The organism is Shewanella sp. 0m-6, from assembly GCF_052977325.1.
This window is the reverse complement of the sequence record NZ_JBRIMD010000014.1, coordinates 1-115,343: the sequence shown is the minus strand read 5'-3', so window position 1 is coordinate 115,343 and position 115,343 is coordinate 1. Positions and strand designations below refer to the sequence as shown.

General features: G+C 44.8%; 117 protein-coding genes and 1 riboswitch (1 of these 118 running past the window's edge). Of the genes, 68 read left to right on the top strand and 49 right to left on the bottom strand.

Going from position 1 to position 115,343, the window contains the following annotated elements:
- On the top strand, nucleotides 1–854 hold the 3' portion of the coding sequence (gene selD, locus ACVBJC_RS12510; RefSeq protein WP_447161095.1) for a selenide, water dikinase SelD. Its footprint begins 187 nt before the window's first position; only the last 854 of its 1,041 coding nucleotides appear in the window; the start codon falls outside the window, past its left edge; it ends in the stop codon at nucleotides 852–854.
- The gene (mnmH, locus tag ACVBJC_RS12505; protein WP_447161094.1) at nucleotides 854–1,951 is read left to right on the top strand and encodes a tRNA 2-selenouridine(34) synthase MnmH; all 1,098 of its coding nucleotides are present in this window, start codon (nucleotides 854–856) and stop codon (nucleotides 1,949–1,951) included. The genes selD and mnmH overlap by 1 nt, the downstream gene beginning before the upstream one ends.
- Before the next feature lie 8 nt (nucleotides 1,952–1,959).
- Here the strand turns inward: mnmH and ACVBJC_RS12500 are convergent, their stop codons facing one another.
- From ACVBJC_RS12500 to nudE, 4 genes are read right to left on the bottom strand one after another with little or no spacing between them, the layout of a single operon-like run.
- Entirely contained in the window at nucleotides 1,960–3,660 is a 1,701-nt protein-coding gene (locus ACVBJC_RS12500) for an MFS transporter (protein ID WP_447161093.1), read from the bottom strand.
- Entirely contained in the window at nucleotides 3,660–4,127 is a 468-nt protein-coding gene (locus ACVBJC_RS12495) for a GNAT family N-acetyltransferase (RefSeq protein ID WP_447161092.1), read from the bottom strand. Before ACVBJC_RS12495 ends, ACVBJC_RS12500 begins: the two co-directional genes overlap by 1 nt.
- Nucleotides 4,120–4,932 carry a 3'(2'),5'-bisphosphate nucleotidase CysQ gene (gene cysQ / locus ACVBJC_RS12490; protein WP_447161091.1) on the bottom strand — a complete coding sequence of 271 codons (813 nt, stop codon included), beginning with the start codon at nucleotides 4,930–4,932 and terminating at the stop codon, nucleotides 4,120–4,122. Before cysQ ends, ACVBJC_RS12495 begins: the two co-directional genes overlap by 8 nt.
- Nucleotides 4,933–4,975: 43 nt before the next feature.
- Complete coding sequence (gene nudE / locus ACVBJC_RS12485; RefSeq protein WP_447161090.1) at nucleotides 4,976–5,530, bottom strand: ADP compounds hydrolase NudE; 555 nt, start codon at nucleotides 5,528–5,530, stop codon at nucleotides 4,976–4,978.
- 98 nt (nucleotides 5,531–5,628) lie between these two features.
- Between nudE and yrfG the strand changes: the two genes are divergently transcribed.
- The gene (gene yrfG / locus ACVBJC_RS12480; RefSeq protein ID WP_447161089.1) at nucleotides 5,629–6,297 is read left to right on the top strand and encodes a GMP/IMP nucleotidase; all 669 of its coding nucleotides are present in this window, start codon (nucleotides 5,629–5,631) and stop codon (nucleotides 6,295–6,297) included.
- Nucleotides 6,298–6,404: 107 nt separating this feature from the next.
- Here yrfG and ACVBJC_RS12475 read toward each other — a convergent pair whose 3' ends face one another.
- From ACVBJC_RS12475 to gspC, 12 genes are all read right to left on the bottom strand, one after another.
- On the bottom strand, nucleotides 6,405–7,163 hold the full coding sequence (locus ACVBJC_RS12475) for a type II secretion system protein N (RefSeq protein ID WP_447161088.1): 759 nt from the start codon (nucleotides 7,161–7,163) through the stop codon (nucleotides 6,405–6,407).
- A 9-nt stretch (nucleotides 7,164–7,172) separates the two neighbouring features.
- The gene (locus ACVBJC_RS12470; protein WP_447161087.1) at nucleotides 7,173–7,649 is read right to left on the bottom strand and encodes a type II secretion system protein M; all 477 of its coding nucleotides are present in this window, start codon (nucleotides 7,647–7,649) and stop codon (nucleotides 7,173–7,175) included.
- A 1-nt stretch (nucleotide 7,650) separates the two neighbouring features.
- A complete protein-coding gene (gspL, locus tag ACVBJC_RS12465; protein ID WP_447161086.1) occupies nucleotides 7,651–8,844 on the bottom strand; it encodes a type II secretion system protein GspL in 1,194 nt (397 codons plus the stop codon).
- A 45-nt stretch (nucleotides 8,845–8,889) separates the two neighbouring features.
- The gene (gene gspK / locus ACVBJC_RS12460) at nucleotides 8,890–9,870 is read right to left on the bottom strand and encodes a type II secretion system minor pseudopilin GspK (RefSeq protein ID WP_447161085.1); all 981 of its coding nucleotides are present in this window, start codon (nucleotides 9,868–9,870) and stop codon (nucleotides 8,890–8,892) included.
- Nucleotides 9,871–9,872: 2 nt separating this feature from the next.
- Nucleotides 9,873–10,592: a type II secretion system minor pseudopilin GspJ gene (gene gspJ / locus ACVBJC_RS12455; RefSeq protein ID WP_447161084.1), complete on the bottom strand. Its 720-nt coding sequence runs from the start codon at nucleotides 10,590–10,592 to the stop codon at nucleotides 9,873–9,875.
- Nucleotides 10,573–10,941 (bottom strand): type II secretion system minor pseudopilin GspI, encoded by a 369-nt coding sequence (gspI, locus tag ACVBJC_RS12450; protein ID WP_447161105.1) that lies wholly within the window; start codon nucleotides 10,939–10,941, stop codon nucleotides 10,573–10,575. Before gspI ends, gspJ begins: the two co-directional genes overlap by 20 nt.
- Before the next feature lie 5 nt (nucleotides 10,942–10,946).
- Nucleotides 10,947–11,540 (bottom strand): type II secretion system minor pseudopilin GspH, encoded by a 594-nt coding sequence (gene gspH, locus ACVBJC_RS12445; RefSeq protein ID WP_447161083.1) that lies wholly within the window; start codon nucleotides 11,538–11,540, stop codon nucleotides 10,947–10,949.
- Between the two features lies 1 nt (nucleotide 11,541).
- Nucleotides 11,542–11,976 (bottom strand): type II secretion system major pseudopilin GspG, encoded by a 435-nt coding sequence (gene gspG, locus ACVBJC_RS12440; protein WP_447161082.1) that lies wholly within the window; start codon nucleotides 11,974–11,976, stop codon nucleotides 11,542–11,544.
- A gap of 67 nt (nucleotides 11,977–12,043) precedes the next feature.
- Nucleotides 12,044–13,267, bottom strand: a complete 1,224-nt coding sequence (gene gspF, locus ACVBJC_RS12435; protein ID WP_447161081.1) for a type II secretion system inner membrane protein GspF — start codon at nucleotides 13,265–13,267, stop codon at nucleotides 12,044–12,046.
- A 3-nt stretch (nucleotides 13,268–13,270) separates the two neighbouring features.
- Complete coding sequence (gspE, locus tag ACVBJC_RS12430) at nucleotides 13,271–14,839, bottom strand: type II secretion system ATPase GspE (protein ID WP_447161080.1); 1,569 nt, start codon at nucleotides 14,837–14,839, stop codon at nucleotides 13,271–13,273.
- Nucleotides 14,832–16,982 (bottom strand): type II secretion system secretin GspD, encoded by a 2,151-nt coding sequence (gspD, locus tag ACVBJC_RS12425; protein ID WP_447161079.1) that lies wholly within the window; start codon nucleotides 16,980–16,982, stop codon nucleotides 14,832–14,834. Before gspD ends, gspE begins: the two co-directional genes overlap by 8 nt.
- A gap of 83 nt (nucleotides 16,983–17,065) precedes the next feature.
- Nucleotides 17,066–17,983, bottom strand: a complete 918-nt coding sequence (gene gspC / locus ACVBJC_RS12420) for a type II secretion system protein GspC (protein ID WP_447161078.1) — start codon at nucleotides 17,981–17,983, stop codon at nucleotides 17,066–17,068.
- 268 nt (nucleotides 17,984–18,251) lie between these two features.
- On the opposite strand from gspC, the gene hslR reads away from it, so the two are divergent.
- From hslR to ACVBJC_RS12390, 6 genes are all read left to right on the top strand, one after another.
- Nucleotides 18,252–18,650 carry a ribosome-associated heat shock protein Hsp15 gene (hslR, locus tag ACVBJC_RS12415; RefSeq protein ID WP_447161077.1) on the top strand — a complete coding sequence of 133 codons (399 nt, stop codon included), beginning with the start codon at nucleotides 18,252–18,254 and terminating at the stop codon, nucleotides 18,648–18,650.
- 39 nt (nucleotides 18,651–18,689) lie between these two features.
- On the top strand, nucleotides 18,690–19,550 hold the full coding sequence (hslO, locus tag ACVBJC_RS12410; protein ID WP_447161104.1) for an Hsp33 family molecular chaperone HslO: 861 nt from the start codon (nucleotides 18,690–18,692) through the stop codon (nucleotides 19,548–19,550).
- 254 nt (nucleotides 19,551–19,804) lie between these two features.
- A complete protein-coding gene (locus ACVBJC_RS12405; RefSeq protein ID WP_447161076.1) occupies nucleotides 19,805–21,346 on the top strand; it encodes a phosphoenolpyruvate carboxykinase in 1,542 nt (513 codons plus the stop codon).
- A gap of 302 nt (nucleotides 21,347–21,648) precedes the next feature.
- The gene (locus tag ACVBJC_RS12400) at nucleotides 21,649–22,071 is read left to right on the top strand and encodes a hypothetical protein (RefSeq protein ID WP_447161075.1); all 423 of its coding nucleotides are present in this window, start codon (nucleotides 21,649–21,651) and stop codon (nucleotides 22,069–22,071) included.
- Entirely contained in the window at nucleotides 22,068–22,277 is a 210-nt protein-coding gene (locus ACVBJC_RS12395) for a helix-turn-helix transcriptional regulator (protein WP_447161074.1), read from the top strand. Before ACVBJC_RS12400 ends, ACVBJC_RS12395 begins: the two co-directional genes overlap by 4 nt.
- A gap of 241 nt (nucleotides 22,278–22,518) precedes the next feature.
- Nucleotides 22,519–24,375 (top strand): M14 family metallopeptidase, encoded by a 1,857-nt coding sequence (locus ACVBJC_RS12390; RefSeq protein WP_447161073.1) that lies wholly within the window; start codon nucleotides 22,519–22,521, stop codon nucleotides 24,373–24,375.
- 107 nt (nucleotides 24,376–24,482) lie between these two features.
- Here ACVBJC_RS12390 and ACVBJC_RS12385 read toward each other — a convergent pair whose 3' ends face one another.
- Nucleotides 24,483–25,286: a class I SAM-dependent methyltransferase gene (locus ACVBJC_RS12385; protein WP_447161072.1), complete on the bottom strand. Its 804-nt coding sequence runs from the start codon at nucleotides 25,284–25,286 to the stop codon at nucleotides 24,483–24,485.
- A gap of 347 nt (nucleotides 25,287–25,633) precedes the next feature.
- Here ACVBJC_RS12385 and ACVBJC_RS12380 point away from each other — a divergent pair, with 347 nt between their 5' ends.
- Both ACVBJC_RS12380 and lepB read left to right on the top strand, forming a co-directional pair.
- Complete coding sequence (locus ACVBJC_RS12380) at nucleotides 25,634–26,389, top strand: hypothetical protein (protein WP_447161071.1); 756 nt, start codon at nucleotides 25,634–25,636, stop codon at nucleotides 26,387–26,389.
- A 159-nt stretch (nucleotides 26,390–26,548) separates the two neighbouring features.
- Complete coding sequence (gene lepB, locus ACVBJC_RS12375) at nucleotides 26,549–27,208, top strand: signal peptidase I (RefSeq protein ID WP_447161070.1); 660 nt, start codon at nucleotides 26,549–26,551, stop codon at nucleotides 27,206–27,208.
- 84 nt (nucleotides 27,209–27,292) lie between these two features.
- Here lepB and ACVBJC_RS12370 read toward each other — a convergent pair whose 3' ends face one another.
- The gene (locus ACVBJC_RS12370; protein WP_447161069.1) at nucleotides 27,293–27,622 is read right to left on the bottom strand and encodes a GIY-YIG nuclease family protein; all 330 of its coding nucleotides are present in this window, start codon (nucleotides 27,620–27,622) and stop codon (nucleotides 27,293–27,295) included.
- Complete coding sequence (locus ACVBJC_RS12365) at nucleotides 27,622–29,808, bottom strand: S9 family peptidase (RefSeq protein WP_447161068.1); 2,187 nt, start codon at nucleotides 29,806–29,808, stop codon at nucleotides 27,622–27,624. The genes ACVBJC_RS12370 and ACVBJC_RS12365 overlap by 1 nt, the downstream gene beginning before the upstream one ends.
- Before the next feature lie 174 nt (nucleotides 29,809–29,982).
- A riboswitch (FMN riboswitch) is annotated at nucleotides 29,983–30,249 on the top strand.
- 163 nt (nucleotides 30,250–30,412) lie between these two features.
- Here ACVBJC_RS12365 and ribB point away from each other — a divergent pair.
- Nucleotides 30,413–31,051 carry a 3,4-dihydroxy-2-butanone-4-phosphate synthase gene (ribB, locus tag ACVBJC_RS12360; protein ID WP_447161067.1) on the top strand — a complete coding sequence of 213 codons (639 nt, stop codon included), beginning with the start codon at nucleotides 30,413–30,415 and terminating at the stop codon, nucleotides 31,049–31,051.
- Nucleotides 31,052–31,344: 293 nt separating this feature from the next.
- A complete protein-coding gene (locus ACVBJC_RS12355; protein WP_447161066.1) occupies nucleotides 31,345–34,575 on the top strand; it encodes an EAL domain-containing protein in 3,231 nt (1,076 codons plus the stop codon).
- Between the two features lie 162 nt (nucleotides 34,576–34,737).
- On the opposite strand, the gene ftnA is transcribed toward ACVBJC_RS12355, so the two are convergent.
- On the bottom strand, nucleotides 34,738–35,265 hold the full coding sequence (gene ftnA, locus ACVBJC_RS12350; protein ID WP_447161065.1) for a non-heme ferritin: 528 nt from the start codon (nucleotides 35,263–35,265) through the stop codon (nucleotides 34,738–34,740).
- A 350-nt stretch (nucleotides 35,266–35,615) separates the two neighbouring features.
- On the opposite strand from ftnA, the gene moeA reads away from it, so the two are divergent.
- From moeA to ACVBJC_RS12335, 3 genes are all read left to right on the top strand, one after another.
- Nucleotides 35,616–36,860 carry a molybdopterin molybdotransferase MoeA gene (moeA, locus tag ACVBJC_RS12345; protein ID WP_447161064.1) on the top strand — a complete coding sequence of 415 codons (1,245 nt, stop codon included), beginning with the start codon at nucleotides 35,616–35,618 and terminating at the stop codon, nucleotides 36,858–36,860.
- Nucleotides 36,861–36,897: 37 nt separating this feature from the next.
- The gene (gene moeB / locus ACVBJC_RS12340; RefSeq protein WP_447161063.1) at nucleotides 36,898–37,668 is read left to right on the top strand and encodes a molybdopterin-synthase adenylyltransferase MoeB; all 771 of its coding nucleotides are present in this window, start codon (nucleotides 36,898–36,900) and stop codon (nucleotides 37,666–37,668) included.
- 382 nt (nucleotides 37,669–38,050) lie between these two features.
- Complete coding sequence (locus ACVBJC_RS12335; RefSeq protein WP_447161062.1) at nucleotides 38,051–38,884, top strand: DUF333 domain-containing protein; 834 nt, start codon at nucleotides 38,051–38,053, stop codon at nucleotides 38,882–38,884.
- Between the two features lie 65 nt (nucleotides 38,885–38,949).
- On the opposite strand, the gene ACVBJC_RS12330 is transcribed toward ACVBJC_RS12335, so the two are convergent.
- From ACVBJC_RS12330 to ACVBJC_RS12300, 7 genes are all read right to left on the bottom strand, one after another.
- Nucleotides 38,950–39,729 (bottom strand): hypothetical protein, encoded by a 780-nt coding sequence (locus tag ACVBJC_RS12330; RefSeq protein WP_447161061.1) that lies wholly within the window; start codon nucleotides 39,727–39,729, stop codon nucleotides 38,950–38,952.
- Nucleotides 39,730–39,731: 2 nt separating this feature from the next.
- The gene (locus ACVBJC_RS12325; protein ID WP_447161060.1) at nucleotides 39,732–40,211 is read right to left on the bottom strand and encodes an RNA polymerase sigma factor; all 480 of its coding nucleotides are present in this window, start codon (nucleotides 40,209–40,211) and stop codon (nucleotides 39,732–39,734) included.
- Between the two features lie 13 nt (nucleotides 40,212–40,224).
- Nucleotides 40,225–41,046, bottom strand: coding sequence for an HvfC/BufC family peptide modification chaperone (locus ACVBJC_RS12320; protein ID WP_447161059.1), 822 nt, complete (start codon nucleotides 41,044–41,046; stop codon nucleotides 40,225–40,227).
- Nucleotides 41,037–41,921, bottom strand: a complete 885-nt coding sequence (locus tag ACVBJC_RS12315; protein WP_447161058.1) for a DUF692 domain-containing protein — start codon at nucleotides 41,919–41,921, stop codon at nucleotides 41,037–41,039. The genes ACVBJC_RS12320 and ACVBJC_RS12315 overlap by 10 nt, the downstream gene beginning before the upstream one ends.
- Nucleotides 41,921–42,205, bottom strand: a complete 285-nt coding sequence (locus ACVBJC_RS12310) for a BufA1 family periplasmic bufferin-type metallophore (RefSeq protein ID WP_447161057.1) — start codon at nucleotides 42,203–42,205, stop codon at nucleotides 41,921–41,923. Before ACVBJC_RS12310 ends, ACVBJC_RS12315 begins: the two co-directional genes overlap by 1 nt.
- A 102-nt stretch (nucleotides 42,206–42,307) precedes the next feature.
- Entirely contained in the window at nucleotides 42,308–42,694 is a 387-nt protein-coding gene (locus ACVBJC_RS12305) for a thiol-disulfide oxidoreductase DCC family protein (protein WP_447161056.1), read from the bottom strand.
- Nucleotide 42,695: 1 nt separating this feature from the next.
- Nucleotides 42,696–43,142 carry a DUF3429 domain-containing protein gene (locus ACVBJC_RS12300; protein ID WP_447161055.1) on the bottom strand — a complete coding sequence of 149 codons (447 nt, stop codon included), beginning with the start codon at nucleotides 43,140–43,142 and terminating at the stop codon, nucleotides 42,696–42,698.
- A gap of 144 nt (nucleotides 43,143–43,286) precedes the next feature.
- Here ACVBJC_RS12300 and folX point away from each other — a divergent pair, with 144 nt between their 5' ends.
- Genes folX through folM form a run of 3 tightly spaced genes read left to right on the top strand, consistent with a single transcriptional unit; the run spans nucleotide 43,287 to nucleotide 45,049 of the window.
- Nucleotides 43,287–43,652 carry a dihydroneopterin triphosphate 2'-epimerase gene (gene folX, locus ACVBJC_RS12295; RefSeq protein ID WP_447161054.1) on the top strand — a complete coding sequence of 122 codons (366 nt, stop codon included), beginning with the start codon at nucleotides 43,287–43,289 and terminating at the stop codon, nucleotides 43,650–43,652.
- A 34-nt stretch (nucleotides 43,653–43,686) separates the two neighbouring features.
- Nucleotides 43,687–44,325 carry a GTP cyclohydrolase I FolE gene (gene folE, locus ACVBJC_RS12290; RefSeq protein ID WP_447161053.1) on the top strand — a complete coding sequence of 213 codons (639 nt, stop codon included), beginning with the start codon at nucleotides 43,687–43,689 and terminating at the stop codon, nucleotides 44,323–44,325.
- Between the two features lie 13 nt (nucleotides 44,326–44,338).
- Nucleotides 44,339–45,049: a dihydromonapterin reductase gene (gene folM / locus ACVBJC_RS12285; protein WP_447161052.1), complete on the top strand. Its 711-nt coding sequence runs from the start codon at nucleotides 44,339–44,341 to the stop codon at nucleotides 45,047–45,049.
- A gap of 76 nt (nucleotides 45,050–45,125) precedes the next feature.
- Here the strand turns inward: folM and gltS are convergent, their stop codons facing one another.
- The 3 genes from gltS to ACVBJC_RS12270 all read right to left on the bottom strand — a co-directional run bounded on the left by gltS (nucleotide 45,126) and on the right by ACVBJC_RS12270 (nucleotide 47,488).
- Nucleotides 45,126–46,349, bottom strand: coding sequence for a sodium/glutamate symporter (gltS, locus tag ACVBJC_RS12280; protein ID WP_447161051.1), 1,224 nt, complete (start codon nucleotides 46,347–46,349; stop codon nucleotides 45,126–45,128).
- Nucleotides 46,350–46,501: 152 nt separating this feature from the next.
- On the bottom strand, nucleotides 46,502–46,663 hold the full coding sequence (locus ACVBJC_RS12275; RefSeq protein ID WP_447161050.1) for a DUF2986 domain-containing protein: 162 nt from the start codon (nucleotides 46,661–46,663) through the stop codon (nucleotides 46,502–46,504).
- A gap of 72 nt (nucleotides 46,664–46,735) precedes the next feature.
- Complete coding sequence (locus tag ACVBJC_RS12270; RefSeq protein WP_447161049.1) at nucleotides 46,736–47,488, bottom strand: glycosyltransferase family 25 protein; 753 nt, start codon at nucleotides 47,486–47,488, stop codon at nucleotides 46,736–46,738.
- 220 nt (nucleotides 47,489–47,708) lie between these two features.
- Here ACVBJC_RS12270 and ACVBJC_RS12265 point away from each other — a divergent pair, with 220 nt between their 5' ends.
- The 4 genes from ACVBJC_RS12265 (at nucleotide 47,709) to ACVBJC_RS12250 (ending at nucleotide 52,096) form a co-directional block, all read left to right on the top strand.
- Nucleotides 47,709–48,785 carry a glycosyltransferase gene (locus ACVBJC_RS12265; RefSeq protein WP_447161048.1) on the top strand — a complete coding sequence of 359 codons (1,077 nt, stop codon included), beginning with the start codon at nucleotides 47,709–47,711 and terminating at the stop codon, nucleotides 48,783–48,785.
- A 298-nt stretch (nucleotides 48,786–49,083) separates the two neighbouring features.
- Complete coding sequence (locus tag ACVBJC_RS12260; RefSeq protein WP_447161047.1) at nucleotides 49,084–49,851, top strand: glycosyltransferase family 2 protein; 768 nt, start codon at nucleotides 49,084–49,086, stop codon at nucleotides 49,849–49,851.
- Between the two features lie 56 nt (nucleotides 49,852–49,907).
- A complete protein-coding gene (locus ACVBJC_RS12255) occupies nucleotides 49,908–50,846 on the top strand; it encodes a polysaccharide pyruvyl transferase family protein (protein WP_447161046.1) in 939 nt (312 codons plus the stop codon).
- A gap of 83 nt (nucleotides 50,847–50,929) precedes the next feature.
- Nucleotides 50,930–52,096: a hypothetical protein gene (locus tag ACVBJC_RS12250; RefSeq protein WP_447161103.1), complete on the top strand. Its 1,167-nt coding sequence runs from the start codon at nucleotides 50,930–50,932 to the stop codon at nucleotides 52,094–52,096.
- Between the two features lie 77 nt (nucleotides 52,097–52,173).
- Here ACVBJC_RS12250 and ACVBJC_RS12245 read toward each other — a convergent pair whose 3' ends face one another.
- The 5 genes from ACVBJC_RS12245 to ACVBJC_RS12225 form a co-directional block, all read right to left on the bottom strand.
- Complete coding sequence (locus tag ACVBJC_RS12245; protein WP_447161045.1) at nucleotides 52,174–52,890, bottom strand: glycosyltransferase family 25 protein; 717 nt, start codon at nucleotides 52,888–52,890, stop codon at nucleotides 52,174–52,176.
- A 74-nt stretch (nucleotides 52,891–52,964) separates the two neighbouring features.
- Nucleotides 52,965–53,975: a CDP-glycerol glycerophosphotransferase family protein gene (locus ACVBJC_RS12240; protein ID WP_447161102.1), complete on the bottom strand. Its 1,011-nt coding sequence runs from the start codon at nucleotides 53,973–53,975 to the stop codon at nucleotides 52,965–52,967.
- Between the two features lie 86 nt (nucleotides 53,976–54,061).
- Nucleotides 54,062–55,147: a glycosyltransferase gene (locus ACVBJC_RS12235; protein ID WP_447161044.1), complete on the bottom strand. Its 1,086-nt coding sequence runs from the start codon at nucleotides 55,145–55,147 to the stop codon at nucleotides 54,062–54,064.
- Nucleotides 55,144–56,229: a glycosyltransferase family 9 protein gene (locus ACVBJC_RS12230; protein ID WP_447161043.1), complete on the bottom strand. Its 1,086-nt coding sequence runs from the start codon at nucleotides 56,227–56,229 to the stop codon at nucleotides 55,144–55,146. Before ACVBJC_RS12230 ends, ACVBJC_RS12235 begins: the two co-directional genes overlap by 4 nt.
- 57 nt (nucleotides 56,230–56,286) lie before the next feature.
- Complete coding sequence (locus tag ACVBJC_RS12225) at nucleotides 56,287–57,372, bottom strand: glycosyltransferase family 9 protein (RefSeq protein ID WP_447161042.1); 1,086 nt, start codon at nucleotides 57,370–57,372, stop codon at nucleotides 56,287–56,289.
- Nucleotides 57,373–57,457: 85 nt separating this feature from the next.
- Between ACVBJC_RS12225 and ACVBJC_RS12220 the strand changes: the two genes are divergently transcribed.
- Nucleotides 57,458–58,198, top strand: a complete 741-nt coding sequence (locus ACVBJC_RS12220) for a 3-deoxy-D-manno-octulosonic acid kinase (RefSeq protein WP_447161041.1) — start codon at nucleotides 57,458–57,460, stop codon at nucleotides 58,196–58,198.
- 138 nt (nucleotides 58,199–58,336) lie between these two features.
- Here the strand turns inward: ACVBJC_RS12220 and waaA are convergent, their stop codons facing one another.
- Nucleotides 58,337–59,608, bottom strand: a complete 1,272-nt coding sequence (gene waaA / locus ACVBJC_RS12215; RefSeq protein WP_447161040.1) for a lipid IV(A) 3-deoxy-D-manno-octulosonic acid transferase — start codon at nucleotides 59,606–59,608, stop codon at nucleotides 58,337–58,339.
- A gap of 181 nt (nucleotides 59,609–59,789) precedes the next feature.
- On the opposite strand from waaA, the gene ACVBJC_RS12210 reads away from it, so the two are divergent.
- The 5 genes from ACVBJC_RS12210 to glpG all read left to right on the top strand — a co-directional run bounded on the left by ACVBJC_RS12210 (nucleotide 59,790) and on the right by glpG (nucleotide 64,293).
- Nucleotides 59,790–60,431, top strand: a complete 642-nt coding sequence (locus ACVBJC_RS12210) for a TetR/AcrR family transcriptional regulator (protein WP_447161039.1) — start codon at nucleotides 59,790–59,792, stop codon at nucleotides 60,429–60,431.
- 260 nt (nucleotides 60,432–60,691) lie between these two features.
- A complete protein-coding gene (locus tag ACVBJC_RS12205; protein WP_447161038.1) occupies nucleotides 60,692–61,888 on the top strand; it encodes a glycine C-acetyltransferase in 1,197 nt (398 codons plus the stop codon).
- A gap of 84 nt (nucleotides 61,889–61,972) precedes the next feature.
- On the top strand, nucleotides 61,973–62,998 hold the full coding sequence (gene tdh, locus ACVBJC_RS12200; protein ID WP_447161037.1) for an L-threonine 3-dehydrogenase: 1,026 nt from the start codon (nucleotides 61,973–61,975) through the stop codon (nucleotides 62,996–62,998).
- A 126-nt stretch (nucleotides 62,999–63,124) separates the two neighbouring features.
- On the top strand, nucleotides 63,125–63,433 hold the full coding sequence (gene glpE / locus ACVBJC_RS12195) for a thiosulfate sulfurtransferase GlpE (RefSeq protein WP_447161036.1): 309 nt from the start codon (nucleotides 63,125–63,127) through the stop codon (nucleotides 63,431–63,433).
- Nucleotides 63,434–63,453: 20 nt separating this feature from the next.
- The gene (glpG, locus tag ACVBJC_RS12190) at nucleotides 63,454–64,293 is read left to right on the top strand and encodes a rhomboid family intramembrane serine protease GlpG (RefSeq protein ID WP_447161035.1); all 840 of its coding nucleotides are present in this window, start codon (nucleotides 63,454–63,456) and stop codon (nucleotides 64,291–64,293) included.
- Between the two features lie 160 nt (nucleotides 64,294–64,453).
- Here glpG and elbB read toward each other — a convergent pair whose 3' ends face one another.
- Nucleotides 64,454–65,107 (bottom strand): isoprenoid biosynthesis glyoxalase ElbB, encoded by a 654-nt coding sequence (gene elbB, locus ACVBJC_RS12185; protein WP_447161034.1) that lies wholly within the window; start codon nucleotides 65,105–65,107, stop codon nucleotides 64,454–64,456.
- Nucleotides 65,108–65,494: 387 nt separating this feature from the next.
- Here elbB and polA point away from each other — a divergent pair, with 387 nt between their 5' ends.
- Complete coding sequence (gene polA, locus ACVBJC_RS12180; RefSeq protein WP_447161033.1) at nucleotides 65,495–68,251, top strand: DNA polymerase I; 2,757 nt, start codon at nucleotides 65,495–65,497, stop codon at nucleotides 68,249–68,251.
- Between the two features lie 676 nt (nucleotides 68,252–68,927).
- On the opposite strand, the gene yihA is transcribed toward polA, so the two are convergent.
- On the bottom strand, nucleotides 68,928–69,605 hold the full coding sequence (gene yihA / locus ACVBJC_RS12175; RefSeq protein WP_447161032.1) for a ribosome biogenesis GTP-binding protein YihA/YsxC: 678 nt from the start codon (nucleotides 69,603–69,605) through the stop codon (nucleotides 68,928–68,930).
- Nucleotides 69,606–69,775: 170 nt separating this feature from the next.
- Between yihA and ACVBJC_RS12170 the strand changes: the two genes are divergently transcribed.
- The 7 genes from ACVBJC_RS12170 to ACVBJC_RS12140 all read left to right on the top strand — a co-directional run bounded on the left by ACVBJC_RS12170 (nucleotide 69,776) and on the right by ACVBJC_RS12140 (nucleotide 77,735).
- On the top strand, nucleotides 69,776–70,396 hold the full coding sequence (locus tag ACVBJC_RS12170; protein WP_447161031.1) for a c-type cytochrome: 621 nt from the start codon (nucleotides 69,776–69,778) through the stop codon (nucleotides 70,394–70,396).
- Between the two features lie 811 nt (nucleotides 70,397–71,207).
- Nucleotides 71,208–71,876: a methyltransferase domain-containing protein gene (locus ACVBJC_RS12165; RefSeq protein WP_447161030.1), complete on the top strand. Its 669-nt coding sequence runs from the start codon at nucleotides 71,208–71,210 to the stop codon at nucleotides 71,874–71,876.
- Between the two features lie 52 nt (nucleotides 71,877–71,928).
- Nucleotides 71,929–72,465: a Der GTPase-activating protein YihI gene (gene yihI, locus ACVBJC_RS12160; protein WP_447161029.1), complete on the top strand. Its 537-nt coding sequence runs from the start codon at nucleotides 71,929–71,931 to the stop codon at nucleotides 72,463–72,465.
- Nucleotides 72,466–72,559: 94 nt separating this feature from the next.
- Nucleotides 72,560–73,027: a DUF2489 domain-containing protein gene (locus ACVBJC_RS12155; RefSeq protein ID WP_447161028.1), complete on the top strand. Its 468-nt coding sequence runs from the start codon at nucleotides 72,560–72,562 to the stop codon at nucleotides 73,025–73,027.
- 249 nt (nucleotides 73,028–73,276) lie between these two features.
- A complete protein-coding gene (gene hemN, locus ACVBJC_RS12150) occupies nucleotides 73,277–74,653 on the top strand; it encodes an oxygen-independent coproporphyrinogen III oxidase (RefSeq protein WP_447161027.1) in 1,377 nt (458 codons plus the stop codon).
- 193 nt (nucleotides 74,654–74,846) lie between these two features.
- Nucleotides 74,847–76,634 (top strand): DUF885 domain-containing protein, encoded by a 1,788-nt coding sequence (locus ACVBJC_RS12145; RefSeq protein WP_447161026.1) that lies wholly within the window; start codon nucleotides 74,847–74,849, stop codon nucleotides 76,632–76,634.
- Nucleotides 76,635–76,760: 126 nt separating this feature from the next.
- Nucleotides 76,761–77,735, top strand: coding sequence for an alpha/beta fold hydrolase (locus tag ACVBJC_RS12140; RefSeq protein WP_447161025.1), 975 nt, complete (start codon nucleotides 76,761–76,763; stop codon nucleotides 77,733–77,735).
- A gap of 57 nt (nucleotides 77,736–77,792) precedes the next feature.
- Here the strand turns inward: ACVBJC_RS12140 and flhA are convergent, their stop codons facing one another.
- From flhA to ACVBJC_RS12105, 7 genes are all read right to left on the bottom strand, one after another.
- The gene (gene flhA / locus ACVBJC_RS12135) at nucleotides 77,793–79,874 is read right to left on the bottom strand and encodes a flagellar biosynthesis protein FlhA (RefSeq protein ID WP_447161024.1); all 2,082 of its coding nucleotides are present in this window, start codon (nucleotides 79,872–79,874) and stop codon (nucleotides 77,793–77,795) included.
- 15 nt (nucleotides 79,875–79,889) lie between these two features.
- Nucleotides 79,890–81,023, bottom strand: coding sequence for a flagellar biosynthesis protein FlhB (gene flhB, locus ACVBJC_RS12130; RefSeq protein ID WP_447161023.1), 1,134 nt, complete (start codon nucleotides 81,021–81,023; stop codon nucleotides 79,890–79,892).
- Nucleotides 81,020–81,799, bottom strand: a complete 780-nt coding sequence (gene fliR / locus ACVBJC_RS12125) for a flagellar biosynthetic protein FliR (RefSeq protein WP_447161022.1) — start codon at nucleotides 81,797–81,799, stop codon at nucleotides 81,020–81,022. Before fliR ends, flhB begins: the two co-directional genes overlap by 4 nt.
- Nucleotides 81,800–81,941: 142 nt before the next feature.
- Nucleotides 81,942–82,211 carry a flagellar biosynthetic protein FliQ gene (locus tag ACVBJC_RS12120; RefSeq protein WP_447161021.1) on the bottom strand — a complete coding sequence of 90 codons (270 nt, stop codon included), beginning with the start codon at nucleotides 82,209–82,211 and terminating at the stop codon, nucleotides 81,942–81,944.
- Nucleotides 82,212–82,401: 190 nt separating this feature from the next.
- Entirely contained in the window at nucleotides 82,402–83,130 is a 729-nt protein-coding gene (gene fliP, locus ACVBJC_RS12115; protein WP_447161020.1) for a flagellar type III secretion system pore protein FliP, read from the bottom strand.
- A gap of 2 nt (nucleotides 83,131–83,132) precedes the next feature.
- A complete protein-coding gene (gene fliN, locus ACVBJC_RS12110) occupies nucleotides 83,133–83,489 on the bottom strand; it encodes a flagellar motor switch protein FliN (RefSeq protein WP_447161019.1) in 357 nt (118 codons plus the stop codon).
- Nucleotides 83,482–84,231, bottom strand: a complete 750-nt coding sequence (locus ACVBJC_RS12105) for a FliM/FliN family flagellar motor switch protein (protein ID WP_447161018.1) — start codon at nucleotides 84,229–84,231, stop codon at nucleotides 83,482–83,484. The genes fliN and ACVBJC_RS12105 overlap by 8 nt, the downstream gene beginning before the upstream one ends.
- 674 nt (nucleotides 84,232–84,905) lie before the next feature.
- Here ACVBJC_RS12105 and ACVBJC_RS12100 point away from each other — a divergent pair.
- From ACVBJC_RS12100 to ACVBJC_RS12065, 8 genes are all read left to right on the top strand, one after another.
- A complete protein-coding gene (locus ACVBJC_RS12100; RefSeq protein WP_447161017.1) occupies nucleotides 84,906–85,820 on the top strand; it encodes an OmpA family protein in 915 nt (304 codons plus the stop codon).
- Nucleotides 85,807–87,114, top strand: a complete 1,308-nt coding sequence (locus ACVBJC_RS12095; RefSeq protein WP_447161016.1) for a sigma-54 interaction domain-containing protein — start codon at nucleotides 85,807–85,809, stop codon at nucleotides 87,112–87,114. Before ACVBJC_RS12100 ends, ACVBJC_RS12095 begins: the two co-directional genes overlap by 14 nt.
- A 30-nt stretch (nucleotides 87,115–87,144) precedes the next feature.
- Nucleotides 87,145–87,483 carry a flagellar hook-basal body complex protein FliE gene (gene fliE, locus ACVBJC_RS12090; protein WP_447161015.1) on the top strand — a complete coding sequence of 113 codons (339 nt, stop codon included), beginning with the start codon at nucleotides 87,145–87,147 and terminating at the stop codon, nucleotides 87,481–87,483.
- Between the two features lie 79 nt (nucleotides 87,484–87,562).
- Entirely contained in the window at nucleotides 87,563–89,281 is a 1,719-nt protein-coding gene (fliF, locus tag ACVBJC_RS12085) for a flagellar basal-body MS-ring/collar protein FliF (protein ID WP_447161014.1), read from the top strand.
- A 68-nt stretch (nucleotides 89,282–89,349) separates the two neighbouring features.
- The gene (locus ACVBJC_RS12080) at nucleotides 89,350–90,336 is read left to right on the top strand and encodes a flagellar motor switch protein FliG (RefSeq protein WP_447161101.1); all 987 of its coding nucleotides are present in this window, start codon (nucleotides 89,350–89,352) and stop codon (nucleotides 90,334–90,336) included.
- Nucleotides 90,336–91,088 (top strand): flagellar assembly protein FliH, encoded by a 753-nt coding sequence (gene fliH / locus ACVBJC_RS12075; RefSeq protein ID WP_447161013.1) that lies wholly within the window; start codon nucleotides 90,336–90,338, stop codon nucleotides 91,086–91,088. Before ACVBJC_RS12080 ends, fliH begins: the two co-directional genes overlap by 1 nt.
- Nucleotides 91,078–92,412, top strand: coding sequence for a FliI/YscN family ATPase (locus tag ACVBJC_RS12070; RefSeq protein WP_447161012.1), 1,335 nt, complete (start codon nucleotides 91,078–91,080; stop codon nucleotides 92,410–92,412). The genes fliH and ACVBJC_RS12070 overlap by 11 nt, the downstream gene beginning before the upstream one ends.
- Before the next feature lie 18 nt (nucleotides 92,413–92,430).
- Nucleotides 92,431–92,844 (top strand): hypothetical protein, encoded by a 414-nt coding sequence (locus tag ACVBJC_RS12065; protein WP_447161011.1) that lies wholly within the window; start codon nucleotides 92,431–92,433, stop codon nucleotides 92,842–92,844.
- 11 nt (nucleotides 92,845–92,855) lie between these two features.
- On the opposite strand, the gene flgN is transcribed toward ACVBJC_RS12065, so the two are convergent.
- The 3 genes from flgN to flgA all read right to left on the bottom strand — a co-directional run bounded on the left by flgN (nucleotide 92,856) and on the right by flgA (nucleotide 94,428).
- A complete protein-coding gene (flgN, locus tag ACVBJC_RS12060; RefSeq protein ID WP_447161010.1) occupies nucleotides 92,856–93,314 on the bottom strand; it encodes a flagellar export chaperone FlgN in 459 nt (152 codons plus the stop codon).
- Entirely contained in the window at nucleotides 93,307–93,594 is a 288-nt protein-coding gene (gene flgM / locus ACVBJC_RS12055) for a flagellar biosynthesis anti-sigma factor FlgM (protein WP_447161009.1), read from the bottom strand. The genes flgN and flgM overlap by 8 nt, the downstream gene beginning before the upstream one ends.
- A gap of 102 nt (nucleotides 93,595–93,696) precedes the next feature.
- Nucleotides 93,697–94,428, bottom strand: coding sequence for a flagellar basal body P-ring formation chaperone FlgA (gene flgA / locus ACVBJC_RS12050; RefSeq protein ID WP_447161008.1), 732 nt, complete (start codon nucleotides 94,426–94,428; stop codon nucleotides 93,697–93,699).
- 99 nt (nucleotides 94,429–94,527) lie between these two features.
- On the opposite strand from flgA, the gene ACVBJC_RS12045 reads away from it, so the two are divergent.
- The 12 genes from ACVBJC_RS12045 to ACVBJC_RS11990 all read left to right on the top strand — a co-directional run bounded on the left by ACVBJC_RS12045 (nucleotide 94,528) and on the right by ACVBJC_RS11990 (nucleotide 104,475).
- Nucleotides 94,528–94,878 carry a flagellar basal body rod protein FlgB gene (locus ACVBJC_RS12045; RefSeq protein ID WP_447161007.1) on the top strand — a complete coding sequence of 117 codons (351 nt, stop codon included), beginning with the start codon at nucleotides 94,528–94,530 and terminating at the stop codon, nucleotides 94,876–94,878.
- A gap of 6 nt (nucleotides 94,879–94,884) precedes the next feature.
- Nucleotides 94,885–95,304 (top strand): flagellar basal body rod protein FlgC, encoded by a 420-nt coding sequence (gene flgC / locus ACVBJC_RS12040; RefSeq protein ID WP_447161006.1) that lies wholly within the window; start codon nucleotides 94,885–94,887, stop codon nucleotides 95,302–95,304.
- The gene (locus ACVBJC_RS12035; RefSeq protein ID WP_447161005.1) at nucleotides 95,304–95,960 is read left to right on the top strand and encodes a flagellar hook assembly protein FlgD; all 657 of its coding nucleotides are present in this window, start codon (nucleotides 95,304–95,306) and stop codon (nucleotides 95,958–95,960) included. The genes flgC and ACVBJC_RS12035 overlap by 1 nt, the downstream gene beginning before the upstream one ends.
- 20 nt (nucleotides 95,961–95,980) lie before the next feature.
- Nucleotides 95,981–97,189 (top strand): flagellar hook protein FlgE, encoded by a 1,209-nt coding sequence (gene flgE, locus ACVBJC_RS12030; protein WP_447161004.1) that lies wholly within the window; start codon nucleotides 95,981–95,983, stop codon nucleotides 97,187–97,189.
- 9 nt (nucleotides 97,190–97,198) lie between these two features.
- A complete protein-coding gene (locus ACVBJC_RS12025) occupies nucleotides 97,199–97,933 on the top strand; it encodes a flagellar basal body rod protein FlgF (RefSeq protein WP_447161003.1) in 735 nt (244 codons plus the stop codon).
- 38 nt (nucleotides 97,934–97,971) lie between these two features.
- Nucleotides 97,972–98,757, top strand: coding sequence for a flagellar basal-body rod protein FlgG (gene flgG / locus ACVBJC_RS12020; RefSeq protein ID WP_447161002.1), 786 nt, complete (start codon nucleotides 97,972–97,974; stop codon nucleotides 98,755–98,757).
- Between the two features lie 65 nt (nucleotides 98,758–98,822).
- A complete protein-coding gene (gene flgH / locus ACVBJC_RS12015) occupies nucleotides 98,823–99,497 on the top strand; it encodes a flagellar basal body L-ring protein FlgH (RefSeq protein ID WP_447161001.1) in 675 nt (224 codons plus the stop codon).
- A 37-nt stretch (nucleotides 99,498–99,534) separates the two neighbouring features.
- Nucleotides 99,535–100,665, top strand: coding sequence for a flagellar basal body P-ring protein FlgI (locus ACVBJC_RS12010; RefSeq protein WP_447161000.1), 1,131 nt, complete (start codon nucleotides 99,535–99,537; stop codon nucleotides 100,663–100,665).
- Nucleotides 100,665–101,078: a rod-binding protein gene (locus ACVBJC_RS12005; protein WP_447160999.1), complete on the top strand. Its 414-nt coding sequence runs from the start codon at nucleotides 100,665–100,667 to the stop codon at nucleotides 101,076–101,078. The genes ACVBJC_RS12010 and ACVBJC_RS12005 overlap by 1 nt, the downstream gene beginning before the upstream one ends.
- Before the next feature lie 51 nt (nucleotides 101,079–101,129).
- Nucleotides 101,130–102,503 carry a flagellar hook-associated protein FlgK gene (gene flgK / locus ACVBJC_RS12000; RefSeq protein WP_447160998.1) on the top strand — a complete coding sequence of 458 codons (1,374 nt, stop codon included), beginning with the start codon at nucleotides 101,130–101,132 and terminating at the stop codon, nucleotides 102,501–102,503.
- A gap of 10 nt (nucleotides 102,504–102,513) precedes the next feature.
- The gene (gene flgL, locus ACVBJC_RS11995) at nucleotides 102,514–103,431 is read left to right on the top strand and encodes a flagellar hook-associated protein FlgL (RefSeq protein ID WP_447160997.1); all 918 of its coding nucleotides are present in this window, start codon (nucleotides 102,514–102,516) and stop codon (nucleotides 103,429–103,431) included.
- Nucleotides 103,432–103,455: 24 nt separating this feature from the next.
- On the top strand, nucleotides 103,456–104,475 hold the full coding sequence (locus ACVBJC_RS11990) for a hypothetical protein (protein WP_447160996.1): 1,020 nt from the start codon (nucleotides 103,456–103,458) through the stop codon (nucleotides 104,473–104,475).
- A 72-nt stretch (nucleotides 104,476–104,547) separates the two neighbouring features.
- On the opposite strand, the gene fliB is transcribed toward ACVBJC_RS11990, so the two are convergent.
- Nucleotides 104,548–105,723, bottom strand: coding sequence for a flagellin lysine-N-methylase (fliB, locus tag ACVBJC_RS11985; protein ID WP_447160995.1), 1,176 nt, complete (start codon nucleotides 105,721–105,723; stop codon nucleotides 104,548–104,550).
- Between the two features lie 246 nt (nucleotides 105,724–105,969).
- Here fliB and ACVBJC_RS11980 point away from each other — a divergent pair, with 246 nt between their 5' ends.
- The 11 genes from ACVBJC_RS11980 (at nucleotide 105,970) to ACVBJC_RS11930 (ending at nucleotide 114,118) form a co-directional block, all read left to right on the top strand.
- Entirely contained in the window at nucleotides 105,970–106,785 is an 816-nt protein-coding gene (locus ACVBJC_RS11980; protein ID WP_447160994.1) for a flagellin N-terminal helical domain-containing protein, read from the top strand.
- Between the two features lie 293 nt (nucleotides 106,786–107,078).
- On the top strand, nucleotides 107,079–108,464 hold the full coding sequence (gene fliD, locus ACVBJC_RS11975) for a flagellar filament capping protein FliD (RefSeq protein WP_447160993.1): 1,386 nt from the start codon (nucleotides 107,079–107,081) through the stop codon (nucleotides 108,462–108,464).
- Nucleotides 108,465–108,478: 14 nt separating this feature from the next.
- Nucleotides 108,479–108,859, top strand: a complete 381-nt coding sequence (gene fliS / locus ACVBJC_RS11970; protein ID WP_447160992.1) for a flagellar export chaperone FliS — start codon at nucleotides 108,479–108,481, stop codon at nucleotides 108,857–108,859.
- Nucleotides 108,828–109,154, top strand: coding sequence for a hypothetical protein (locus ACVBJC_RS11965; protein WP_447160991.1), 327 nt, complete (start codon nucleotides 108,828–108,830; stop codon nucleotides 109,152–109,154). Before fliS ends, ACVBJC_RS11965 begins: the two co-directional genes overlap by 32 nt.
- Nucleotides 109,147–110,277 (top strand): flagellar hook-length control protein FliK, encoded by a 1,131-nt coding sequence (locus ACVBJC_RS11960; protein WP_447160990.1) that lies wholly within the window; start codon nucleotides 109,147–109,149, stop codon nucleotides 110,275–110,277. The genes ACVBJC_RS11965 and ACVBJC_RS11960 overlap by 8 nt, the downstream gene beginning before the upstream one ends.
- A 14-nt stretch (nucleotides 110,278–110,291) precedes the next feature.
- Nucleotides 110,292–110,747, top strand: a complete 456-nt coding sequence (locus ACVBJC_RS11955) for a flagellar basal body-associated FliL family protein (protein ID WP_447160989.1) — start codon at nucleotides 110,292–110,294, stop codon at nucleotides 110,745–110,747.
- An 11-nt stretch (nucleotides 110,748–110,758) separates the two neighbouring features.
- Nucleotides 110,759–111,481 (top strand): RNA polymerase sigma factor FliA, encoded by a 723-nt coding sequence (locus ACVBJC_RS11950; protein ID WP_447160988.1) that lies wholly within the window; start codon nucleotides 110,759–110,761, stop codon nucleotides 111,479–111,481.
- A 14-nt stretch (nucleotides 111,482–111,495) separates the two neighbouring features.
- Nucleotides 111,496–112,353: a flagellar motor stator protein MotA gene (motA, locus tag ACVBJC_RS11945; protein WP_447160987.1), complete on the top strand. Its 858-nt coding sequence runs from the start codon at nucleotides 111,496–111,498 to the stop codon at nucleotides 112,351–112,353.
- A complete protein-coding gene (locus ACVBJC_RS11940; RefSeq protein ID WP_447160986.1) occupies nucleotides 112,353–113,363 on the top strand; it encodes a flagellar motor protein MotB in 1,011 nt (336 codons plus the stop codon). The genes motA and ACVBJC_RS11940 overlap by 1 nt, the downstream gene beginning before the upstream one ends.
- Entirely contained in the window at nucleotides 113,348–113,788 is a 441-nt protein-coding gene (locus ACVBJC_RS11935; protein ID WP_447160985.1) for a hypothetical protein, read from the top strand. Before ACVBJC_RS11940 ends, ACVBJC_RS11935 begins: the two co-directional genes overlap by 16 nt.
- Nucleotides 113,789–113,833: 45 nt before the next feature.
- Complete coding sequence (locus tag ACVBJC_RS11930; protein ID WP_447160984.1) at nucleotides 113,834–114,118, top strand: hypothetical protein; 285 nt, start codon at nucleotides 113,834–113,836, stop codon at nucleotides 114,116–114,118.
- Nucleotides 114,119–115,343: the final 1,225 nt, after the last annotated feature.

Genomic DNA, 115,343 nt, shown 5'->3' with positions numbered 1-115,343 from the left:
TTATCAGTACCACTGACTTCTTTATGCCGATAGTCGACGACCCATTTACATTTGGTCGTATCGCTGCGACAAATGCCATCAGTGATATCTACGCCATGGGCGGCACACCTATGATGGCCATTGCGATTTTAGGCTGGCCAGTGAATAAACTACCCGCAGAAGTGGCACAGAAGGTCGTTGATGGCGGCCGAAAAGCCTGCGCCGATGCAGGTATCATGCTGGCCGGAGGCCATAGTATCGATTCACCGGAGCCTATTTTTGGTCTAGCCGTAACCGGCCAAATCCCACTAGAAGAGCTTAAGCAAAACGATACAGCAAAAGCGGGCGATAAACTTTATCTGACTAAGCCTTTAGGTATTGGCATTTTGACCACAGCACAGAAGCAGAAGAAGCTAGCGGATGCCGATTTAAATACTGCGGCAGAAGCCATGTGCCAGCTGAATATCCTTGGCCCTAAAATCGCTAAGATCCCGCAGGTTAACGCGCTAACTGATGTCACGGGATTCGGGTTAGCAGGCCATCTACTAGAGATGTGTCATGGTGCAGACTTACATGCCAAGATTGACGTGAGCTTACTGCCTTTATTACCTAATGCACGCCACTACCTAGAGTTAGGCTGCATTCCAGGCGGCACTCACAGAAACTTCGACAGTTACGGTGAACACTTACCGACACTCACTGATGAGCAAAAAGCGATTATCTGTGACCCACAAACCAGTGGCGGATTACTTATTGCTGTTGCTGCCGATGGCGAGGCGGTCTTAAAAAATCTGCTTACCGAAAATGGTATTGAACCCATTTGCATTGGTCAGTTAATTGAAAAGAATACGGCTACAACCGTGGAGCTTATTTAATGTCACTCAATAAAGTGCGTGCAAGCGAATATCGCCGAATACTCGTTAACGATCATCCAATAATGGATGCGCGCGCACCCGTAGAGTTTGAGAAAGGTGCCTTTCCTGCCAGTATTAATCACCCATTAATGGAGGATGAAGAGCGTAAAAAGGTGGGTACTTGCTATAAAGAACGTGGCCAAGAAGCTGCGATCAAACTCGGTCATTCACTGGTTCATGGTGACATAAAGCAGCAAAGAGTCGATGCTTGGCTAGACTTTTTCAGCAAGAACCCAGGTGGCTACCTTTATTGCTTTCGTGGCGGCCTCCGTTCTCAGTTAACTCAACAATGGTTAAAAGAAGCAGGCCTAGATATCCCCTTTATCGAAGGGGGTTACAAAGCGATGCGTCAGTTTCTCATTGAAACCATCGATGATGCGCCAAACGTGAAGCCAATGTGGATCCTTAGTGGGATCACCGGTAGTGGTAAAACAGATTTTCTACTAAAGCGGAAAGAAGCCGTCGATCTAGAAGGGCTTGCTCACCATCGTGGCTCTAGCTTTGGTCGCTATCATGAAGCACAACCAAGCCAGATAAACTTTGAGAACGCACTCGCTGTCGCGCTATTAAAGCACCAAGACAGTGATGCCAAGCATTTACTACTTGAGGACGAGAGCTACCTAATTGGTCGTTCAGCCTTGCCCCAAGCTTTTTACGCAGGGATGCAAGCTGCTGGAGTATTGGTCCTAGAGGAATCTTTAGATGCAAGACTGACACGTCTTCTTAATGAATACGTGCACAAGATGCATTCTGGTTATATTCAAAGACTGGGTGAAGAAGAAGGCCTTGAGGCATTTGCCCAATACCTAGCGCAGAGCATTACCGGCATCAAAAAACGCCTAGGTAACAAGCAGCATGATGAGTTTCAAGCAATAATCACTAACGCGCTAACTATTCAGACGAGTCAAAATGATACCAGTGCGCACTTAGAGTGGATTGAAATGCTACTGGTAAAATACTACGACCCTATGTACCAATATCAAATCGACAAAAAAGCCGACCGAATTATCTTTAAGGGTGATCATCAGGCTATGCACCAGTGGCTAGATAACCAATAACGCCAAACTTACACCTCACTCGCACTCATGGTGTTATAAGCACTATTAGCTGCAAGTGGGGTGACTGCTAATGTTAGCTTATTTCCACAGCTGTTATCTGTCACCGTCTTTACCGCAACTAACTTAAAGTCTGCAAAATCAGTGTGGTTTATTAACTGGGTTAGCGTACCTTGATCGACACAAACTAGGCTATCGAGCTGCATATTCTCTCCCGCATGCCAACATAAACGAGACATCATTCCGGCCAAAAAACGATGCGTCTTCATCTGTTTACATAAGCTTGGTGCGAACAACATAGGATGGGTAAAACTCCCATAGATCAGCAATATGTCACGCCAAGATAGACTCTTAGTCACCACTAATAGTCTGGAAGATTGATGAAGCAACTCAGGATCTAGCAGCTGAGTTTTATGCTTAATTCTGCGGATAAAATAACTAGCAACACGTAAAAATAATTCAGGCCAACGCCAAAGCAATAACAGTAGCACCACCAGATTAGAGGCTGCCAATACCAGAAACAGACGCTCTATAGGCCACTGCAATACATTCAACACCAGCATGGAAAAAATTGCTGAGCTCACCATAAATAACGCGTTGATAATATTATTACAGGCTATCGCCTGAGCACACTCCCCCTCTTTTGCTCGCGCCTGAATATAGGTGTAAAGCGGTACAATGAATAACCCACCTCCGACGCCAATCATAAATAGATCGAACATCAAGCGGTAATGAGCGCTATCAGCGATAAAACCTTGAAGATGATACAGAGTATCGAGTGACACCTTATTGGGCAGAGCAAAATACAAGTCGATACCAAAGACAGCTAAGATCCCGAGACCGAGCGGCATAATACCCAGTTCAACTTGCCTGTAAGACAGACGCTCGCATACAAAAGAACCGCCCCCAATACCGATAGAGAAAAGCGTTAATAGTAACGACACCACGGTGGGATCTGCATGCAAGGTAATACGCGCAAAATTAGGGAACTGCGTCAGATACGTTGCCCCCACAAACCAAAACCAGCTAATCGCCAAAATAGCGGTCCAGATCCCAGGCGTTTTCCGCACCTTTGTGATATTCGCCATCGTCGCTGAAACAATCGAGAAACGAGGCTTGATATCTGAGTGCGCTGGAATGCTAGGAATGAACCAACTGGCAAGCATACCAATCAGCGCCAAAATAAACACACTGGCGGCAGCCCAATAAGTCGCATTATGACTCGCTACAATAAGCCCTGCCGAAATAGTACCGATTAAGATCGCAAGAAAGGTGCCCATCTCCACCCATGCATTACCAGAAACTAACTCACCACTCTCTAGCACTCTAGGAAGCAGAGAGTACTTCACCGGACCAAAATAGGCAGATTGTACGCCAGTAAGAAACAGCAGCAACAACATGACTAAATAGCTATGGCTCAAAATGGCAAATATCGCCACCGTCATAATCATCAATTCTAGGAACTTGAGTCTGCGGATCAATAATGCCTTATCAACATAATCGGCAATCTGCCCCGCATGGGCTGAAAACAGTAAAAAAGGTAGGATAAAGAGACCAGCAGCCAAGTTTACAAATAGATTTACATCTATCGGTAACTCATCGAGTTGCGAATAAGCCACCAAGAGCAACAGTACATTTTTAAACACGTTGTCATTCAATGCACCTAAGCATTGAGTCACAAAGTAAGGAAAGAAGCGTCGGCTAAATAACATCAGCCAGAGATGTGAACGGGTTTTTGATATGTCATTAGCAACCTAGGCTCACCTTCACCAAAATAATCGACTTCAAAAGCTTGCTCGGTAAAACCACAGCGTAAATACAAGGCTTTCGCCGGGTTGTCTGGCGCTACTGTCAGGTTGATTTGATTAACCTCTCTAGGCAATGTCGCTAACAGAAGTGAGATGAGTTTGGTGCCAACCCCTTGGCCGCGAGCGCTGTCAGCGACGGCAACCGATAAGATCCAGCAAACACTCGCTTTAGCACTCGTCGACGCCAATAGATAACCAACAATATTTGCGTTGACATCCTTTGCCACCCAAAAACCATTGGGCCAACAGTCTAGTGCTTGTCTGAAGAAAAAATCTGGGTAGCAATGCCCGGCGAAACACTCGCGTTCTAGTGCATCAATCGCGGCAAGATCTTGCTTACACGCGATTGAAATCTGAGTTGAATCATTCATTGATAAGGATTTGGTCCCACTCCAGTGCTGGCGCACCGACCACGATAAAATTAGGGTTTTCTAAGCTTTCTCGCTCGTTGTAGGTTAGCGGTTGTAGATTCAGATCCATGATCTGGCCACCGGCTTCCTCGACAATAATCTGCGCGGCGCCGGTATCCCACTCACCCGTTGGTCCAATACGCACATAGCAATCTGCACGGCCTTCTGCAACGAGGCAACTCTTAAGCGCTGCGCCACCCAATACCACTAGTTCACAGTGCTTATTGTGATTAAACAGCTTAATCACTGATTGTGGATCTTGGCGGCGACTTACCGCTAAGCGTAATGATTCAGAACCATCCTTACTCAGCTGCTTACTGGTTATACGTACTTCAGCGCCATCTTTACGCTTGTAGGAGCCTAAACCTGCAATGCCGTAATAACACACTTCAGTCATTGGCACATACACTACGCCCAAAATCGGACGATTGTGCTCAACTAGCGCAATAATGACCGAAAAATCACCGCTGCCCGCTATAAACTCTCCCGTACCATCCAATGGGTCCACTAACCAGTAGCGTTGCCAGTCACAGCGTTGTGCGAACGGAATATTGGCATCTTCTTCTGATAATACGGGGATATCGGGCGTCAGCGCTTTAAGCGCATTGGTAATGATTTCATGGGCGGCGAGATCTGCAGAAGTCACTGGCGTATTATCAGATTTAATCTCGCGTTCGAAATCACCTTTCTGATAAATATCACGAATTTTCTGGCCTGCTAACGTTGCAATTTCAATGACTTGATCTACATAATTCTCTGGCTTCATAACTACTCCAACAGCCTAATACCCATGACCTACGTTGTTTTTACTATCTTAGTTGTAGATGTTTTTGCGCTAAAAATAAAGCACTTACGCTACGCGATTCTGAAAAATCTTCTTCGTTTAATAGATCTTGCCATTGTGCTAACGGCCAAGGAACCATGTCGATAGGTTCAGGCTCATCACCTTCTAGGCTACTTTCATAAAGATCTTCAGCTAAAAAGATCTGCATCTTACTGGCAAAATAACCCGGCGCTAAGCTTAATTCCATTAAATGCGTTAGCTTTCTCGCGCCGTAACCTATCTCTTCTTGAAGCTCGCGGTTAGCAGCCTCATGGGCTTCTTCACCGGGATCGATTAAGCCCTTAGGAAACCCGAGTTCATAGCTATGAGTACCTGCAGCATATTCTCGACCGAGTAATAACTCTGTGCCATTGAGCACAGGGACCACCATCACGGCTCCACGATTATTACCTTTCATGCGTTCATATTGGCGCTCAACTTGATTAGAAAACCGCAAGTGCACCTGTTCAATTTGAAACAGTCGACTTCTAGCTACGATTTCAGCGTGCAAAATTTCCGGTTTCTCATTCTTTTTAGTCATACACATCCCAGTGCCGCTGCCGACTTGTCATTTAATTCAGTATAATCTTACTATTGTTCACCCAATCTACAACATGAATTTTCTAGGATCACGTAACTATGTTTCCATGGAACGAAATTGATACCGTTTTACTCGATATGGATGGGACTTTACTGGACCTGCATTTCGACAATCATTTTTGGCTACAGCTGATCCCTAAGGTACTCAGTGAACAGCGAAATATCTCTATTAAAGAAGCCAGCGACTGGGTTGAGCAGTGCTACACCAATGTAGAGGGAACCTTAAACTGGTACTGCCTCGACTATTGGGAGCAGCAGATGGGGCTGGATATTATGTCGCTGCACCGCACTTTAGCTGAACGGATCCAGCTACGCCAAGACAGCATGCCTTTTTTAGATGCGCTTAAACACGCCGGAAAACAGCGTATTTTGGTCACTAACGCCCACCCAAAGAATTTAGGCTTAAAACTAGAGCATACCGATTTAGCCTTAGGGCTCGACAGTATGCTCTCCAGCCATGAAACTGGTTACCCGAAAGAACATCCATTATTTTGGCAGCATCTATTTAAACAGTTTAATTTACAGCCTAGTCGCTGCCTGTTTATCGATGATAACGAAACCATATTAAAAGCAGCAAAACTGGCGGGTGTGGGTTACCAACTAGGAATATCTAACCCTGATAGCCAAAAACCCAATAAGGTATTCGATGATTTCCCTGCCATTGAAGATTATCACCACTTGCTAGATGAGCTGCTTAAGCAATCGTAAAATAGAAACAGAACAGTAAAAAGTCCACCTTTTGAACTAGGTGGTTTAGGGCTGAGAACAGAAAAGGCGCCAATTAGGCGCCTTTTACTATTAACAAAATAGTTGAACTAAATAGGTAAGCGACCTTGATAAGTGATCGGGTAGTAACCTTGGCTGTCCTTCTTGCCTAAGAAAGATAGCGCCTTTTTCAAGTCATCCGGCTGGGTATTCACTTCGCGAATTTTGGCGTTCACTTGCACCATTTTTTGATCCGCCAGTACAATTGTACCGTCCAAACCTAACCCATTTAGCTTCTCATCAGTGGTCAATTCAATTTTACCATCGAGACAGGCTAGGCCTAGCGCAATATCACCCAATGGATATTTACCAAACTGGTTAGTGACATTCACTTGGTTTAAAAACAACTTACCCGATAGCTGTTCGCACCAAGGCAAACCTTGCTCAAAGTTGTCGACCAGTACACTTAAGTCGCCGTTAACTTTAGTTCTAAAAGGTAAGTTAGTGCGTCCTAACAAAAAGCTGCTTGGCGCTTCAAATCTTAAGCCTGAGGCGTCGAGTCCTGACATTGAATAAGCTATGGTACCTTTACCGTTAACCGCACTTGCACGGCTACCAATCACCACATCGGCCTTAACGGTTCCCGTTAGCAACGACCAAATATTCAGGTCCCACGTTATCATTTCCACCTGGCGTTTTTGCACACTCAGCGTTGCAAGACTGCCCGCCCAAATCGTGCCAGACACCCCACTAATAGCTACATCTTTTGGCAAGGGGGCCAGCTTTACAGCAACACTGGCCGGAAATAGCACCACTAAAAATACTAAGTAGACTACAAAGCCCAGTGCGATCTTTTTTGCTAATTTCACTACAACACCTTACTTGGACAGCTGAATACGACGAACATTAACGTAACCTGGGGTGTCAGACTCGGCTAAGTCTAAACTTTCTAACGATAATCCCTTTTTCTGTACCAATTCATTCAAATAATTTAGCAAGGTATCGAAAGGCACTTCATCCATCCACACTTGAATTTTATTTCCTTGTGGCTGCATTCGAGTAATGGTGAGTCCAAATGCACTAGCGGTTTGGTTAACCGCCGCACTCAAGCTACCTCTAAATGCGTTACTACTGCCGCTTTGCTTTAGCCCTGCAATACGGTTGGCGGTTTGCTTAACGTAGTTTAGCGTGCTTTGTTGGCCCTCTAGCCTACGCTCTGCTTCAGCTTCCGCATTAGCGATAGGGGTCCATACACCCCAATACAAAATACCGATGACCAATACCACACCACAAGCTGCAACCATCTGCTGCTCGCGTAGTACTAACCCACCCCACCAAGCTTTAAAGTTTTCCATCTTATTTGCTCCTTATGGTTAAGGTGCTGGTGACTTGAGATTCACCGCTATTCATCGCACCACCATCAAGCTTGTAAGAACGCGCAATGATCTCTTTAAACTTTTCAATCTGCTCATAGTTCTTGGCTGTGACCTGCATGCGAATTTCATTGCGGTTACTGTCAAAGCGCAATGTTGTCGGCTTAAGCTCTGGTACTTGCGCAAACGCATCTTTCATACCGCTTAGCATGACAAAGAATTCGCTACCACTGCCACCACCTTGAAGGGTACGTACATAGCTTTCCATCTGCGAACGCAAGTTCACTACACGCGAGCTACCAGGCACCACTTGCTTATAAATCTGCTCGCTTTGCACCTGCAGTGCATCGGCATCGCTATTCATTTGATGAATATTGAGGCCTTTATTCACTAATGCCAAAACAATAATTACAATAAATGCGATCGCTGTATTACGCCATAACGTTAGATGTTTACCATACTCTTTCTTTGGCTTATAAACGCCAGAAAGTAGGTTCATCGGCGCATTCAAAATACCTCTAGCCAGTACTAACATAGGCAGGTCTAGCGGCTGAACTTTGACGTCGGTGCCCGCGAATTGCAGTTCGGTATAACCCGCAACAGACACTGGTGTGCTGTTCGTTGCGCTCAGCAGTTGCGGCAAGGCCACATCAAGCCAGCTTTGGCTCAAACTGACTCCGCTACCTTCACCGGTACGCACTAAAACCTCTTTGCCAAAACTCATCGCAGCCCAGTCACACTCAGCCAATGGCAAAGCCAAGCAATCTGGTACGATACATTTAGCCTTCAGCCCTGCATCACTAAGCCACTCTATCCAAGCTTGCATCTGTTCGTGTGCGACAACAGCGATACTTAAGGCATCACCCTCTCGCGGCCCCGTCACAAAGTGCAACTCATCAACATTTTGAGCAAGGTTCTCTTCTAGCATAAAAGGCAATGCCTTTACCGCTTGGCGCTGACTTTTTTCTGGCAGCTCAACTTGCGTCAATGTAATGCTTGAGGCAGGCACTAATACGTCAACCGCACGATTACCTGCTCTTTCAGTAAGAGTCGATAGTGCACTGGCATCGCTAAGCTCGCCAGAACCTATAATTTCTTGTTCCTGCTCAGACCAAACAAGCCAAGAGCAAGGCTGCTCGGCAGTTTGTCCTAAACGGATAAATAGTCTTTCACTCACTGAGTTATCTCCACGCGTCTCTTTAACGTTATTAAAGGACTGTTGTTATTTTTGCCCACCAAATTGGCGGGATAACACTTCTAATTTTTTACTGTCGCCGTACAGCACGCTTTCTAATCTAAATACAGCGGTATCCACTTTGGCCCCAGCTTCGAGCAAAAAGTACTTACTCGTTACCCCAAAACTCGATTTGAGTTTGGCATCACCTGCTAAAGACGCGATTGAAGAATTTTCCCAAAACTCATCAATCTTATCGTAGCCATCGAGCGGTCGCTGATTGATAATACTTTCAGCCTCACCAACGGAAATTTTATTATCTAACATACCTGCGATTAACGCTGCTTGCTCTACAGGGACGGTATTGACGTTCAAAACCTGCGTCGTATTGCCCGGGATCGCACATACGTAAGGTGCAAGTTTAAGGTAAATATCCTGGGTAAAGCCCATCACAGCTCGCAGCTCACTCTTATGACTCATCAAGGTATTCGCTGCTCGATAAGGCACATTACGTGACTCATACTCGGCATCTTCTGCGCCATATGGCCCTGCCGTCTGATCTTCATCGATATAGTCTTTAGCCGTCTGTGCTAATCGCTCCGCAGCGAATTCGTCCATTCCCAGCGCGACCAGCAAACCTTTAAATTGCACCGCGGGGAGTGGCATTTTAGGTTGACCATTCTCAACTTTCTCACTAGGCGCAGATAACGAGTTAACGTTAAAACAAGATCGCATATCGCTAATTTTACCGGCTATTTCGCCCTTTTCTGCTGGAAATATCACATCAGCCAATGCCCAGTACTGCTGTAAATTTACCGTGTCTGAATCTTCTAAGTCTTGTTTCAGTACCTTTTTTGCGATCTCTTCAGCGGAAATCGCATACCAAAAAGCTTGGTCATACTGCGCCATGTTCAATGTGCGCCTAACCGACAGCTGATTACGAGAGGTAATATTGGTAGCAATAATCGCAACCATGGCCACAATCAAGAGCACAACGATAAGGGCCACGCCACCTTGTTTATTGCGCATGCTTATTCTCCCGGCCCTTTGCCATCTTGCTCTTTACCATTATCTCGGTTGCCATCGGGTACCGATTGATCGTTACCAGCATTGCTAGTGTCGTCATTACTTCCAGCAAGCGCTCCCGTCGGCACTAAGAATTTACGTTGAACTTTACCAATATCTTCAAATTCAATTTCCATTGCGATCGCTTTGGGTAATTTAGTTGCGTCGGTCTTACGCTCCCACTTATCATCTGCGAAAAAGGCGTATTCAACTGAAATGACCTTATCCATAATCACGGTTTTAATCGGCTCGGCGCCAATTTCAGGCTCTGGATAAGGGTAATACCAACGCTGTAGTTGCCCGTCAATCACCACATAAGCGACCGACTGCAAACTTCCTCTTGGCAATAAGCCATCAGGATTTAACCAACCTAAGCGAAAAAATACCAACGACTCAGATTCCGAGTCGAGCATATTGCTGCCGGTCTGGAAAACCGTTGTACCTCGCCCACCCTCAAGCAATCTTGGTGTTCGCGCTACCATTTGGTTTAGATCGCGTTCAATCACCCCAAAACCTTGCTGCATCGCCTTTAACTTGGTGGCAAACTCTCTGGTTGCGGTATCGTTTTTCATCACGGTACTCAACACAGTATTGGCAGCCAAACCTAGCATCGCAAAAATAGCGATGGCGATGAGCATCTCTAACAAGGTAAAGCCCCGCTGAGTTTTAATCTGCTTTAAGCACATAACTGCTCACTTCAGCGATGGTTCGCGAAAATCGTTCATCATCGCTGATACTTATACGGATCATTCTAAAATTATCATCGGTCGTTTTAACGACCTCTTTACGCCAATACCAGTCTTGATTGGCTAACTCTACTTGACCGTCTTTGCGACCAATTTCGGGAAACTTAGTCTCGAGTCTGGCATCAACCATCTGGTTATGAGCCACCCATTGCGCCATGGTGCGTTCTTCTAAAATAGGCATATTGGCGATCTGTTCGCCTAGGCTTTTAGTGATTGATACTGCAGCAATGGAAAACACTGCTAAAGCGACAATCACCTCTAGCAAGGTCATGCCTTTTTGCTTATTCAACCTAGTCATAAGACTTCTTCATCTTCAAAGCCCATTCGCAAGCGTCCGAGGGCATCACCAAACACCACCACCTCGATATCTTGCTTCATCTCATCTTCACTCACAAAAGACAGCTCAAATGCGCTCATCTCACCACTGGGAAATAGTAAGATTTGTGGCTCAGGGAACTTCTTTTTGTCGTCTTCAGACTTTTCAATAAGTGGTTCATCAAACCAAGAGTCTTGCTCTTCATCTTCTTGCACTAAAGGCAAGCCATCGAGCACTAAAACCAATTCAACACCTGGCTCCATCTCACGCTCAGCAAGCAACCTGTCTTGCGCTAATGGCTTCCACTTTCCTTCATCGTAATAGACATATTTGTAACCGGTGTCTTCTATAACAATACCGATGAAATGACCGCTTAGGACGGTTTCATCTAGCACCATTTCAGTGGACATCATGAACTGCAGCGCGGTTCGCTCCAGCGCTTTTTCTTTGCTGGCACCACCCATGCCTAAGGTGACTGCAGTCGCAGCAAGCCCCATAAGCAAAACAACGAGCAACACCTCCATTAAGGTGAAGCCCGTTTGGTGCGCTAGGTTAACTCGCGGCGTGTTCATTTTATTGGAAATTTTGCAGATTCCAGTTACCGATATCATCTTCTGTACCGGCTTGACCGTCTGGTCCCGTACTGAAGATATCTAACTTACCGTTTTCACCTGGGCTCAATAGCAGGTAGTCATTGCGCCATGGATCTTGTGGTAGACGCTTAACATAACCGTCTGCACGGTAGTTACGTGGCTCTGGAGAAATTGTTGGCTTTTGCACTAATGCTTCAAGACCTTGTTCAGTCGTTGGGTACACACTGTTATCCAACTTGTACATGTCCAAGGCATTTTCTAATGCAACAATATCTGAAACCGCTTTCTGCTGGTCAGCTTTATCTTTGTTACCCATCAAATTAGGTACCACCATAGAGGCCAAAATACCTAGAATAACAATCACCACCATCACTTCTAATAGGGTAAAACCTTGTTGCTTATTACGTGTTTGCATTAACAAATTCCTTAAACTAAAAAACTCACAACTTCAGTGACAAGCGAGTTGCCACTAACAGTGAGTATTAACCACTAATCATATTATTCAGCGCTAAAATTGGCTGAAGAATAGCAAGAACAATAAATAGAACCACAGCAGCCATGCTAACAACTAACATAGGTTCGAACACCCCTAAAGCGATAGTCACATTGGACTCAAACTCTCGGTCTTGGTTATCGGCAGCACGCTCAAGCATCTGCTCAAGCTGGCCACTTTTTTCACCTGAGGTAATCATATAGAGCATCATGGGCGGAAAAAGTTTGGTATTGGCAAGCGCCGTGCCCAAACTTGTACCTTCTCGAACCCGTAGGGTCGCATCCTCAACAGCCGTTTTAACCTTAACATTGACCAGCACGTCACTGGCAATGCGCATTGCATCAAGCAGAGGCACTGAACTTGCGGTCAAAATACTTAAGGTTCGCGCAAAACGCGCCGTGTTAAGACTCTTACTCACTTTGCTGATCACTGGTAAACGCAGCAACATACTGTCGTATTTCATGCGATTTTTAGGGGAGACCAGCAAACGTTTAGCAATAAAAAACAGACCAACAATCGCGACCAATACAACCAGTCCGTAATCTCGGATAAAGTCAGACGATGCAATCAATAGCTCGGTCGTCCAAGGTAACTCTTGCCCCATATGTTCAAACTGACCAACAACCTGCGGAACAACCGCTGCAAGCAAGATGGCAATAACACCGATGGCGACCACGGTCAGCACGATAGGATAAATCATCGCCTGGGTCATTTTACTTTTGAGCTGTTGACGACGCTCGGTGTAGTCAGCAAGGCGATTCAAAACCACTTCTAAATGGCCCGACTTTTCGCCAGACGCGACCATAGCGCGATATAGCTCATCAAAAATATGCGGGAACTCTGCCATCGAGTCAGCGAGGCTATAACCCTCTACCACTCGCGAGCGAACTGCCATAATCATGCTAGCTAAGCGGTCTTTCTCACACTGTTGACCCACCGCTTTTAACGCTTCTTCAACGGGTAAGCCTGCTGCTACCAAGGTGGCAATTTGGCGAGTAATGAGTGCCAGCTCTGCCGTAGAGATACCACGCTTTAAAAAGCTTAAGCCTGCTGATTTGGCTTTACTCTCTTTGTCTACCACCGGGGTAATTTCCAGTGGCATTAAGCGCTGTTCTCTTAACTGCGTTCGGGCATGTCTTGCCGTATCGGCCTCGACCACACCCTTTTGCTGTTTACCGGTTTTATCTAATGCTTTGTATTCAAATGCTGGCATCGCTTACTCCTCTCGAGTGACACGCAGCACTTCTTCAAGGGTCGTTTTACCCGCAAGCACTTTACTCATACCGTCATGACGAATGCTCGGCACTGATTGACGAATGTGTTTCTCGATAGCGAGCTCGCCTCGACCAGTATGGATAAGTTCACGTACGGTATCATCGACAGTTAATAACTCATGAATACCCGTACGGCCACGGTAGCCATTGTGACCACATGCCAAACATCCCTTGGCACGGAAAATAACCCGTGTATCGTCACCGGTAATACCTAACAACTCTCTTTCACGATCATCTGGTATGTGCGCCTCTTTACAGCTTGGGCACAGAGTACGAATAAGACGCTGAGCGAGTACGCCGAGTAAACTTGAAGAAACCAGGAAAGGCTCTACACCCATATCTTGCAAACGGGTAATCGCGCCCGATGCAGTATTGGTATGCAAGGTTGAGATAACCATATGGCCTGTTAGCGATGCCTGAACGGCAATCTGCGCGGTTTCAAGATCTCGGATTTCACCAATCATCACCACATCAGGATCTTGACGCAAAATAGCACGTAAGCCACGGGCGAAGGTCATATCTACTTTAGTGTTAACTTGAGTTTGACCAATGCCTTCAAGCTCATATTCTATTGGGTCTTCAACCGTAAGAATGTTGGTGTCTTTTGAATTAAGTTCAGTCAGACCTGCGTACAGCGTGGTACTTTTACCCGAACCCGTTGGACCGGTCACCAAAATAATGCCATGTGGTCTACGAATAAGTTCATCAAACTTATGACGCACAGACTCCGTCATACCCAGCTGCTCTAAATCTAAATTACCGGCATTTTTGTCGAGAAGACGCAACACCACTCGCTCACCATGACTTGATGGCATAGTAGATACACGTACGTCTACCGCACGGCCAGCAATACGCAGTGAAATACGCCCATCTTGTGGTACGCGCTTCTCTGCAATATCTAGACGCGCCATCACTTTAATACGCGATACTAACAAAGATGAAAGTTTACGATTCGGCTTGAGGACTTCTTTCAAAATACCGTCAACACGGAAGCGTACAATTAACTGCTTCTCGTAGGTTTCGATATGAATATCTGACGCTTCTTCTTTGATAGCCTCAGATAACAATGCGTTAATTAACTTAATAATCGGCGCATCATCATCGCCCTCTAACAAGTCTTCAGTTTGTGGCAACTCTTCGGCAAGAGTGAATAGATCCATCTCATTGCCAATATCTTCCATCATCTGTTGCGCTTCAGAGGAGTTAGCCTGATAAACTTGAGTTAAACGCGACTCAAACGCAGCATCTTCAAGCTGAATAAGCGGTAACTCTTTACCGCAATAACGGCGCACCTCAAGCAAGGCGCTCAACGGTGTGCTTTGCGCATGATATAGCGATAATTCACCTTCATCAGTCGCCAATGCCACTTTAAAACGGTGTGCGAAGGCAAATGGCAAACGCTCTTTGCTATTTGAATGAAAGACCAGATCGGCCTCTTGTTCAGATACTAGCCCAAGCTCGTTAGACACTTTTGCTAGATCTTCATCGGCTTGAATTTGACTCTCACTCATCTGCGGATTCTTTATCTGTCACGGTTTCAGCATCGGTAGTTTGTTTGCCGCTATCAGCGTCTTTACTATCAGAGATGCTCTTAAGTGTCGGGTCGGTTTGACGCATCTTAGTGTCTAAGCCTTTACCTGCTTTGTAACGATTTAGTACTTCGTTAACATCATCGGGTAGATACGCTTCTTGATCCCACTCTTCGAGAATAGGCACATCGGTATTTGGCATTAAGTTAACGCCACGCTCTTGCTGCTCAAGCTGCAATGCGCGGAAGTAGTTGTACTTACGCCCAGCAATACCTTCCATAGTGATACCGTCACGAATAATCGTTGGCTTAATAAATACCATCAAGTTGGTTTTTTTCTTACCGCTAGAAGACGACTTAAACAGATGACCAATAATAGGAAGATCGCCCAGGAATGGTACCTTTTGCACCGACTCTTGTACTTCTTCTTTAATCAAACCACCAAGCACCACAATTTGGCCAGAATCTGCCATCACGGTTGTCGTTAAACGGCGAGTAGCAAACGTCACGTCGACACCGGTTTTACCATTTATGCCAGACACTTCCTGTTCAATCGTTAGCTTAACCGAGGTTCCTTCGTTGATTTGTGGTACCACTTTAAGCTTAACGCCCACCTCTTTACGTTCAACGGTTTGGAATGGGTTGCTGTTACCATTACTGGAGTTTTGGCTACCGGTAAGAATAGGCACTTCATCACCGACGATAAATGAGGCTTCTTGGTTATCAAGCGTGGTAATTGAAGGTGTTGCCAATACATTTGACTTAGTATCGCTTGAAACGGCTTGGATCAAGGCGCCAAAGTCGCCCATCGCCACACCCCACGCCATACCGTTGACCTTACCCAGTGCTTGCGCAAGTAAAGTGATGTCGCCTCGGGTATCTGGGTTCTCGGTACAAATAGTGCCGTCACAAACGGTTGATCCCTCTTCCCCTTGCGCCTGCCAAATACCTGCACCAATTTCACCAATGGTAGGACCTAAGTTATTAAACTGAGTTCCACCGCCAGCTTCTGTCGCCCACTGAATGCCAAAGCCAACATCATCGCCTTCTCCGACCTCAACGATAATCGCTTCAACGAGCACCTGTGCGCGGCGAATATCGAGCTGATTGATGACGCTTTCAATGGTGCGCATCTGATCTGGCTCGGCACTGATCACCAAAGCATTGGTATCGGCATGCGCCATAATATTGATTTCGTTACGACGCTTACTGCCACCGCCTTGAGGCGCGCCCTTGTCATCAACAAGCTGCTCAGCAAAGCCCGTTAGCACTTCAACTAAGTCTTCTGCATTAGCGTAACGTAAGTAACGCACCTTAGTGTTGCCACTGTTTGCTTGTTCAGCATCCAGTTTTTTAATGAGTTTAACCACACGCTCACGGCTTTTTTCATCGCCACTCACGACGACGGCATTGATACGCTCGTCCGCTACAACTTTTGGCGCCTGACCCGGCATCTGTGCTTGGTTTGCAGTAGAGCGATAAAGGGTATCGATGATACGAACAATTTCACCCGCTGATGCGAATTCCAGTTTTACCACTTCAACAGCGGTGTCACCTTGCTTATCAACACGACGAACAATTTCGACTAACTTATTCACCACAGCCGCACGGCCAGAAAGCATCAATACGTTTGAAGGATCGTAGTTAACAACGTTACCGCCACCGGCATTATCGTTAAGCTGCCTAAGCAAAGGGGCAAGCTGCTTAGCTTCGGTGTTATAAAGGGCGACAATACGCGTCACCATCTCGTCGCCGAGTCCTGGTGCATTATCATCGGCAACACGGATAGCAGCCGTCTTAGCATCTTTATCTTTAATCACCTTGATGATGTTGTTGTCCATTTCGACAACCGCATAACCATAGACTTGCAATACATTGAGAAAGAATTGGTAGTATTGTTCGTCAGTAAGTAGATCGTAACTACGAACGTTTATTTTGCCACGAACGGTAGGGTCGACAATAATTGTCCGGTCCAAGTTTTTACCAACAATATTGATAAACTCTTGAATATCAGTGCCTTTAAAGTTAGCCGCATATTGCTCAGACCAAGCAAGTTGAGGCGCCAATAAAGAAGCCCCCATCACCATACCGGCGATTAGTCTGCGTCTAATCCGCTTATTATTCATTGTTATACTTCCCCTAAACCCTTTCGTTGCGGCAAACTAAAATTTTGTATTACTGCAAATTCTATTGTTATCTTCGGCCAAGATTACTCTGGCAGACTAAACATAATTTCGACTAACTGACCATCTCGCTCAACCATTAAGGCGACTTCTGTCATTTCAGGTAACTGCGCCATCACTTCTAGCGCCTGCCCCATATCAGTCAAGTCATAGCCATTAATTGATTTGGCTAAATCATTGGCTTTAAAACCAGCCTGCTTAAACAGTTCTCGATCTTTACCCGGATTAAGCCTATACCCACTCAGCTCTCCAGCGCTCTTCACTGGCGAAATTGATAAATAGTCGGTTATCTTACCCGGATCGGCCAAAATGGCTTCTCTGGATTGACTCAATTCAGCAGCTACCGTGCGATTATTGCGATTATCGATAGTTTTACCTTTAGATGCACTCTTGGCTTTTTGCAACTGTTGATTCGCTGCGCCGTTGGTATCGTAATCCAAACCGTCTAGCATCAAGGTCTCGTAACGACCACTATTGGTAATAATAATGCGGTCGGCATACACCTCTTTGAGTGAGGCTGAAGTCCCTTTAATCTTGTCACCTAAGCCGTAAGTGTCTTGACTACCACTAGAGGCGATAACCGCTAACCCTTTCTTTTCAGTCGTCGAGGCCACGACACCAGTCAGCTGAATAGAAAGTGATGTTTTAGGGGCATCGGTAATAATTTCTTCAACCGGAGCGGCTTTAGGCTTGGCACCCGCTGCATCAGGCTGACCAAAAAGGGAGAGTTGTTGCAGACCAAGAATATTGACTTGGCCGCTAGCATTGCTTGCCACAGGGGTAGGTACCCAGCGCGTGGTCGCTGAGTTCTCAGGTACTAATTTCCATGTGATTTGAGCTAATAAGTAAAGAGCTATCAAAAGCCCAATGCTAAATACCGCCGTGCTGACGGGCTTTTGAGGCACACCAGCCGCTTTGGTTAAAAACTTATCTAATAAATCCATATTTATGTGGACCCTCTGTACAGGTCTCTGTTCTGATTATAATAATTTAGTAAATCCTGACTCATGCTAACCTACACTGCTTTTAGCAACAAGACCATAACTGCAGCAATGTTGGCGATAATTGACCGGATATGCTAACTTTACGCGCCTAAAAAGGGTGTGAAGCCTGCCACTATTTTACCAGCCAGACAGTAAAGATTTGTATATTCCTGCTGAGCTTGTGAGCTCACCCTACTTTATAATAGTTAATTTCTCACTGGAGTCGCTCATGAATGACGACGAGCAACAAGCAATTAAAGTAAGGCTTGATAAATGGCTCTGGGCTGCACGCTTTTATAAAACGCGCGCCATCTCAAAAGAGATGATTAATGGTGGTAAAGTACACTATAACGGTCAGCGAGCAAAATCGAGCAAATACGCAGAACTTGGCGCCACCATTAGATTACGACAAGGCTATGACGAAAAAGAGATTGTCATAGTCAAATTGTCAGAACACCGCCAAAAAGGGTCGATAGCACAAACCCTTTATGAAGAAACACCGCAAAGCATAGCCAAGCGAGAAACCTATGCTGAGCAGAGACGTTTAAATATTCTTAATAATCCCGCTCCCGAACAGAAGCCGGATAAGAAACAACGTCGCCAGATTATGCGCTTTAAAGAAAGCTAAAAATTGGAAAACGAAATGAACGAACAGATGAACGAACAGATGAACAAAGACAACCTAAATCGTTACCTATTTGAAAACGCTAGCGTACGCGGCGAATTGGTACAGCTAGAAAGCAGCTACCAAGAAGTACTTGCAGCGCATGAATACCCACTAGCTATCCAAATGCTATTGGGCGAGCTAATGGCGTCAACGTCATTACTAACCGCGACCTTAAAGTTTAGTGGTGATATCAGCATCCAACTGCAAGGTGACGGCCCAGTATCGTTAGCGGTAATCAACGGTAATAACCTACAACAGCTGCGCGGCGTATCACGTTGGAACGGCGAGATTAGCGACAATGCTAATCTGCAGCAGATGTTTGGTAAAGGCTATATGGTTATCACACTAACGCCTGATGACGGTGAGCGTTATCAAGGTGTTGTCGCGCTAGATAAAGAAACCCTAGCGCAATGTTTAGAAGGTTATTTCGAACAATCTGAGCAGCTACCAACCAAAATCAAGCTATTTGCCGACACTAAGCAAGCTGCGGGTATATTCCTGCAAGTATTGCCAACTGATGGCAATCACAACGAAGAATTTGAGCACTTATCAATACTGACTGAAACCGTTAAACAAGAAGAGATGTTTACGCTTGAAGCGGAAGAGATATTGCATCGCTTATATCACGAAGAAGAAGTCCGTTTATTTGAACCTGTCGCTGTGACATTCAAATGTACCTGTTCAAAAGAGCGCAGTGCAAAAGCCATTCGCACAGTAGCAAAAGAAGAGGTCGATTCGATTCTTGCTGAAGAAGGTCAAATTGAAATGGGCTGTGAATACTGTAATAGCAAATATATCTTTGACTCTATTGATGTTGAAGCCATCTTTGCCGACGCTCAAAGTAGCAATGTCACTCAATAAATACCGTTGAGCTTACGCGTTTAAACAACCAATTAAAGGTGCTCTAAGAGCACCTTTTTTATATTCAAAATTAAGTCTAATTCATTTTAACTAGCCTATAAAAATGTCAACAAAAAACACTCCAAAATCACTTTTTGTCATTTTTTTTGATCTAGAGCACACATTCATATCTGCATACGTTACAATCCTCACAAATAAAAGCTGGCGCTATAGATCAGCACACAATTATAACCTTAAAGATGGAGACCTTACCTATGCCGGATGGATCAAACCGCGAGTACCTTAACCTTTCAACAGGCCAATTAGTCGAACTTGCGTTAGCGCGTGGGGAAGGCGAATTGACCGCTAATGGTGCTTTAGTTGCAAAGACGGGTGAGCGCTCAGGCCGTTCTCCTAATGACCGCTTTATCGTTAAAGAGCCAGGCTCTGAAGCTGATATCGAATGGGGAGCAGTAAACAAACCTTTCGAAGCCGATGCTTTTACCGCACTTTGGAACCGCGTAGAAGCTTACCTGAGTGATAAAGATACCTTTGTATCAAACTTAGAGGTCGGCGCAAGCAAAGAGCACTATCAACCCGTAAAAGTCACCACTCAATACGCATGGCACCAGCTGTTTGCTCGCAACTTATTCATCGTACCTGAAGAATTTAATGTGGCCGACAAGCCAGTATGGCAGATCATGAATGCACCAGGTTTTGAGTGTGTTCCTGAGCGCGATGGCACTCACTCTGACGCGACTGTCATTATTAACTTTGCCGAGCGTAAAGTCCTGTTAGCAGGCCTTAAGTATGCTGGTGAAATGAAAAAATCGATGTTCTCAGTACAGAACTTCTTGCTACCCGCTAAGGGCGTATTGCCAATGCATTGCTCGGCTAACGTTGGCAGCGATGGCGATACCACGCTGTTTTTCGGTCTATCGGGCACAGGTAAAACGACCCTTTCAGCCGATCCTAAGCGTTTCCTTATCGGTGATGATGAGCACGGTTGGGCACCCGGCGGTGTTTTCAATATCGAAGGCGGTTGCTACGCAAAATGTATCGATCTGAGCCAGAAGAACGAGCCAGTGATCTGGGATGCGATTCGTTTCGGTACCGTGCTTGAGAACGTCGTCACCGATGAAAATCGTGTACCGGATTACACCAATTCAACACTGACAGAAAACACCCGTGCAGCATACCCGCTGGAGCATATCGCACAGCGTAAGCTCGATAACTGCGGCGCAGAGCCACATGCGGTAGTGTTCTTAACCTGTGACGTTTCAGGTGTTCTGCCACCAGTATCTAAGCTGACCAAGGAGCAAGCCGCTTACCACTTCTTGTCGGGTTATACCGCTAAAGTAGGTTCTACTGAGATGGGCTCAACAGCCGCTATTCAGTCGACTTTCTCAACCTGTTTTGGTGCGCCATTCTTCCCACGCCCAGCAGGTGTTTATGCTGAGCTACTGATGAAGCGTATCGAGTCTTTCGGTAGTCAAGTTTACCTGGTTAACACAGGCTGGACTGGCGGTCCACACGGTATTGGTAAGCGTTTTGACATTCCAACAACTCGCGCTATTGTCGATGCCATCGTATCTGGTGAGCTAAAAGACGTTGAAACTGAGTACTTAGAGAAACTAAACCTACATGTACCCGTAGCTATTCCTGGCGTAGACAGCAAGTTACTCAACCCTGTCAACACGTGGGATGATAAAGCTAAGTATGCCGAATTTGCTCAGCACCTTGCTGACAGCTTTAAGGCTAACTTCGAGAAGTATCAGGTACCGGATTCAATCAAAAATGCCGGCCCTAACGCTTAATAAGCTTTAAGCCCAGCGCCCAATTTTGAGCGCCACAATAAGCGAAGTACTGTCAAACTTAGTATTTTACGCTAATAAGGATCCCAGCCTATGCTGGGATTTTTTTGTCTAAAACCTCCTAAAACCACTTATAAATTAGATAGCAACCTCAAGTGCCCTCAGTACTCGTTCTAAATAAAGGTGTAAAGCCAAGCAAACTTAAAGTAAAGCAAGCTTGACTTGTGATTTTCAAACCGCTACTGTTTAAGTCAAGCAAGCTTTACATCGATAATATTAAAGCCAATACACAAGGAACTGTAATCATGAAAATCATCGAAGCGATATGCGCCAAGGGTTTACCTAAGCGCGATCTTAAAAATGCCAATAGAGTGAATCTACTAGCGCTCTTTTGGGCGATCACATTAATGATAAGCATCTTTTTAAGTGAGCATGAATTACTCAACAGCGGCTTGTTAATCACCTTAGCATTTTCCATACACACACTTATCGGTATTGCCATGTTGGTATCTTATCGACATTTTCTCGTACAGCTCGATGAGATGGAGCGCAAGGTGCAGCTCGACGCGTTAGCGTTATCTGTGGGAGTCGCCATTATTAGTTTTTCCAGCTATTCAATACTAGAAAATAGCGGTATTGTGCCGCCACTCAATGCCGCATACCTCATTGCGTTAATCGCTGTGACTTACATGGTCGGCATTATTAAAGGAAGGATCAGTTACCGATGAAGAATCGTCTAAAAGTGCTCCGAGCTGAGCGCGACTGGACCCAAGCCGACTTGGCAGACAAACTCGAAGTCTCTCGCCAAACCGTTAATGCCATTGAAAAAGGCAAGTATGATCCGAGTTTGCCGTTAGCTTTTAAGGTGGCGCGGTTATTTGCAATGCCAATTGAGGCCATTTTTGAAGATGAAACTGAAGTCGCCATCAGCTAGGCCGACGCTCCCCATGCAACTTGAATCACGGATGGTTTGAATTAGCTGCGACGCATAAATATATAGGCCTTAGGCTCCTCACTCAAACCTAAGGCCTATCTATATCTGCACCCATTCGAAAGTTGAAAGCAATTGAAACTCATATTTAGAAACAGTTGCGCTGTTGCACTTATCACTCGTTTAAGGAAATATAACCGCCTAATAATAATTCAAAACAGATCTTAAGATTGGGTACCCGACCATGCGCTTAACCCCCTTATCGGCCATCGCCTTATTGGCAGTCAGTACGAGTAGCTACAGCTTAGCGGCTAACCAAACCAGCAGCCACGACCATGCTGCATCTCCTCAATTAGCCACCACCTATATCAACGATGCCATATTGCCACCCATCATGCCTTGGCATGGCGATAGCGAGTCTTTACTCGTGGCGGCAGATGCTGATTGGGCGACACCCTTTGAACAGAATGGCCTTAAAACCAGCCCCAGCTATGACGAAACCTTTGCCTGGTTAGACAAACTCATTAGCCAAAGCGATATGCTGAAAAAAGTCAGCATTGGACAGAGTCCGCAGGGGCGTGAGATCTGGATGATTGTCGCCTCAAAAGAGGGTTTCGATGATGCAGCAAGCTTATCAAGCAACAACAAGCCTACTTTACTGGTGCAGGCAGGGATCCACTCTGGCGAAATTGACGGTAAAGATGCAGGCATGATGTTGCTACGCGATATCGTGTTTAACGGTAAAGCTGAGCTACTCGATAAGGCCAACTTACTCTTTGTGCCTATTTTCAGTGTCGATGGTCACGAACGCTCAAGCGAATACAACCGGGTGAATCAAAGAGGTCCGGTTAATATGGGCTGGCGCACTACAGCGCAAAACTTAAATCTAAATCGAGATTACGCCAAAGCCGACACCCCAGAGATGCAGCATATGCTACGGGCGATCAATATTTGGCAGCCAGACTTGTATATCGACGTGCATGTTACCGACGGCATCGACTATCAATACGATGTCACTTTTGGCTACAACCTAGCCCAAGGACAGAGCCCTGCGATCTACAACTGGCTAGAAAACAGCTACCGCCCCGCCATAGAGTCATCATTGACCGAGCAAGGACATGTGCCTGGACCATTAGTATTTGCGATAGATAATGCAGACATCACCAAAGGCATGTCATTGTGGAACGCTAGCCCACGCTTTTCTAACGGTTATGGTGATGCGCGTCATCTGCCGACTATTTTAATAGAAAATCACAGCTTAAAACCGTTTAAACAACGGGTACTCGGCACCTATGTGATGCTCGAATCCAGCCTTAAAGCCATTGCCAACGATAGCACCAAGCTGAAATCTGCAATTAAGCAGGACAAATATCGCTATTCACCTAGAGTCACCTTAACTTGGCAACAAGAGCAGCAAGCACAGGGCTGGGACTTTAAAGGTATTGGCTACACGCTAGAGCAAAGCGCTATTAGTGGTAACGATATCGTGCGCTGGAACGGTGAGCCTAAACTATATGCCAACCTGCCTGTCATTGGCGGCACGAAAGCTGATATCAAGGTTAACCGTCCTGATGCCTATTACATTCCACCACAGTGGCAAGAGGTTATCGAGCGTTTAAGTGTTCACGGTATTCGCATGACGACACTAAGCAAACCAACAGAACTCACGCTACAACAATATCAATTTGCCGAGCCAAGCTTTGCCAATAATGATTATGAGGGGCGCCAACGTGTAAAGGCGACAGTCTCTAGCCAGGCTATAGACGCCCAGCTACCTGCTGGTACCGTTCGCATCGATACAAAGCAGCCTTTAGGCGATCTCGCCATATTGCTACTTGAGCCACAATCGCCCGACTCCCTGTTCCAGTGGGGATTTTTCAATCCGATATTTACTCGTACCGAATATATTGAAAACTATGCCGTAGAACCACTCGCCGCGCAGATGCTAAAGGATGATCCCGCTCTGCTGGCTGAGTTTGATAAGTCACTTAACGACCCTGAGTTTGCCGCAAACCCCAAGGCAAGGTTACGCTGGTTCTATGAGCGAAGCCCATACTTTGATAATCAATACCTTAAGTACCCAGTGCTAAGAGGCCACTAATTCTGCCGCTCTAGTATTCAAACATACGAAAACAGCGCCTCTTGGCGCTGTTTTTACTTCAAAAAGCGTGCCCAACACCTTTACCGATAAGGTATTTCCCGCCATTTTTAGCGCTTTTTAGTCGCAGATATCGCATAGGTTAACGGCAAACGCTGCCCTTTTTGCTCAACAAAATAGCGCTGTCGCTGCTCAGAACCTTGCGGCAGTTCCACTTCGACCAATTCTTCAGTTAAGCCCTCGAAACAGTTATAGGGGCTAAAGGGGAATTCATCTAACGAGTTAATTTCTAGCCCTGCTTTGATCAGCGCGTTAATCACATCAGACAACGAGTGCGACCAACTCATAAAGGTATGGGTATCGTCATTAGCGTTCTCGGTATAGGTCACTTCATCTTCTATATCGGGCGCATCTTGATGAAAATAGCTATAGCCCTCAAACACTGCCTGCGCTGGGTGGAACTCCACCATATAAAACTGGCCACCAGCCACCAACTTGCTCGCTATTATTTGCGCCCACTTATCGAGATCCGGTAACCAAACAATTGCACCATATGATGTAAAAACCAGATCAAACTGTTGGCTTATGCTTTCTGTCACGCTATACACATCACTACAAATAAACTGCGCATTTAGCTTAGTCTGCTCAGCAAGTGACTGCGCCTGAGTAATCGCGGCGGGCGATAGATCGACACCGGTAACATTGGCGCCCATACGTGCCCACGACAAGGTATCGAGGCCAAAGTGACATTGCAGATGCAGTAGATTTTTACCTTTAACCTCTAAGTTAGCCAGCTCTATCTCTTGCAGTGAACTCTTACCCGCAAGAAAACCTGCGACATCATAAAACGCTGAAGTAACGTGGGTCTGTACACGCCTATCCCAACCTTGCTGGTTAACTGATAAATAATCCATTTCTGTTTCCATACATGATTTTAAAATCTAGCTCGAGTATTAACGAGTGCTAGGTTCTAGGTTCTAGGTTCTAGGTTCTAGGTTCTAGGTTCTAGGTTCTAGGTTCTAGGTTCTTCACTATTGTTAACCAAGCGTTTGAGTCAATTCACTAATAATTAGCTTTTTACTCTAAGTGTATAAGTAAATTCACCACCCAAAACCAAACAACATAAAGATAACATAACCAAAACAATTAGATACTGTACTGGCACGTTTTCTGCTTATTCACTGCTAGACAACATTACCAGCAGCTTAGTAAAAGCTGAACTTAGATCTTAAGATCTGAATAATAAAAGGAAGTTAATCCCATGAAATCAACCTCGACTCTGCTTGCCACCGTTATTGCTATTTCTCTTTCTGGTTGCATCATCAATGTTAACGGCGCTAGCGCGGGGCCACTAAACCACCAAAAGAAACAACTTCAAATTGATGCCACGCAGATTGATACCTTGATCGCTGAAACTGGCGCTGGCGATCTCAACATCCAAGGGGTCGATGGCCTAACACAAATTATGGTTAGCGCAGATATCTACAGCTATGGCGATATCGAAAGTAACCTCAGTCTCGAACAAAATGGCACTAAGGTCACTCTGATTGCAAACTTCGACAGCAGCATTAACTTTCAGCGCTCCCCCTATATCGACCTTACGATTCAAGTTCCTAGCAGCATGATGTTAGACATTGATGATGGTTCTGGTGATATCGAGATTAAAGGCATGTCGGCAAATATTCAACTCGATGACGGCTCTGGCGATGTATGGATTCAAGGCGGTAAGGATCTCGATATTCAGGATGGTTCTGGCTCTGTTGAAATCAGTAACACTACTGGCAAGCTCACCTTAGAAGACGGCTCGGGTTCTATAACGTTATCTGATCTTGGCGGCGATACCCATATCGATGATGGTTCAGGTGACTTAAGCGTACACAACGTTAACGGCCGCGTAGTGATTGATGACGGTTCGGGTGATATCGATGTCGACAATACCCTAGGTTTAAGCATTATCGAATCAGGCTCTGGCGATCTTAGCGTTGATAACATCAACGGCGCTGTCAGCATGCACTAATACCTATCCATATAAAGTTACCTCTACGTATTAAGCACTTCGATAGAGGCAATACCTTCCCGGCGCAGGCACTGCGATCTGCTAGACAGATTTAGCCTTACTGTTTAGCAGATCCCAGTGCCCTGCCCACCTACATGACATAATCAAAGGAATTGATTGATGAACAAACTAAAACAGCTTTGGAAAAATAACCGTCAGTTAGTGATTTTCATTGTGTTAATGTCTGTTGTTAGAAGTGCTGTCGCAGACTGGTACTCAGTGCCCACAGGATCGATGCAGCCCACCATCAAAGAAGGCGACCGTATTGTGGTGGATAAAATGGCCTATGATTTACGCTTGCCCTTTACTCAAATCTCATTAGCCACAATAGGCGAGCCAGAGCGTGGTGACATCGTTGTGTTTGAATCAACCGCTGCCAATAAACGCTTAATCAAACGCGTTATCGGCCTACCCGGTGACGCGGTTAGTTTGCGCAACGAAGTGCTGTTGATTAATGACGAAGCATTAGCTTATTCAGTGGTATCTGAAAACCATCAAGAGTTAATTGCCAAAGAAGACCTCAACGGCTTATCCCATAGCATCCGGATTGAAAAGGATGCCAGCGATAGCCTAAGCCACTTCAATACCCTGACCGTACCTGACAAGCACTACTTAGTTATGGGTGATAACCGCCGTAATAGCGCCGACTCTCGGGTTTATGGATTTGTACCTAGAAATGAACTTAAAGGTAAGGCGACTCGCGTCGCATTTTCACTGGATTATGAAGACCGCTATATGCCACGTGAAGAACGATTTTTTACGAGCCTTTATACCGATTAAACTCGCTTCACTTAACTCAACTTAACCTTGCTAAGTAAATCATCTGAATGGCGTAACCTCAGTGAATGGTTACGCCATAAATGCTCACTCTTGCGTGGCTATCAAAGCGAGCTTCTTGGCTCTTGGCCACTTTTTTAACACTATCTCACGCTTAAGCGCATCGGAGTGACTGCCCACAGTTTCAAAGTAAGCTAGAGTCAGCGGCCCTTTTCCGCGCAAAAACTTAGCCGATTTAGCACTACCACTTTGATGCTCGGCAAAGCGGCGTTCCACATCGGTGGTCACGCCCGTGTACAGGTGCCCATTGGCACAGCGCACCATATACAAGTACCACTGCTGCGGTTGACTATTTTTAGGCTCAGAGCCGTTTTCAGGCTCTGTGATCTGCTCTGTGATCTGCTCTGTTGCTGCCATTAACGGCTAACACTAGTGGTAACGGTTTGTTTGTGCTGGTCGTCTTGCTCAGCCTTATCATCCAGCCCTAGCAAACCGATAAAGAAGGCATACTCTTTAGCCGTATCCTCATATTGGCGATAACGGCCACTCTTGCCACCGTGCCCTGCTTCCATATCGGTATCAAACAGCAACATATTAGCGTCTGTCTTCACCTCACGCAGCTTGGCTACCCACTTTGCTGGCTCAAAGTACTGTACTTGTGAATCGTGTAATCCCGTCGTCACTAGCAGATGTGGGTAGGCTTGGGCGCTAATATTGTCGTAAGGGGCATAGCTGAGCATATAGTCAAAATAGACTTTCTCATTCGGGTTACCCCACTCATCATATTCATTGGTGGTGAGCGGAATCGACTCATCAAGCATGGTGGTCACCACATCGACAAACGGCACATGAGCAGCCACGGCAAAGTAACGTTCCGGTGCCTGATTGATAACGCCACCCATAAGTAGGCCACCCGCACTGCCACCAGCAGCAACCACTTTATCTTTTGCGCCGTAACCTTGCTCGGTCAGTGCCTTAGTCACATCGACAAAATCATTAAAGCTGTTTTGCTTATTGAGCATTCTGCCGTCGTCATACCAAGCTCTGCCAAGCATTTCTGAACCTCGTACATGGGCGATAGCATAAACCACACCACGATCGAGCAAGCTTAGCGCTGATGAGCTAAAATCTGGCTCTACGGTATAACCATAGGATCCGTAGCCATACTGATACAGTGGATTAGTACCATCTTTATTAAACTTATCTTTGCGATACACTAAGGTTACTGGCACCTCTTTACCGTCACGAGCCTCGATAAATAAACGCTCTGCCTGATAGTCATCGGCATCAAACTCACCCAGCACTTTTTCTTGCTTAAGCAGTTGGCGCTCATTTGGCTGAGTTAACGCATACTCATACACAGATTCAGGCGTGGTCGGGCTTGAATAGTATATTCGCAGCTTGTCACTCTGCTGACTGGCATTAACATCGAAGCCCACAACATAAGCGGGATCGTTAAAGGCTAATTCAAATTCGGCTTGGCCATTAAACGGATACACGCGAATATGGCTAATGCCTCGCTCGCGTGTTTGCACCACCATGTAATCTTCAAGCAGAAGCACATCTTCAATACGGGAGTTGAGATCATGAGCGATTACATCTTGCCAAGCGCTCTTGTCGGCAGCCTGGCTAATAGCCACCTTCATCAAGCGGAAGTTGCTTGCCTGCCAGTTCGTCAGAATGTAATAGCTGTCGCCTAACTTAGATACCGAATACTCATGACCCTCTTCTCGCGGCAATACTGGCGCAAATTGTGTGAGTGGCTGACTGGCATCTAACATGCTCATTTCACTGGTAACGGTACTTTCGGCATGTAACACAATCACTGACTCATCGAGAGACTTACCTAAGCTGATGTAGAAGGTATCATCTTGCTCTTCATACACTAAGACATCATCAGCCTGACTGGTACCGAGTTTATGACGGAACACCTGATAGCCAAGTAGCGTTTGTGGGTCTTTGGCAATATAGAACAGATGCTGATTGTCGTTTGCCCACACCACGGCGCCATCGGTGCCCTCAAGCTTATCGGCCATCAATTCGCCAGTGGTGAGATCTTTAAAGTACAAGCTGTAGATACGACGGCTTAATAGGTCTTCAGCAAATACCAGCTTAGTTTCATCTGGGCTCACCGATACACCGCCCAAGCCATAAAAGTCTTTGCTCTCGGCGCGAAGATTCACATCTAATAAGATTTGCTCTTGCTGGCTGTCTAACGCTGTTTTACGCGCAATAACCGGGTATTCAAACCCTTGCTTGTAATAGCGGTAATACCAATGGTTATGCCAGAAGTACGGCACACTCGACTCATCCTTATCGAGTCGCCCCACCAGCTCATCAAACAAACGCTGCTTAAGTCCGTCAAAGGGTTTGAACTGCTCTTTGGTATAGCTGTTTTCAGCATTGAGATGCGCGATAACCTTGGCATCTTTACGCTCATCGTCTCGCATCCAGTAATAATCATCGACACGAGTGACACCATGTAGCGTCATTGTGTGGGGTACTTTGTCAGCTTTAGGAGCTTCTACAGGTTTTTTTGAGGTCATATTATTACATCCAAATAGCAATATAGCGCTAAGTGTGAGAGCTGAAATCAATTTCATCTAACGCATCCTTGTGCATTCTCAATCGGTATTATTTGTGTCTTTTGCTGGAAGTCCGCTAGTTTTTTGCGCTATTTCGCCATTTTTGCGGCCCAGCTTGTCATTTTACATAAATAGGGGCAACATAACGCCACTTGGCTAATTTGTTAATCAATTCATTAATCATTAGCCAAGAATAATTCTCAGGGCGGGGTGAAACTCCCCACCGGCGGTAAGTTATATCGTGATAGTAATCACCATATAAAAGCCCGCGAGCGCCTAGTTTAGGCTATTTAATATCAATAAAAATAGCGTAAAGATTAACTAGGGTCAGCAGATCTGGTAAACAGACTTTACCTATGACGCCTGTCATCGATGAGGTTGCACCTACTCCAGAGCCGACGGTAATGAGTACTGATTAACGATATTCAGTACACTGAGTCCGGATGAAAGAGAATATAAGAATAAGCGCGTGATCCGTTAAGCCTTACAGGCTTTGTGGCGCACTTCGCGCAGCTCTTATTATGCACATCAACTAATGTCGATATTTTGGCTTAGGCTATGTGCCATTTTCTGTACGCCCTGATTCTGGCCAACCCAATGTCGTATTTTAAGGATGTTATCCATGAATCAGTCTTTACTTGCCCCTTATGGCAATGCAATCGAACGTGTAAATGCAGCACTTAACGCACTACGCCAAGGCAAAGGTGTGTTAGTTGTTGATGATGAAGATCGTGAAAACGAAGGCGATCTTATTTACTCGGCAGAAACACTCACTAATGAACAGATGGCACTGCTTATTCGCGAATGTAGCGGTATAGTTTGCCTCTGCCTGACCGATGAACGTATCGAGCAGTTACAACTCCCTCCAATGGTAAGCGATAACAATAGCCAATATGGCACCGCGTTTACCGTGAGTATCGAGGCTAAAGAAGGTGTAACCACAGGTGTGTCAGCCGCAGACCGTGTTACCACTATCAAAGCTGCGATTGCCGATAACGCTAAGCCTGATGACTTAGCACGCCCAGGTCATGTTTACCCTCTACGTGCTCGCCCAGGTGGAGTATTAGAGCGCCGCGGTCATACCGAAGGCACTGTCGATCTGATGAAACTTGCAGGCCTTAAGCCGTTTGGCGTGCTTTGTGAAGTCACACTTGTTGATGGCACTATGGCTCGCCTGCCTGAAATCATTGAGTTTGGTCAGCAGCACAATATGCCGGTACTGACTATCGAAGATATTGTGGCCTACCGAAATACTCAGTAATACCCTACCGCATTAATACCGCACATTAATCCAGACAGTCACCTATTAAGTGGCTGTCTTTGTAAGAGTTAATCGTCATCCAGCAACATTATGTATATTAAATACATAATCAAACTAATTGATTAGTGAAATATTTCTGCTAACCAACTAAATTCGTGACCTAGATTAGACTTTGTTGAATTAACTGAGACACCCTTTTATTTCTATGGTTATTATCTAACGCTCTTTTTTATTCTCACTTTCCGTCACGGCCACCAGAGCCGACATGTTGTCCTGCGGAGGATCTGCGCCGAATGCTACCCGTATTAAGTCGATTGAGCTTAAAACAGAAGCTATTTCTATCAGCCTCTTTACCAATGTTTATCTTGGTATTGCTCGCGATTGTGAGTGCAACAACACTCATCAAGCAGTATCAGCACGCTTCAGCCAATGTTCTCACCACCAAAGTGACCTTAGGCATAGAGAACGTTATCTATGAGCTACAAAAAGAACGGGGACTCTCAGCCGGGTATCTTAGTAGCAATGGGCACTTGTTTGAGGATGAATTACAGCAACAATGGCTCATTACTGACAGGGCGTTTCAAACATTCATTTTCAACTCGGCTCTTACAGAAACCATCAATACCGTCAAAAACGATAGTGTGCTGTTTGATGCACTTAAAGAGCAGATCAGTAAAGCCAGTATAGAGCTGCAACAATTAAGCACGGCTCGACAAAACATTAGCGAATTGAAAACTCCCGAATCCTTCGATTTCTATTCAAAACTCACTCAAAAGCTCATCAACATCATCTCTCAGTTACGCTTTAAGAGTGACAACTCTTATCAAGTACTGGTGCAGTCTGATTTGATTAGTATGCTCAAGATCCAAGAGCTCTCAGGCCAAGAGCGCGGCCTAATCAATAAACTCCTTTCTGCGCCATATATCGACCCTGCAGCATTTAAAGCGATAGCCCAGGTAAGAAATCAACTCGATAACGCCATTACCAATGCTTTCTCAACCATGACGCCAGATAATCGCATTAAGTTTAATGAGCTAATCAACAGTCAAGAACAGCAGCTCATCTCCAATTATCGCAAGCAGCTACAACAACAGATAGACTTGGTAGAACAAGCAGGCTTTATTAGTGATCTTGTCGGGTATGATGGCCTTAACTATAACTTTAATGGCTACCTCACGACGTTAGATCCTGCTTATCTTTCCAGCTTCAAACAAAATCACCTTGCCCTAAAAGCCACGTTTGAGCAGATCATAAATAATAATAACCTGACGCCAAAGCAACAAGAGCTGATCCAATCATTGGAGCTAACGGCACAGCGATATCAAGAATATGTTAGCCAGACCGAGTCAACTCAACACCCAACCACTACAACACTTGAGCTGCTTACTCAAGATATTGCCTTACACGACAGCTTGTACTTGCTACAACACCAAGCTCCACTGATTAGCAGTGAAGATTGGTGGACTGCTACCACTGCTGGCATTGATAGCCTGCACCAAATTAATACCCAGCTCACCGAAAAAATTGCGCGCCAAAACGAAATAGAGAAACAGCAGATCCTCTCTTTGCTCTATATTAGCTTTTTTGCAGGTCTACTCTTCTTCTATCTCGTTTATTTACTGAGTAGAAGTATCGCCAATAACCTTATCGACTCAGTCAGCGGCATAGTAAATGATGTCGAGCAGCTCGCAAAAGACCCTAGCCTAGAGCTTGATTTAACCGTAAAGGGAAGTGATGAGCTAGCCCAAATTTCAGTCGCGGTAAACCAGATGGTCTCCGAGCGAATGAAATCAAAACGTGCACTGCACCAAGCCTCTGCCGTATTCAGGCATTCAGCAGAAGCCATCATGGTAACCGATGCCAAAAACCGCATTGAACTGGTTAACCCTGCATTTACTAAGATCACCGGTTATACCCTTGACGATGTAAAAGGCAAAAACCCAAGCGTATTAAGCTCAGCGCACCACAATAACCATTTTTACTCAGGCTTGTGGCACTCCTTAGCGGATAAAAATAGCTGGGAAGGTGAGATCTGGAACAAACGTAAAGATGGTCAAATCTATCCTGAATACCTTAAGATCACAGCGGTAAAGAATAGCCAGAATGAAACCATTCAACACATTGGCCTATTTTTAGATATCAGTAACAACAAACAGTATGAGCAGGACCTTTGGTATAAAACGAATTACGATTCTTTGACTAAGTTGCCGAATCGGCATCTATTCTCGTTACGCCTACAACAAGCGATTGATAGTGCTCAGCAGGAAAACAATCAGGTCGCCCTCTTCTTTATCGATCTTGACCGCTTTAAGTTTATCAATGAGCTCCATGGGCACGCCGCAGGCAATAAGATCCTTAAGCAATCAGCAACACGCCTTGAGTCAGTATTAGGGCCTAACGACTCCATTGCCCGTATCGGTGGCGATGAATTTGTCATTATCTCGCCGCAATCAAACATATCCAACAGTACTGAAATACAAGCACAAAAACTCAGTGATGTGTTATCTAAGCCCTTTATATTAGATGGCAAAGAAACCAATATCTCATCCAGTTTTGGCATCGCCTTTTTCCCAGAAGATGGCCAAGATATAGAGATGCTACTACGTAATTCAGAAACGGCTATGTATCAAGCCAAGCGCGATGGCCGTGCGCATTTTCAATATTTTTCTCCTGAGATGAATGTCGAAATGTTAGCACGTATGCATTTAGAGCAAAGGTTACGTAAAGCGGTAAAACTTAACGAGTTCTACATGGAGTACCAACCCGTTATTGACATGTATAGCGGCAAAACAACCAGCGTAGAAGCCTTGATCCGCTGGCGAGATCCAGATTACGGCATCATATCTCCCAGCACGTTTATTCCGATTGCCGAAGAGACAGGATTGATCGAACCTCTGGGAGAATGGATCATACATCAGGCGCTCTCGGATCTTGCCCAGCTGCACGCCCAAGGTTTACCAATCAACATGGCAATTAACGTGTCTGCTCGTCAATGCATCAACTCAAAAGAGTTGAGTTTGTATGACCTGCTCAAGCAGGGGCTAGCAGAACATGCGATCTCAGCTAAGAACGTCCATATTGAGATCACTGAGAGCATGCTAATTGAGGATAAACCCCGTTGCTTGCAGATCTTAGAATCAATAAGGCAGCTTGGTGTCGATATCTACCTCGATGATTTTGGCACAGGCTATTCCGCTCTTAGTTATCTGACACAATGCCCTATTTCTGTCATTAAAATAGATAAAAGCTTCATTGATAACGTGTTGAGCAATCAATCTGATGCAAAGTTGATTACCGCGATAGTGATGATGGCACAAAGTTTGGAAATGCCACTGGTGGCAGAAGGAATTGAAACTGTCGAGCAGTGGAATTTTTTACGCGATTTAGGCTGTGACTACGCTCAAGGATACTTGATGTCTAAACCGCTGACGAAAGCCGACTTGGTTGTTTTTTTGCAGCAGGCTAGGCCTTTCCAGTATCTGAATCTCAATACCGAACAGGCTCCAATCAGTATCAGCAAGTGATCCACTCAGGGCGCTTTTTAGCTGGCTAACTCGGTCAAGAAGGATGGATGCTGGAATGCTTGCTACTTTATGTAAGCGATTCAACACTGAAGTCTTAAATATTGTTACGCATACAAAAAAGAGCAGCTAAGCTGCTCTTTTATATTCTTTTAAACTGGCGATTTATACTGCAGCGCTCGTCATTACACTTGCAGACTCTTCAACAGCCATCTGTGCCAAATCTTTATCGACAAAGAATAGCGCCTTGCCATCTTCACCCACTAGACGAATTTTATCGACGATAGACTTGAATAGTTTCTCTTCTTCGTGCTGCTCTGACACATACCACTGCAAGAAGTTAAAAGTAGAATAGTCTTGGTTAGTAAAAGCTGCATGAGCCAATTGGTTGATCTGCTTAGTGATCAATTGCTCATGTTCATAGGTGTATTCAAACAAAGCCAGTAGAGATGGAAAATCAGCCTGTGGTGCTTCGATAGTGCCTAGTAATGGCATACCGCCAGTTTCACTGACGTAAGTGAACAAGCGATGCATATGACCCATCTCTTCGTCTGCATGAGCACGCATAAACTTAGCCGCCCCTTCAAAGCCTTTGTCTTCACACCATGCACTCATTTGCAGGTAAAGGTTAGAGGAGAAGAACTCCATATTGATCTGGTCATTTAACTGGTCAATCATCTTCTGGGCTAACATTGCAATTCCTTAGGGCTTTCGATTTATAAACGTCATTGTTATCAAGCTAGCAACTAATTGCAATAAAATTTACTTAAGTGACTGTTAATTAAATAATAATAGTTTTCATTTACAGGCTTCTCGGCTACCTTGTTAACCATTGTATTTAACAAAAAACCGAGTTAAATCAGGCTTAAGGCCTGTATTTCAACTCAAAGCAATAGAATCATAATTATCACGATTAATTATGCTTCTATTTTGATTGTGTTTAAAAACTGCCGCGCAGATCATAGCCATCTACATTCACCGTGGCATAATGCACTATATTCGTTTTTACTTAACGTTCCGATTCACGTCTCAAGGATAGATAGATGCAGACTCATGCAGATCCATGCTCGCAACCTAGCCTAATGCATCCCGATCAGGCTATCGTTAAATTACTAGAACAAGTAAAACCCATCACAGACTCTGAAGTCGTGACATTGCCACAATCATTAGGCCGAGTACTGGCTGAAGATCTTGCCTCGCATATCGATCTGCCCCCTTTCGATAATTCAGCAATGGATGGTTATGCCTTTAACTTTGCCGATCTAAGTGCCGATAAGCCACTTAAATTAATTGGCCAATCTTTCGCGGGTCACCCCTTTACAGGCGAGTGCATTCAAGGCGGTTGTATTCGTATCATGACGGGCGCACCAGTGCCAAGTGGTTACGATACGGTGCAGATGCAAGAAAAGGTCAAAGCTGACGGCGAACAAATTACCATCGCAGCCCCTAAAGAAAAGGGAGCCAACGTACGTTACCGTGGAGAAGAGCTCACAAGCGGTACTAAAGTACTGACTGCAGGCACCTTAATTGGCGCAGCAGAGATGGGTGTATTAGCCACCATAGGGGCAAGCCAGCTGCGTGTTAAGCGCATTGTTAAAGTCGCCTTTTTCTCAACCGGTGATGAACTTCGCCCTGTAGGTAGCGAATTGGGCCCTGGCCAAATCTATGACTCTAACCGTTATAGTATTCAAGGCTTACTGAGCCGCGGTAATATCGAGTGGATCGATCTGGGTGTTATCGAAGATGACAAAGAAGCGATTCGCCAAGCCTTTAAAACGGCTTCTGAATCTGCAGATATGGTGCTGACTTCTGGCGGCGTGTCAGTGGGTGATGCCGACTACACCAAGCAAATATTAGACGAAGAAGGCCAAATCACCTTCTGGAAGCTCGCTATCAAGCCCGGTAAACCCTTTGCATTTGGTCATTTGGGTGATGCCGTTTTCTGTGGTTTACCTGGCAACCCCGTCTCTTCAATGGTGACCTTTTACAAACTCGTTTGGCCATTGCTCAATAAGATGCAAGGATTACCTCAGACTAAGCCCGTCACTTTAACTGCCACACTAAAGGGTGAGATCCGTAAAGCCCCCGGCCGAGTGGAGTATCAGCGCGCAATTTTAAGCTATAACGCACAAGGCGATGCTGAAGTCGCTGTCACGGGTGGCCAAGGCTCAGGTATGCTGACATCAATGACACTGGCAAACTGCTTTATTATTTTAGCGCAAGATTGTGATGGCCTAAGTGACGGTTCTCACGTCACGGTAGAACCGTTTAATAGCGTGCTTTGCTAACCCAAGCACAACAAAACTAGCTTAAGAGATCAGATAGATGTCCACAGAACATGCAGCAACAGACGAAATACTGTCTGACGCTGAAATATTGCGTTATAGCCGCCAAATATCGATTAAGTCGATGGACTTTGAAGGTCAAGAAAAGCTCAAGCAGGCTAACATATTGATTATTGGTGCCGGCGGCTTAGGCTGCGCAGCGAGCCAATATCTAGCAGTGGCAGGTATAGGCTCAATGACCTTAGTGGACTTTGATACCGTCGAGATATCGAATCTACAAAGACAGGTATTGCATCAAGACGCCAATGTCGGCCAAGCTAAAGTGGACTCAGCCAAGCAAAGTTTAACGGCGCTTAATCCACATATTCAGATAGACACTATCAATGCTGTGCTAGATGATCATGAGATTGATGCATTAGTTGAGCAGCACTCAATAGTGATGGATTGTACCGACAATGTCGCCGTGCGTGAGCAGCTTAACCAAAGCTGCTTTAAGCATAAAAAACCACTCATATCTGCAGCCGCAATTCGCATGGAAGGCATGGTTACTGTATTTGACTATCAAGCCAATACCCCTTGCTACCACTGCTTTAGCCAACTTTTTGGTGAGCAGCAGCTTAGTTGCGTTGAATCAGGGATTTTGGCGCCAGTGGTCGGTATGATCGGTTGCTTGCAGGCGGTCGAAGCGATCAAGGTCATTGCCAATATGGGCCAGACCTTAGCAGGCCGCATTTTGATGATCGATGCGATGACGATGGAGTTTCGAGAAATGAAACTGCCAAAACAAAGCAACTGTAAAGTCTGCGGCTAGTTCTTTCTACAGGTCACTAGAAGCAGCTTAAAAAGCTGCTTCATTATTCTTTTATCTGCTTATATTCACAGTCTTTTCAGTAAACCTTTACTACTCTTATCAGTGAAATCTTCCTTTACGCTTAGCAAATGAAGAGTATAGTAATTCTACATGTAAGCTCACTAACGCTATATCAGAAGTGATAAAGGAGTATTTTTGCTGCCAACTTCTGCGCTCAATGAGTTCATAAGGGATCAATACACCTTTACTCATTCGGCTTGAATTAAGCATCAAGAAATAGCTCTGAGTTAACCCTCTTCTTTATATCGATTAGTATCAACCCCAGCTAAATCAACTCTGTGGAGAATGATTAGATATGAAAAAGCCCCTAATAATGAGTTTAATGATTACAACAGCTATGCTATTAAGTGCTTGTAATCCAAAAGAACTGGAGCCAGAACTTAGCCAAAAAGATGCAACTACACTCGCCAATCCAGCATCTATGTTTTGTATTTCACTCGGTGGCTATATCGTCATAGAAAATAACGACAACGGACAAGTTGGCTACTGTAATCTACCCGATGGCAAGCGCGTGGAAGAATGGACCCTTTATCGTGATTCAACCAAGCAAAGCCTAACTAAACCGCAGCTAGCCAACCCGGCTAGCGAAAACTGTATAGCACAAGGTGGCAAAGTAGATTTAGCAACTAGCATCTGCACGTTAGCTAACGGTGAAGAAGTCGAGCAGTGGACCTTATTTCGTCGCGACAACGAACAAGCGGCAGACTCTAGCAGTGCCCCCAACCCTGCATCAGAGTTTTGTATATCGCAACAAGGTAAGCTCAACATAGCCACCGGCATGTGCACCTTACCCAGCGGTAAACAAATTGAACAGTGGCAACTGTATCGTCAAAATCATGAACAAGCTGTTGAAACGACATACATCCCCAACCCTGCAACAGAATACTGTTTATCACTAAATGGGGAGGTTGACCCAATGTCAGGGGTCTGTTCTCTACCTAACGGTGAAAAAATTGAACAATGGTCATTGTTCAGCAAGCACCAAAAACAATCTAAAAGTGAAGCAGGGATCTTAGACGCCCCTAATCCTGCGGCAGAATACTGTTTATCACTCGAGGGGAAAGTGGATTTAGCGACAGGGTTCTGCACTTTGCCAAGTGGCGAAAAAGTCGAACAATGGGCTCTTTATCATCGAGACCATAAAACCATCGACTAGTACTGGCTAAATCTATAAACCCAATAACTTAAGGCTCACTTTATTCGTCATCTCTTATGACAGATTTAGTGAGCCAAGCGAGCACTCGCCATCAATAGTCCTTTTTCTACCCAAATAGAGACTGCCACCCCCCTCGCTACTAGCTCAATAGGCAGGTCACCCGCTTCTATATTGGGCAATTCACCGTATAGCGCCCTATCGTACTGCACTTCATATAGAGTGATAGCTTGTCCTTGATCGCTGAACCGTATTTGAGCCGCGGTAAGGCCTTGAACTGAACAATAGCGACCGCCTAACATCTGCCCATTAGCTCCAATTCGACTCGAATTTACGATAGCAAAATCAAGTTCGGTGAAATATTGCCTTAAGGTAGAAAGCTGCTTAGTTTGCACCTCCAACGGCTTCATTTTGATATGGTTTTTAGCCACTTCATCGGCAATCTTCCAACTCATGCTATTCGTTACAGCAAACGAATTCGGCCGAGCGGTGTTATCTTGCCAGCTCATATGCGGATACAACTGCACACCCAGCACTAGCAGTAATAAACTCGCAACCATACCAAGCATGAGTTTAAATCGATTACGGCTGCGGCCATCACGCGAGTTATCACTCTCTGAGTTACTATTACAGCTATAACGATGCGTGCCATCACAGCCAGATCCCTGTGCAGTATTCAAATCCGCTTGTTGATCCCGTGTTGCACATTCCTCTTCGACAGTTTGGTCAACGCTATCGAGCAGCGCTTCAATTTTATTAAGCCCAAGCTCACTGAGCATTTGCTTGTCAATATGGCGCTTTACCTGAGCTTTAAAGTTCATCTCGGCGGCATCGGTTTTATTATTCATCTTTATTGCCCCCCTGTAGTCAGAACGGGTTCACCGAGCACTATGTCGGCAGATTTCAATTTAATACGATGTAAACGCGACAAAATCGTGCCTCGGGGTTGGCCTAAGTCCTCTGCAATTTCTGCCGCGCTATAGCCTTCGAGCGCCCACAGATAGAGCACTTCTCTTTCTGCTGAATTAAGTTGTTCAAACAGATATTCGATAAGATCATGTTGTATTTCAATCTCTTCCAAACAGGTTTCGTCGAGCAGGGCTGGAGCATTATCATCTAGGGGTTCAAAGTCCACCAATTTAAGCCTACGACAATCATCAATAAATTGGTTACGAATAATTGCTCTTAGATAGGCTCGCAAAGAAACAGGCTTGGCACTGCATTTTAGCCAGCGCTCGATTGCGGTTTGCAGTAGATCTTCAGCTTGAGAGGAGTTGGCAGTCAAACAAAAACAATATCGATATAAGCTTTGCAGTAGCTCTCTGTCCATTCTAGTCAGCCAGTCATTGCTTGGTAGGCAAGTGTTTGGTAGCCAAACCTATTGCGAGTAAGTCAGTTACGGGCAAGCTAAAACCGCAGACCCATTGACGTTCAATCAACCCAGACAAGAGACTGAGATCGAGCTCAGAATTGGTAATTTGCGCCAAGGTTTGCCCAGATGCTATCGCTTGCAGTAAAAACATTTCAGCTTTACTGACTACACTCAATTGCACCTTAAATCTGTCTCGATATATCACCAGGTAATGAGGGCCTGAACCTGTGTATTCTTGTATGCCTTGCTGGGTATTATGCCTAGCCCACACCAGCTGCACCTGATACTGACACGTCAATAGCGCCACATCCGGCCTCAGTAATAATGTAACCTGCTGCTGCGCTGATTCACTAAGCTCCGCTAACGCCTCTAAACGACAATTTGTCGACTGCATAAATTCGTGCAAGTCCATGCTGTAATAGCTTTGATTTAACAACCATTCTAACTGAGCTAATTCTGGTAAATATTCTAAATCTTTAAAGGCTGCATGCTGACAGGTTTCTATCGCTAACCAATATGAAAAGTGTTGACCGTATCGATTCAAATTGCAGTCCGCGAGAGGATATTGCTGGCAATAACCTTTTACCAACTGCGTAAAACAAGCTTCACCAACGACCAATTTGCAAACCGGAAAAACCAGTTGTAGGGCACTATTTAATGCCTGAAATGCGTTATTACGATAGATATCAACCCTATTTAGCTCTCGCTCATTAACAAGCTGAGTAAGCTTATTTGCATTCCCCTGTGGCTCAAGGGCATGAATAAAAGCCGACTGCCAATCTGCTAAGCGCATCGTTCACCTACCACATGTTTACCCATAGCCATCTCATCGTTAACGCGCTCTGTTGGCGCTAATCGTAAAATTTCAGCGGCTATTTGCTGCTCTTGCAGTAATCGCGCTAACGTCGGCAATTCGCTATCCCATTCAATCATGCTGGGGATAGGCCCGTGTTGCTGAATGTATGCGGTAAATGCCGCCCACACACTCGGAGCGACAGGGTGATTATGGGCATCAAGCAAGTAATCACCCTTATCATGAAAACCTGCAAGATGGATCTGCTTGACCCTTTCGACCGGAATAACGTCCATAAATGAGCGCAACGACTGATTGAGATTCACGCTAGTCACAAAAGCGTTATTAATATCGAGTAACAGGTAACAATCTGCCTCTTCCGCTATGGCCGCAATAAACTCCCCCTCACTCAGCTCATTATGACGACAGCTCATATAGGTAGACACGTTTTCGAGTAAAATCCTTTCACCCAAAAAATCTTGAGTCTGCTTAATACGCTGACTGATATGCATCACCGCCTCTTGGGTATAAGGCAATGGCAGTAGATCAGCCACTTTGAAGTCATCATTACCAGAGAAACTGGCATGTTCAGAATACCAATGGGCGCCACATTGCTGCTTTAAGGTTTTTATCTGTTGAAGGTAATCGAAATCAAGTGGACTGGGGCCACCTAAAGATAGGCCTACGCTGTGGAAAACCAACTCAAAGCGATCACTCACGGCATTGAGAAGATGTTGATTTAATCCCCCCTCTACTAGCCAGTTATCAACTAGCACCTCCAACCAGCGGATATCTATGGTTTCGTCTGCGAGTAATGGTTGTACATGAGGGATGCGCAGGCCTATGCCTGCGCCCGCTATGCTTGAGGTAAGCACTAGCTTTTAGCCGGTTTAACGGCTTTGACTTCACCGCCAGTTATCTTGTCGCAAGTCCCTGCGGGGACATAAATCCATTCGGTAGACATATTGTCTTCTTTAGCTTGTCCCGCACAACCGTGGCTACCATCTAGGGCACCACAATCATTTGCCCCGGCTTTGGCCACCCCGGCACACTTTTCCCACTCTTTGGGCTGTTCCGGTACAGCTTGAGCCCCCATTGAGATGCTCGCAGCGAGAATACCTGCAACTGTTGCCCCTACGGCCGTTTTTGTCGATTTCATATCAGAATGTCCTTTTGATTGATAAGATGTTCATTAGCTATAACGAATCTAAATCGTTATTGATTGCATCAATGTCAAAATTAATTCTAGTCGATAAGAAAACTAGCGGGAGCAAGTACCGCTTTCGCAGCGCTGCTTGCCTGTTAACAAATATGAAATTCGATATCTGTGTTTTGCAAAAAAAAGATAGCCCAAATCAGCGACTGGCTTTATTAGAGGAGTTCTGAGCAAAGCAACCCAACGCCCCTTTCCAACGGCAGCCCAAGCCTGATAAGTCACATCTAAGCCTTTGATTAAAGTGCCGTCTGCAAGCTCAGCATGTAAGATTCGATTAGCCAATGCAGCATCAATATTGGGGAAGTTAATTTCAAAGTTGTGCTGATTGAGATCTTGCAGCTCAATATTATTGTGTTTATCTAACGCTTTTATCTGCTGCATTTCGGCATCACACAATGGACACAATGAGTCGTAAAATATCCTAAGTTTCATTTTAACCTCCAATCAATAGCTTTATTAGCATCAATAAATGAGTTAACAATGCCACGTAGGTCAGCCTAGTGCGCATTCTTTGATAACTGTTATTCACAGGTAGGTTGTCGCAGTTTTTTTCAATACTTAACAAGCTGAAATAACCGAAAGCCAATGCAATCAAGCCAACAATGGGCATAGAAAGTAATAGAGAAAACCAGGCTAAAAGAGCATAAAGATTACTGAGGATAAGCAGGTTACCTAGATTATCAACGGAATACAGAGATAAGACCCGCCCCCACAGTGTACCCGCTAGAAAACTAAGGATAGTTGCACTGTAGCTGATAAAAGCAAACTGAGGTTCAAACCAAGGCAATGACCAGTCAGCCCAAGTCATCACCGTCGCGATAATAAAAGGCAGTAGTCCCGCATAACCTAATCCTAGCCAAACCTGTTGATTACTTTTCATTGCAACTCTCTCTATTACATCACTACAAACCTGTACGAAAGAAACGCCATTTTAGATCTTCTGGTTTGACTCCTATGTAAACAGATGATCTAAATTACTGAATCTTACGTAATCAGCTCTATAGTTAAATGAAAAGGACGACTAATGACTGTCAGTATTGCCACCATAAAAATCACTAATTTACGTCTGCGAACCTTCATCGGCTTCAACCAAGAAGAGCGAGAGAAAATGCAAGATGTGGTGATCAACATTGAAATCCAATACCCGGCTCAGCATGCGATTTTGGAAGATGATGTAGAAGCTGCGCTCAACTACAAAAAAATCACTAAGGCCATCATCCAACATGTAGAGCAAGGACGATTTTTGTTGCTAGAAAAGCTGGTGTCCGATGTGCTTGAGATCAGTTGTGATCACTCCTGGGTGCAATTTGCGCGTGTCACAGTCGATAAGCCCCATGCTTTGCGATTTGCAGACTCAGTATCTCTAACACTTGAATATCACCGAGAGTAACATTTTGGCTGTTAATGCCATAAAGGAGTCAACGATGGACTTATCACAAGCAGAACAGGTGAAAAATGCCCTTATTGCTAAAGGCCTAGAAACACCACTTTTACCATCAGATATGAATACCCAGCAAAAGTATGATCGAATTAAAGGCTTGATGACTGAAGTGATATCGACCCTAGGGCTAGACCTTAGCGATGACAGCCTTTGCGAGACCCCACACCGCATTGCCAAGATGTACGTCAACGAGGTTTTTGCCGGTTTAGATTATGCGAATTTTCCTAAGATAGCCCAAATAGAGAACAAAATGGGCGTCGATGAAATGGTCAAGATCAGTGACATTAGTGTTGTCAGCACTTGCGAACACCACTTTATTACCATTGATGGTCTCGCCAAGGTGGCCTACATTCCAAAAGAGACCATCATTGGTTTATCTAAAATCAATCGATTAGTACGCTTCTTTGCTCAACGACCCCAAGTACAAGAGCGCCTAACCAAACAAATGTTAGTTGCCCTACAGACTCTACTTGGAACAGCAGACGTTGCTGTTAGCATTAATGCCACCCACTACTGTGTAAAGTCGCGAGGTGTAATGGATACTCAATCACAGACACAAACAACGGCACTCGGCGGCTGCTTTAAATCGAACCCAGCCACCAGAATTGAATTTCTTAGATAAAATAGGCAGTCAAATGAGCGCAACCATTTTGATCACCGGCGTCGGCAAGCGCGTTGGTTTCTATCTAGCAAAGCATTTAGCCGAAGACGGTTACCAGGTTATCGGTACATATCGCACGCCACGAGCAACGCTACAGCAACTTGAAACGCTAGGCGTGCAGCTTCATCAATGTGATTTTTACGATACAGCACAAACAGAGAGGCTACTTAAGGACATTACGCACTCTTACTCAAGCCTACGGGCTATTATCCATAATGCGTCGGACTGGCTACCGGACACTGATGCGGCTAGCGCAATGGTAAGGATAGAAAAGATGATGCGGATCCACGCCACCACGCCATACGCAATCAATATCGCCCTCGCGCCTTTGCTGCAAAAAAATGAACACCCCGTTGGCGACATTATTCATATCACCGATTATGTTGTCGACAAGGGCAGTAGCAAACATGCAGCATACGCTGCAAGCAAAGCCGCGTTGCATAATCTAACCCTCTCTTTTGCCGCTAAGTTTGCCCCCCAAATTAAAGTCAACAGTATTGCACCCGCCATGCTGATGTTTAACCCTGATGACGATGATAACTACAAGCAGAAGGCTTTGAACAAGGCGCTCATTAAACAAGAAGGCGGAGAAGCTGAGGCGCTCAAAGCAGTAAAGTATCTGCTAGATAGTCAATACATCACAGGACAAGCAATCAAAATCGATGGTGGCCGTCATTTGGTCTAATCGGATCACACTAAATGAGCGTTTAAAAATAACAAAGGCACGCGCGAGCGTGCCTTTTTGTCGTTGATTTTTAGTGCTATAAAATAAAGCTGATATAGCCTTGCAGTACAATCAAGTTAACGATATCAATAAAGAAAGCACCCACAATTGGCACCACCATAAAGGCTTGTGGTGAAGGGCCATTGCGAGAAACAAGCGCTCCCATATTCATCACTGCGGTAGGCGTCGCCCCCATGCCAAATCCACAGTGACCTCCAGCAATTACAGCGGCATCGTAATCAGAACCCATTATTTTGAACGTAACAAAATAGGCAAATATCGCTAAAACAACCGTTTGTACCATCAAAATAATCAATAGCGGGATCGCTAAATCAAAAATTTCCCACAGCTTTAGGCTCATTAGCGCCATAGCAAGAAACAGCGACAAAGCAACGGTACCTAAAATATCTACGCACTCGTTATTCATCTTATAGCCGCGAGTCATTTCAGTCAGGTTGGTAATCATCACCCCTAGAAATAGCGCATAAACAAAGTCCGGCATCTTCAACCAGCTTATCTCAAAACTTACGACTAAATGCCCAACCCATTTGGCTCCCGCCACACACAGCATAATAATAAACAGCGTTTCTAATACGCTCTTAGCTGTGACGTTATCTTCTTCGAGTTGGTCATACGTTACCAAATCAGGATGGTCTTTATGGTGGTTGCCACCAATGCCGTATGAAGATTCAAGCTTATGCTTATCGATTAACCTTTGTGCTACTGGGCCACCAATAATGCCACCCATGACTAAACCGAACGTCGCCGCAGCCATAGCAAACTCTAGCGTGTTCATATTGTAATGGTCGGAAAAAGTTTGTGACCAAGCAGCACCGGTGCCATGACCGCCAGAAAGCGTAATCGAACCAGCGACCAGCCCCATCAGAGGCTCTAAGCCTAGTGCCGTTGCTAAACTCACGCCGACAGCATTTTGCAAGATGATGTAAATAGAGGCTATGCCAAGAAAAATAAAGACTTTTTTACCACCACGAGCGAGCAGTTTATAACTGGCAGCCAGACCCACAGTGCTAAAGAACATCAGCATTAACGTATTTTGCATTGGCAAAGAAAACGCTAGGGTAATATTCTGAAAATGAAGAACCGTGATAACGGCTGCGACAACCAGACCACCGATAATAGGCTCTGGAATATTGTATTTTTTGAAAAAAGGAACGTGACGATTAACTGTGTGGCCGATAAACAAAACCAAGATGGCGACCAAAAACGATTCTAGTTCTCCGATTGAATATACTGTATTCATGTAACTCCTATCCGTTAGGTTTTGTAGTCAAAAAACCTACAAAACCAAAATTAGCCGGCTATTCTGGCACATTCATTAGGGTAAATAATATTAGCCGTGTCGGAATTATGGCATTTGGATCATGAAAAGCGACACATTGCGCAATAAAGAATCTACTCGCTGTCTATTTGTTCGGTTTTTTCGGCCTCTAACGCTTCAAGTTTTGCTCTTTCTGCCTTAGAAATATACTTAGGCTTGCTGCTATTTTGCAATTTCGCATTGGCTTTCTTCAGCTTGCTCATGTGTTTTAAAGTGATTTTTTTTGTGCGGTTCATGGGTCTATATCATCAGTAATAAAGCTTAATTATAACAAGCAAGGCGCGTAACGCCGAATAGTTCGGCGTTAACTATTGAAGCTTTTTAAATTGAATTCGACGGCTAAAAATACGATCGACCTCACGCTTCAGTTTCTGCCCTATGGTCAACTTTTTCTTCGCTGGCAGTACTCTTTCACTATTTAAACTGCTGTGGAGCAGACTGCTTTTCTTATCAAGAATGTCATCTTGTGCACAAATCGCAGGCTGCAGTTGGTAAACATCCAGCTTATTTGAAGTAATCATCTCTTCAAACATAATTTTATCTATCGCTTCTATTGGTCTGAATTGACGGATTTCATTCAACAGTTTACTCGCCATATTGCAACTTACGACATAACCTGCAGCGCCTAAATGCCTACCTTGCAACTTAAAGAGCTCTGTTCCAGAGCCGAGTTTATACCCTCCCCAAAACGCCCCCTTAGCAATATGATTAAACATCTCGAGCTTAATCAGTTCTACTTGTTCAGGGATCCAGCAGTCTGAACATAAATAATGATTTGCATTTTTACCTAGATGAATGTCATCTTCGAAAATAGCAGCAAACGGGACCGATTCATCTACGATTTTCTGAAGTATCGCAACATGGCTGAGTAAACAAGATAGCTCCCCTTTACTGAGCGTTGTCCTTTGAGTTGCTATCTGCAGGCGAATTGCTTCAGCTTCATTTAGATCCGGAGTTGTTGCATCAAAAAATTCAAACGGGATAGCTTGAGAAGAAAACGCTTGATTGATATGAGCTCGCCTCTTTTCTTCAGTTAGTAAGCTAATAACGAAACATCTCATAATCTAACAACCATAATTCAATAGCATAATCTGCCAATGAGTATAATCGAATCAATGGGTATTCTAAATCAAAAATCATACCTAACTTGCCCAGAGCCAGCCCCGTTTACCTTGCATAATCGCAAACGCCTCCCCATTAAGAAGATGCTACTGATGATACATAGAAGTAGTCATCTGTTATCATTCTAAGCATTAGTCAAATGTAAGAGACGTACGTAAAATGAAAAAGATTGCTATCTTTTGCCACAACTTTTATGCCAACGGAACGGTCAAAGTTGCGCTAACTCAAGCTGAGATCTTGCATGAAGCAGGGCAAGATGTGCATCTGTTTGTTTTCCAGCAAGAGGGGGATTTCCCTCCGCCAAAACACGTCACTATTCATTATGTTTACCCAAATCAGAAAGCATTAACTCTGAAACAACAGCAGCAGCGCTTAAAGCAATGTGTTGAGGATGTCGAAAACACCAAGGGTAAATTCGACCTATTTCAGTCCAACTCTACGGACTGCGATACCGTTGTGAGTGGTTGCAACTTTGAGCCCTGTTATTACTTTTGTCATTGCGCGTTAAAACAAGAATTAATCATGGAACTCAAACGAGGGCCGGTTCACTTCTATCGACGTTGGTCAAAAGCAAAAGCTTTGATTGGCAAAAATATCATTACAGTGTCTGAAGGTATTGCCGATGAGCTACGTAATACCCGCTGGCTCAAAGCTAAAAGCATCCAAGCTATTTACAATCCTTTTAGAATCGAAGAGATAAAACGTAAAGCATTAGAAGCAAACAGTGAGATACCCAACGAGCCGTTTATGATCCATATTGGCCGGGTTACGCGACAAAAGCGCCTGGATATTCTGTTTAAAGCGCTGCAAGCTATGCCATCAGCCCCTAAGTTAGTATTGCTAACCAACAGGCCTGAACGCGCACGGAAAATTGCGAAAAAGTACAATGTTGAAAACCGCATTATCACGCCAGGTTTTCAATCAAACCCATACTCCTGGATAGCACGAGCAGAATTAATGCTGCTCAGCTCAGATTTTGAAGGTTTTGGCCTGGTGATTGCCGAGTCACTGATTTGTGGAACCCCAGTAGTCAGCACAGACTGCCCTTACGGTCCAAATGAAATTCTAACCGGAGAACTGGCTCAATATTTAGTCCCTCGCCGTCAGCCACAATTGCTAGCAGAAAAAGCATTAGCCTGTTTAGCTTCCCCTCCAATAATTAATAATCCAGAAATATTTAAAGTTATTAATAGTCAATATGTTGCGCAGCAATATATTAATCTAGCTAATCATTAATAAACCGAAAAATTATTACATCCAAACAATTGAATTGCTTTTTAGCTATTCAATTGTTGCCTTTGTTAATTTCACTTATTAACACGTTAGAGTGCAGCCTTATCAAAAGAACCTCGTCGTTTAATTTTAGTTAAAAACGTTTAACTTACGCTACCAATTGGTTGCTTTAAATGTTGGGATTACGAAAAAAAGCACTGAGCATAATTTAGACTATATTTTAGTGAGTATTTAATTATAATAGCGCCCCCAGAGTTTCTTATAACGCTAAACTCCTTTAATCGATGTCTATATACCTCATATGAAAAAACACAGCTTATCCGTTATTCTAATCACTAAAAATGAAGCCGATCGTGTTGAGGCTTGCCTTAAGTCGATCATAGATATAGCTGATGAAATCATTGTTCTAGACAGCGGTTCGACCGATGACACCGTCAATATCTGTCAACAGTACACCAACAACATCACCATAACTGACTGGCCAGGATTTGGTAAGCAGAAGCAACGCGCACTCGATAAAGCTACTTGCGACTGGGTATTATCTATTGATGCCGATGAGGCATTAGATGATGAGATGAAACAGGCTCTCATAGCTCTATTGTCACAAGACAGCATCGAAGAAACATCGTACCGTCTTCCCTGGGGAGTCACGCTTTACGGCACGACCCTGAAACACGGCCGCAGCGCTCGTTCAGTTTTACGTTTATTTCTTCGCCAAGGCTCTAGCTACACCCTTGATGAAGTGCACGAAACCGTGATCCCGGCGAAAGGCTCAGTGGGTAAGCTTAAAGGCCTGTTGTTACATTACACCCACAGAGATTATGGGCACGGATTAAATAAAGCCGCTCAATACGCATGGCTTGGTTCGCAAAAGTATGCTCGTAAAGGCAAAAAATCAAAAGGATTGGCACTGGCTCTACTCCGTGGAATGTGGACCTTTTTCCATATCTACTTTATTCGAAGAGGTTTTTTAGACGGCAGCGTAGGATTTATTGTTGCCATGACCTATGCGCAGGTGAACTTTAATAAATATGTTGGACTGTGGTTAATAGAGCAAGACAGAAGCTAATTATTTTCCGCCAGCAAGCTAAACGTAACGTCATTAATAAATTAAGGCAGTTAAATATGATTGATTCAAAATCACAATCATGGAAACACAATTTAGATCAATTAAAAGAACAGCATTCAGAAATTGCTAAATTATTAGTCGGCAAAAAAGTCGCTTATATCGATATCCCTCTACATTATAATGTTGGTGATACATTAATTTATTTAGGAACTGAGCAGTTTATCGATGACCACGAAATTAACATCATCCATAGATCATTCCAAAAAAATATAAATCACAAGAAGTTAAAACAAGCTGACGTTATCATGCTACACGGTGGTGGCAATTTTGGTGACTTATATCTAAAACACCAAAAGCTCAGAGAGTCTATTGTAAAGCAATATCCTGACAAGCAAATAGTGCTACTGCCACAAACAATTTACTTCAAGTCTAAAGCAGCTCAAGATACATCAGCAAATATCTTCAGTTCTCATCCAGATATCACCATGTTAGTGAGAGATCAAAGATCCTACGAGATTGCAAAACTCTTTAGCAATAAAGTAATTCTAATGCCTGATATGGCGCACAGCCTTCACCCTCTCGTTGATGTTAGAGAAGTGATCAATGAAGATACCCAAGTCAAAAGAGTATTAAATCTAAAGCGCAAAGATATTGAGAGTTGTGGCAACGATGCTGAGTTCATCAAAAAAGAATTCGACTGGATAAATATACTCACCCTCTCAGATCACTTTATTCTAAAATACTTCAAGAAGTTACAAAGTATCCCTGTATTAAAGTATAAGCTAGCTAAAAACTGGAAGATTCAATCCGATGCATTGCTATTTAGCTCTTCGAACTATTTTCTCCAACATGAGTTAGTACATACAGATAGACTCCACGGCCTAATTTTATCGGTATTGCTAGGAAGACAAGTAGTGATGTCAGACAACTCTTATGGGAAAAATTCTGCTTATTATAACCAATGGCTATCTACAAATCCGCTTATTAAAAAATAAGCGTGATTAACTATAAACCCACGAATAATTTAATTCCTATTTTTAACCTAAAAAATTCATAAAAAAATTTATGAGAGTAAGTGATGATAAGTTTAATACTTGTGCCATTGGCGCATGAAATCGTCGATGAATATTGTGAAAGACGTTGTAAAATAATTCGTACTGAGCAAGATGGCTCAACCAACGAAACCTTGCTTTGGTTTCAGTTTGATAAAAACATCACTCCACCACACGATGAAGATTGTAACTCCTACTTGCTCGCCACAATTATGGATGCGATGAAGGAGAGAAGAAGCATTGAAGTCAGAGGTAGTGTGTCTAAAGAACTCCTAAGCAACTTAGTTGAATACCAAGCCGCTTGGAGTAAATGGCTACCAGAGACTTATCAATCGATTAATATTACCTGCCAACAAGTTAGAGAGCAGCAAGCAAAAGTAGACGGTGCGATATGCGCCTTCTCCGGTGGTGTTGACGCTACTTTTTCGGTCTGGATGCATTCACAAAAGAGGAACAGCTACCGCTCTCAAGATATCAAGCTATGTTCATTAGTACATGGGTTTGATATTCCTATTGAAGATGAGACCGCGTTTTCAAACGCCAGGAATACAATTCATGAAACACTTTCGAACATAGATCTAACGTTATTTCCAATCAAAACAAACTTTCGAAAGATATCACGTGTCAATTGGGAGCACTCCCATGCCTGCGCACTTATTTCTGCCCTAGGCAACTTTAAAAACTCAGCAGGTACATGCATTATTGGCAGTAGTGAACCTTATAGCTCACTCGTAATTCCTTGGGGCTCATCACCAATCACCGATCACTTGCTAAGTTCTGATGACTTTTCAGTTATCCATGATGGTGCAAGCCATAGCAGAACAGAGAAAGTCAAAGACATATCAGACTGGCAAACGGGATTAAAAAACTTACGCGTCTGCTGGCAAGGCGATTTAAAAGATCGAAACTGCGGGAAATGCGAAAAATGCGTGAGAACAAAGCTAAACTTCTTAGCAACTAATACACCTATTCCTTCTTGCTTTCCAAAATCAGATATTGTTAAAGATTTACAGAAGATAAAACTAAAAAATATGTTAGCTCTTTCAGAATGGCAGGGCATTCTAACATATGCAAAAAATCATGATATTCAAGAACATTGGGTAAATCAGGTCGCGAATATTATCAATAAAAAGACCAATAAAGATGAGAGAAAAAACGCAGTTCGCGACTTATTTAAGGCATTATTCAAGTAGCTGATCGCACTAAACGACGGGCGAGCTGCCATCACAAGAACTGTAAAGGTAGCTCCCCTACAAGCAAGACAGAGAATCTATTTATGCTTCTTGTTATAGTTCGATTGTTTAACCTGTTTAAACAATCGATAAACCTCTGCAGAAAGCTTACTAAATAGACCTAACTTTGTTTTATTTTTACGCTTGCCAATCACCGATGCAGCGGTACTTCTAGATACGAGTTTCGGATGGTAACTGTACAATGTTTGCTTTGTACGCCATTCATTATCCATAAAGTCATCTACAGGCTCAAAAAAACCATCGACCTGATTTAAATAATTCAGGGCCGCTTGCGGAGTTATAGCGTAAGCCGAGGTGCCACATGCCCCTTTCAGGTTTGAAATCAATTTGTACTGTTCATCAATAGGCTCTATATCAGCAAATTTCCTTTCAAAAACATTACCCAATTTCACAACACCATATTTGTGCGTTAATGACTCAATATTTTCTAACTGATTTTTTAGATCGCCAAATAACTCTAAGTTATCTTCCAGAATTAAAAACACCTCGTTATCAGCAAGACACTGCTTCCATAAAGAGATGTGGCTAGCAAAGCACCCTAATTCAGGAATGGTTAACTCATAGCCCTTATATCTCTTAGTCTTTCCACTATCGTAGAGTGAAAAAATACTATGCTGTGGTTCTTCTCTGATATTTTCAGCATCAAAAAAGGAAAAAGGAACCTCTTTTAGGGCTTCTGTCACCTTTTTATGTCGCTCTACAGAGGTTTTTAAACTAATAACAAAAACTTTCATTCTCTAACTCACCTGATCTCAACTGATGCGACTTAGTACTGAGCACCAACCTAAGAACATCAAATTGTTTTATTCTAATTAAACTTCCAATAGCCTAACTTTTTGCGCATCTTAAGATGACGCAACAAATTCATCGGTTTAGGCTTAAGATTTTCAATACCATTTTCAATCAGCTTGTCAGTTGCTGCAAGAACGCGCTCACTCGACTTACCATCTCGAAAGGGATGGATATCATCACAATACCGCTCAATCTCAGCCATAAGTTCTGGCGGACGACTCAATACCTTTTCTAACGCAGGTTCAATATCTTCAAGCACTTCGACATTAACAAGATGAGAGCTATTGGTCTGATTATTAAACGTCACTACAGGTTTACCCTGCAGCAGAAACATAATCAAAATCGATGAGGTATCACAAAGCATCACGTCGGCCGCTTTCAATAGCGGTAACACATTATCCGTTTCAACAAACGTCAAATTATCACTTTCAAGCGCTTTATATTTATCAACAATATCTTGATTCATCTTGGGGTGGAACTGCACCAACCAACGCCACTGTCCTTGCTGTGACAATGTTTTTATTTGCTCATAAACTACTGGTGCACAAGATAAACTACGAGAAAATGTTGAACAAAAAAGTATAACAGGTCGGGAATCGCCCTCTACATCATAGGGACGCTCTAAGCCCTGTTGAAACATAGGATCCAGCGTCGGCCAGCCTGTTTCAGCAACCTTAAAGGTGCCAAACTTTTCGGCAAGCTCTTCAAAAGGCAACGTCGTTGCAGGCCCTTGAGTGCAGTAGAGATCGAAACAATCACGAATTTCAAAGTGGTCTTCACGACCTCTATGGTTCATTTTTCCCGCGTTAAAACCATGAAATACACCGACTTTAATCCCAGGAATAAAGCGGGGAACCACATTACCAGGAACGAATACCGCATCAGGCTTCCAAGATTTAACTTCTTCAATGGTTAACAATCGCTTCTCTGTTGCAGTCAAGAAGGCAGGATCGACCTCATTGCCCTCTAGAAACCAACAGGCTTCATCGCCTCTCGCCTGTATTACAGCTTGCAACGGCCTTAACATGGCATATGAATAATTTTGCGCTATGTATAATAGATAACGTTTGTTGTTTGCACTCACAACAATTCCCCTCACAAACTCTTCAATGTTTATTTAACCAATGCCAAATATTCTTGAGCAATCCGTGCCGCTTGTACTTTTGCTAAAATATCGACTTCTGCCAACTGTGGCGGTGAAACTAAAACTTCATCTAATTTATCAGCTAGCGCTTGTGGATCACGCCGTGGAACCAAAAATCTAGCTAACTCTCCAGTCATGATCTCCTTCGGCCCATGAGGACAATCGGTACTGACGACTGGCGTTCCACAGGCTAATGATTCAATCAAAACCGTTGGCAAACCTTCAAAATCTGAACTTAACACTAATGCCTTGGCGCTTTTTATCCATGGGAATGGATTAGACTGAAACCCAGGAATAATCACTCTATGTTCAACACCGAATTTCTTCGCGGCCTTTAGTGCCTTTTTTGGGTTGTGACATAAGAGCACCACCGGGATTTGGCTTTCCATTGCTGCAATGGACTTAAACAGAATGTCATGACGCTTCTGCTTCACATATCGGCCAATATGGATCAAGTAATCGTTATTAGGGATCCCTTGCACCTCTTGTTCTGATAGCGCATTAATATCAACGAATTCAAAGGGGTTATAGATACATTGGATAGAGGCTGGGCAGATACGCTTAGTCTGCAAAATCTCATCAGCAATACCCTGAGATACCGTCACCAAATGTTGACCATTGAGTGCCTTCTTAGCCTGAAGTTTCTTTAAGTAAGCAAAAGGGCCTAATTTAGCGTGTCGAGTTAACTCTGCTTCAACTGAAGCGTGGACCACTACAAACAGCGGTGAAACCTTAGTTTTGATCATTAGTCGATTAGTCTTATCTAAATTCGAAAGAAATAGATCAAACTTACCGACTTCTTGTTCAATTTGATAAATTTTGTCTGTTAACTTTTTTACAGCAGGAACTAAGTTCCAAGAACGCTTTAAATCCTTATCTTTCTTAGCAAAACAAACATGCACGGGCAAACTACTTGGAATATCAAAAGCTACATTGTCAGTCATGACTAAGAAATGAGGCTCATGCCCTAATTCTGTAAACTCTTTAGCCAGTGTCAGCATGACTTTTTCGGCACCACCGCCCGCTAAACTATCAATAGCGATTGCAATTCTCATGACTGAACTCCAAATTTATGACTGTATAAATCAGTGATGATATCCATGCCTATATCTAGGCCATTAATGCATTTGCACTGGGCTAAGGCACTCTCTAGTTTGGCTAGATTTTCCACCCTAATTAACTCAGTAAGCCCAGCTAACATCAGCACCGCATTACTATCACTGCACACGGTTAAGCCACGCTCTTTACAGACTTTAAGCCGATAGTTCTGATCTTTCGATACTGCTACGGATAATGTGGGTTTCTTTAATGCTATAGCCTGCAACAAAGTGTCGCCGCCACTTAATACGGCAACTTTAGCAGCATCAAGCAGATCGATAAAATCACCATGATTTAACTCATCTATCGCTGTAACACCTTCAGCATCAAACATCGTATTAGGGTAGTTTGGCCCATATACCATAACGCACGGGATCCTTGTCGCTTGATAGATATCAGCGGCGGCACGTGCAAACTCTTCCACAATATAGCCCTGCTTATTTGTGTGACCACCAGACCCTGCATTGAGCAGAATGAATCCACCAGCACTTAGGTTGTATTCCTTTAACAGCGCCGCTTGACGCTCTGAATTGGGGTTTACAAATATGGGACCAATAACCGTCGGCTCAGGCTTATCGATTAACTTCAGCTTTAAACGATCAAGCCAACTAATGGGGCCAATAACAAATTCAGGTTGCACGACCCAATGACTATCCGTCACTCGTGCGCGCAATACTTTCATGCCACGACTTCGCTTACGCTTATGTTGACTCAGAAAAATAACTTTCGCGCCCAACTTATTGGCATGAGTCAGTTGAGAGCGGCGACCCGATGCGTCAAAGATGACAAAGTCGGGTTGAAAGAATGACATAAAATCATTGACCGCTTTGATATTCTTTGTCGGCGTATCGTCTAAAAGTGCCGCTGGATAGGGGCAAGTCGATGCATAAGGCGCGTGACGACTCAAAATGAATTGAATTGTCGCATTAGGCCAACGGCGCTTAACTTCATTTGCAACGATCAAGGAGCGCATATACTCCCCCATACCTTCGGCTGAAGATACCGGTACAAATAAAAATTTTGGAGAGGCTAGGGTCATTGACTCAACTCATCAGACTGCAAAGAAGCATTGGGTTGGTAGGCATACTAACAAAAATTACCCGGCAGAGGGTTGCAACAAAGGATCTAACTGCTCAATAACTTGTTCAACACTGATCAATGCCATCAAATGCTCACCTTTAGCTCTTGTGCCCCAAGGGATCTCACCTTGCTTCTGCTCGGTGATGACTTGGTCATAAACACTCACCACCGAGTCTAAACAAGTATAAGGCCCTGTGCGACCAGGATTTGAATGGGCATATAGCCCAATCACTGGTGTACCTTGGGTCACCGCCATGTGCGCTGGGCCGGTATCCGGCGCCAATACTACACTTGCTTGCTTGAGTATCGCCAATAATTGCAATAAAGAGGTTTTACCCACTTGGTTTTCTAGTGTCGATTTTGCCGCTGCTTGTATATTTTCAGCAAGCTCACGCTCCAGTGGCGTAGGTCCACCGCATAGCATGACTCGGTAACCTTTTTCGGCGGCATAGTCAGCGACAGCAGCATAGCGTTCAGGTAACCAATTTCGCTCAGCCTTACTCGCCGCCGCGCAAATAACCATAACTTTACTTCCGTCAGGAATAAGCGCTTGAGCAAATTCGGTATCTGCTGCTGGTACTGGGATATTCCAACGCGGAGCGATATCGGTAACGCCTACGGCTTTGGCAAAGCCCATGAAACCATCTAAAACGTGCGGTGTTGCCTGAGGTTCAATATGGTGGTTTGTCACTAGCCACTGGCCTTCTTTGGCTCTAAAGCGATCGAAGCCAATACGAGTTTTAGCAGAGATAGCTAATGAGGCAATCGTCGCGCGCAGGGCGATCTGCATATGCAGTAACACATCAAACTTGCGACCTTTTAACGCATGCTTAAGATTAAAATAGCTGCGCCAGCCCTGTGATTTATCAAAAATCACAAACTCCACCCCTTCGAGATGCTTAAGCAGTTGATATTCAATCTTACCCAAGATCCAAGTAATTTTTAGTTGTGGATAGCGACGCTGAATCGCCTGCACCATTGCCACCGCATGGCAAACATCACCAATTGCTGACAACCTTAATAGGCATAAAGACTCTGCATTGCTTAAATCTATGCTGTTTGATTTAGCGTTCTGATTGTCACTGGAAGTAGATAAGCTCATTAGTGCTCGAAGGTTATTTGGCGCAATCTACCGATCTTAATGTAGAATGCCTGCAGGTTCCACGCTTTAGCTTACAATTCTATCTATGAAGTTTAAAAAAACCGCCAAAGGCAGCATCGCTTATTGCCACAATACGCCATCTGATATCGAACCAACTTGGTTTGGTGCCGATTTTTGGCGCGAAAAATCTGCAGTAACAGGCTCATCAAAAGGCCGTTATACCACTTGGTTCGTCGACGCGAGTTGCATTGCTAGCGAACAAAATCAGTGGGTGCTTCGCCACTACTATCGTGGTGGTTTGATAGAAAAAATCAGCCGTGACCAATATCTATTTACCGGTTTAGAAAAAACTCGCGCGGTAGCAGAACTCGCCTTATTAGAAACCCTGTACCAGCAAGGCTTTGCAGTGCCTAAGCCAATAGCTGCAAACGTCGAGCGCTCAGGTCTATTCTATCGTGCAGATTTAATCATTGAACGAGTCGAAGGTGCTGAAGACTTAGTCGCGAGACTGAGTACAACCACTATGACCACTGAGCAGTGGCAAACTCTCGGTGAAGCGATTGCAGAGTTTCATCATCACGGTGTTTACCATGCCGATCTTAATGCAAAGAATATTCTTATCTGCGATGACAAGTTTTACCTGATCGACTTTGACCGTGGCGAACTTAGAAAGCCAAATACTCAATGGCAGCAAGCAAATATGAGTCGCTTACTACGTTCTTTTAGAAAAGAACGAAGCAAACTAGCAACGCTGGCATTTACCGAAGAAAATTGGCTGCAACTGCATCAGGCCTATCAAGCCAAGCTCAACCTATTATCTAGCTGAATCAATTGTCTAGTTGGATCAAAAAAGGTCTGCATTAATTGCAGACCTTTTTACACTCTATTCGTTCTGGTTATCGCTCTTAGCTCAAGCAGCCCTAGTCAGCTCAAAATATTTACTGAAGCTATGCTCTAACAGAGATTATGCCCTGCTGCGAATAAACGCCTCCACCATGGCCATCTGCTTTTGTAGTGAGCCTCTGTTTTGTGCCACAACATCTTTTGCCGCTTCACTCGCCTGACTATAGGCTGTTTTATCTTCGAATAAATGGATCAAGTTTTGTGCTAACGCTTCAGATGAAGTAACTACTTTTAATCCACCAGCCGCTTCGAGTAACTCAGTGATCTCATTAAAGTCACGGTAATGTGGCCCCATCATCACAGGTAATCCCATTGCTGCAGGTTCCAGCGGATTATGACCGCCATGCACAATAATCGAGCCACCCACAAAGGCTTGATCGGCGGCGCCATAAAAGGTCAGTAACTCGCCCATAGTGTCACCCAACAACACCTGTGTACTTCCTAAAACCGGGTCACTAATACTGCGCCGTGCAAGAGTTAACCCTGCCGACTTAATCGCTTGTGCCGCCGCATCAAACTGCTCAGGATGGCGAGGTACCATCACCATGAGCGCATCTGGGTCGCAAGCTAGCAGTTGTTTATGGGCTTGAATTAACGCCTCAAACTCGCCAGGATGCACAGAGCCTGCCACCCATACCGGTTTATTGGTCGCCAGCCATTGTTCACGTAATGATTTAGCGCTGTCGATACGCTGCTTATCAATACTGATATCAAACTTCAAACTGCCACACACCGTTACTTTGTCACTGGCTACACCTAAGGCGATAAAACGCTCGGCCGCTTGCTGCGACTGCGCCGCAATGGCATCGAGCTGCTTTAACATAGGCGCTGTGAGTTTATGGTACTTTTGGTAAGAATCTGCCGATTTTTGCGACAAACGCGCATTAGCTAATAGGACGTTAGCGCCCGATAGCTTGAGATAGTGGATCAAGTTTGGCCAAAGCTCTGTTTCCATGATGATGCAGTATTTAGGTGCGACTTGCTTTACAAAACGCTTGGCACACCATGCCAAATCAAAAGGCAAGTAACAGTGCTGCACACTATCACCAAAGGCGCGAGTGACCTCGGCAGAACCTGTTGGGCTAGTTGTGGTAATGGTAATAGTTAGCTTAGGGTGCTGCTGCTGGATCTGTTTAATTAGCGGAATCGCCGCTAAGGTCTCCCCCATTGATACTGAATGGACTAAGAGGTCGGTCCGATTTAATTTTTTAAAGCCGAAGCGCTCTGCCCAGCGGCCACGGTAGTCCTTACTTTTAAAGGCGCGTACAGCAAGGTAAACCAACAATAGAGGACTAATTAAGTATAGGGCTATCGAATAAAGGCTGCGATTCATGAAATTGGGTACTTTCGTGAGTTTTACTTGAAGAATTAAGCTAATGCTAACATGATAGTCGCAGCTTAACGTAATTACACTCGTGTGATTTAAACAAGATGGCGCACAAGGAAAGGCCCTTAAATAGCCTATTACGTGCCGACTTAACCATTATACTGGATATTAATCATTTAGGATGAATATGAAGACCCGTGACAAAATCGTACAAGCCAGTTTAGAGTTGTTTAATGAACACGGCGAAAGAGCTATCACAACCAATCATATCGCCGCCCACCTAAATATCAGTCCCGGTAACCTTTATTATCACTTTCGCAATAAAGAAGACATCATTCGCTCAATCTTCAGCCTTTATGAGCAACACCTAGAATCAGGCTTTCAGCCTTATATCGATAAAGAGGTTGATGTTGACCTGTTAATTGGCTACTTCGATGCGATGTTTTACACCCTATGGCAGTTTCGCTTTATGTATGCCAACCTTGCAGACATCCTTAGTCGCGATGAAACCTTAAAAAATCGTTATCTTAAGGCGCAGCAAGACGTATTGGCACGCTCGACGGGTGTACTAGAAAAACTAAACCATGATGGCTTTCTCGCAGTCCATCAAGAAGATATAAAACCACTGGCCGATACAATTAAGATGCTAGTCAGCTTCTGGATCAGCTACAAACTCACTCAGACCCAATCAAATATTGGCTCAATCACTAAAGAGTCGCTATACGAAGGTTTATTACGTGTGATTATGCTGTTTAAATCCTATGCAACGCCAAGCTCGCAAGCCACGTTTGTGAGGCTAGAAGAGCATTACCGCTCGCAAATGCTTTAATCCTCAAGTGAGCAAATCAAGCGTATAGGCCATAATCTATACGCTAAAAATCACCACCGCATAGCCTCATAATTGTCGCCACCCACCGGCAAAAGTTACCCACAGGTAACGCATTAGTTTATCTAATGTTACTTCAAGCTATCCCCTAATCTAAATAATCCCTTGCTATACCTTAAAAAAAAGGCTGTAGAGCCGCGTAAATTAAGGTTAAAATGCCGCCACTCCAATACTCAAAATAATGCTAATTAAGGAGAATAAAGGTGCCTAAGACCTCATTCTACAACCAGATAAATCAACAGCTTGCTGACGTAAAAGCCGAAGGCTTATATAAAAGCGAACGCGTCATTGTTTCTCCTCAACAAACGGCAATTGAAGTCAATGGCGATAAAGTCATCAATTTTTGCGCCAATAACTACCTTGGCTTGGCCAATCACCCAGAACTCATCAAAGCTGCTCAAGGCGGTCTCGATGCCCACGGTTTTGGCATGGCATCTGTGCGCTTTATTTGTGGAACTCAAGATATCCATAAGACACTTGAGGCAAGCCTTAGCGAATTCTTAGGCATGGAAGACACCATTCTTTATTCTTCGTGCTTCGATGCTAACGCGGGTCTGTTTGAAACCTTATTGAGTGCCGAAGATGCCATTATTTCTGACGCGCTAAACCACGCCTCTATCATCGATGGTGTGCGTCTTTGTAAAGCTAAGCGTTTCCGTTATGCCAACAACGACATGGCCGATCTTGAAGCGCAGCTAAAAGCAGCTAAAGAAGCGGGCGCACGCAACATCATGATCGCCACTGACGGCGTATTCTCAATGGACGGCGTTATCGCCAACCTAAAAGGTGTGTGTGATCTGGCCGACCAGTACGGCGCACTGGTCATGGTTGATGACTCACACGCTGTGGGCTTTGTTGGTCAAGAAGGTCGTGGTACTCACGAGTATTGTGAAGTGATGGACCGCGTCGACATTATCACTGGCACATTAGGTAAGGCTCTTGGTGGGGCTTCAGGTGGATTCACCTCAGGTAAGAAAGAGGTGATCGACTGGTTGCGTCAACGTTCTCGCCCTTATCTATTCTCAAACTCATTGGCCCCTTCAATCGTCACCGCCTCTATCCACGTACTTGAAATGCTCAAGTCTGGCCAAGCGCTACGTGAAGCGGTTTGGGAAAACAGTCGTTACTTCCGTGAAAAAATGTCTGCTGCAGGCTTCACCCTTGGTGGGGCTGACCATGCAATTATCCCTGTGATGATTGGCGATGCAAAGCTGGCTGGTGATTTTGCTAACCGTCTATTAACTGAAAACATCTACGTCATCGGTTTCTCTTTCCCTGTGGTACCAAAAGGCCAGGCACGTATTCGTACGCAAATGTCTGCAGCCCACACTAAAGAGCAGATTGACAAAGCGATTGAAGCCTTTACCCGTATCGCCAAAGAGATGGGCATTATCAGCTAAAATTAAACCTGTAGGGCTACGTATGTAGCCCTTCTTGAATGACATTTAGCAAGCTGCAAACGCTAGCTTGTAATAGGTTATAAAATGAAAGCACTGAGCAAGTTAAAGTCAGAAGAAGGCATCTGGATGGTTGATGCGCCTAAGCCAGAAGTGGGCCATAACGATCTACTGATTAAAATCCGTAAAACGGCTATTTGTGGTACCGATGTTCATATCTATAACTGGGACGAATGGTCGCAAAACACGATTCCAGTGCCTATGGTTGTTGGTCACGAATATGTCGGCGAAGTCGTTGGTATGGGCCAAGAGGTTCGTGGCTTTACTATTGGCGATCGCGTATCTGGCGAAGGCCATATCACTTGCGGCCATTGCCGTAACTGCCGCGGTGGACGTACTCACCTATGCCGTAACACCTCTGGTGTGGGTGTAAACCGTGAAGGTGCCTTTGCAGAGTACTTAGTTATTCCGGCCTTTAACGCCTTTAAAATCCCAGATGATATCTCGGATGACTTAGCATCTATCTTCGATCCATTTGGTAACGCTGTTCACACTGCACTGTCATTTGATCTAGTCGGTGAAGACGTGCTAATCACGGGCGCAGGTCCAATCGGTATCATGGCTGCGGCCGTTTGTCGTCACGTAGGTGCGCGCCATGTGGTGATTACTGACGTCAACGAATACCGTCTAGAATTGGCAGAGAAAATGGGCGCTACCCGCGCCGTTAACGTTGCCAAAGAAAGCTTAGAAGATGTAATGCAAGAACTTGGCATGACTGAAGGCTTTGATGTTGGTCTTGAGATGTCAGGCGTGCCAAGTGCATTCCACTCTATGCTCGATACCATGAACCATGGCGGCAAGATTGCTATGCTAGGTATTCCAGGTGGCGAAATGGCTATCGATTGGAGCAAGGTGATCTTTAAAGGCTTAATCATTAAAGGCATTTATGGCCGTGAAATGTTTGAGACTTGGTACAAGATGGCCAGTCTTATCCAATCAGGCCTAGATATCTCGCCAATCATCACTCACCATTACAGTATTGATGAGTTCCAACAAGGTTTCGATGCAATGCGTTCAGGCCAATCTGGTAAAGTTATCTTAAACTGGGATTAAATTATTAGCCTGTTTAACTTTTAATCTGTTAAACATAACGCTAATTATTGACTCTACAAAGGGGCTGTAATACGTCATTGCGAGTATTCCATCCCCGTTATATCTATCAAACAATACAGGTTTACTATGTCAGCGTTTCAACACCTTAGCGTTAATCAACTTATCCAGATGCAAGCAGAATCAAGTGAGCTGCAAATCGTCGATATCCGAGATGCGGCAAGCTATGAAGCAGGCCATATTACTGGCGCGGTTAATCTAACCAATGACAACTTGGCCCACTATATTAGCGATGCCGATATGGATCTGCCGCTCATAGTAGTTTGCTATCATGGAATTAGTAGCCAAAGTGCAGCGACCTACCTCAATGAGCAAGGCTTTGATGACGTCTTTAGCTTAGATGGCGGATACAGTGCCTGGCACCAAGCCAACCTATAAACCAGCGTGAGGGTAAATTAATGATCGAGATTGGCAGGCTCCCCAATAGCCGAGCAGCGCAGGCTCTCATTGACTACCTAAAAGGGCTTCACATTGACTGCGAACTGATGCCAACCGAGCAAGGTGTGGCACTGATGATCCATGACCAAAATCACTTCGACAGAGCCCACCGTGAATACCAAGCCTTTATTCATAACCCCTATGACGAAAAGTATCTCGCAGCATCTTGGGAAAATGGCGATACTCACACCAAGCTTGATTACGGTAATCCGAGTCTGCAACTCGTTAGCCAGTTTATAACAGGGGCCGGCCCGCTGACTCTGCTCGTCTTTTTTACCTGTGTCGTCATCTATGCTGCAATGAGTCTTGGGTTTGCCAACCCTATTTTTGAACAATTATCATTTTTCGGTGCGACACCTTCAGCAACGCTAAGTGAGTTTTGGCGGATCTTTACTCCCAGCCTAATGCACTTCTCCGCCATGCATATTATCTTTAACTTGCTGTGGTGGTGGTACCTGGGTGGCAAGATAGAAAATAAAATCGGCTTTACCCCGCTGTTTATTCTGCTCATCGTTGGCGGTACTCTGCCTAACATCTTGCAATACTATATGGCAGGGCCAAACTTCGGCGGATTGTCGGGGGTAGTCTATGCTGTTGTCGGTTACACGTGGATAATGGGAGTTAAGCGGCCAGAATCAGGTATTGGGCTTCCACCAGCTTATATCGGTTTTATGCTCTTATGGCTGGTACTGGGCTTCACCGACATGTTTGGCTTGTCTATCGCTAACGGGGCACATCTTGGTGGTCTGCTTGTTGGCGTTATTCAAGGGTTTATTGACAGTAAATCCCGCAAGTTTTAGCCGTAACTATAGCTTAAGAGGCTTGACGTGATGTTAAAGCACGCACTCAGCGTGAATATCACCTTTATACAGACAGCTAACATATAGCCCGCTCCTTGCGGGCTAACAATCATCACCACTTAACAAAGAATACAGCAGCAAGCTTTATTCATATTAAGCCCTAAGCCATCTCAAGTACTTTTGTAACTAATTTACTGATCCCAGAGTGCGCCTCAACAATATTACTGGCCAACATATAGGCTGGGGTACTCACAACTTTGTGTTGCTCATCAACCACAATATCATCAACAGAAACGGCATGATGCTGTCCGCCTTGCCGTTCAAAGGCTGCTGCAGTGCCCTCATCTGAACCAATCGTGCCACATACTCCTTGGCCGTACAGTTTCGGGATCATAATTGGCGAGATACAGATAAAGCCCACCGGCTTATGCGCGCTGGCAAATTGTGAAATAAAGCGTTCAACACTCGGCTCAACCGAATGTTCAGCCCCTGTTACCGCAAAATCACATAAGTTCTTGGCTGCACCGAAACCACCGGGGATCACCAAAGCGTCAAATTCGTTAATATTCAGTTCGTCTACAGCTTTAATTTCACCACGAGCAATTCTTGCTGACTCAACTAAAACATTGCGGCTTTCGCCCTCTTGCACTTCGCCAGTTAAATGATTCACTACATGGTATTGAGGGATATTAGGCGCGAAACATTGATAACTTGCACCGGCTTTAGTGATCTCCAATAACGCTAAAACTGATTCATGTAACTCAGTGCCATCATAAACGCCGCTACCACTCAAAAGAACTGCTACTTTTTTCATTAAAAAGCCTCTTTATATATCATATTGTTTTAACAAATTTGTAATAAACCGCTTGATCAGATTATTTATCATGCTAAGTTAGGTCAACACTTTATCAAGTGAATAATATTTAACCAAGGAATGGGTTCAAAATACGCATAAAAATAAAAAGTCCACATAATTAGTTCAAATAGCCAAAATAAAACTCACTTCACACATTTAATTTTATCGGCTACTTTTCAACAACTTAAGAGCTACCGCTCTTACTCCTCTTTTTTATCAAGATCGAGTTACCCTGTTCCATTCACAGAGTTATCCACAGGCTGTGTAACATTTTTACGTGGCCGAAATTGCCCTTATATGGCATGCTAGCGCCATCATCGAATACCGATAAACGAATACTAAACTATGCCTAAAATTGCCGATAACCCTTTAATTCTTGTGGATGGTTCTTCTTACCTTTACCGCGCTTACTATGCACCACCTCACCTAACGAATTCTAAAGGGGAAGCAACCGGTGCCGTCTACGGCGTAATCAATATGCTTCGCAGCCTGATTAACCAATATAAGCCATCACAAATGGCTGTGGTGTTTGACGCAAAAGGCAAAACATTCCGCAACGACATGTATTCAGAATACAAGGCTCAGCGCCCGCCAATGCCTGATGATCTGCGCAATCAGATTGAACCACTACACAGAATCATTAAGGCGCTCGGTTTACCTCTAGTGTGTATTTCAGGGGTTGAAGCCGATGACGTGATTGGTACTATCGCAACTCAAGCAAGTAAAGAGGGTCGCGCGGTTCTTATCAGTACTGGTGATAAAGATATGGCGCAGTTAGTTGATGATAATGTCACACTAATCAATACCATGACCAACACCATCATGGGGCCTACAGAGGTTACCGAAAAGTTTGGCGTCGGTCCGGAATTAATCATCGACCTATTAGCCTTGCAAGGTGATAAAGCCGATAACATTCCAGGTTTACCTGGTGTGGGAGAGAAAACTGCGCTGGCAATGCTAACCGGAGCGGGGAGTGTTGAACAGATTTTAGCGGCTCCAGAGAAAATGCCTGAACTCGGATTCCGTGGTTCTAAAACAATGCCCGCTAAAATCATTGAGCATGCAGATATGCTCAAACTAAGTTATGAACTAGCGACCATCAAATTAGACGTAGAGCTTGAGCAAGATTGGCATCAACTATCAATTGAGCCAGCAAATAAAGACGAGCTCATTAAGTGTTACGGTGAGATGGAGTTTAAACGCTGGTTAGCAGAAGTACTCGATAACAAAGACGACAAAGCCACGGCTGCGGACTCTGAAGATGATGCGCCAGCAGCAAAGCTTGATATCGCAGTTGAGTACGAGACAATTCTTACCCTAGAGCAACTCGACAGCTGGATTGAAAAATTAAAGTCTGCCGAGCTGGTTGCCATTGATACGGAAACCACAAGCCTTAACTACATGGAAGCCAAGCTAGTCGGGATCTCTTTTGCGGTTGAAGCAGGTAAAGCCGCTTATTTGCCGATTGCTCATGACTACGTTGATGCACCAGAGCAACTAGATAAAGCCGTTGTGTTTGAAAAGCTGCAGCCACTACTTGAAGATGAAAATCTTAAAAAAGTTGGCCAAAACCTTAAGTATGACATCAGCATTTTGGCTAATGCAGGAATTACCCTACGCGGTGTACAATTTGACACCATGCTTGAGTCTTACGTGTTTAACTCTGTCGCTTCAAAGCACAACATGGATGATTTAGCGCTTAAGTACCTTGGCCACAAGAACATCAGTTTCGAAGAAATTGCAGGTAAAGGGGTTAAACAGATCACCTTTAACCAAATTCCACTTGAAACAGCCGCGCCATATGCCGCAGAAGATGCCGATATCACCCTGCGCCTGCATCAGCACCTTTGGTCGAGACTAGAAAAACTGCCAGAACTTGCCAGCGTATTCACTGATGTTGAGTTGCCACTGATCAATACTTTATCGAATATCGAGCGCCAGGGTGTATTGATCGATAGCATGTTGCTAGGTCAACAAAGTGAAGAGCTAGCGCGCAAAATTGATGAGCTCGAACACAAGGCTCACGAGATCGCAGGCCAAGCATTTAACCTCAGCTCTCCCAAGCAGCTACAAGAATTGTTTTTTGAAAAACTCGGCTACCCGATTATCAAGAAAACCCCTAAGGGTGCGCCGTCAACAGCAGAAGAGGTGCTGGTTGAGCTTGCGCTAGATTACCCGCTACCTAAGATCATCTTAGAGCACCGTAGCCTTGCAAAGCTAAAGAGCACCTACACAGATAAACTACCATTGATGGTTAATGCTCAAACAGGTCGAGTACATACTAGCTATCATCAAGCGAATGCAGCCACGGGTCGTTTGTCATCAAGTGAACCTAACTTGCAGAACATCCCAATTCGTACCGAAGAGGGGCGCCGCATTCGCCACGCATTTATCGCACCTGAGGGTAAAAAGATCCTCGCGGCCGACTACTCGCAAATCGAACTTAGAATTATGGCTCACCTATCACAAGACAAGGGGCTACTCACCGCCTTTGCCGAAGGAAAAGATATCCATAAAGCAACTGCGGCAGAGGTCTTCGATGTCGATTTTAGCGAGGTAAGCTCAGATCAGCGTCGCCGCGCGAAAGCGGTTAACTTCGGTTTAATTTATGGTATGTCGGCATTTGGCTTAGCCAAGCAGCTTGATATTCCTCGCGCTGAAGCACAAAGCTATATCGACACTTACTTTAAGCGCTACCCAGGCGTGCTCAAGTATATGGAAGAAACCCGCGCTATAGCAGCCGATCTCGGTTATGTATCGACACTATTTGGTCGTCGTCTTTACCTACCTGCTATTAAAGATAGAAATGCTATGCGCAGACAAGCGGCCGAACGTGCTGCGATCAACGCACCTATGCAAGGCACAGCTGCTGACATTATCAAAAAGGCAATGATCAATATTGCTAACTGGATTGAAACTGAAACAAACGGCGAAATCATCATGATCATGCAGGTGCACGATGAATTGGTGTTTGAAGTCGATGAAGCCAAAGCAGACAGCTTACAAGCTAAGGTGTGTGAGCTAATGGCCGCTGCGGCAAAACTCGATGTAGAACTACTCGCAGAAGCTGGACTTGGTGACAACTGGGAACAAGCTCACTAATTTGCTGCCAATCAAATTAAGCGCAATGACATTAGCTGACAGTCCCACACTGTCAGCTTTTTTATCTCTTCTTCCCATCCTATTTTTTGCAGCACTATACACTCTCAGAGCCGCGCCAGAACCGCTGTGATATTTTTAAGCTAGAACAGCAAGTATCAACTTTAAAATTAGATGTTTATATGAAATATTTCGATCAATAACTGTGCTTTTATTGAGCACAAGTTGAGATATCCATCACATTATTGTGTGTTTTTTACAAAAACAGTTTTTCATATAGCGGTTAATGGAGTAATATTCTCTGCGTAGGGTACAGAGGTTAAGATGTTCTATCTTTCAGACCTTTTTTTTACGTTTACTACTCTGTAGTAAATGGCCAAATTATGGCGCCTCAGCAAATCTAATTTGCTGGGGCTTTTTTTCGTCTGAAATAAATTTTAGAGTAATTACTTTAAATTGAATAAAATTCGAGTTATGCTGTGTTCATTGAGCGATATCAACACTGTTTGATTGAACTTGAGTCTTGTTGAATTTAGCTTCTCCCCAAAAGAGCTATTTTACGCCGATGGTTTTTCCGTCGGTTTTTTTTTGCCTCATTTTCACTATTTTTCCTAAAAAAATACCAAAAAAAACGCCCCTTAAAAGGAGCGTTATGTATCAGTTTGGCCTGACGTAAAAGTTACTCTTTGCCAGCTTCTGATTGAGCAGCTATCGCATCGGCTTGAATTTGTTGCATCAACCATTCAGGCTTACACCAACCATCAAGAATACCGAGCACCTTGCTCTTACCAATTCCTTTTAATGAAGAAAAAGGCTCAACCTTTACAGCATCTTCGAAGTTGCTCAGTTTCTTACGAACTTCGTTAACCATCTTCATTCTGGCGCTTTGACCAAGCTTATCAGCTTTAGTTAATAGCGCTAAAACAGGGATATGGCTTTCAACGGCCCACTCAATCATCTGCATATCAAGATCTTTTAGCGGATGACGAATATCCATCAGTACGACAACGCCGCTCAAACAATCACGCTTAAGCAAGTATTCACCCAACGCCTGCTGCCACTTAAGTTTAAGTGCTAAAGGTACTTGAGCAAAACCATAACCTGGTAAGTCGACCAGACGGCGGTGCTTATCCAACTTAAAAACGTTAATTAACTGCGTACGTCCAGGTGTTTTACTGGTTCGAGCAATTTTTTGCTCCGACAGTAAATTCAGAGCACTCGACTTACCCGCGTTAGAACGACCCGCAAACGCAATTTCTACCCCAACGTCGCCAGGGAGGTATTCATTCAAGTGCGCAATATCTGGCGCACTAATTAAAAACTCTGCTTTACGGAAATCGATACGAGATTCACTCACAATTAACTCCAAAACTTTTTTCAACTAACTTGGTTAAATATCGAAGAGTTGCTTACATTTTCACAATTTCGTGTAAAATATTACCCCGATCACATAAAATACATTTTATCACGCTTGCGGGTCTTCCTAGTAAGCTCAAGACAAATATTTTAATAAGAAGTTGGAACGCCATGAAAAAGTTAGCTCTTGCGCTGTCTGTTTTAGCCACAATCTCTTCACCTGCAATGGCAGAAGGAAATGCCGAAGCCGGAAAAACTAAAGCCATCGTTTGTTCTGCTTGCCACGGTGTTGACGGCAACAGCATGATAGACATGTACCCAAACCTTGCTGGTCAACACAGTACATACCTAGAAAAACAATTACATGATTTCCGCAGTGCAGCACAGACTGGCGGAAAAGAAGGTCGTATGGACCCTATCATGGGTGGCATGTCTGTCGCGCTTAGCGATCAAGACATTGCAGATATCTCTGCATTTTATGCTAGCCAAGCTAAGAAAGATATCGAAGTTAAAGATGTCCCAGAGCTCGGTGCGCAACTCTATAAGAATGGCGATGCAGCACGTGGCATCACAGCGTGTATTGCGTGTCATGGACCTGGTGGTAAAGGTGCTGAACTTGCAGGCTTCCCTGCAATCGATGCCCAACATGCCAATTATATCAAGATCCAGCTAAATAAGTTCCACGATACAAATCGTAACAACGACTTAAATGGCATGATGCAAGACATCGCGAAAAAGCTAAATAGCGATGACATTGACGCATTATCTAAATATATATCAAGCCTTAAGTAAATATTAGCGACATCTTAAGAGGACGGCAAACCCGTCCTTTTTTATATCATTATGTTTACGTTTACGTAAACTACGCGCAAAACCCTCTTGACAGAGATCACAGATTTAGGTTTAAATAGCCCCCGTACCGAGATGAACCCAACTGTTAGTACAATAAATTATTTAATAATAACTATCAGATTTCGGTATTTGTACGTTTAAGATATAAGAATAAATTAACTAAATAATAATAATATTATTGAGACCACTCTCTAAAAATAATAAGAGTCGAGATTTCAATTTGAAGTCCAGGTCGTAAGAATTTTAGTAAGGATTGGTTAGGAAGGCCAATATCGCTATTTAGCATTAAACCTTACATTCAGAGAAACAGCACCAACAGGAACGTATTTGTAGGATACAGATACAGCATAGGAAGCTATTGCTTAGGATGCACTTGCGGGAAGCTTGTTATCACTGGAAGATACTTAAAAAAATATACAGGGATGGTTACTTAGGCGTCATTGGATGGACGAATAAAAATTAGGATGTGTCTTTAAAGACCATCTACGGAAACTGTTGTCAGGAAGGCGACAGGTCTAAAAATAAAGTGTCGGGAAGACCACCAACTAAAAGACATGCATGGAAAGCAGACAAAAAATAAGATGGATATTGACCGGGATAGTCACATAGCAAGTATGGATACTTGAAATCAGAATTGGTGCCGATTGGCACTTTTATAGAGGCGACAGATTAATCTGTCGCCTTTTTTTATTTCTCGCTCTACTATCTTCATTTATACTCAAATTAATTAAGTCATTGGTTTAGCTAATATATGCGCAGATGCCCTCTTTGTCATAGTGATAATACCGTACGGTTTTTCGCCGACAAAAAGCGCTGCCTGTATCATTGCCACCAATGCCAGCTGGTATTTGCCGACGCTAACTCACACCTCCCCCCTAGCGCTGAGCAGCAAAAGTACCGACTAGCCAGTAATAAACAAAAATCACTCGCGCGTTTTATCCTGGAGCTTATCGAGCAGTGTGAAGATGGGCACACACCTTTATTAGGCCTTAACTTTGGCCGCACTCTAGATAGCAAAACCTTACTGAAAATCAGTAAAAAAGGTCATCAACTCAACCAGTATGACCCCAGTCTTGCACCGTGGAACCGTTCCCTTAAGCAAGAATATGACTTCATCTGCTGCTATCGAGTGTTTGAGCATTTCCGCTTTCCCTATAAAGAATGGGAGCTGCTTAGCCACTTACTTAAACCCGGTGGCTGGATGGCAATTTGCACACCATTACTCAGTCAATTGAGTGCATTTGATAAGTGGCACCATAAGAATAATCTGACTCATGTCAGCTTTTATCAGCAAGCAACCTTTGAGTTCCTAGCAAACAAGGTCGGTTTTAAGCTATTATTTGCAGCAAATGATCTCATTCTGGTGCAAAAACCATCAGGATCTGATATAACACGCGACCAAACTTCCGTTGTTGCATGAGCTAAGCCGCTTTGCAGCAATAGAGTCTTTAAAGTTATCGAGATAAGCAATCATGTCCCGTAGTAAGAAAACGCGTAAGAGCAACGAAAATGCTCCTAAATTAGCCCCAAGAACCAAGAAGAAAGATCGAGTTCTTGCAGGCAAAAAACAAGTTGCTGGCAATAAAGCGGGAAGTCGTCATAACGCTTCGATGATTGAAAGCCAAGCTAACGGTGGTAAAGCTAAGAATGCAGACCCACGTCACGGCAGCAAAAAGCCAGTTCAACTGAATATCGCTGCTGAAGTGAAAGTTGAGAAGAAGCCAAAAGGGCCGAAACTGACTGATGAGCAGAAATTATTGAAGCTTGAGGAAGATCCAAGACTCAATAGCCTACTCGATATGCTTGAAGAAGGTAAAAATCTCAGTCAAGACGATCAAACTTGGTTAAACAAGCAGTTAAACCAAATTGAAGCCCTAATGGACAGACTCGGCATTAATGACGAAGAAGACCATGCGCCGAAAAACAAAAAGGCCGTTAGTGATGACGACCTATTTGATAAGTTCGAGTCTGGTGCAGATCTGTTAAAAGACTACTTCGACAAAGACTAAATTCGTATATATAAAATCTATGGCATCTTTATTGATGCCATTTTTTTATCCATAATCACCACCTGTATCTCACTCCTACCAACTAGGGTTTAGTATGACAACTGCCTTTATTGTGCTCGGCGTACTTATCATCATCGCGCTGACTGCTTATGCGACCTACCTGCTTATTCAAGTTCGCAAACAAAAACAGCGCCAATTAAAACGCGAACAAGAGCAAGCACAAGCCGCTAAAGCCAAATCAGACGAACTGCTCGACAATATCCGATATATCGCAACCGCTATGCTACAAGAGCGCTGTGAGTTATCTGAAGGCGTAATGCGTATCGCAAAGCTTTTTCAACTCATCGGTATGGCTGAGCTTGTTGAGAACCAATACCCAGCTACGTTTGCCCATTTCGACGTCATCAAAGCGCATCCAATCAAAGAACAGCGTAAAAGCTTAGATAAACAGCAGCGCATGAAGCTAGATTACGCTCGCATGCGTTCAGAAGGTGAATTAGAGGCAAAAATCCTCGAAGAAGCCAAACTACTGAGTGAATTTAAGTCAGAATCACTCCACTAGAGCTGAAGACGACATAGAGCTTGCAGTCATTAAAGGCCGAATCTAAGTCGCAGATATGGCCTATTTTGCTTATATAGGGTGAGTCTGTGCACAAAATCTTCTAAAGAGCACAGACAGATACCTTATTTTCAGCGATATTCAGTCATACTTTGCTACCCACATTAAATTTTTACAACATGGATCAAGGTTATTCAACAAATAACCATGCATACTTCACATGTTGCTAAACTATACGCCGGAGGACACGCCTTGAAGCAGCCCACCCCAATTAGTTGGGATCAGTCAATGATCGAAAAGTACAATTATAGCGGTCCACGTTATACTTCTTATCCGACGGCCTTGGAATTCGATGATTCGTTTACCGAGGAAAAATTGCTGACTTCGATTAAGAACAGCAAGAGTGACAAACTTTCACTGTATATTCACATTCCTTTCTGCGCCAAGCTTTGTTACTACTGTGGCTGCAATAAAGTCATCACTCGTCACCAGCATAAAGCCGATCAGTATATTGAATACCTAGCGGCAGAAATCGTTAAACGTGCACCTCTGTTTAAAGATTATTTAGTGACCCAAATTCATTGGGGTGGCGGTACACCGACATTCCTAACGCCTGAGCAAATCCTTAAGCTATCAGCACTCATCAAAGCCAACTTTAATGTTGCCGATGTGGGCGAATACTCAATTGAAGTCGATCCACGTGAAATCGAACTTTCAATGCTAGACACCCTTAAAGAAGCCGGTTTCAACCGTATTTCTATCGGTGTTCAGGATTTCAATAAGAAGGTACAGATCGCAGTAAACCGCGAGCAAGACGAGCAGTTTATCTTCGACCTGATGGCGCGCGCCAAAGAGCTAGGCTTTGTTTCAACTAACATCGACCTGATCTATGGTTTGCCACACCAGACGCCTGAAACATTTGCTGAAACCATGCAACGCGTTCTAGATTTGAATCCAGATCGCCTATCTGTATTTAACTACGCTCACCTGCCATCACGTTTTGCGGCGCAGCGTAAGATTAAAGATGAAGACTTAGCGTCGCCACAGCAAAAGCTTGATATGTTGCATCAAACTATCGAGACCTTAACGGGGGCGGGTTACCAATACATTGGTATGGACCATTTTGCTAAGCCAGATGATGAGCTTTCAATCTTACAGAACGAAGGACGTCTGCACCGTAACTTCCAAGGTTACACGACTCAAGAAGAGTGTGATCTGTTAGGTCTTGGTGTGTCATCAATCAGCCAAATTGGCGATTGTTATGCACAGAACCAAAAAGACATTCGCCCATACTTCGAATCAATCGATGCTAATGGTCATGCGCTCTGGAAAGGCTGTAGCTTAAACCGTGACGATGAAATTCGTCGTGTAGTTATCAAGCAGCTAATCTGTCACTTCGACCTCGATATGGCGTTAATTGAAGAGAAGCTGAACATCAACTTCGAAGAGTACTTCGCAGAAGATTTAAAGCTGCTGCAAACCTTTATCGATGATAAATTAGTCGACATCACAGACCGCAAGATCACTATCAGCCCAACAGGCCGCCTATTGATCCGTAATATCTGCATCTGTTTCGATGTTTACTACCGTGAGAAAGCAAGACAACAGCAGTTCTCTCGCGTTATCTAATCTTGCGTTAGATACAAAAAAAACCGGCATTAGCCGGTTTTTTTGTATCTATAAGTCCAAAAATGCTCTTAGTGACTCCTTTCCCCCAAACCTGCAAACACTTCTAGTCACATTTAGTTTAATTTTCATTGGTGATCTTTGTAAGCTGTGACGGCATAATCAAGCTGAAAATTAAAACAATAATGGACAGTTTATGTATAAGTACCTACTTCCCTCTGTGTTGGTATTAGGCCTAAGTGCCTGCCAAACTACGACAACAACCGCCCCACAACAAGGTGTCAGCACCCAACAAGTTGCCAGTAATACCCAGCTACAATCACTTATCGATGCCGCTTGGCAAATCTCCTTAGACTCAAGCCCAAGCTTCGCCTATTCACTGGGTAACAAGAGTGCAGCCGGAAAGCTACAAGACTTGTCCCCCGCCACACTTGAAGCACTCGATCAGCGCAAGCAAGTGTTGTTGCAGCAATTAGTAAAGATAGACAAAAATAGCTTAAGTAAAGAAGATGCAATTAACGCGCAGATCCTGCAAGACCAACTGCAAAACGATGTTGACCAATATCGCTACAAAGATCATTACATGCCCATATCGGCCGAAGGAGGATTTCATGCCTATATCGCCTCGATAGCTAAGGGACGCTTTGCTAAAGTCGAAGACTATCAAAACTATATTAAGCAACTGCAAGCACTGCCTAACTATTTTGAGCAGCAAATCTATTGGTTAAAGCAGGGACTCGCAAGCGGTATCACGCCAGCTAAAGCGACGCTAAAAGGCTTTGAAACCAGCATTACAGCCTTTATCGTGCCAGTTGAAGACAGTGGTTACTTCAAACCATTTACTCAGTATCCATCGCACTTTACCGAGGCAGAAAAAGCCCAATTAACGCAGCAAGGTCGCACCTTAATCCAAAGCACAGTGTTGCCCCAATACCAGGCCTTCTTCGATTTCATCACCATCGAATATATTCCTAACACCCGGATAAGCATCGCCACCTATGATCTTCCCGACGGTGAAGCCCTCTATGAAAACCGCGTACGCTATTACACCACTTTAGCGATGACATCAGATGAAGTACATCAACTAGGCTTACAAGAAGTGAAGCGCATTCGCGGTGAGATGCAGCAAATCATCGAACAAGTTGGCTTTGAGGGCAGTTTTGCCGAGTTCCTGCACTTTTTAAGAACCGATCCACAGTTTTACCCTAAAACAGCAGAAGAACTGCTAAAAGAAGCGGCCTTTATCGCCAAGAAAGCCGATGCCATGCTGCCAAAGTATTTTGGCAAACTACCGCGTCAGCCTTACGGTATTGAACCTGTTCCTGCACAAATCGCACCTAAATACACCACTGGACGCTATTCAGGTTCAAGCCGCGATGATGAGCCGGGTTATTACTGGGTCAATACCTATGCCCTAGATAAACGTCCACTATACGAAATGGAAGCGCTAACCCTACACGAAGCAGTGCCCGGGCATCACCTGCAGATAGCTCTAAACCAAGAGCTAACCAACCTGCCAGATTTTCGCCGCTACAGTTATATCTCGGCTTTTGGTGAAGGTTGGGGGCTGTATTCTGAATATCTCGGCCTAGAAGCTGGTTTCTACCAAGACCCTTATAGCAACTTTGGCCGCTTAACCTACGAAATGTGGCGCGCTGCGCGTCTAGTCGTCGATACCGGCATGCACGCTAAGGGCTGGACTCGCCAGCAAGCAATAGACTTTATGGCCAGCAATACAGCATTGTCGATGCATAACGTCACCACAGAGATTGACCGCTACATTAACTGGCCAGGACAAGCCCTGTCATACAAGATTGGCGAACTGACAATTAAACGTCTGCGCGCTCAGGCTGAAGCTGAGCTCGGTGAGCACTTCGATATTCGCGCCTTCCATGACGCCATATTAGCAAATGGGTCTGTACCTATGTCGATACTGGAGCAGCAGATAAACGATTTTATCGAGCAACAGAAAGCACAAATCTAAACTTACCCACAATAGAATAAGGCCGCGCTTGCGGCCTTATTTATTGATTAATCTTAATTCGTCTCTGCCAATCTATCGAACAAGTTTGTTACACTGCATGCAAGATCACCTAATAGAACTTATGCCATGTCGATAGCTACAGAGGCTTATATGACGAATACGCAAATTGCCAATTTTTCATCTGAGCACCATTTAAATAGTCCTGAGCAAAAAGTCTTTTGGCAACAGGTCACCCAAGCCACATTTAAGACTCGTGACGACATCACTTTGGCTTACGCCAAAATAACTCACCCGAATAGCATTGGCACCATTGTACTTAGCAATGGTCGGGTGGAGTCTTACCTAAAGTATAAAGAATTGATGTTTGATCTTTACCAGCAAGGCTATAGTTTATTTGCAATCGATCATCGAGGTCAGGGCCTGTCGGCACGCACGACCGCTAATCCGCATCTGGGATATATCGACAAGTTCCAGCGATATATCGACGATTTCGCAGAATTTGTCACTCATATTGTGAAACCAATACCAAGCGAAAACTATTATCTTGTTGGCCACTCTATGGGGGGAGCCATTGGCACTCTGTATCTACAGCAGCATCCAGCAACCTTTAAAGCGGCAGTATTTTCGGCCCCTATGTACGGCATAAAACTGCCTCTGCCTAGAGGTTTTATCCGCGGGTTAGCCTCATTGCTCGATAACCATCAGCAACCCAACTATATCTTGGGCGGCAAGGGATACCATGCCGAGCCATTTGATAAGAACGACCTGACAAATAGTAAACTGCGTTATGACGATTATCGTGAACTGTATCAGAAAACTCCACAACTGCAGTTAGGCTCACCGACTAATCATTGGTTGGTCGAATCAATCGACGCAGCCGCACGAGCGGAAGATGCCGCACGAAATAGTCAAATCCCTTTACTGATCCTGCAAGCGGAAGAAGACACAATCGTCGATAATCGCGCGCAAAAACGAGCGATTAACGGCTTATGTAAGCTGACTAAAATCCCTTATGCCCGCCATGAGATCTTTATGGAACGTGATAAGCCACGTAATCAAGCGCTCAACGTATTGCTCAGCTTTCTACAGCAAACACGCTAACGTTTAATCCAAAATTAAAAAAGGGATAGCGCGGCGCTATCCCTTTTTTGTGTTCAATTAACCTAACTGCCCTGCAACCATTAGCTCCCGAGTCTCTGGGATCTCATTATAAGACAGCACATGTAGCCCGCGAGCAAAGGCTAGCGCATAGCGAGCCAAGATAGGCCGTAATTGCGGTGACACCAACAATAGCGGACTGTGGCCATGCTCTTTTGCTTGCGCCAATAACTGCGGCATACGTTGCTGCAACTGGGCCAGCAATTGAGGATCGACCGGAAAACTATCGAGCGAGCCTTTACCTTGCTGCTGAGATTGATTAAGCGCTGACATCAGAGTTTGTTCTAGTTCAGGTGCCAGAGTCATGACATTGAGCTTAGGCTCAGTACCCACAATAGAATGCAAAATAGAGTGACGCAGCGCGCAGCGTACATCGGCTGCAAGCAACACAGGATCTTTACTATTTTCACTGCAATCAAGCAAAGTGGTGGCAATGGTGCGAATATCTTTCAGCGACACCTGCTCTTTAAGCAGTAAACGATACACCTTCAACTGTAAAATTGGCGTTAGGGCGCTATTGAGTGACTCAGCCAATTTTGGACTTTGCTTGGCTAAGCGGTCACTCAAGGCAAGCACATCATCATGCTGCAACATATCAGGCAACGACTCACGAATAAGCTTACTCACATGAGTTGCAATAACCGTAGCGTTATCCACCACGGAGTACCCAAGGTTTAGCGCTTTAGCTTTATTGTCTTGCTCAATCCAGATGGCATCCATCTGATAGGCTGGCTCCTTGGTGATGACTCCATCTATATCACCAAACACAGGGCCACTCTTAATCGCCATTAGACGTTCAGGTTCCAGCTCTGCGGTAACGACCGGGTTCCCCATCAAATTAATCTGGTATGCATTGGGAGCCAGCGACAAGTTATCGCGGACCCGCACTTCAGACAGCAAAAAACCCGCCTGCTCAGACAAGGTGCGACGGATCCCGGTTAAACGCTTTTGCAGTTCAGCGCCTTTGCTGCGCTCAACTAAATGCACCAAGCGATAACCTAAACGTACCTCGATTAAATCGGTATAAGGTAATGCGTCCCAACTCGGCGCCGAAGGTTCACTTAGGCTAGTTTCCCGTAATTGTTCTACTTTAGATTCAGCAATTTCTGGCTGAAGTTGACTCTGCTTCCAAGCCACAAATCCTAAGATGACAGCAAATGACAAGAACACAAACGTTGGCATACCAGGCACGATGCCAAGAATAAACATGACCCCCGCTGAGGTGACTAACGTTTTAGGGTTTGCCAACAACTGCTGACGCAATTGCTCTGGCATCTCTTCAGCATCAGAGACACGCGTTACGATAATTGCGGCAGCGGTTGCGAGTAGCAACGACGGTATTTGCGCTACCAAGCCATCACCAATCGTCAATAATGCATAGGTCTTAAATGCTTCACTGGTGCTGAGATCATGCATGAAAATACCGATCGCCAAACCACCGAGCATATTAATCACTAAGATCAAAATACTGGCAATCGCGTCACCACGCACAAACTTAGAGGCACCATCCATCGAGCCATAGAAGTCGGCTTCACGCGCAACCTCTTGACGTCTATCTCTGGCCTGATCCTGTGACAATACACCGGCATTCAGGTCGGCATCAATTGCCATCTGCTTACCGGGCAAAGCGTCTAGGGTGAAACGTGCCGACACCTCTGAAATTCGCTCGCCACCTTTGGTGATCACCACAAAGTTAATGATCATCAAGATTAAGAAAATCACCGCACCGACAACATAGTTGCCGCCGATCACCACCTCACCAAAGGCCTGAATCACTTTACCTGCAGCATCTCCCCCTTCATGGCCTTCAATCAATACCACTCGAGTCGAGGCCACGTTTAGCGTTAAACGCAGTAAAGTCGCAAGCAGCAAGACGGTCGGGAATACCGAAAACTCTAATGGCCTACGAATTGAAACACCCACCAATAGCACCATCACTGCGAGCACAATATTGAAGGTAAATAAGATATCCAATAACCATGGCGGCAATGGCAAGATCACCATAGCCAAGACTGCAAGTAGCATGATTGGAATGCCGATATAGCCTGGGCTACCGGCAAAAGTACGCTTAAACCAGTTCATTAATACAAATAACCTTTAATCATGTTGTAAATTTTTAGGAATATAGAAGTGTGGCAAAGGCTCAGGCTTAGCCTGTTTGCCTTGTCTTGCCGCTCTCAGTTGCATCACATAACTCAGAATGTGGGCGATAGCGACAAATAAGCCCGCTGGGATCTGCTGTTCAATTTGAGTCGAGTAGTAGATGGCACGAGTCAGTGGTGGTAATTCAATGACCTCGACCCCACTACGCTTAGCAATATCACGCATATAGAGCGCTAACTCATCGGTGCCCTTAGCCAATACATAAGGCGCATCAGCCTTGGTCATGTCATATTTAAGCGCGACCGCATAATGACTTGGGTTAACTAATAATACGTCGGCTTTAGGCACCGAAATATCGGCTCGTGAACGGCTAAGACGTTGCTGCATTTGGCGGATCTTAGCCTTGATTTCAGGTTTACCATCTTGCTGCTTATGCTCATCTTTCACTTCTTGCAGTGACATTCTTAGCTCTTTATGATGATGCCAATACTGATACGGCACATCGATAAAAGTGATCACCAGCAGACCTAACCCCATATAGAGCATAGCCAAACTCAACATCTCAATACCGCGCGTAACGGCTTCGTCGATAGGCAGCTGACTCACTGCCATCAAGGCTTGAAAGTTCTTCTGCAAAAACAGCAGCATGATACCAATAAGCAAGACTATTTTTAGAATTGATTTTACCAACTCAACCAACGACTTAACCGACGCCATCCGCCCCAATCCAGCAATCGGGTCGATACGGCTGTATTTAAAGTTAGCATTGTTAAAGTTAAGTATCGGCCCCCCCGGCATAGCGCCAGCCACCATGGCAATTAACGCCACCATCAAAAACAGTGGCCCAAGAATATTTAACACTTCCAAGAGGGAGTAGGCTAAATGGCGCGTCATCATTCCGGGCTCATCCAGCTGCGCTTTGGTAAATGACATATTGATTCGTGTCATTGCTGCAACCTTAGCGGCAATCCAATCAGCCGTTGTTGTCAGTAATAGAGAACACCCGATGATCAACGCCGAAGAAGCCAGATCTTTTGAGCGTGGAACCTGCCCCTGTTCACGGGCCTTCTTTAATTTCTGCGGGGTCGCTTTTTCTGTTTTACTCTGGCCAGAGTCTTTATTGCTCACGCTGTACCACCAATAAACTGGTACATAGCAGATAACGCATCTAAACAGAGGTCGCTATAACGAGTCGGTAATCCACTGAATGAGAAAAATACGCATAGCAACCCCATCAACATCGACATAGGAAAGCCTAAGGCGAATACATTTAATGACGGTGCAGCGCGGCTCAATACACCAAAGGTAAGATTGACCACTAACATGGCCAGAATAGCAGGCAGTGCCAACATAAAAGCGGCGGCAAAAATCCAAGAGAAACGCGCAATGAGTCCCATTAAGGGTAAATCAAACACGCCCATCCCAATTGGCCACAACCTAAAACTATCCACTAAGATGCCAATGGCCACCAAATGGCCATCTAGTGCTAAAAATAACAGCGTGCCATATAACATAAACCACAGTCCAAGAATGGGGTTTGAGCCACCACTGGACGGGTCATTCATCACCGCCATCGACAAGCCCATTTGCATCGACATCATCGCGCCAAATAAGGTTAAAACATGGATCATAATGGACAAGAATAGTGCCAGCATAAAACCAATTAGCAATTGTTCTAGCCCTAATATCAATGCCTGAAAAGAGACTGCATCAACCTCCGGAAAAGGCGGTAGCATAGGGGCGATTAGCGCCGATATACTAAGAGCTAATAGGATACGAACCATGGCAGGAATGTAGTTATTACCCAGAAAAGGCATCACCATAAATGCCCCCATAATGCGGCAAAATGGCCACCAAAACGTACCAATAAAAGTACTTATCTGGACAGAGGTCAGTGACAGCAAATATGCCTCCTTATCCGGTAAGCTTTAGCAGCCTCCAGATGGACTAGGTTCAATAACGGTAAACGAGCCATACATAGCCAATAAGAGGTTTCGATAACACTGCTATTCTGGATTGAGGTAAGCGATAACAAGCTATTCGTCCTCAGCCAATAAGATGGGGAATATTTAGAAATAAGCGATCAAAAAAGTCGCAAATTTTCATCAGCAACCACTCTCCCGCAAACACAACCATCAATAAAGTGATCACCAGCCTTGGTAAAAAGCTAAGAGTTTGTTCATTCACCTGAGTCGCTGCTTGAAAAACCGCAATAAACAAGCCGACCATTAACCCTGGTACAACCAAAACGCCCACCATAGCGACGACAAGAAAGATAGCTTCAGCAAATAGCGCTGTGAGTTCATTTACACCCATTGCGCTAAGCGACTCTATTGATCAAAAAGCTAATCACTGCCGGCCAATCATTGAATATAACTAACGCTGACACCAATAAACTCAACGTCAGGTAAATCATGTCTATGATTGAAATATTAAGTGTTTCATCATTATTAACTGTCTTCATCAACAATCTCTCTGCGGACAAATATTACGATTAAACAATGCGCTAACCATAACTTGCCACCAAGGTACTCACCGTCATCGACCAACCATCGACTAACACAAACACCATTAATTTAAAGGGCAAAGAGATAATTAGTGGCGACAGCATCATCATCCCCATAGACATCAGCACGCTGGCGACCACCAGATCGATCACCAAAAAAGGTAAAAACAGCAGGAAACCAATCTGGAATGCCGTCTTTAACTCGCTCAATACAAATGCAGGCATGAGTACAAAAAAGGGGATTTCATCAGCGGTTAATGTGGTAGGTTCATCAGCAATTTTTAGCATCTGCTCAAGATCAGTTTCTCGGGTTTGCGCCAACATAAATTGACGCAATGGCACCTCGCCACGTGCCACAGCCTCAGGAAGCTCTATCTGCCCCATATCGTAGGGTAGAAAAGCATCGTCATAGATCTCTTGTCCAACGGGTCGCATAATAAAAATGGTCATCACTAAAGCGATACCGATTAATACCTTGTTTGGCGGGCTTTGCTGCAAACCTAAGGCTTGACGTAGAATGGCTAACACTACAATTATTCGAGTGAAGCTGGTGAGCATCATTAATAATGCGGGCAGAAAACTCAGCACTGTCATCAAGGCTAAGATTTCCAGCTTTACACTCACAGCTTGTGTCTTATCACCATCAGCTAGAGAAAATAACGTTAATCCATCACTCGCATAAGCCGCCGATGAAAAACACAACCCAAAAACCAGCAACACTCGCCACATAGTTAGTCAACAGCTCCAGTTAGGCTGGTCGCTTCCACTTCGAGCAAGCGCACACCATAACGACCATTCACTTCAACTACTTCCCCACGTCCTAATAAGGCACCATTAACTCTAATATCCAATGGCTCTCCCACCATACGATCGAGTGCCACAACATCACCTTCCCCCATCTGTGCCAACTCGCCGAGAGACATCTCTACGCTAGCAAGCTCTAAAGTCACATGTACCGGAAGCTGATTGAAAAAAGACATATCTCTTACCGGCTTAGCTTGAACTTTTGGCTCACGGCTTTGCTCATCGGCAAAAAAATCATCATCGAGTAAAAAGTCTTCATCTTGTAGAATATTATGTTCAGCCATTGGATTGTTCCTCCATTTGAAAGGCTTCTTGGGTCAATTTGGCCACCATCTGTCCCTCATGGGTATGAACTGTGGCGTAAAAAAGTGGACGTTTACCCACGGTAACAGGGCAGCGAGAATGCAAATTCATCGGCAGAATATCGCCAACAACCAAACTCTGTAGAGAAGTAACAGGCATGCTCTGATGCCCCAATTCGAGTAATGTTCGCAATGGGATCTGTTTGAGTCGATGCGCCAACTTTTCAGATAAGGCTGGATCAGCCTGATATTGGCTTGGCTGTTCAGCCATCAACTCTAATAGGTACTCTGCCATATAAAAGCAGATTGAAGGACCTGCATGGGCAGCAGGGAAAGATAACTCACAACACACTGGCGCTTTAATCGGTGTGGTATTCATCACCAATTCCAGCTCCAGTTTTTCTTCATCTATCTCCGTTATCGGCAGTGTTTTTATCACCGCCATCATCAAACGTTTAACTAAGCGAAATTCAGACTGACTCGGTGCTCTCATAGGAGACTTTAGCGCACTAGAGCAGCTACCATAGTAGCCACTTGCAAGCTGATCTAAAGTGCACTTATCTATTAACCACCACCCCAGATCGACACGGTTATAACTAAGCAAAAACCAAGCATGATGTAATTGAGGATTAACGACATTAGTTTTTGCACTCAACGATACTTTTGATAAAGCGTAATGTCCCTGTCGAGTTATAGGCGTCAGCAATTCATTAACAGCATCCATTATAGGTCGCCGACATGACTCTAATTGCATTAATAATCGACTTCTAGCCAACTTTTCCTTTATCAAGACCACAGGCCTTACATCTATCCCTTGGCTCGATTTGATCAAATTGGCTTTAGCGGTTGTTTTCATCCTAAATTCCACAACAAAATAACGTCAAATAATCGACGAAAAAATAAAAGCGCTATTTAAATGACGCGCGACAAAATAATGGCTAAATAAAAAATCACTTTCAACAATCAGCTGGAATATTATTTACACCAACAAAAAGAATTAACATTAAACAAGCCACCCAAAAAGCAACAAATAAAACCCACCTATAAAGCGACTGTATTAAAGAAAACTTTAATTTATTTTGTTATTTTTTCAACCAAATTAAAATAGACTTTAAAAACAAGCACCTACAAAGCCACAACTTCATCAAAAACAAAGAGATAAAAAGCAACACGTATTAAAATCGAACAATTTAACGCTGTTAAATAATGGCGGCAAGCTTACATCACATCTGAACCAAATACACTTAACTTTAACTAAAGTTTTAAAAATCTGATTCAAGCACAAAATACAAATAAAAAGTTTTACATAGTTTAGTATTACGTGTTTAATTGGCAACCTTAAAAAGACAAATATAAAAACAATAAATCACAGTATCTACTTTTAAGGGTTATTGGAAATTGAAACTATCAGTTTATATATTAATCTGTTTTGTTTTTATTTGTAAAAACATCACAAATAACGCATTTGCGGCACCAATTAACTATCAAACTCCTTTTGAAAAAGCTCACTGGCAATTTGTAGGCGATCAATTTGGCTGCGAGATTACTCATAGAGTCGCAAGCTTCGGTACGCTCGCATTAAAAGCGAACCCAGGTGAAGCACTGAGTTTTGCTTTGCAAGCTGACTGGCTTAGTTTACATAACGCTCAGAGCCAAGCCTCTGTCGTTCCCGCTTCTTGGCAGGAACAAGCGCATCAGCCTATCGCCACGACCTCACTGCACTGGTTTGGCTCACAGGCAATCAGCCAAAAAAATACCGCAGCCTTTTTAGAAGCGCTAGAGCAAGGGTATACCTGGCAAGTCAATATCAAGAGCGCCGAAAGTAGTGGCTACCAAATAAGCTCTAGCCCTATATCGACGAGTTCTATAGCCAATCAATTTAGGCTCTGTCGTCAACAATTGCTGCCGCAACCTTTTACCTATTTGCGACGTCTAGAGTTCTTATTTGCCCCAAGTTCAAGTTTGTTAAATACATCTCATGAACAAGACCTGTATGCCATTTACCGTTACCTGCAAGCAGATCCTAGTATCGTTGAAGTGCTGATCGACGGTCACGCCGATGCTTCTGGTGACCACTTGGCAAACTTGATACTCAGTAAAGAACGCGCCGACGAAGTGGTCTCTCGGTTAATAGAGCTAGGCGTTCCGGCACAGATGATCCAAACACGTCATCACGGTACCCGAGCCCCAATCGCCAGCAATAACAACACTGAAGGACGAGAGCTAAACCGTCGAGTCACTTTACGCTTAGTCAAATCAGCGAAAAATGCTGCAGTAACCTCAGCTTTGAGAGCTAAAAATGAATCGTTCTAGTTTAAGGTTTGTCGATACAGAGCTGACGCAATCGAGTCAAAGTAAGTTGATACAACAAGGCTTTAATCTATGGCAATCCGATAATAACAATCGCCCTTGGTTAAGCTTGATCAACCTGTCTCATTGCAGCAATCAAAATGTGGCCGCACAGTTACGACAATTTCCGGGCAAGCATCAAGTCGCCCTACTCGATCCCGAACAAACAGAGTTAGCCAGTATCGCGATGCAGTGCGGTGTACAAGATTATTTGTTACTGCCAATAGATGAAGAGCAACTGTGCTCACTACTACAAAGGTTACGCCGATTAGAGCTGCCCAATAATGAGTTAATTTGTGCGGCCCCTGTTAGCCGCCAACTATTGATGCTGGCTCATCGCGCCGCCAATACCGAAGCGACCGTGCTACTCACCGGTGAAAGCGGTACCGGCAAAGAGCCGCTCGCCCGCTATATTCACCGCCATTCTAATCGTGCAGATAAAGCCTTTATCGCGATTAATTGTGCTGCTATCCCTGAAAGTATTTTAGAGTCGATTCTGTTTGGCCACATCAAAGGGGCCTTTACCGGTGCAACAACAGACCAGCCAGGTAAATTCGAACTCGCCAATGGCGGCACATTGCTGCTCGACGAAATCGGCGAAATGCCACTGCTTTTGCAGGCCAAGCTACTGCGAGTCCTACAAGAGAGAGAGGTTGAACGACTAGGCAGTCACAAATCGATTACGCTAGATATCCGGGTCATTGCCGCCACCAATAAAGATCTACGCCAAGCAGTGCAAGACGGTAAATTTAGAGAAGATCTCTTCTACCGCTTAGATGTACTGCCTATCAAGATATCGCCACTGCGCCAGAGACGTGAAGATATTCTGCCTATTGCGGAACATTTTCTACAACGATATAAAATTCTGGCGGCTAATCAGCAATGCTACTTCAGTGAACAAGCACGAAACTTACTCTTAAGCCACGACTGGCCCGGTAATGTGCGAGAGCTAGAAAATACCATTCAACGAGCGCTTGTTATGCGCCGTGGACAAGCCTTACAAGCAGAAGAGCTTGGTTTAGTCAATCAAGACGGTTCAGCCTTGGTAGAACAAAATGAGTTAGGGCTTAAAGCCTCAAAACGCCAAGCTGAATTCCAATACCTCATAGATACCCTTAAGCGCTATAACGGCCACCGCAGTAACACGGCTCAAGCCTTAGGTATGACCACTAGAGCATTAAGATACAAGCTAGTACAAATGCGTGAAGAAGGCATTGATATCGACCAGATCCTGTCGCAATCGGGTCATGCTGCATAACCAGCTTTTAAAGATAAATAAGGAGCACATATGTCAAATGCCAACATCGCCAGCACCCAGTCAATGATCCAGCAACTCAATATTCATTCAGAGATGGCAAAGGGAGCGATTAAAGTCGGCCCAAATCCGCGAGATTTTGGCCTACAACCGGCTTCGTTCACAGAGTTAATGAAGCATAAAGTTGCCTCCATCAATGCTGATCAAAATGCATCATCAGCCTTGGTGGCTGCCGTAGATAGTGGTCAGAGCGACGACCTTGTTGGCGCCATGGTTGCGTCTCAAAAGTCTAGCCTTGCATTTTCGGCCATGATTCAAATTCGAAATCGCCTAGTGCAGGCATTCGATGACGTAATGAAAATGCCGATCTAAATCATGCCGCACCCTATAACCACTCTTGTATTAACGCCCAAAAACTCAACAGTCTTTTTGAGCAAGGATAACTAAAAGCATGTCAACCACATTGACTCAAACCAGCCCTGTCATGACAGGTGTAAATGGCAACAATGATCGTATTAACTCGCTGAAACAGAAATGGCATCAGTTCAGTCGAGGAGACCGACATGCTGCGACACTCGGCATTCTCGCGATAGTTGCAGCCTGCGTAATCGTGTTAATGCTATGGAGCACAGGCCAAGGTTATAGCCCTCTATATGGCAATCAAGAAAATGTCGAAACTTCGCACATTATTGAGGTGCTCGAAGCCGAAGGCATTAGCTACCGCCTTGACCCAACATCAGGTTTGGTAATGGTTCCTGAAGATAAACTCGGCAACGCCCGTATGGTGCTTGCTGCTCGCGGTGTTAAAGCCAAAGTCCCATCAGGAATGGAGTCGCTCGACGCTTCGGCTATCGGTACCAGCCAATTTATGGAGCAAGCCAAGTATCGCTATAGCCTCGAAGGTGAACTCTCGCGCACTATCATGGCGCTAAAAGCGGTCAAGGCTGCTCGCGTCCACTTAGCCATTCCGAAAAAGACCCTATTTATTCGTCAGCAACCTGAATTACCTTCAGCCTCGGTAATGTTAGATCTCTACGCGGGACAACAGCTACAAGCCCAACAGATCACCTCTATCGCAAATTTAGTTGCAGGTAGTGTGACAGGCATGACACCAGAGCGAGTACAAATTGTTGACCAAGAAGGTAATCATCTCAGTTCGGCAATTAATGCTAATCAAGATCTAAGCCAAGCACGTGATAAACAATTGCTGTACACCCAAGAGCTAGAACAAAGTCTTATCAATCGCGCATCTAGCATGCTGCTCCCTATTCTTGGTCAAGACAACTTTCAAGTACAAGTGGCAGCACTGGTCAACTTTAACCAGGTAGAAGAGACTCGTGAGTCCCTCGATCCTCAAACCGTTGTTAGCCAAGAAAAGCAAAGCACGAACCAAACAAATGGTGATATGGCGCTCGGCATTCCAGGCGCACTGAGTAACCAGCCACCAGCGGCAAATGCGGCGACCAATAACAGCACGAGCAATCTAAACCAACAAGAAAGCCGCCAGTTTGAAGTCGGTCGCTCAGTTAAGCACACCCGCTACCAGCAGATGCAGCTAGAAAACCTGTCGATCTCGGTACTGCTCAACAACCAAACAGCAGGGGAAACAGGCTGGACTCAACCGCAACTCGACCAGATGAGCACCATGGTGCAGGACGCGATTGGTTACTCAGCAGCTCGTGGTGATCAGTTTAGTATCAGCAGCTTTAACTTTGCCCCTGTAAAAATTGCTGAATTTGAACCGCTACCTTGGTGGCAAGGTGAAAGCTATCAAGCCTATTTGCGCTATTTTATCGGCGCGATTTTAGGCCTAGGCATGATCTTCTTTGTATTACGCCCGCTGGTGCAGCATCTAACTCGTACCGTTGAACACAATATTAAAGACACACAGACAGCAACGCCGACGCCATTGATGCCACCAGCAGAAGCAGCAGCAGATTTAAACCAAGATGCAGTCCAAGCCGCGGCCGATAATTTGCTTGCAAACAATAATGCCAACATCAACAGCAACTGGACCAGTAATCTGAGTTTACCGGCTCCGGGATCGCCTTTGACAGTGCAGATGGAACACCTAAGTCTACTCGCCAACCAAGAACCAGCAAGAGTTGCCGAGGTCATTTCCCATTGGATTAGCGACAGAGAGAGTGAGCAAAACACTCATCAAGCTTAATAAACCCATTGCATTTAGCGTTAAAAGAATAGGCAAATCGAACAGTGAATAATGAACTCACAATCAAGATGGACAACCTAGAACAAGCAGCCATGTTGCTGCTTAGCATGGGTGAAAAAGGTGCGGCACAGGTCATGGCGCATTTAGATCGCAATGATGTACAGCACCTAAGTCATAAGATGGCGCGGTTATCGAGTATTACTCAGCATGAAGCCGAGGCCGTATTGGGTCGATTTTTTACCCGCTATCAAGAGCAGTCAGGGATCGCCAGAGCGTCGCGTACCTACTTACAAAAAACCTTAGATCTGGCGCTCGGAGATAGGGTCGCCAAAAGCCTCATCGACAGTATTTATGGCGATGAAATTAAGGTGCTAGTTAAGCGACTCGAATGGGTTGACCCTCAGTTACTCGCACGAGAGATTGCCAATGAACACTGCCAGCTACAAGCCGTACTATTAGGTTTATTACCGCCAGAAAGTGCCGCTCAAGTACTACATGGGCTTCCGGCAGAAGGACAAGATGAAGTGCTTGTCCGTATAGCTCAGCTTGGTGATTTAGACCGAGAAGTGGTTGATGAACTAAAGCAACTGGTCGAGCGCTGCATGCTAATGGCAATGGAGAAAAGTCACACCCAAATTAGTGGTGTGCGTCAAGTTGCCGATATTCTCAATCGATTTGATGGTGACAGAGAGCAGTTGATGGAAATGCTCAAGCTACATGACAAGCAACTCGCCAGCAACGTGGCCGACAACATGTTCGACTTCATTATTTTAGGTCGTCAAAAGCCTGAAACCTTACAAGAGATCATGGCCGTTGTACCTGCCGATGTATTGGCATTAGCGCTTAAAGGTATTGAAAACGAACTTAAGATGACATTACTTGCAGCCCTACCAAAACGTATGTCTTCGGCAATTGAAACCCAAGTAGAAGCGATTGGTACAGTGCCATTAAGCCAAGCGATAGCAGCGCGTAAAGAGATTATGGAGCTGGCTAAGCAGATGATGGATGAAGGTGAAATCGAACTACAGTTATTTGAAGAGCAGGTGGTAGAGTAATGAGCCCATTCCTTACAAAATCCGATCCACGTTGGCGTCTTGTAGGCCATCATGCTCGCCGTCATCGTTTTTCGCCTCTAACGGCCCCTCTCACCGAAAACGGCACTGAAGGCGCTAATTGGCAAGACTTCCAGCAAGCATTCGATAAAGGCTACGATGAAGGTGTACACAAAGGGCATCAAGCCGGGTTTAGCTCTGGTGAAGAGGAAGGTCGCCAATCTGGCTATGCTGCGGGCTTTAACCAAGGTCGCATTGAAGGTCAGCAAAAAGGCAAAGACAATATCGATGACCAACTTAACAGTATTATTGCCCCATTAGGCGCGCTAAAAGCATTACTGGAAGAGGGTCACAATCAGCAGATCCTACAGCAGCAATCATTGATCCTCGATCTTGTGCGACGAGTGTCTTTGCAGGTTATTCGCTGTGAACTCACCCTGCAGCCACAGCAAATTTTAAACTTGATTGAAGAAACCTTATCAGCCCTGCCCGATGATCCGAGCCAAGTTAAAATTCATTTAGAACCTAGTGCTGTTGATAAGCTCAAAGAGCTTGCTGCCGACAAGATTGACTCTTGGACCTTAGTCGCTGACCCTAGCATCAGCGCTGGCGGATGCCGTATTGTCAGTGAAACAGCCGATGCAGATGCATCCGTTGAGACTCGCCTCAACAGCTGTATGGCTCAAGTTGAAGCTCACCTACAAGATACGCCGCAAACAAGCAGCCCAGCAAACGAGGCTGACGTTGAAGTTTAACGCAGATATTTTAGATTGGCCTAAGGTCCCTGTCGCCCAAGTTTACGGGCGACTCACCCGAGTTAACGGCTTGCTACTCGAGGCCGTCGGCTGCCAACTTGGCACTGGTGATCGCTGTTATGTCGAGTGCCGTGATAATCAATTAGTCGAGGCCGAAGTCGTTGGTTTTTACAAAGAGACCCTGTGTCTAATGCCCATTGAGCCCACTAACGGTTTGATGCCAGGCTCTCGGGTTATGCCCATTGAAGGGCGCAGTCAAATACCAACAGGGCTTGGATTACTCGGACGTGTGCTCGACGGCTTAGGTCAGCCACTCGATGACTTAGGCAGTATTAAACATATTCCCCATGTACCTCTGCAGTTTAAGGGCATTAACCCTTTACTACGCAAGCCGATCCGCGAACCTTTAGATGTGGGTATTCGCGCAATCAATGCCTTACTCCCCGTTGGCCGTGGTCAACGTCTCGGACTGTTTGCAGGTTCTGGTGTTGGTAAAAGTGTACTGTTAGGCATGATGACACGCTTCACCGAAGCTGATGTGGTGGTCGTTGGGTTAATTGGTGAACGTGGTCGAGAAGTTAGAGAGTTTATCGAAGAGTCATTAGGCGAAGAGGGCCGTAAACGCGCCGTAGTAGTTGCCGCCCCTGCCGATACAACGCCCTTAATGCGAATGCGCGCCATGCGCCTATGTCACCACATTGCCGCGGCCTACCGAGATCAAGGTAAGCAGGTGCTGCTACTTGTCGACTCATTAACTCGATACGCACAAGCCCAGCGTGAAATTGCGCTGAGTTTAGGTGAGCCACCAGCAACCAAAGGTTACCCGCCGTCAGCATTTGCGCAACTGCCTAGCTTAGTGGAAATGGCCGGTAACAGTCAGCACCCCAGCGGTACACTGACCGCCTTTTATACCGTATTAACAGAAGGTGATGATCAGCAAGATCCCATCGCCGACTCCGCTCGAGCTATTCTTGATGGCCATATCGTGCTTAGCCGTAAGCTAGCAGAGCAGGGACACTTTCCAGCCATCGATATCGGCGCTTCAGTCAGCCGCTTAGCCACTCAGGTTGCGAGTCAAAATAGCCTAAAACAGGGACAGTGGTTTCGTCATCTCAATAGCCGCTATAACGAAGTGAAAGAGCTATTACCCTTAGGTGGCTACCAAGCAGGACATGATCTTGAGATGGATATGGCAGTAAAAAGCTATCCACAAATGGCAGCATTCTTACGCCAAGAGACCCATACCCAAGCCGACCTGAATCAAAGCCTCAGCGCCTTAGAACTATTAGTTAGTCAGATGGGTTTTTCTCTTTCAGCCGAATAGATAGTGGAAAAAATTTAGATGAAGCAATTACTCAGATTATGTCAGCAAGAAGAGAAAAAACTCAGCCAACTTGGGCTACAGCGAAATGCAGCGCAGAGCAAGATAGACACCATAGCACAGCAAAAGCTGCAGCTTGGACAGATGGTCACCGACTACACTCAAGTCAATATTACTGGCGGTACGGTAATGATGCTGCAAAATAGCGCACAGATGATCCAAGCCATCGAACCCATGTTGAAACAATTAACTCGCAAGCAGTTATTACTGCAACAAGAGCAACAAAGAATGCATCTGCTTTGGCGTAAACAGCTCGGTCGCCAGCAAGGCTTACAATGGTTATACAAAGAAAGATTGCTTCAGCGTGATCTATTACAGCAAAAGCAAGAGCAGAAACAATTAGATGATCTAGCAGCGCGCTATGCGACCCGCTAATAAACTGGCGGTTAACGTATATTGCCGTAATCGATAGCACTGTCATTTTCGCGCTGCAGCAATTGGTTAATAATCTCTTGCTGAGACACTAATAACTTACCGTTGGCTTCATTCACCTGCTGGCTCTCTTTCACCAACAACAGTAAATTTTCCCACAACATAGACACCTGCACCGATGACGACGGAGGCAGCTTAGCAATTAGCGCCACCATGCCACTGGCATTACCCGCAAAACCTAATTTTTGTAAGGTCCTACGTCGTTCGCTGGCCTTATTCATTAAGCTATCGCACAAACTCGATTGATGTTCATTATGATGCTTAAGACCCGCATTATCTCGACGTTGCATCAATTCTCGTTGGCGCTTTAACAGACTTTTAAGCTGCTTATAGCCTTCAATATCTTGGCGAATGCCGCGCACTATTCCCTGCACTAACTCTCGCTTACTGATGCTCTGACTCGACTCACCCATGCTGTAACACCATAGCATCGGTTAACTTCTCAAGATCGAGGTCAAAACTGCCATCGATCAACGACTGACGCACCTCTGCAACTTTGGCGAGATCAAAGTCAGGCAACTGCTCAAGGCGATGCTGACTGTGTTCAATCAACCTGCAGTCTGCACTCACTTCTTGCTGAGGTTTTATCTGTGCAGAAACGGGGCTCTCTTGCGGCTGGAGCAAGCTTTGAGTCTTGCTCTTACTTGTGCCCATTTCAGCATTGATTGTGCTGTTTATCTTGTTTATTTCCATAATGCCTGCCTCAAATACGCCTACTATAGGAAGTAAAGCGACACCATACAGCCCATTCTGAAATAGCAGCGCGATTTAATAAATCGTTACACCATCAGGGCATTAAAACTGCGTTGCGACCCGTCCCTTAGCAACCGGATAAGCGGAGATGATCTTGCCAGAGCTAAGGTTCTTAACCCGAATCGCCTCCCCCTCACCGCCCCCTTCCAACGCCTCGCCCGGCATGTTGGCGTAGAAACCATTGCTTCTCGCTTCGATAATGACTCGGTCACCAATATTGACCCACTGAGGTGCACTCAGTTGCAACGCCCTGATCGGCTGATAACGACGCACCTTGCGCACAACCTGCCGACCAACAATTTCATCAAAAACCGTCACTAAATCTCTATCAGATGGCCGCAACTTAATCACCTTCCAATCGATATCTGCGGTCAAGATATGCTCCCCACGCTTAAGCACCCGATTGGCGACGGGGATTTTTACACTAACGCTTACCGACGCTCGAACATAAAGACTCCAGCCCAGAACATCACAACTCACCTTACGCTGCACATTGCCCAAAGGGATACCAGAACCGACATCGATGATGAGCTTTGAAGGGCAAAGCTCTAACCTCTTCGCACCCGAGGGTATCTTGATCTTAATATCAGAACTTAGCTGAGTTAAACCGGCTTGTTGTTGCCATAACTCTAACTCTGTAGATAACAACTGACTAAATGCCTGATCTATTTGCTGCGGTGCGTCCAGCGCAGTTTGTGCGGTACTTAACAGCGGAAACAAACCGGAAATACACAGGAGGAAGCAGGAAACACAGGTTCCGATCTTGCGCCGCACATTTATGCAAACCATTGAAAAACCTCACCTAAAACTATTGGCACACTAATTGAATAGTCAAGCAGTAATTAAACTGGATACACCATACTAGGAGTCGTAATGGCTATCAACCTTGATGCCGCATTGGGCATTCACCCGCACACGTTAGATTTCAGAGTCGAGCGCAGCAAGATGCTGGCTGGTAATTTGGCCAATGCAGAGACTCCAGGCTACAAGGCGCGAGATCTCGACTTCAAAAATGTGATGTTGCAGATCAACGCCGGTATGTCTCCAGACCGAAATTATCAAGCCAGTTATCGCGTGCCTTATCAAACATCAGCCGACCAAAACACGGTCGAACTAGGAAAAGAGCAGGCAAGATACTCGCAAAACTCCATGGATTATCAAACCAGCCTAACCTTCCTCAATATGAAGATTTCTGGCTTACGTACCGCTATCGAAGGTCAATAACCTCTTATGTCATTTGCAGAAATTTACCAGATTGCGGGGGCGGGAATGAACGCCCAAACCATTCGTCTTAATACGGTTGCCAGTAACTTAGCCAATGCTGGGGCCGCTGCAGAAAGTCCAGATGAAGCATTTCGCGCATTAAAGCCTGTATTCTCGACCATCTATAAACAGACTCAAGAAGGTCAAGTCGCCGGTGCTCATGTGGAAGTATCTGCCATAGTGCAATCTGATGCGCCGCTGGATCTTCGCTATGAACCCGATCACCCTTATGCCGATGAGCAAGGTTATGTCGCTTACTCCAACGTCAATACCATTGAAGAGATGGCAGACATGATGGCGGCGAGTCGCTCATTTGAAACCAATGTTGAAATCATGAACCGCGCCCGCTCAATGCAGCAAGGTTTACTGCAGCTAGGAGCGAAATAATGAACGTTACCAATACAGCAAGCACCAATAATACCAATAACGTCGTTAATTCACCGGGGAATGACTCTGCATCTATCAAGAACGAATTCATGACCTTGATGATTGCTCAAATTAAAAACCAAGACCCAACCAATCCGATTGATGGTACTGAATATGTCAGTCAACTAGCTCAATTTTCTCAAGTTGAAAGTCTTGAGCAGATGCGTGCTAACCAATCGACGCAAATGGTGATCATGGAAAACCTAGGTATTGTGCAGTCAGCACAGCTTGTCGGTAAAGATGCCATGGTACCCGCCTCTGAGTTTAGCCTCGACGGCACTCCTATCGACGGCAAAGTCTATCTCGACAGCTCGGTTGAAAACTTGAGTATCGATATCGTCGATGAGCACGGTGAGGTGGTACACAGCTTAGAAATGGGCCCACAAGAAGCGGGCGATCGCAGTTTCACTATCGACCCACAAGCATTAGAACTGCCTGCAGGTGAATACAGCATTGTGGCTAACACCACGGCTGGAGAAGTCAGTAAAACAGCTGATACCTTCGTAAAAGCTGAAATCGAAAAAATACATTTCATCAGCGCATCAGGAATGATGATGGCTGAGCTCGGTAATGGTCTAGGCACGATTTCGGTGCTTGAAATCTCTGAAGTTTCATAATTGGTTTAAAGGATTGATCGATGTCTTTCAATATTGCGTTAAGCGGCTTACAAGCAACCACACAAGATCTAAACACTATCAGTAATAACATTGCTAACTCATCTACCATCGGATTTCGCAGTGGTCGCAGTGAGTTTTCAGCCATTTACAATGGCGGTCAAGCTGGCGGTGTGAACGTAATGAATACCAGCCAAAACTTCAGTGCTGGCGGTAGCTTAACTTACACTGGTCGCCAACTAGATATGGGTATTCAAGGCGATGGTTTCTTTATGCTAAGCGGCCAAGACGGCAGCACCATGTACTCAAGAGCCGGTATGTTTAACCAAAATGCTGATGGCTTTGTTACTGACCCTGCAGGCAACCGTTTACAGGGATACTCAGTGAGTGCTGCTGGTAATCTGCAGACAGGTAACGTTACCGACCTACAAGTACAAGCCGGAGCCCTACCTGCCCAAGCGACCTCAACCATTGGCTTGATCTCTAACTTAGATGCTAGAGTCGAAGAGATTGACCCTGCAACAACCCCGTTCGACTCAGATGATGCTTCGACCTATCACTCTTCAAGCACTGTAACAGCCTATGATTCACTCGGTAACGAGCATGCTCTGACCCAATACTACGTTAAGACCGCTGACAACTCTTGGTCTGTACACTACATGATGGGCGACACAGATGTGACTCCAGCAGGTGGCCACCAGCTAAGTTTCGACTCAGACGGTATGCTAACCGCAGGTAAAGATCTGACGCTCAATATCACCGACCCAAATATTATTGGCGGTGCTTCAAACATGAGCCTAGCGCTGAGCTATAACAAGAGCACTCAATACGCTTCTGACTATAACAACTCAAGCCTTAGCCAAAACGGTTACACCTCTGGTGAGCTAAATGGTATTCGCTTAGATGAAAGCGGCATGCTCTACGGAACTTACACCAACGGTCAAGAGCAGTTACAAGGCCAAGTCGTTCTAGCTGATTTCAATAACCCTAACGGCTTAATTCCTCAGAGTAACAATGCTTGGGCTGCAACGAATGCTGCGGGTCAGCCAATCATAGGCACACCAACTACCGGCACCTTAGGTTCAATTGCGGGCGGTTACCTTGAAGGTTCAAACGTCGATCAAACCGCCGAAATGGTTAACTTGATGACGGCGCAGCGTAACTATCAGTCGAATGCCAAGGTGTTAGATACTAACTCCACCATGCAACAAGCCTTGCTAAACGCGATTTAAGGCTGACTCATGGACAGAATGATATATACAGCAGCAAAAGGCGCCGCCAGAGTGATGGAGGCGCAAGCGATCCGCGCCAACAACCTCGCCAACGCTGATACCACAGGCTTTAAAGCTGACTTAGAGCGCGTTAATGCCATGACTATTGCCCCGACAGGTAATAGCTTACAGACACGTGTGCTCGCCCAAACCCAGAGCAGTGGTTTCAATCTGCAAAGTGGCGCCATGAACCCTACAGGTAGAACCTTAGATCTCGCCATCAACGATGCAGGTTTGTTCTCAGTGATGACAGCTGAAGGCGAAGGTTATACCCGCTCAGGTGCCATCACCCCCGATGCCAACGGCCAGCTCACCTTAGATGGCCGCCCTGTCGCTGGTGTCAACGGTCCTATCGTACTGCCAGAATACCGCGAACTTTTTGTTGGCGATGACGGCAGACTCAGCATTATTGCCGATGAAGGCGGCATTATCGAAGAAGTTGGCCAGCTCAAGCTGGTTAATCCCGATATTGGCCTGATGAGCAAGGGCCTAGATGGCTTGCTGTATACCGCCGACCGCCAACCGTTACCAGCTAGTGATGAAGTGACTGTCAGCAGCGGTTTTCTCGAAGCCAGTAACGTCCAAGCCGTGGGCGAACTTATCGCCGCGATGGATTTGAGCCGTCAGTTTGAAGTACAGGTCAAACTGATGAAGAGCGCCGAAAAACTCGCAGAAGCAGGCAACCGCTTGCTACGTGATGCGTAGACCAATTTTTTAAAGCCTAGACTTTAAAGGAAAAACAGATGCAATCAGCTTTATGGGTCAGTAAAACCGGTTTAACCGCCCAAGATACCAAGATGACCACCATTGCCAACAACTTGGCAAACGTTAATACCACAGGCTTTAAGCGCGACCGCGTTGCTTTTAACGACCTGTTCTATCAAGTACAGCGCCAGCCTGGCGGTCAAGTCGATGAGCAAAACGAGCTACCATCAGGCTTGCAACTCGGTACCGGTACTCGTGTTGCGGGTACCCAAAAAGTCTTTACCTCGGGTGACATGCTCACCACTAATCAACAACTCGATTTGGCGATTGAAGGCCAAGGATTTTTTCAAATTGAAGAAGCCAATGGTGAGTTAAGCTACTCCCGTGACGGCCAGTTCTATCGCAACAGCGAAGGTCTTATGGTGACCTCTCAAGGTTTACCGCTAGCACCCAATATTGAGATCCCAGAAGACGCACTCAATGTCACTATCGCCAGTGACGGCATCGTCTCTGCCCAGATGGCAGGCCAAACCGACTCACAAGAATTAGGCCAGATCACCTTGGTTAATTTTACCAATCCAGCCGGACTCGAAGCCCGTGGTAATAACCTGTATCGTGAAACTGGCGCATCTGGCGCAGCGGTTGAAGGTATTGCAGGTGACCAAGCTCTAGGCCAAATACGCCAAGGAGCACTAGAAGGCGCTAACGTCAACGTCGTAGAGGAAATGGTCGAAATGATCTCAACTCAGCGCGCCTACGAAATGAACGCCAAAGTCGTGTCGGCCTCAGACGACATGCTTAAGTTCCTCAACCAAGCGCTGTAACCAGCGCTTTATTGACTGGCTCAACCATGGCTTATCAACCAACAACACTCGAAAAGGGCTCCAGCATGCAATCACTATGGCTAAGCTTTTGCGTAGGCTTAACATTACTGCTATCAGGCTGTGCCGCGCACATCCCCGAACCAGATACCGCACCAGGAAACCCAGAGTGGGCGCCGCCAGAAATTGATTACAGCCTACCACCAGCTGAGAACGGCAGTGTTTATCGTCCAGGCTTTATGTTGACGCTATTTAAAGATAAGCGCGCCTATCGTGAGGGTGACATTCTCACCGTGGCGCTGGATGAAAAAACCTATTCGAGTAAACGCGCCGACACTAAAACCAGTAAATCAGGCGGTGTATCAATTGACGGCCAAGGCACTACGGGCACAAGCAGTATTGCTGGCAGCGGTGAAGCCAATATGGGGCGCTCTTTTAACGGTACAGGTTCAAGCACTCAACAGAACCAGTTATCAGGATCTATCACGGTGACCGTCGCTAAGGTACTACCTAATGGCGCTTTGTTGATCCGCGGCGAGAAGTGGTTGCGTTTAAACCAAGGCGATGAGTACCTGCGTTTACTCGGGCTAATCCGCGCCGACGATATTGGCAACGACAACACCATTTCATCACAACGTATCGCCGATGCACGAATCATTTATGGTGGCCAAGGCGCTATCTCAGATAGTAATCGCATGGGCTGGGCCGCTCGCTACTTCAATAGCCCTTGGTTTCCCTTGTAATCGTTTGTTTGAATATTCAAAAGTCAGGATTGTGTGAATGAAAAAAATAGCCATCTTTATGCTCAGTATGTTGCTCGGCTTATCACCTTTACTTCCAGTTAAGGCACAGGTTCAGCACCGCTATCTGATGGATATTGTCGATGTGCAAGGGATCCGTGACAACCAACTCGTTGGTTATGGTCTAGTCGTGGGTCTAGACGGTACAGGTGACCGTACTCAAGTCCGCTTTACCAGTCAGTCTATCGTTAACATGCTTAAACAATTTGGGGTGCAGATTGATGACAAGACCGACCCGAAACTGAAAAACGTCGCCGCGGTTGCGGTTCACGCCACCGTACCGCCACTAGCAAGCCCTGGACAAACATTAGATATTACCGTGTCATCACTCGGTGATGCTAAAAGCCTACGTGGCGGTACGCTATTGATGACGCCAATGCGCGCCGTCGATGGCGAAGTTTATGCCGTCGCTCAAGGCAACTTAGTTGTCGGTGGTGTTTCGGCACAAGGACGCAACGGCAGCTCAATCACTATTAATGTACCGACGGTCGGGAATATACCTAACGGTGCTCTGTTAGAAGCTGCAATGCACAGTAGCTTTAATGAAAACGAGCACATTGTCCTTAACTTAATCGACCCTAGTTTTAAAACTGCCCGCAATATTGAGCGTGCAGTCAACGAGCTATTCGGCCCCGATGTCGCTGAAGCCGATAGCAGCGCAAAGGTAATCGTACGAGCGCCTAGCTCGAACCGCCAACGCGTCACCTTTATGTCTATGCTGGAAGAGCTGCAAATTGAGCAAGGTCGTAAATCCCCACGAGTGGTATTTAACAGCCGTACCGGCACCGTGGTTATGGGCGGCGATGTGGTGGTACGTAAAGCTGCTGTCAGTCATGGCAACCTCACTGTGACCATTGTTGAACAAGAGTTTGTTAGCCAACCTAATGGGGCCTACCTAGGCCAAGCACAGGGTGAAACGGTTGTAACAAACGACAGCAAAGTCAATATTGATGAAGGCAATAGCCATATGTTCGTCTGGCCTGAAGGTACCGCCCTCAATGATATTGTTCGCGCAGTAAATAGTTTAGGGGCCTCCCCGATGGATCTAATGGCAATATTACAAGCGCTAAATGAAGCGGGCGCGCTTGAAGCCGAATTAGTGGTGATTTAATGAAACTCGACAATAACCATAGTTACCTCAATCAACTCGATGCGGGTGAACTAATTAAAGCAAACGGTGAACACGGTGCCCTTAAACTTGTTAGCCAACAGTTTGAAGCCCAGTTTTTGCAAACCGTCTTAAAACAGATGCGTAGCGCCTCCGATGCAATGGCCGATAAAGACAGCCCGCTCTCTTCACAAAATGATGGTATGTACCGTGACTGGCATGATGCCGAGCTCGCTGGACGCTTAAGTCAGATGCAAAACACCGGGCTTGCGGAGGTGATGACTAAACAATTGTCAGCGGGACTTAAGTCTGAGCCAGAGATGGTCGCCTCTAATAATCAATCGAATGGCACTCCCAATACAGTTGCGATGCAACCCGCTTTAATATTGCCATTTATGACTAAACCGCAAGAGTAAATGACGCTGCTGATTAGCCATCATTTAAAACGATAGAGATAAGGATTCAAGATGAGCATGCTCAACATTGGTATGTCGGGGCTTAATGCCAGCATGGCAGCCCTAACAGCCACTTCCAATAACGTCACCAATGCCATGGTGCCAGGATATTCTCGTCAGCAAGTGATGCTTAGCTCTGTTGGTAATGGTGTCTACGGCAGTGGTTCAGGCGTGATGGTCGACGGTGTGCGCCGGATATCGGATCAATATGAAGTCGCGCAGTTATGGAACACCACCAGCAACCTAGGCTTTGCTCAGACTCAATCGAGCTATTTAGGCCAAGTAGAGCAGATTTTTGGCTCTGAAGGTAACAGTATTTCAGCCGGTCTAGACCTATTATTTGCCTCACTAAACTCGGCGATGGAACAGCCTAGCGAGATAGCTCATCGCCAAGGTGTACTCAACGAAGCTAAAGCGCTGACTCAACGTTTCAACTCCATTAGTGAAGGCTTGAACTCTCAAGTAAGTCAAGTTGAAGGCCAGATTGGCGCCTCAGCTAAAGAGATCAACGCTCAACTAAAAACTATCGCGAGCTTTAACGCTGAAATACAATCATCAAACGCTTCTGGCAACGTGCCTTTAGAGTTACTCGATGCGCGAGATGCCGCTATCGATGATCTGTCAGCGATTGTAGATATCAATGTGGTTGAAGACTCTAGTGGCATGATCAACATCTCGCTAGCCCAAGGTCAGCCTCTGTTATCTGGCACAATTGCCTCAAAGGTCCAGGTTACTCCCGATCCGGCTAATCCCAAGTTTAGTCAGCTAAGCATTCAGTTCGGACAATCGAGCTTTCCACTTGATGAAACCGCCGGTGGTAGCTTGGGCGCACTGATCGACTATCGTGATAATAGCATGGTCGACTCGATGGCTTTCATCGATGAGCTGGCCATGGCCATGGCTGATGAATTTAATGCCGTGCTTGCTGGCGGTACCGATTTAAATGGTAATACACCAACCCAAAACTTGTTCACTTACGACCCAACAAACCCAGCAGGTAGTCTAAAGATGACTGCGGGGTTTAACGCTGACATGCTGGCTTTTGGTAAAGACGGGACACCTGGGGATAACAGCAACCTTAAGGAACTGGTCGAAATCGCTAACAAGAGTTTTACCTTTAGCTCCATGGGTGTCGATACCACCATGGGCGATGCGTTCGCCAGTAAGATTGGAGAGCTAGGTTCGGCCTCTCGCCAAGCTAAGATGTCTAAAGACACGGCTGAAACCCTCCAACTTGAAGCCCAAAAACAATGGGCCAGCACCAGTGGCGTTAATATGGATGAAGAGGGCGTTAACCTCATCATCTATCAGCAGTCTTACCAAGCCAATGCCAAAGTTATCTCGACTGCCGATCAGCTATTTCAAACCATTTTGAACAGTATTTAAGGAGCTCTTCATGCGCGTAAGTATGCTTAATCTCTATAGCAGTAATTTACAGAGTCTGCAGAACTCCACTGCCGATATCGCCAGAATCAACGAGATGATGTCCACTGCCAAATCAATTCTACGCCCATCTGATGACCCTATTGGCTCAGTAAGGGTGATGGGCAACGAGCGAGATATGGCTGCGACTAATCAGTACATTAAAAATACCGAGTCGTTAAGTACCAGCTTTAGTCGCTCTGAAACCTATATGTCGAGCATGGTCGAGCTGCAAGGGCGTATGCGTGAAATCACTGTATCAGCCAATAATGGCAGTTTGTCTCCTGAAGATAGAGCGGCTTATGCCGCCGAGATGAACGAGCTACTGGAAGCCTTTGCCGACACCCTTAACGCTAAAGACGAAGCGGGTAACTACCTTTTTTCAGGCAACAAAACTGATACGCCTCCAATCGGTAAAGACGCCAGTGGTAACTATGTTTATCAGGGAGATACCAATACTCGAGAAGTACAAACCTCTGGTTCGTCTTGGATGACAGCGAACAGCACCGCTGCAGATTTTATTTTTTCTAACGGTAGCACCGATATTCTGAATCAAACTAAAGACTTTATCGCAGCACTCGAAGACCCGACGCTTTCCCCTGGCGATCCTGTATTTAGTCAAGCTGCCACCGACATGCAAACTAGCTTAGATGACACTCTGACCAGCATCAGCTCGGCGATCACCGATATTGGTGGCAAGCAGAATACCTTGAGCTTAGTGCAAGCTTCGCACGAAGAACGGGTACTATTTAATAAAGAAGTGATAGGTGAAACTGAAGGCTTAGATTATGCTCAAGCCACAGCGGAGTTCAACTTAAAGCTGACAACCCTAAAAGTGACGCAGCAAACCTTTGTACAGGTATCGCAACTGTCACTTTTTAACCATATATAATTTTAACCAGCTTAAGAGAAGTCAATGCTCAACGGGATTTCAGACGCACTTAATGTACAGCAGCGCAGCCAGACGGTTGCGCCCACTGCTAGCGTGCAGCTACCAGTTAAAGAGCAAACCAAAGCAAACGTTGCTAGCATTCCTACCCACAGATTAGAGAGCTATAGTAAGTGGGCGAAAGTGACACAGGGTCAACATAAGATCAGTGCTTCACAAGTCGCAGAAAAGGGGCTGCAGCAAGTACAAAGCCTACTTAAGCAGTTGCAAGGCCATGGTCAGCAATCCTTGTCGACGAATACAGGGACTGAGCAATTTAGTCGTATTCAGCAGCTACAACAAAAGTTAGCCCAATTAGAGGTAAGCTATCAAGGTAAGCCTCTGATCGATCATCAGCTCAATCTTATCTCGCCCCAAAGACCAGCAAGTCAATACTGCTTTAGCTTGAAATCGGTAGATTTAGCTGCTGTAAAACTCCGAGATGAGCAGCTTAATATGCAAATTGGCAATGAGTCGATAAGAGTTCTATTACCCGCAAATGCTCAACCTATGGAGCTGATTAACCAACTCAATAACGCCTTAAAACCTATAGACATGCAGGCGGTGAGGAATAACGACGGTAAGCTTATCTTCAAGAGCAGTAAGCAGCAATGGCAGCAGGTTCAGTCAGGATTAATGATGACCGGGCAAGGGCAGCGTTTACCCGCCGGTGACGCTAGAACCATCAAGGTCAGTGAGGAGCTTAATTGGCAAGATCCTAGAGAGTGGCGCTTCAACAGCCAAACTGAAATCAAGCAATCTCTGGCCAAAATAGCAAAATCACGCCATAAAGTTGAGTCCCAATTACAAGAGCTCAATGCCAGTCAGCAACACCTCAAGTTGCAACTACAAAAAGTAAACCTTCACAAAGATGCTGGACTAGAACTTGAAGCCACTTTGACTCAAGTATCCGAGCTAATGCAGTCCTCGCCTTTTAGCCTACAAGTGACTTCACTGATGGCACAGGCAAACTTTACCCGTCCTCAGGTATCCGCATTATTATCTTAGTTGAGTGAGGTGAGGCCAAAACCATGGCCTCACAAACTAAACTATCATCGAAAAAACCATGAGCGGAAAAGATTACGATAACAAGGTCAGTATTGAAGCTAAATCATCAAATTTAGCTTCATCTAAAAGATTAATAGCATACTGACTATAGTTGGCTTTATGCTGCCTATTGGTGTGGTAAACCTGAAAACACATGATGATGTCATGCTCAGACAAGCCATTGTTTTTAGACGCAATCACGGCTAAATAACAACGCAACATAAAGAAATCTAACAACATCACCCTAAAGGCTTGCGATGGTGTCAGCTTATCAACCTGGGGGAAACTCATATGGTAAAAGTAATAAAGCAGATAACGACTAAATAACTCTTGTTGGCCACCTATTGCAGGTTCAGCTATCTCTTTCCAAGCTTGATTAATACTGCTCATACTAATGTTTTCATGCTCATCTGCCATTGAGCAAATAGCTTGGTTTATTAGCTCAAACCGACTCCGACCTCGCCTCACTTTATTGGTATTCAACCACAATTGAATGGAGGTAAATGCATGCATTTGGTGTGTATCTGTATCTTGATTAAAGCCCTCGAAATGCTGCTTAAGCTGACCGTTATCACTTAAAATAACAAGCTGCTGAAACATACTATCGAGAGCACTACTTTCAACTTCCCCTTTAGCCGCTTTATCTGCAGTATTCATCAAAATACCGATAGCGGTAAGACCGAGTTCCAGCGGTTGTTCAGGCTTTAACAGTAATTGAATTGAATAATCATAAGCTTTTTGGGCCCAAAGTGGTGTCGCCTTGTAGCTACGATGATGATTAATTGCTGTTCGCTGCAAACTAAATGCATCGGGTCGAAGCAAAATATTTCTCGCTGCCTCAGGGCAAGATAATGATAGGCTGTCATAGCGATCCCCACCCCTCATATGCGACATTCTTGGATAGGTCTTGCAAGTATTACTCAGCAATGCCTCCCCGGCCTTAGCATGAATTTGGCAGAGTTTATTGTCATCTAAAAAGCCACATGCCCCCTCTTCATTCAATACCGCTTGAGCCCACACCTGATCACTCTTTTTGACCTTTTTCAGTGCCGTTTTAGCCAAAACCTTAAGCTCGCTATGTGCCAAGGTTTTTTTATAGCTCTGCTTATCAATATGGATATTCCAGCCATAACAGCAACTGTCTTCACACTCGCCGCCAATACAGCTGAAGTTAGTGACGAAACTGGGTCTAATGAGTGAATGCTTCATTATTGCTCTCTTTATTATCAAGTTTTGGCCAAGCCTAGATATGCTTATTAAGAGCGACCAAAACACCGATTAACTAAAGTCTTTTTTGTCATTCACCAATTATAATTAAAAATATTTAATCCTTAATATTCATACAGATAAACTTAAAGCAACAAATTAAATCACCAATTGCTTTCAGTTTTCATTTAGCGCGTCGTTTTAAGATTATAGAAACCAAACAATCAGTAAAACTCAAAGGAATATCCTATGTTATCTGTAATGACAAACAACGCGTCTAACATCGCTCAAAATGCTGTCACTAAAAATAACGACCTACTTAGCAACGCTATGGAGCGTCTATCTACAGGTCTTCGCATCAACAGTGCGTCTGACGATGCTGCGGGTCTACAGATTGCGACTCGCCTAAACGCTAACGTAACAGGTATGGAAACAGCTGGCCGTAACGTGTCTGACGCGACTTCTATGCTACAAACTGCCGATGGCGCACTAGATGAGCTAAACAACATTGCTTCTCGTCAAAAAGAATTAGCGACGCAAGCAGCTAACGGCGTGAACTCAGCAGAAGACATCAAAGCACTAGGTGCTGAATATAAAGAACTTAACGCTGAGGCTAATCGTATTATCGACAGCACTGAATACGGTGGAAACAAGCTATTCACTGAACTAGATAAAGGTGTTGGCTTCCAGATCGGCGCCTCAAACACAGCTTCAGAGCAGCTAACGGTTACAACTAAAGTAGCTGATGTTAAAGCTCTTTTTGTTGGCGAAATTACAGATTCTGCAACAGCTAAAGCTCAAATTGACAACGTTGATAAGATTATTGACACCGTAGGTACTGAGCGTTCTAACCTAGGTGCTAGCATTAACCGCCTAGGTCACACAGCATCTAACCTAACTAACGTTACCGAAAATACTAAAGCGGCTGCTGGTCGTATCATGGATACCGATTTTGCGGTAGAAACGGCAGCGATGACCAAAAACCAGCTACTCGTTCAAGCCGGTACTAACATCCTGTCTTCTTCAAACCAAAACACTGGTTTGGTTATGGGTCTATTGGGCTAATCTTCCCCCCATTCTCCCAACTTTCTATCAAGGGCCTTCGGGCCCTTTTTTTTGGCAACAAATTCCCCGCAAAACTTCAGTGCCCCTAGCTTGAGGTCGCCTTACTTATTACATGGTTGTAGTGAACATAGTGCAATAGTCGCAAGCGGAAGCAGTACTTCCCTTTAAGCGTTAGTAACGGAAGGAAAGTTAATCCGCCACATGCAGCTAAAGATTTAAAGAACATGTAAAACATATACTTAACTATTGGCACAAAGATTGCCAATTGCATTACAGCAAGATTGGAGGATCAAATGATTTCAGGTATGGGTGGCGCCTCATTCGCCGAACAGCTTATCGTCGCAGAACGCATGGGTAAAGATCAGATATTTGAAAGCAATATGACCAAATATGAGTCGCAACTCGATGCCTATAAGATCCTCGAGCGTAGTCTAAATAGCATGACCAGCAAACTAGAGACAATTGATGGTGACGCTTTCGAGAGCAAAACCTCAACCATTAGTGATGATAATGCCTCAATCACGGTCGAAAGTGGCGCACCTACCGGTAACTATGATCTGCATGTTAAGCAACTAGCCCAGGCACACCAATTAACCAAGAGCTTTGCCAGCGAAACTGAAGTCCTACCGACAACGGGCATGCTAAGCATTCAAGTTGGTCCTAGCGCAGCTGACACCATAGAGATCGACATGGCAGTGCTCAATGCCGATGGCACAAAGACTGTTACCGACCTACGGGATGCCATCAATAACCATTCAGCTAACCCGGGAGTGCAAGCATCTTTGGTCAGAACGGGTGGCCAAGTCGAATTGATGCTGACCTCAAAAGAGACGGGTGAAGCAAACGCCATTGACGTCAAGATGGACGGTGCAGACTGGGGCATGACCGAACGAAAAGCGGCGCAAGATGCGCTGGCGACCCTTAACGGCATAGATATTCAGAGCAGCAGTAACAATTTAACTAACGTTATTGATGGTGTCTCTATTGAACTTAATAAAGTCCACGCAGTAGGTGAAAGCAGTAGCATTAAGATCAAATCTGATACTGACTCCAGCGAACAAGCAATTGAAGATTTTGTTGATATTTTCAATGACTTGATGGACGAAATAAATAAGTTAACTCGCTCCATGGGCAGTGAAGCCTTAGATGATCTTAATAATGAGAATGACGATAACAGCGACAGTGATGAAGATGAAGATAAAGACGAAGATGATGACTTCAACTCTTCAATTACCGAAGATCAGCTAGGCGTACTCAAGGGTGATTCGAGTATTCGAATGCTGCAACAGAATATGCGTGATGCCATTTTTGATGTGGCGCCAAACGGTATGCGTCTATCTGACATCGGTGTAGAAATGGGCCGTGACGGCAAACTCGACATTGACAAAGATAAGTTATCTAAAGCACTAAAAGATGATCCTGACGCGATACAAGCCATGTTTACCGATTCTGGCAGCTATATAGACAGGCTCGATACCATCATCGACCCCTTCACCAAGTTCCAAGGCTCGATGGATCTCAAGCAAGACAACCTTGAGAAACAGATCGAGCGAGTCGAAACCAGTATGGATAATCACGACAGACAGATGGAACAAAGGTATCAAATTTATCTGGCTCAATTTACCGCAATGGAAGCCACTATTAGCCAACTCAACTCAGCTAGCGCACTGTTTTATTAAGGAAATACTAAAAAATGTTGAACGAGCACGATCCCTTTAATGCTTATAAGCAAACCTCTTTGAATGCTAGAGCCGCAGCTGCGAACCCTCACGAGATGGTACGAATGCTTCTCGACGGTCTATTAGAAGAGATCCAGCGTGCTAGCGGCTTTATGCAGCGCAGGAGCTTTGAAGATAAAGGTCAGAGTATCAACAAGTGCCTCAATATTGTGCATGGACTCGATTCCATGCTCGATATCGAAAATGGCGGCGAAGTGGCCACAGGGCTAAACCGTCTTTATGACTATTGCAGTCGCCAGCTGGTAATCGCAAGTGTTGAAAACAGCGTTACCGCCCTAGAACCCATTACCAAGGTAATTACCGATGTCAGAGCAGGTTGGGACAATCTCAATTGAGCAGTGGCAACAGTTTGAAAAAGCGTTGCAATTCTATGCGAGCGCTCAAAACTGGGAAAAACTGGTCATAGTGAATAACAAGATGACTGCTGCACTAAAAATGGCTGGCAAACCAAGTAGTCGATCGCAACTACTTGCGCGTCAATCCTTGGCTAACACCCATCAAAAAATACTTAAACAACTCGCGCAAGCTCAAGACGAACTGAAACAAGAGATGAGTCAATTTAAACAGCAACAAGATGGCCTAGCCGCCTACCAACTGACCTGCGTCAGTGGTGGAGTAAACAATGACTAGCCCTGTACTTCCAAGCACATTTGTCAGCGCATCGACAAACTCTACACAGCCAAGTGCAATAAGGGCCCACGGCGCTAGCCATTACTCTGAGGAGGCCGAGCTACCTAGCGGATCAGAGCCTTTACTGTTTTCGCTAATTCAGCCGTTGCAGCAATCACTTTCTGGTACTGTGCCAGCAATTTCTGCTGGCACAGTAAGCGATCTGAGCCAGCCATTGGGCCAACTACAGCAGCAAACGGCCTATAGCAACACGCAGCTATCAATCGACTCATTCACACAAGCGGCTAGCAATCCGTCGATAGAACATAAAGGCCATTACAGCGCGACATTTCCGCTTAACCAACAAACATTAAATGCTAATCCATTAGCCACGCATAATGTTAGCCAGGCTATCGCCAACCCTACATCACAGGTCACAACGGCGGTTCAATCAGCTCCATTACATTCAGTTCAGTCCACAGCAATAAAAGAGCTTGTTGCGGGTATAAACGGGACTCAGCCTGCCAATACTCATTTGTCGTTAGCGACTGGTATGCTCAAACCTGATAGCGCTACTCACTATTCAGGCTTTCAAGCTGCCACCCAGCAGGTGTCGAGCACATTTGCTCCGAGCTTGATAGAAAGCGCAGGCATCGACGCTATCGATTCTGCTCAAGCTACTGTCAGCTCTCGTACTCACAACACTGTTGCACAGTGGGGGCCCGTTTCGGTATCGCAGTCTGCGCCCTTACTGCAGCAGAGCCACGAAATGCTTTCGCCACTTAGAGAACAACTAAGGTTCCAAATCGATCAACAGATCAAACAAGCTGAAATTAGGCTCGACCCGCCAGAGCTAGGCAAGATTGAACTTAATGTGCGCCTAGATGGTGATCGGCTACATATTCAAATGCATGCAGCTAACCCCTCAGTAAGAGATGCCCTATTAATGGGACTCGATCGACTTCGGGCTGAATTAGCCATGGATCATGGTGGACAAATTGATGTCGATATTAGCCAAGGTGAGTCGCAACAGAAGCAACCACAGGGCTCATCTCAATCGGCGATAGCGGCTGAAAGTTTTCATGAGGCCCAACATTCAACCGCTGATACATCTCAACAAGATCAGGTTGATCTACTCGCATAACTAAGGAACAACTTATGCCTTTAACTAAAAACAGCAGCAAACGGATCAGTCTTTTTCTTTTTATCATTGCATGGACGGCGGGTATTTTTTGGGCTGGTTGGCAATCACCGACACTCATTGGCGGCCCCTTTGTAGAAAAAGAACCAGAAGTTAAATCGGCACAATTCTATCCATTAGATAAGTTTGTCATCTCTATTCCAGGAGATGAATACCCTCACTATTTATTACTAGAAATGGCATTTAAAAGCCGCTCAAATAATGTCGCAAGCATCATTGAGCAAGCCGACCCAGTTATCAAAAATTCATTAATGAAGATGTTCTCAAACAAACATTTCAATGAACTTAATAGTGCAAAACAATTTGAGCCCCTACAACAAGAAGCTCATAACGTGTTATCTGCAGTACTGGAAGAAAATAACTTCGCCATCGAACTTGATGACGTACTGTTTACTCGCATGGTTATTCAATAAAGGCCTATGCTATGAATGCTGCACAATCTGCCTATCAAGAAGTGTCTGAAGATATCGCTGTTAACCGTCTATCCGAGAGTAAGGTGATGGTGCAATATCTGCCTTTAGTAAAGCGCTCCGTATCGCAACTAAGAAGCCATTGTGGCTCTGTTCTGGCCATTGAAGATATGGAGCAGATAGGCATGATGGCATTACTAGAGGCAGCTAGGCGTTACCCTGGAGAATATGATAATGGCTTCCTTTCTTTTGCGGGCCAGCGGATCCGCGGCGCGATTTTAGATGAGCTACGCCGCCAAGATTGGCGACCGCGGCCTGTAAGACAGCAAGCTCACGAACTTAACGACACCGTGCGTCAGCTCACCCGCTTATTGGAAAGAGAGCCAAGTGACAAAGAGGTCGCTGAAGCCATGGGATTGAGTGAAACAGAATACCGAGAGCGCTTATTTGCCTCCCAGTCAGAATCGATGCGCAGCCTAGATGAACTCATAAGCGAAGGCGGAAACTTTGTCGATAACAATGACATATTGGAGCAATTTTCAGCAAAAGAGTGTTTATTCCAAGCTATTTCAAAATTAAACAAAAGAGAACAGCTGATCCTGTCGCTTTACTATCAACATGAACTCAATTTAAAAGAAATTGCCGCAACCTTGGGACTGACTGAAACGCGTATTTGCCAGCTGCACAAACAAGCAGTCAAACAGCTTCAGAACATCTACAAACAATGGGAACGGTAAGCAGGTGAGGTAGTATGAGTAAACTGTTTGGGCTAGTAATAATTCTCTTGTCAGTTTTTGGTGGATATGTGTGGGCAGGGGGAGCATTAATTTCCCTTTGGCAACCAGCCGAAATCCTGATTATCTTTGGTGCAGGTATCGGTGCGCTTATTATCGCTAACCCTAAGCCGGTTCTGAAAGAGATGTCTCAGCAGCTCAAAGATCTAGTAAAGGTCGAACAAGAAGACCCTGACCTTTACCCGCAACTATTTGGTTTAATGAACATGTTAATGTCACAGATCCAGTCTCAAGGGCTGCGAGTACTGGATGACCATGTCGAAAAACCAAGAGAGAGCTCACTGTTCTTAATGTATCCAGCGGTACTTGAACACCCTAACGTGCTTAACTTCCTCATTGATAACCTGAGATTACAATCAATAGGTAAGCTATCTCCTCATGATCTAGAACATATGCTCGAAGAAGAGATCCACCGCATAGATGAAGATAGAATGCGTCCTTCCCATGCACTCGGTAAAGTCGCAGAAGCCATGCCAGGCTTTGGTATTCTTGCCGCGGTAATGGGGATTATCATCACCATGTCGAATATCGATGGCCCAATCACGATGATTGGTGTAAAAGTTGCCGCCGCGCTGGTTGGAACCTTTATCGGGATCTTCGCTTGTTATTGCATATTTGACCCCCTTGCCAAGGCAATGGAGCATTTAGTCGAACGTCAATCGGCCCAGATGCGATGCGTAGCAGCGATGCTAACCGCCTTCGCTAAAGGCAAACCACCAATGCTTGCTATCGATGCTGGACGTAAACAGATCCAAAGTGAAAACCGTCCAACCTTTATCGAACTTGAACGTTGGTTGGTGGAGCAAAAAAGCTAATGGCAATTAGACCTGAGCCTATCGTCATTAGACGCAAAAAGCGCTCCAAGGCTAAAGCCGGTCATGGTGGCGCTTGGAAAGTGGCATTTGCTGACTTTACCTTAGCCATGATGGCGCTATTCATGGTTTTATGGATCATGCAGATAGCCGATCAGCAAGAACGTACTATGATAGTGCAATACCTTAATGGTGATCTTTACGATAATGGCTCAATTAACCCTTTCAACTTAAGTGGTGCACCTTCGATGCTCGACTTTCAAGGGAGTATAGCTATACAACAAGCCGTATTACCTGCAAGCTCTAGTGGCGTTGAACGCAGTGGCCCAGCTATGCATAACCGTATTCCACAAGGTACTGAAAATGCTAAAGCTGGAAAAGGGCCAGAGCTAAACTCCTTGGTTCCTGGTAAGTTTGAAACTCAAGCACAGCTTGAATTCTTAGCAAAAGAAATCGACAAGGTAATCACAGATGTGAGCATGGGCGCCAATGTTGAGCTGCAAGTCGTCCCGCAGGGGGTGCGCATCTTAATGCACGATAATATAAATCAGTTTATGTTCACCCGTGGTAGTGCGGAGATGAAAACTTACTTTGAAGATCTGCTAATGGCCCTTGGCCCACTACTTAGTCAGGTAGAAAATAAGATCACCATTTCAGGCCATACTGATTCAAGCCCTTATGCCGGTAAGACATTCACCAACTGGGAACTATCCAGTAATCGCGCTCTTTTAGCGAGGCGGGTACTTGAATATGGCGGCCTTAAGCGTAATCAAATCATTCAGGTAACAGGCATGGCAGACCAGGCCCCGTACATCATTGATGATACTGCAGCTGCTGCAAATAGGCGTATTGAAGTGTTAGTCATGACCTCTGATGCTGAAAATCAACTACGCCAGATGATGGGACAGCCAATACAGCCAGCAACCCCGAATGATAACGTCCAGCAAGCCAAAAACATTGCCGAAGCCAATCAACCACGGACGAGATACCCGCAGCTATGGACGAGCCAATAGTTACAGTCGGTGAATTTATTCCTGCGGATAAAGAAGTAAAGATACAGAAACCAGGAAAAGAAAGCCGACAATACGTAAGAATGAGCCTAAGAGATAATGACCAACAAGATATACTTTTCGCCAGTGACGGCGTTACGGTTTCTCTATTAAAAAAAGGTTACTTACTAAGTAAGAAGCTTGGTATCGCTAACATAAAAAATATTGGCTTAGGAGGCGCAGGGCTGATTAGTCGCAGTAACTTAAAGGCCAAACAAACTATCTACATATCCATTGATGGCGAAGACTTTCCAATTCAAGTGATGCATGTAGAAAATATTAGTCATAAGCTTAATTTTATTGGCGCTAAATGGGCGCTACAGGAAGAAGAACAAATACTTTATATTATCAATAAAATCTATAGTTTAAGTCGGTCACCACGTAAGTAGTGGTTTAAATAAATTAGGTATTCAGTGACGAATAAGGAGATCACAATGCCTGCTTCATACGAGCGCAAAGGACCCGATGCCTTACAAAAGCTTTTCCTATATTTAATCTTGTTCGATTGGATTATCTTAATCTATTTGATTGTAGAGATTAAACAGATGTCATTCCAGCATGGTGCAACAACTTCAGTCATCGTAGCCATGTTTAACTTATTACTGGTTAACCTATGCTTTAGGCGTGCACGTAGAGCAGAAGATGGATATCAGATCTACCCAGTAATAATTGGTGCTTTACTGTCATTTTTTCTTATCGCCTACTTCTTCTTCTTTTAACTCTCCCGTTTAAGCCTAATTCTGCCCGTTACCAATGTAACGGGCTACGCCAACCAACAAGCCGCAACCAAAACCTTTATAGAAGTTCTATTCCCACTAGATTATTTTAAGCAGTATTTACCCTCCATTTTTAACTCTATGTACTTTGATGATGCAAAACTATTCGCTTAAACCACAATCTATAGGTGGCAGTAGTGCTATGTATACAAGATTAGATTCAACCTTAAGCTGTTAAAAAATAATGACCTAAATAACAGTCGCAGCGATTATTTAGCGGTATCTATCGACCAGTATAAGAAATTGATCTACTTAAGGTATTTAGCAAACCAATTTAAGATTAATTAACAATGGAATAATTGCTCCCTTGTGAAGTGCTTCAACGCAAAAGTATAGGCAGGCTAAAACACTCCTTACTGGTGAGCTTTAGCCTGAGCGATCACACCTTTATACTGATTGTTTATACTGATAGGTATTAGATACACCTACATTATTTTATAAACGCCCAAACCCAAATCCTCTCCAATGCCAGCCATGGCTTCAAGGATAAGTACTTCCTGTACAAATACTCCACCTTAATAAGATAGCTTACTCACAGTTAAACTTGAGTGCCCCTGGAAATTGTCTACGACGAACATGGTTGTGGAAATCATCACTTATACGGATGCATAAAAATTACCTCTTATAGTTCGCGCAGCAAATACATGAGAGTGAAAAACTCCTGATCTGAATACAACACATTCAAGTGCGTTGTAGCGCGAGTAACCTTTTACAAAGCTGGGAGATGTGCCGAATGTAAGCAACACATGGGTGTAGTGTCAGGTCAAGCTCAGTGGCGGTGCGACATTTTCAGCGTTCGCATATACGAAAAAAGCCCGCTGCGTTAGCAACGGGCTTTATCGCTTCTCTTTCGAGAATACTGTTTTGTCTTCTCTTTTACAAAAGTGAAAATAAAAGTGGCGCCTGGAAATGGCCAGCTTCGCGCTCATTAACACATCGCTAAAACGATATTCGCCCTACTATCACCTGGAAATGTAGCATGCTGTGCATGCGCTATTTGCTTGCCCCATGCTCGAGGGGTTTTCTTTCAAGGCTAAAACGAAAAAATCCCCAACACTGAGTGCTGGGGATTTATCGCTTCTCTTTCGAGAATAATTTGGCGCCTGGAAATGACCTACTCTCACATGGGGAGACCCCACACTACCATCGGCGATATTGCGTTTCACTT

Coding starts and splice junctions, on each gene's coding strand:
- mnmH (WP_447161094.1), top strand. CDS start 854: ATGTCACTCAATAAAGTGCGTGCAAGCGAATATCGCCGAATACTCGTT.
- ACVBJC_RS12500 (WP_447161093.1), bottom strand. CDS start 3,660: ATGTTATTTAGCCGACGCTTCTTTCCTTACTTTGTGACTCAATGCTTA.
- ACVBJC_RS12495 (WP_447161092.1), bottom strand. CDS start 4,127: ATGAATGATTCAACTCAGATTTCAATCGCGTGTAAGCAAGATCTTGCC.
- cysQ (WP_447161091.1), bottom strand. CDS start 4,932: ATGAAGCCAGAGAATTATGTAGATCAAGTCATTGAAATTGCAACGTTA.
- nudE (WP_447161090.1), bottom strand. CDS start 5,530: ATGACTAAAAAGAATGAGAAACCGGAAATTTTGCACGCTGAAATCGTA.
- yrfG (WP_447161089.1), top strand. CDS start 5,629: ATGTTTCCATGGAACGAAATTGATACCGTTTTACTCGATATGGATGGG.
- ACVBJC_RS12470 (WP_447161087.1), bottom strand. CDS start 7,649: ATGGAAAACTTTAAAGCTTGGTGGGGTGGGTTAGTACTACGCGAGCAG.
- gspK (WP_447161085.1), bottom strand. CDS start 9,870: ATGCGCAATAAACAAGGTGGCGTGGCCCTTATCGTTGTGCTCTTGATT.
- gspJ (WP_447161084.1), bottom strand. CDS start 10,592: ATGTGCTTAAAGCAGATTAAAACTCAGCGGGGCTTTACCTTGTTAGAG.
- gspH (WP_447161083.1), bottom strand. CDS start 11,540: ATGAACACGCCGCGAGTTAACCTAGCGCACCAAACGGGCTTCACCTTA.
- gspG (WP_447161082.1), bottom strand. CDS start 11,976: ATGCAAACACGTAATAAGCAACAAGGTTTTACCCTATTAGAAGTGATG.
- gspF (WP_447161081.1), bottom strand. CDS start 13,267: ATGCCAGCATTTGAATACAAAGCATTAGATAAAACCGGTAAACAGCAA.
- gspE (WP_447161080.1), bottom strand. CDS start 14,839: ATGAGTGAGAGTCAAATTCAAGCCGATGAAGATCTAGCAAAAGTGTCT.
- gspD (WP_447161079.1), bottom strand. CDS start 16,982: ATGAATAATAAGCGGATTAGACGCAGACTAATCGCCGGTATGGTGATG.
- gspC (WP_447161078.1), bottom strand. CDS start 17,983: ATGGATTTATTAGATAAGTTTTTAACCAAAGCGGCTGGTGTGCCTCAA.
- hslR (WP_447161077.1), top strand. CDS start 18,252: ATGAATGACGACGAGCAACAAGCAATTAAAGTAAGGCTTGATAAATGG.
- hslO (WP_447161104.1), top strand. CDS start 18,690: ATGAACAAAGACAACCTAAATCGTTACCTATTTGAAAACGCTAGCGTA.
- ACVBJC_RS12405 (WP_447161076.1), top strand. CDS start 19,805: ATGCCGGATGGATCAAACCGCGAGTACCTTAACCTTTCAACAGGCCAA.
- ACVBJC_RS12400 (WP_447161075.1), top strand. CDS start 21,649: ATGAAAATCATCGAAGCGATATGCGCCAAGGGTTTACCTAAGCGCGAT.
- ACVBJC_RS12395 (WP_447161074.1), top strand. CDS start 22,068: ATGAAGAATCGTCTAAAAGTGCTCCGAGCTGAGCGCGACTGGACCCAA.
- ACVBJC_RS12390 (WP_447161073.1), top strand. CDS start 22,519: ATGCGCTTAACCCCCTTATCGGCCATCGCCTTATTGGCAGTCAGTACG.
- ACVBJC_RS12385 (WP_447161072.1), bottom strand. CDS start 25,286: ATGGATTATTTATCAGTTAACCAGCAAGGTTGGGATAGGCGTGTACAG.
- ACVBJC_RS12380 (WP_447161071.1), top strand. CDS start 25,634: ATGAAATCAACCTCGACTCTGCTTGCCACCGTTATTGCTATTTCTCTT.
- lepB (WP_447161070.1), top strand. CDS start 26,549: ATGAACAAACTAAAACAGCTTTGGAAAAATAACCGTCAGTTAGTGATT.
- ACVBJC_RS12370 (WP_447161069.1), bottom strand. CDS start 27,622: ATGGCAGCAACAGAGCAGATCACAGAGCAGATCACAGAGCCTGAAAAC.
- ACVBJC_RS12365 (WP_447161068.1), bottom strand. CDS start 29,808: ATGAAATTGATTTCAGCTCTCACACTTAGCGCTATATTGCTATTTGGA.
- ribB (WP_447161067.1), top strand. CDS start 30,413: ATGAATCAGTCTTTACTTGCCCCTTATGGCAATGCAATCGAACGTGTA.
- ACVBJC_RS12355 (WP_447161066.1), top strand. CDS start 31,345: ATGCTACCCGTATTAAGTCGATTGAGCTTAAAACAGAAGCTATTTCTA.
- ftnA (WP_447161065.1), bottom strand. CDS start 35,265: ATGTTAGCCCAGAAGATGATTGACCAGTTAAATGACCAGATCAATATG.
- moeA (WP_447161064.1), top strand. CDS start 35,616: ATGCAGACTCATGCAGATCCATGCTCGCAACCTAGCCTAATGCATCCC.
- moeB (WP_447161063.1), top strand. CDS start 36,898: ATGTCCACAGAACATGCAGCAACAGACGAAATACTGTCTGACGCTGAA.
- ACVBJC_RS12335 (WP_447161062.1), top strand. CDS start 38,051: ATGATTACAACAGCTATGCTATTAAGTGCTTGTAATCCAAAAGAACTG.
- ACVBJC_RS12330 (WP_447161061.1), bottom strand. CDS start 39,729: ATGAATAATAAAACCGATGCCGCCGAGATGAACTTTAAAGCTCAGGTA.
- ACVBJC_RS12325 (WP_447161060.1), bottom strand. CDS start 40,211: ATGGACAGAGAGCTACTGCAAAGCTTATATCGATATTGTTTTTGTTTG.
- ACVBJC_RS12320 (WP_447161059.1), bottom strand. CDS start 41,046: ATGCGCTTAGCAGATTGGCAGTCGGCTTTTATTCATGCCCTTGAGCCA.
- ACVBJC_RS12310 (WP_447161057.1), bottom strand. CDS start 42,205: ATGAAATCGACAAAAACGGCCGTAGGGGCAACAGTTGCAGGTATTCTC.
- ACVBJC_RS12305 (WP_447161056.1), bottom strand. CDS start 42,694: ATGAAACTTAGGATATTTTACGACTCATTGTGTCCATTGTGTGATGCC.
- ACVBJC_RS12300 (WP_447161055.1), bottom strand. CDS start 43,142: ATGAAAAGTAATCAACAGGTTTGGCTAGGATTAGGTTATGCGGGACTA.
- folX (WP_447161054.1), top strand. CDS start 43,287: ATGACTGTCAGTATTGCCACCATAAAAATCACTAATTTACGTCTGCGA.
- folE (WP_447161053.1), top strand. CDS start 43,687: ATGGACTTATCACAAGCAGAACAGGTGAAAAATGCCCTTATTGCTAAA.
- folM (WP_447161052.1), top strand. CDS start 44,339: ATGAGCGCAACCATTTTGATCACCGGCGTCGGCAAGCGCGTTGGTTTC.
- gltS (WP_447161051.1), bottom strand. CDS start 46,349: ATGAATACAGTATATTCAATCGGAGAACTAGAATCGTTTTTGGTCGCC.
- ACVBJC_RS12275 (WP_447161050.1), bottom strand. CDS start 46,663: ATGAACCGCACAAAAAAAATCACTTTAAAACACATGAGCAAGCTGAAG.
- ACVBJC_RS12270 (WP_447161049.1), bottom strand. CDS start 47,488: ATGAGATGTTTCGTTATTAGCTTACTAACTGAAGAAAAGAGGCGAGCT.
- ACVBJC_RS12265 (WP_447161048.1), top strand. CDS start 47,709: ATGAAAAAGATTGCTATCTTTTGCCACAACTTTTATGCCAACGGAACG.
- ACVBJC_RS12260 (WP_447161047.1), top strand. CDS start 49,084: ATGAAAAAACACAGCTTATCCGTTATTCTAATCACTAAAAATGAAGCC.
- ACVBJC_RS12255 (WP_447161046.1), top strand. CDS start 49,908: ATGATTGATTCAAAATCACAATCATGGAAACACAATTTAGATCAATTA.
- ACVBJC_RS12250 (WP_447161103.1), top strand. CDS start 50,930: ATGATAAGTTTAATACTTGTGCCATTGGCGCATGAAATCGTCGATGAA.
- ACVBJC_RS12245 (WP_447161045.1), bottom strand. CDS start 52,890: ATGAAAGTTTTTGTTATTAGTTTAAAAACCTCTGTAGAGCGACATAAA.
- ACVBJC_RS12240 (WP_447161102.1), bottom strand. CDS start 53,975: ATGTTAAGGCCGTTGCAAGCTGTAATACAGGCGAGAGGCGATGAAGCC.
- ACVBJC_RS12235 (WP_447161044.1), bottom strand. CDS start 55,147: ATGAGAATTGCAATCGCTATTGATAGTTTAGCGGGCGGTGGTGCCGAA.
- ACVBJC_RS12230 (WP_447161043.1), bottom strand. CDS start 56,229: ATGACCCTAGCCTCTCCAAAATTTTTATTTGTACCGGTATCTTCAGCC.
- ACVBJC_RS12225 (WP_447161042.1), bottom strand. CDS start 57,372: ATGAGCTTATCTACTTCCAGTGACAATCAGAACGCTAAATCAAACAGC.
- ACVBJC_RS12220 (WP_447161041.1), top strand. CDS start 57,458: ATGAAGTTTAAAAAAACCGCCAAAGGCAGCATCGCTTATTGCCACAAT.
- waaA (WP_447161040.1), bottom strand. CDS start 59,608: ATGAATCGCAGCCTTTATTCGATAGCCCTATACTTAATTAGTCCTCTA.
- ACVBJC_RS12210 (WP_447161039.1), top strand. CDS start 59,790: ATGAAGACCCGTGACAAAATCGTACAAGCCAGTTTAGAGTTGTTTAAT.
- tdh (WP_447161037.1), top strand. CDS start 61,973: ATGAAAGCACTGAGCAAGTTAAAGTCAGAAGAAGGCATCTGGATGGTT.
- glpE (WP_447161036.1), top strand. CDS start 63,125: ATGTCAGCGTTTCAACACCTTAGCGTTAATCAACTTATCCAGATGCAA.
- glpG (WP_447161035.1), top strand. CDS start 63,454: ATGATCGAGATTGGCAGGCTCCCCAATAGCCGAGCAGCGCAGGCTCTC.
- elbB (WP_447161034.1), bottom strand. CDS start 65,107: ATGAAAAAAGTAGCAGTTCTTTTGAGTGGTAGCGGCGTTTATGATGGC.
- polA (WP_447161033.1), top strand. CDS start 65,495: ATGCCTAAAATTGCCGATAACCCTTTAATTCTTGTGGATGGTTCTTCT.
- ACVBJC_RS12170 (WP_447161031.1), top strand. CDS start 69,776: ATGAAAAAGTTAGCTCTTGCGCTGTCTGTTTTAGCCACAATCTCTTCA.
- ACVBJC_RS12165 (WP_447161030.1), top strand. CDS start 71,208: ATGCGCAGATGCCCTCTTTGTCATAGTGATAATACCGTACGGTTTTTC.
- yihI (WP_447161029.1), top strand. CDS start 71,929: ATGTCCCGTAGTAAGAAAACGCGTAAGAGCAACGAAAATGCTCCTAAA.
- ACVBJC_RS12155 (WP_447161028.1), top strand. CDS start 72,560: ATGACAACTGCCTTTATTGTGCTCGGCGTACTTATCATCATCGCGCTG.
- ACVBJC_RS12145 (WP_447161026.1), top strand. CDS start 74,847: ATGTATAAGTACCTACTTCCCTCTGTGTTGGTATTAGGCCTAAGTGCC.
- ACVBJC_RS12140 (WP_447161025.1), top strand. CDS start 76,761: ATGTCGATAGCTACAGAGGCTTATATGACGAATACGCAAATTGCCAAT.
- flhA (WP_447161024.1), bottom strand. CDS start 79,874: ATGAACTGGTTTAAGCGTACTTTTGCCGGTAGCCCAGGCTATATCGGC.
- ACVBJC_RS12120 (WP_447161021.1), bottom strand. CDS start 82,211: ATGGGTGTAAATGAACTCACAGCGCTATTTGCTGAAGCTATCTTTCTT.
- fliP (WP_447161020.1), bottom strand. CDS start 83,130: ATGTGGCGAGTGTTGCTGGTTTTTGGGTTGTGTTTTTCATCGGCGGCT.
- fliN (WP_447161019.1), bottom strand. CDS start 83,489: ATGGCTGAACATAATATTCTACAAGATGAAGACTTTTTACTCGATGAT.
- ACVBJC_RS12105 (WP_447161018.1), bottom strand. CDS start 84,231: ATGGATGCTGTTAATGAATTGCTGACGCCTATAACTCGACAGGGACAT.
- ACVBJC_RS12095 (WP_447161016.1), top strand. CDS start 85,807: ATGAATCGTTCTAGTTTAAGGTTTGTCGATACAGAGCTGACGCAATCG.
- fliE (WP_447161015.1), top strand. CDS start 87,145: ATGTCAAATGCCAACATCGCCAGCACCCAGTCAATGATCCAGCAACTC.
- fliF (WP_447161014.1), top strand. CDS start 87,563: ATGTCAACCACATTGACTCAAACCAGCCCTGTCATGACAGGTGTAAAT.
- ACVBJC_RS12080 (WP_447161101.1), top strand. CDS start 89,350: ATGGACAACCTAGAACAAGCAGCCATGTTGCTGCTTAGCATGGGTGAA.
- fliH (WP_447161013.1), top strand. CDS start 90,336: ATGAGCCCATTCCTTACAAAATCCGATCCACGTTGGCGTCTTGTAGGC.
- ACVBJC_RS12065 (WP_447161011.1), top strand. CDS start 92,431: ATGAAGCAATTACTCAGATTATGTCAGCAAGAAGAGAAAAAACTCAGC.
- flgN (WP_447161010.1), bottom strand. CDS start 93,314: ATGGGTGAGTCGAGTCAGAGCATCAGTAAGCGAGAGTTAGTGCAGGGA.
- flgM (WP_447161009.1), bottom strand. CDS start 93,594: ATGGAAATAAACAAGATAAACAGCACAATCAATGCTGAAATGGGCACA.
- ACVBJC_RS12045 (WP_447161007.1), top strand. CDS start 94,528: ATGGCTATCAACCTTGATGCCGCATTGGGCATTCACCCGCACACGTTA.
- flgC (WP_447161006.1), top strand. CDS start 94,885: ATGTCATTTGCAGAAATTTACCAGATTGCGGGGGCGGGAATGAACGCC.
- ACVBJC_RS12035 (WP_447161005.1), top strand. CDS start 95,304: ATGAACGTTACCAATACAGCAAGCACCAATAATACCAATAACGTCGTT.
- flgE (WP_447161004.1), top strand. CDS start 95,981: ATGTCTTTCAATATTGCGTTAAGCGGCTTACAAGCAACCACACAAGAT.
- ACVBJC_RS12025 (WP_447161003.1), top strand. CDS start 97,199: ATGGACAGAATGATATATACAGCAGCAAAAGGCGCCGCCAGAGTGATG.
- flgG (WP_447161002.1), top strand. CDS start 97,972: ATGCAATCAGCTTTATGGGTCAGTAAAACCGGTTTAACCGCCCAAGAT.
- flgH (WP_447161001.1), top strand. CDS start 98,823: ATGCAATCACTATGGCTAAGCTTTTGCGTAGGCTTAACATTACTGCTA.
- ACVBJC_RS12010 (WP_447161000.1), top strand. CDS start 99,535: ATGAAAAAAATAGCCATCTTTATGCTCAGTATGTTGCTCGGCTTATCA.
- ACVBJC_RS12005 (WP_447160999.1), top strand. CDS start 100,665: ATGAAACTCGACAATAACCATAGTTACCTCAATCAACTCGATGCGGGT.
- flgK (WP_447160998.1), top strand. CDS start 101,130: ATGAGCATGCTCAACATTGGTATGTCGGGGCTTAATGCCAGCATGGCA.
- flgL (WP_447160997.1), top strand. CDS start 102,514: ATGCGCGTAAGTATGCTTAATCTCTATAGCAGTAATTTACAGAGTCTG.
- ACVBJC_RS11990 (WP_447160996.1), top strand. CDS start 103,456: ATGCTCAACGGGATTTCAGACGCACTTAATGTACAGCAGCGCAGCCAG.
- fliB (WP_447160995.1), bottom strand. CDS start 105,723: ATGAAGCATTCACTCATTAGACCCAGTTTCGTCACTAACTTCAGCTGT.
- ACVBJC_RS11980 (WP_447160994.1), top strand. CDS start 105,970: ATGTTATCTGTAATGACAAACAACGCGTCTAACATCGCTCAAAATGCT.
- fliD (WP_447160993.1), top strand. CDS start 107,079: ATGATTTCAGGTATGGGTGGCGCCTCATTCGCCGAACAGCTTATCGTC.
- fliS (WP_447160992.1), top strand. CDS start 108,479: ATGTTGAACGAGCACGATCCCTTTAATGCTTATAAGCAAACCTCTTTG.
- ACVBJC_RS11965 (WP_447160991.1), top strand. CDS start 108,828: ATGTCAGAGCAGGTTGGGACAATCTCAATTGAGCAGTGGCAACAGTTT.
- ACVBJC_RS11960 (WP_447160990.1), top strand. CDS start 109,147: ATGACTAGCCCTGTACTTCCAAGCACATTTGTCAGCGCATCGACAAAC.
- ACVBJC_RS11955 (WP_447160989.1), top strand. CDS start 110,292: ATGCCTTTAACTAAAAACAGCAGCAAACGGATCAGTCTTTTTCTTTTT.
- ACVBJC_RS11950 (WP_447160988.1), top strand. CDS start 110,759: ATGAATGCTGCACAATCTGCCTATCAAGAAGTGTCTGAAGATATCGCT.
- motA (WP_447160987.1), top strand. CDS start 111,496: ATGAGTAAACTGTTTGGGCTAGTAATAATTCTCTTGTCAGTTTTTGGT.
- ACVBJC_RS11940 (WP_447160986.1), top strand. CDS start 112,353: ATGGCAATTAGACCTGAGCCTATCGTCATTAGACGCAAAAAGCGCTCC.
- ACVBJC_RS11935 (WP_447160985.1), top strand. CDS start 113,348: ATGGACGAGCCAATAGTTACAGTCGGTGAATTTATTCCTGCGGATAAA.
- ACVBJC_RS11930 (WP_447160984.1), top strand. CDS start 113,834: ATGCCTGCTTCATACGAGCGCAAAGGACCCGATGCCTTACAAAAGCTT.